General features: G+C 65.1%; 109 protein-coding genes, 1 tRNA gene, 1 other RNA gene and 2 pseudogenes (2 of these 113 running past the window's edge). 46 read left to right on the top strand and 67 right to left on the bottom strand.

Going from position 1 to position 114,500, the window contains the following annotated elements; all coding sequences use genetic code 11:
• Together A5750_RS22930 and A5750_RS22925 are read right to left on the bottom strand one after the other, a co-directional pair.
• On the bottom strand, positions 1-531 hold the beginning of the coding sequence (locus A5750_RS22930) for a cytochrome P450 (RefSeq protein WP_067265915.1). Its footprint begins 747 nt before the window's first position; only the first 531 of its 1,278 coding nucleotides appear in the window; its start codon is at positions 529-531; its stop codon lies off the left edge, out of view.
• Between the two features lie 135 nt (positions 532-666).
• Positions 667-1,953, bottom strand: a complete 1,287-nt coding sequence (locus A5750_RS22925) for a sensor histidine kinase KdpD (RefSeq protein WP_231989287.1) — start codon at positions 1,951-1,953, stop codon at positions 667-669.
• A gap of 36 nt (positions 1,954-1,989) precedes the next feature.
• Between A5750_RS22925 and A5750_RS22920 the strand changes: the two genes are divergently transcribed.
• Positions 1,990-2,664 carry a response regulator transcription factor gene (locus tag A5750_RS22920; protein WP_197505507.1) on the top strand — a complete coding sequence of 225 codons (675 nt, stop codon included), beginning with the start codon at positions 1,990-1,992 and terminating at the stop codon, positions 2,662-2,664.
• Here the strand turns inward: A5750_RS22920 and A5750_RS22915 are convergent.
• Complete coding sequence (locus A5750_RS22915) at positions 2,657-2,851, bottom strand: ferredoxin (RefSeq protein ID WP_066952295.1); 195 nt, start codon at positions 2,849-2,851, stop codon at positions 2,657-2,659. The two genes, A5750_RS22920 and A5750_RS22915, sit on opposite strands and share 8 nt — an antisense overlap.
• A gap of 164 nt (positions 2,852-3,015) precedes the next feature.
• On the opposite strand from A5750_RS22915, the gene adhE reads away from it, so the two are divergent.
• On the top strand, positions 3,016-5,649 hold the full coding sequence (adhE, locus tag A5750_RS22910) for a bifunctional acetaldehyde-CoA/alcohol dehydrogenase (RefSeq protein WP_067265910.1): 2,634 nt from the start codon (positions 3,016-3,018) through the stop codon (positions 5,647-5,649).
• Here the strand turns inward: adhE and A5750_RS22905 are convergent.
• Positions 5,634-6,590, bottom strand: coding sequence for an LLM class F420-dependent oxidoreductase (locus A5750_RS22905; RefSeq protein WP_066952290.1), 957 nt, complete (start codon positions 6,588-6,590; stop codon positions 5,634-5,636). The genes adhE and A5750_RS22905 overlap by 16 nt on opposite strands.
• Positions 6,591-6,916: 326 nt before the next feature.
• Entirely contained in the window at positions 6,917-7,579 is a 663-nt protein-coding gene (locus A5750_RS22900; protein WP_231989286.1) for a sensor domain-containing protein, read from the bottom strand.
• A gap of 342 nt (positions 7,580-7,921) precedes the next feature.
• On the opposite strand from A5750_RS22900, the gene A5750_RS22895 reads away from it, so the two are divergent.
• Positions 7,922-8,704: an enoyl-CoA hydratase/isomerase family protein gene (locus A5750_RS22895; RefSeq protein ID WP_067265907.1), complete on the top strand. Its 783-nt coding sequence runs from the start codon at positions 7,922-7,924 to the stop codon at positions 8,702-8,704.
• Between the two features lie 29 nt (positions 8,705-8,733).
• Positions 8,734-10,029, top strand: coding sequence for an acyl-CoA dehydrogenase family protein (locus A5750_RS22890; protein WP_066952284.1), 1,296 nt, complete (start codon positions 8,734-8,736; stop codon positions 10,027-10,029).
• On the opposite strand, the gene A5750_RS22885 is transcribed toward A5750_RS22890, so the two are convergent.
• The 5 genes from A5750_RS22885 to A5750_RS22860 all read right to left on the bottom strand — a co-directional run bounded on the left by A5750_RS22885 (position 10,026) and on the right by A5750_RS22860 (position 14,333).
• On the bottom strand, positions 10,026-10,682 hold the full coding sequence (locus A5750_RS22885) for an MspA family porin (RefSeq protein ID WP_066952660.1): 657 nt from the start codon (positions 10,680-10,682) through the stop codon (positions 10,026-10,028). The two genes, A5750_RS22890 and A5750_RS22885, sit on opposite strands and share 4 nt — an antisense overlap.
• A 484-nt stretch (positions 10,683-11,166) precedes the next feature.
• Positions 11,167-12,126: a phosphotransferase family protein gene (locus A5750_RS22875; protein WP_066952280.1), complete on the bottom strand. Its 960-nt coding sequence runs from the start codon at positions 12,124-12,126 to the stop codon at positions 11,167-11,169.
• Positions 12,127-12,927 (bottom strand): SDR family NAD(P)-dependent oxidoreductase, encoded by an 801-nt coding sequence (locus A5750_RS22870; RefSeq protein WP_066952658.1) that lies wholly within the window; start codon positions 12,925-12,927, stop codon positions 12,127-12,129.
• Between the two features lie 48 nt (positions 12,928-12,975).
• Positions 12,976-13,413, bottom strand: a complete 438-nt coding sequence (locus A5750_RS22865) for a DoxX family protein (RefSeq protein WP_066952278.1) — start codon at positions 13,411-13,413, stop codon at positions 12,976-12,978.
• On the bottom strand, positions 13,410-14,333 hold the full coding sequence (locus A5750_RS22860) for an alpha/beta hydrolase (protein WP_066952276.1): 924 nt from the start codon (positions 14,331-14,333) through the stop codon (positions 13,410-13,412). Before A5750_RS22860 ends, A5750_RS22865 begins: the two co-directional genes overlap by 4 nt.
• Positions 14,334-14,668: 335 nt before the next feature.
• Here A5750_RS22860 and A5750_RS22855 point away from each other — a divergent pair, with 335 nt between their 5' ends.
• The gene (locus tag A5750_RS22855; protein ID WP_066952274.1) at positions 14,669-14,992 is read left to right on the top strand and encodes a multidrug efflux SMR transporter; all 324 of its coding nucleotides are present in this window, start codon (positions 14,669-14,671) and stop codon (positions 14,990-14,992) included.
• Positions 14,993-14,994: 2 nt separating this feature from the next.
• On the opposite strand, the gene A5750_RS22850 is transcribed toward A5750_RS22855, so the two are convergent.
• On the bottom strand, positions 14,995-15,879 hold the full coding sequence (locus A5750_RS22850) for an alpha/beta fold hydrolase (RefSeq protein WP_231989285.1): 885 nt from the start codon (positions 15,877-15,879) through the stop codon (positions 14,995-14,997).
• 277 nt (positions 15,880-16,156) lie between these two features.
• Between A5750_RS22850 and A5750_RS22845 the strand changes: the two genes are divergently transcribed.
• The 7 genes from A5750_RS22845 to A5750_RS22820 all read left to right on the top strand — a co-directional run bounded on the left by A5750_RS22845 (position 16,157) and on the right by A5750_RS22820 (position 24,982).
• Positions 16,157-18,592: a glycogen/starch/alpha-glucan phosphorylase gene (locus tag A5750_RS22845; RefSeq protein ID WP_066952656.1), complete on the top strand. Its 2,436-nt coding sequence runs from the start codon at positions 16,157-16,159 to the stop codon at positions 18,590-18,592.
• Positions 18,593-18,635: 43 nt separating this feature from the next.
• Positions 18,636-19,253 carry a hypothetical protein gene (locus tag A5750_RS22840; protein WP_066952271.1) on the top strand — a complete coding sequence of 206 codons (618 nt, stop codon included), beginning with the start codon at positions 18,636-18,638 and terminating at the stop codon, positions 19,251-19,253.
• A 173-nt stretch (positions 19,254-19,426) separates the two neighbouring features.
• Positions 19,427-20,884 (top strand): hypothetical protein, encoded by a 1,458-nt coding sequence (locus A5750_RS22835; protein WP_066952269.1) that lies wholly within the window; start codon positions 19,427-19,429, stop codon positions 20,882-20,884.
• Between the two features lie 25 nt (positions 20,885-20,909).
• Positions 20,910-21,086, top strand: a complete 177-nt coding sequence (locus A5750_RS26185) for a hypothetical protein (RefSeq protein ID WP_197505506.1) — start codon at positions 20,910-20,912, stop codon at positions 21,084-21,086.
• Positions 21,087-21,101: 15 nt separating this feature from the next.
• Complete coding sequence (locus tag A5750_RS22830; RefSeq protein WP_369828621.1) at positions 21,102-21,539, top strand: hypothetical protein; 438 nt, start codon at positions 21,102-21,104, stop codon at positions 21,537-21,539.
• Between the two features lie 219 nt (positions 21,540-21,758).
• Entirely contained in the window at positions 21,759-22,157 is a 399-nt protein-coding gene (locus tag A5750_RS22825; RefSeq protein ID WP_066952267.1) for an MmpS family transport accessory protein, read from the top strand.
• Complete coding sequence (locus tag A5750_RS22820; RefSeq protein WP_066952265.1) at positions 22,154-24,982, top strand: RND family transporter; 2,829 nt, start codon at positions 22,154-22,156, stop codon at positions 24,980-24,982. Before A5750_RS22825 ends, A5750_RS22820 begins: the two co-directional genes overlap by 4 nt.
• On the opposite strand, the gene A5750_RS22815 is transcribed toward A5750_RS22820, so the two are convergent.
• A complete protein-coding gene (locus tag A5750_RS22815) occupies positions 24,979-25,719 on the bottom strand; it encodes an SDR family NAD(P)-dependent oxidoreductase (protein ID WP_067265905.1) in 741 nt (246 codons plus the stop codon). The two genes, A5750_RS22820 and A5750_RS22815, sit on opposite strands and share 4 nt — an antisense overlap.
• Before the next feature lie 344 nt (positions 25,720-26,063).
• Positions 26,064-26,258 (bottom strand): long chain fatty acid-CoA synthetase Faa4p, encoded by a 195-nt coding sequence (locus A5750_RS22810; RefSeq protein ID WP_067265899.1) that lies wholly within the window; start codon positions 26,256-26,258, stop codon positions 26,064-26,066.
• A 264-nt stretch (positions 26,259-26,522) separates the two neighbouring features.
• Between A5750_RS22810 and A5750_RS22805 the strand changes: the two genes are divergently transcribed.
• Positions 26,523-26,813, top strand: coding sequence for a hypothetical protein (locus A5750_RS22805; RefSeq protein ID WP_156659456.1), 291 nt, complete (start codon positions 26,523-26,525; stop codon positions 26,811-26,813).
• Between the two features lie 2 nt (positions 26,814-26,815).
• Here the strand turns inward: A5750_RS22805 and A5750_RS22800 are convergent, their stop codons facing one another.
• Positions 26,816-27,301 (bottom strand): MarR family winged helix-turn-helix transcriptional regulator, encoded by a 486-nt coding sequence (locus tag A5750_RS22800; RefSeq protein WP_066952257.1) that lies wholly within the window; start codon positions 27,299-27,301, stop codon positions 26,816-26,818.
• A 135-nt stretch (positions 27,302-27,436) separates the two neighbouring features.
• Between A5750_RS22800 and A5750_RS22795 the strand changes: the two genes are divergently transcribed.
• Positions 27,437-28,378: an NADP-dependent oxidoreductase gene (locus A5750_RS22795; protein WP_066952652.1), complete on the top strand. Its 942-nt coding sequence runs from the start codon at positions 27,437-27,439 to the stop codon at positions 28,376-28,378.
• A 40-nt stretch (positions 28,379-28,418) separates the two neighbouring features.
• Here the strand turns inward: A5750_RS22795 and A5750_RS22790 are convergent, their stop codons facing one another.
• The 3 genes from A5750_RS22790 to A5750_RS22780 are packed head-to-tail and all read right to left on the bottom strand — an operon-like array spanning position 28,419 to position 30,787.
• Positions 28,419-29,633: an NAD(P)/FAD-dependent oxidoreductase gene (locus tag A5750_RS22790; protein ID WP_067265885.1), complete on the bottom strand. Its 1,215-nt coding sequence runs from the start codon at positions 29,631-29,633 to the stop codon at positions 28,419-28,421.
• Positions 29,634-29,636: 3 nt separating this feature from the next.
• On the bottom strand, positions 29,637-29,825 hold the full coding sequence (locus tag A5750_RS22785; RefSeq protein WP_066952253.1) for a ferredoxin: 189 nt from the start codon (positions 29,823-29,825) through the stop codon (positions 29,637-29,639).
• A complete protein-coding gene (locus A5750_RS22780; RefSeq protein ID WP_067265882.1) occupies positions 29,822-30,787 on the bottom strand; it encodes a metal-dependent hydrolase in 966 nt (321 codons plus the stop codon). The genes A5750_RS22785 and A5750_RS22780 overlap by 4 nt, the downstream gene beginning before the upstream one ends.
• Positions 30,788-31,039: 252 nt before the next feature.
• Between A5750_RS22780 and A5750_RS22775 the strand changes: the two are divergent.
• The 4 genes and pseudogenes from A5750_RS22775 (at position 31,040) to A5750_RS22760 (ending at position 35,314) form a co-directional block, all read left to right on the top strand.
• Positions 31,040-31,845 (top strand): annotated as a pseudogene (locus A5750_RS22775) (DUF1906 domain-containing protein).
• A gap of 321 nt (positions 31,846-32,166) precedes the next feature.
• Positions 32,167-32,634, top strand: coding sequence for a MarR family winged helix-turn-helix transcriptional regulator (locus A5750_RS22770; protein WP_066952650.1), 468 nt, complete (start codon positions 32,167-32,169; stop codon positions 32,632-32,634).
• Positions 32,635-32,753: 119 nt separating this feature from the next.
• Complete coding sequence (locus A5750_RS22765) at positions 32,754-33,416, top strand: NAD(P)-dependent oxidoreductase (protein WP_067265880.1); 663 nt, start codon at positions 32,754-32,756, stop codon at positions 33,414-33,416.
• A gap of 341 nt (positions 33,417-33,757) precedes the next feature.
• On the top strand, positions 33,758-35,314 hold the full coding sequence (locus tag A5750_RS22760; RefSeq protein ID WP_067265878.1) for a hypothetical protein: 1,557 nt from the start codon (positions 33,758-33,760) through the stop codon (positions 35,312-35,314).
• A 32-nt stretch (positions 35,315-35,346) separates the two neighbouring features.
• On the opposite strand, the gene A5750_RS22755 is transcribed toward A5750_RS22760, so the two are convergent.
• The 6 genes from A5750_RS22755 to A5750_RS22730 form a co-directional block, all read right to left on the bottom strand.
• Entirely contained in the window at positions 35,347-35,904 is a 558-nt protein-coding gene (locus A5750_RS22755; protein WP_156664394.1) for a hypothetical protein, read from the bottom strand.
• A gap of 311 nt (positions 35,905-36,215) precedes the next feature.
• A complete protein-coding gene (gene drmB / locus A5750_RS22750) occupies positions 36,216-38,138 on the bottom strand; it encodes a DUF1998 domain-containing protein (protein ID WP_067265870.1) in 1,923 nt (640 codons plus the stop codon).
• Positions 38,135-41,593 carry a helicase-related protein gene (locus A5750_RS22745; RefSeq protein WP_067265860.1) on the bottom strand — a complete coding sequence of 1,153 codons (3,459 nt, stop codon included), beginning with the start codon at positions 41,591-41,593 and terminating at the stop codon, positions 38,135-38,137. The genes drmB and A5750_RS22745 overlap by 4 nt, the downstream gene beginning before the upstream one ends.
• Positions 41,590-43,287 (bottom strand): nuclease-related domain-containing DEAD/DEAH box helicase, encoded by a 1,698-nt coding sequence (locus A5750_RS22740; RefSeq protein ID WP_067265856.1) that lies wholly within the window; start codon positions 43,285-43,287, stop codon positions 41,590-41,592. The genes A5750_RS22745 and A5750_RS22740 overlap by 4 nt, the downstream gene beginning before the upstream one ends.
• The gene (locus A5750_RS22735; RefSeq protein ID WP_067265852.1) at positions 43,284-44,801 is read right to left on the bottom strand and encodes a hypothetical protein; all 1,518 of its coding nucleotides are present in this window, start codon (positions 44,799-44,801) and stop codon (positions 43,284-43,286) included. The genes A5750_RS22740 and A5750_RS22735 overlap by 4 nt, the downstream gene beginning before the upstream one ends.
• Entirely contained in the window at positions 44,798-45,739 is a 942-nt protein-coding gene (locus A5750_RS22730) for a hypothetical protein (protein WP_231989283.1), read from the bottom strand. Before A5750_RS22730 ends, A5750_RS22735 begins: the two co-directional genes overlap by 4 nt.
• A 348-nt stretch (positions 45,740-46,087) precedes the next feature.
• Between A5750_RS22730 and A5750_RS22725 the strand changes: the two genes are divergently transcribed.
• Positions 46,088-47,044, top strand: coding sequence for a DNA cytosine methyltransferase (locus A5750_RS22725; RefSeq protein ID WP_231989292.1), 957 nt, complete (start codon positions 46,088-46,090; stop codon positions 47,042-47,044).
• On the opposite strand, the gene A5750_RS22720 is transcribed toward A5750_RS22725, so the two are convergent.
• Positions 47,033-47,479, bottom strand: a complete 447-nt coding sequence (locus tag A5750_RS22720; RefSeq protein WP_231989282.1) for a very short patch repair endonuclease — start codon at positions 47,477-47,479, stop codon at positions 47,033-47,035. The two genes, A5750_RS22725 and A5750_RS22720, sit on opposite strands and share 12 nt — an antisense overlap.
• Positions 47,480-47,616: 137 nt before the next feature.
• Between A5750_RS22720 and A5750_RS22715 the strand changes: the two genes are divergently transcribed.
• Positions 47,617-48,411, top strand: coding sequence for an HNH endonuclease (locus tag A5750_RS22715; RefSeq protein WP_082959181.1), 795 nt, complete (start codon positions 47,617-47,619; stop codon positions 48,409-48,411).
• A gap of 44 nt (positions 48,412-48,455) precedes the next feature.
• On the opposite strand, the gene A5750_RS26545 is transcribed toward A5750_RS22715, so the two are convergent.
• Positions 48,456-48,590 carry a hypothetical protein gene (locus tag A5750_RS26545; RefSeq protein WP_255396767.1) on the bottom strand — a complete coding sequence of 45 codons (135 nt, stop codon included), beginning with the start codon at positions 48,588-48,590 and terminating at the stop codon, positions 48,456-48,458.
• 272 nt (positions 48,591-48,862) lie between these two features.
• Positions 48,863-50,116, bottom strand: coding sequence for a terminase large subunit domain-containing protein (locus A5750_RS22710; RefSeq protein ID WP_231989281.1), 1,254 nt, complete (start codon positions 50,114-50,116; stop codon positions 48,863-48,865).
• Positions 50,117-50,978: 862 nt separating this feature from the next.
• On the opposite strand from A5750_RS22710, the gene A5750_RS22705 reads away from it, so the two are divergent.
• Positions 50,979-52,952 carry an AAA family ATPase gene (locus A5750_RS22705; protein ID WP_156664393.1) on the top strand — a complete coding sequence of 658 codons (1,974 nt, stop codon included), beginning with the start codon at positions 50,979-50,981 and terminating at the stop codon, positions 52,950-52,952.
• Positions 52,953-52,980: 28 nt separating this feature from the next.
• Here the strand turns inward: A5750_RS22705 and A5750_RS22700 are convergent, their stop codons facing one another.
• The 6 genes from A5750_RS22700 to A5750_RS22675 form a co-directional block, all read right to left on the bottom strand.
• Complete coding sequence (locus tag A5750_RS22700) at positions 52,981-53,328, bottom strand: hypothetical protein (RefSeq protein ID WP_067265844.1); 348 nt, start codon at positions 53,326-53,328, stop codon at positions 52,981-52,983.
• On the bottom strand, positions 53,325-53,783 hold the full coding sequence (locus A5750_RS22695) for a hypothetical protein (protein ID WP_156664392.1): 459 nt from the start codon (positions 53,781-53,783) through the stop codon (positions 53,325-53,327). The genes A5750_RS22700 and A5750_RS22695 overlap by 4 nt, the downstream gene beginning before the upstream one ends.
• A 528-nt stretch (positions 53,784-54,311) precedes the next feature.
• Positions 54,312-56,906, bottom strand: a complete 2,595-nt coding sequence (locus A5750_RS22690) for a DUF3987 domain-containing protein (RefSeq protein ID WP_067265839.1) — start codon at positions 56,904-56,906, stop codon at positions 54,312-54,314.
• A gap of 125 nt (positions 56,907-57,031) precedes the next feature.
• Positions 57,032-57,262, bottom strand: coding sequence for an AlpA family transcriptional regulator (locus tag A5750_RS22685; RefSeq protein ID WP_156664391.1), 231 nt, complete (start codon positions 57,260-57,262; stop codon positions 57,032-57,034).
• 114 nt (positions 57,263-57,376) lie between these two features.
• Positions 57,377-58,225, bottom strand: a complete 849-nt coding sequence (locus A5750_RS22680) for a pilin (protein WP_067265834.1) — start codon at positions 58,223-58,225, stop codon at positions 57,377-57,379.
• Positions 58,222-58,443 carry a helix-turn-helix domain-containing protein gene (locus A5750_RS22675; protein WP_067265830.1) on the bottom strand — a complete coding sequence of 74 codons (222 nt, stop codon included), beginning with the start codon at positions 58,441-58,443 and terminating at the stop codon, positions 58,222-58,224. Before A5750_RS22675 ends, A5750_RS22680 begins: the two co-directional genes overlap by 4 nt.
• Here A5750_RS22675 and A5750_RS26005 point away from each other — a divergent pair.
• On the top strand, positions 58,442-59,101 hold the full coding sequence (locus tag A5750_RS26005; RefSeq protein ID WP_156664390.1) for a hypothetical protein: 660 nt from the start codon (positions 58,442-58,444) through the stop codon (positions 59,099-59,101). The two genes, A5750_RS22675 and A5750_RS26005, sit on opposite strands and share 2 nt — an antisense overlap.
• The gene (locus A5750_RS22660) at positions 59,098-60,324 is read left to right on the top strand and encodes a site-specific integrase (protein WP_067265819.1); all 1,227 of its coding nucleotides are present in this window, start codon (positions 59,098-59,100) and stop codon (positions 60,322-60,324) included. Before A5750_RS26005 ends, A5750_RS22660 begins: the two co-directional genes overlap by 4 nt.
• Here the strand turns inward: A5750_RS22660 and A5750_RS26000 are convergent.
• The 5 genes from A5750_RS26000 to pgm all read right to left on the bottom strand — a co-directional run bounded on the left by A5750_RS26000 (position 60,269) and on the right by pgm (position 68,999).
• The gene (locus A5750_RS26000) at positions 60,269-61,138 is read right to left on the bottom strand and encodes a hypothetical protein (RefSeq protein ID WP_156664389.1); all 870 of its coding nucleotides are present in this window, start codon (positions 61,136-61,138) and stop codon (positions 60,269-60,271) included. The genes A5750_RS22660 and A5750_RS26000 overlap by 56 nt on opposite strands.
• Positions 61,135-65,427: an AAA family ATPase gene (locus tag A5750_RS25585; protein WP_156664388.1), complete on the bottom strand. Its 4,293-nt coding sequence runs from the start codon at positions 65,425-65,427 to the stop codon at positions 61,135-61,137. The genes A5750_RS26000 and A5750_RS25585 overlap by 4 nt, the downstream gene beginning before the upstream one ends.
• Before the next feature lie 555 nt (positions 65,428-65,982).
• Positions 65,983-66,055 (bottom strand) — tRNA-Ala (locus A5750_RS22655).
• 53 nt (positions 66,056-66,108) lie between these two features.
• Positions 66,109-67,278, bottom strand: a complete 1,170-nt coding sequence (locus tag A5750_RS22650) for an MFS transporter (RefSeq protein WP_067265816.1) — start codon at positions 67,276-67,278, stop codon at positions 66,109-66,111.
• Positions 67,279-67,370: 92 nt separating this feature from the next.
• A complete protein-coding gene (gene pgm, locus A5750_RS22645; protein WP_067265813.1) occupies positions 67,371-68,999 on the bottom strand; it encodes a phosphoglucomutase (alpha-D-glucose-1,6-bisphosphate-dependent) in 1,629 nt (542 codons plus the stop codon).
• A 104-nt stretch (positions 69,000-69,103) separates the two neighbouring features.
• On the opposite strand from pgm, the gene crcB (A5750_RS22640) reads away from it, so the two are divergent.
• Positions 69,104-69,499, top strand: coding sequence for a fluoride efflux transporter CrcB (crcB, locus tag A5750_RS22640; RefSeq protein ID WP_066952241.1), 396 nt, complete (start codon positions 69,104-69,106; stop codon positions 69,497-69,499).
• A complete protein-coding gene (gene crcB / locus A5750_RS22635; RefSeq protein ID WP_067265811.1) occupies positions 69,496-69,879 on the top strand; it encodes a fluoride efflux transporter CrcB in 384 nt (127 codons plus the stop codon). Before crcB (A5750_RS22640) ends, crcB (A5750_RS22635) begins: the two co-directional genes overlap by 4 nt.
• A gap of 1 nt (position 69,880) precedes the next feature.
• Here the strand turns inward: crcB (A5750_RS22635) and A5750_RS22630 are convergent, their stop codons facing one another.
• From A5750_RS22630 to A5750_RS22620, 3 genes are read right to left on the bottom strand one after another with little or no spacing between them, the layout of a single operon-like run.
• Positions 69,881-70,498 carry a GNAT family N-acetyltransferase gene (locus tag A5750_RS22630; RefSeq protein ID WP_066952647.1) on the bottom strand — a complete coding sequence of 206 codons (618 nt, stop codon included), beginning with the start codon at positions 70,496-70,498 and terminating at the stop codon, positions 69,881-69,883.
• Positions 70,495-71,373 carry an LLM class F420-dependent oxidoreductase gene (locus tag A5750_RS22625; protein ID WP_067265808.1) on the bottom strand — a complete coding sequence of 293 codons (879 nt, stop codon included), beginning with the start codon at positions 71,371-71,373 and terminating at the stop codon, positions 70,495-70,497. The genes A5750_RS22630 and A5750_RS22625 overlap by 4 nt, the downstream gene beginning before the upstream one ends.
• A 20-nt stretch (positions 71,374-71,393) precedes the next feature.
• Positions 71,394-71,750, bottom strand: coding sequence for a DUF488 domain-containing protein (locus tag A5750_RS22620; protein ID WP_066952235.1), 357 nt, complete (start codon positions 71,748-71,750; stop codon positions 71,394-71,396).
• A gap of 45 nt (positions 71,751-71,795) precedes the next feature.
• Between A5750_RS22620 and A5750_RS22615 the strand changes: the two genes are divergently transcribed.
• Positions 71,796-73,079, top strand: coding sequence for a DUF222 domain-containing protein (locus A5750_RS22615; protein WP_369829497.1), 1,284 nt, complete (start codon positions 71,796-71,798; stop codon positions 73,077-73,079).
• Here the strand turns inward: A5750_RS22615 and A5750_RS22610 are convergent.
• The 3 genes from A5750_RS22610 to A5750_RS22600 all read right to left on the bottom strand — a co-directional run bounded on the left by A5750_RS22610 (position 73,076) and on the right by A5750_RS22600 (position 75,922).
• Entirely contained in the window at positions 73,076-73,774 is a 699-nt protein-coding gene (locus A5750_RS22610; protein ID WP_067265805.1) for a DsbA family protein, read from the bottom strand. The genes A5750_RS22615 and A5750_RS22610 overlap by 4 nt on opposite strands.
• 19 nt (positions 73,775-73,793) lie before the next feature.
• A complete protein-coding gene (locus A5750_RS22605) occupies positions 73,794-74,717 on the bottom strand; it encodes a CoA ester lyase (protein WP_067265803.1) in 924 nt (307 codons plus the stop codon).
• Between the two features lie 242 nt (positions 74,718-74,959).
• The gene (locus A5750_RS22600; RefSeq protein WP_066952228.1) at positions 74,960-75,922 is read right to left on the bottom strand and encodes a hypothetical protein; all 963 of its coding nucleotides are present in this window, start codon (positions 75,920-75,922) and stop codon (positions 74,960-74,962) included.
• 316 nt (positions 75,923-76,238) lie between these two features.
• On the opposite strand from A5750_RS22600, the gene A5750_RS22595 reads away from it, so the two are divergent.
• The 3 genes from A5750_RS22595 (at position 76,239) to A5750_RS22585 (ending at position 78,784) form a co-directional block, all read left to right on the top strand.
• The gene (locus tag A5750_RS22595; protein WP_067265793.1) at positions 76,239-76,520 is read left to right on the top strand and encodes a WGxxGxxG family protein; all 282 of its coding nucleotides are present in this window, start codon (positions 76,239-76,241) and stop codon (positions 76,518-76,520) included.
• Between the two features lie 209 nt (positions 76,521-76,729).
• Positions 76,730-77,299: a hemerythrin domain-containing protein gene (locus tag A5750_RS22590; protein ID WP_066952645.1), complete on the top strand. Its 570-nt coding sequence runs from the start codon at positions 76,730-76,732 to the stop codon at positions 77,297-77,299.
• Positions 77,300-77,338: 39 nt separating this feature from the next.
• Positions 77,339-78,784: a YdiU family protein gene (locus A5750_RS22585; protein ID WP_197505516.1), complete on the top strand. Its 1,446-nt coding sequence runs from the start codon at positions 77,339-77,341 to the stop codon at positions 78,782-78,784.
• A gap of 2 nt (positions 78,785-78,786) precedes the next feature.
• Here A5750_RS22585 and A5750_RS22580 read toward each other — a convergent pair whose 3' ends face one another.
• Genes A5750_RS22580 through A5750_RS22560 form a run of 5 tightly spaced genes read right to left on the bottom strand, consistent with a single transcriptional unit; the run spans position 78,787 to position 81,215 of the window.
• Positions 78,787-79,614, bottom strand: coding sequence for an LLM class F420-dependent oxidoreductase (locus A5750_RS22580; protein ID WP_067266204.1), 828 nt, complete (start codon positions 79,612-79,614; stop codon positions 78,787-78,789).
• Positions 79,615-79,618: 4 nt separating this feature from the next.
• Positions 79,619-80,023: a DUF4267 domain-containing protein gene (locus A5750_RS22575; protein ID WP_067265774.1), complete on the bottom strand. Its 405-nt coding sequence runs from the start codon at positions 80,021-80,023 to the stop codon at positions 79,619-79,621.
• Positions 80,024-80,080: 57 nt separating this feature from the next.
• A complete protein-coding gene (locus A5750_RS22570; protein WP_066952218.1) occupies positions 80,081-80,332 on the bottom strand; it encodes a hypothetical protein in 252 nt (83 codons plus the stop codon).
• Positions 80,333-80,360: 28 nt separating this feature from the next.
• Positions 80,361-80,780 carry a YkvA family protein gene (locus A5750_RS22565; protein WP_067266201.1) on the bottom strand — a complete coding sequence of 140 codons (420 nt, stop codon included), beginning with the start codon at positions 80,778-80,780 and terminating at the stop codon, positions 80,361-80,363.
• A gap of 51 nt (positions 80,781-80,831) precedes the next feature.
• Entirely contained in the window at positions 80,832-81,215 is a 384-nt protein-coding gene (locus A5750_RS22560) for a DUF732 domain-containing protein (protein ID WP_082948034.1), read from the bottom strand.
• A gap of 96 nt (positions 81,216-81,311) precedes the next feature.
• Between A5750_RS22560 and A5750_RS22555 the strand changes: the two genes are divergently transcribed.
• The gene (locus A5750_RS22555) at positions 81,312-82,169 is read left to right on the top strand and encodes a phytanoyl-CoA dioxygenase family protein (RefSeq protein WP_066952214.1); all 858 of its coding nucleotides are present in this window, start codon (positions 81,312-81,314) and stop codon (positions 82,167-82,169) included.
• 3 nt (positions 82,170-82,172) lie between these two features.
• Here A5750_RS22555 and A5750_RS22550 read toward each other — a convergent pair whose 3' ends face one another.
• Complete coding sequence (locus A5750_RS22550; RefSeq protein ID WP_067265770.1) at positions 82,173-83,105, bottom strand: DMT family transporter; 933 nt, start codon at positions 83,103-83,105, stop codon at positions 82,173-82,175.
• A gap of 144 nt (positions 83,106-83,249) precedes the next feature.
• Between A5750_RS22550 and A5750_RS22545 the strand changes: the two genes are divergently transcribed.
• Complete coding sequence (locus A5750_RS22545; RefSeq protein WP_066952210.1) at positions 83,250-83,465, top strand: hypothetical protein; 216 nt, start codon at positions 83,250-83,252, stop codon at positions 83,463-83,465.
• A gap of 184 nt (positions 83,466-83,649) precedes the next feature.
• Here the strand turns inward: A5750_RS22545 and A5750_RS22540 are convergent, their stop codons facing one another.
• Positions 83,650-83,994: a hypothetical protein gene (locus tag A5750_RS22540; RefSeq protein ID WP_231989280.1), complete on the bottom strand. Its 345-nt coding sequence runs from the start codon at positions 83,992-83,994 to the stop codon at positions 83,650-83,652.
• A gap of 251 nt (positions 83,995-84,245) precedes the next feature.
• On the opposite strand from A5750_RS22540, the gene A5750_RS22535 reads away from it, so the two are divergent.
• Complete coding sequence (locus A5750_RS22535) at positions 84,246-85,217, top strand: UDP-glucuronic acid decarboxylase family protein (protein ID WP_067265766.1); 972 nt, start codon at positions 84,246-84,248, stop codon at positions 85,215-85,217.
• A 215-nt stretch (positions 85,218-85,432) separates the two neighbouring features.
• Complete coding sequence (locus A5750_RS22530) at positions 85,433-86,662, top strand: glycosyltransferase (protein WP_082959176.1); 1,230 nt, start codon at positions 85,433-85,435, stop codon at positions 86,660-86,662.
• 57 nt (positions 86,663-86,719) lie between these two features.
• On the opposite strand, the pseudogene A5750_RS22525 reads toward A5750_RS22530, so the two are convergent.
• Positions 86,720-87,491 (bottom strand): annotated as a pseudogene (locus A5750_RS22525) (class I SAM-dependent methyltransferase).
• Between the two features lie 186 nt (positions 87,492-87,677).
• Between A5750_RS22525 and A5750_RS22520 the strand changes: the two are divergent.
• Together A5750_RS22520 and A5750_RS22515 are read left to right on the top strand one after the other, a co-directional pair.
• On the top strand, positions 87,678-88,568 hold the full coding sequence (locus A5750_RS22520; protein WP_066952639.1) for a universal stress protein: 891 nt from the start codon (positions 87,678-87,680) through the stop codon (positions 88,566-88,568).
• Positions 88,569-88,664: 96 nt separating this feature from the next.
• Positions 88,665-89,345, top strand: a complete 681-nt coding sequence (locus A5750_RS22515; RefSeq protein ID WP_082948036.1) for a M15 family metallopeptidase — start codon at positions 88,665-88,667, stop codon at positions 89,343-89,345.
• Here the strand turns inward: A5750_RS22515 and A5750_RS22510 are convergent.
• Positions 89,342-90,892, bottom strand: coding sequence for a serine hydrolase (locus tag A5750_RS22510; protein ID WP_231989279.1), 1,551 nt, complete (start codon positions 90,890-90,892; stop codon positions 89,342-89,344). The genes A5750_RS22515 and A5750_RS22510 overlap by 4 nt on opposite strands.
• A gap of 278 nt (positions 90,893-91,170) precedes the next feature.
• Here A5750_RS22510 and A5750_RS22505 point away from each other — a divergent pair, with 278 nt between their 5' ends.
• Complete coding sequence (locus A5750_RS22505; protein WP_369829496.1) at positions 91,171-91,749, top strand: N-acetylmuramoyl-L-alanine amidase; 579 nt, start codon at positions 91,171-91,173, stop codon at positions 91,747-91,749.
• Positions 91,750-92,083: 334 nt separating this feature from the next.
• Positions 92,084-92,653 (top strand): C39 family peptidase, encoded by a 570-nt coding sequence (locus tag A5750_RS22500; RefSeq protein WP_231989278.1) that lies wholly within the window; start codon positions 92,084-92,086, stop codon positions 92,651-92,653.
• Here A5750_RS22500 and A5750_RS25995 read toward each other — a convergent pair.
• From A5750_RS25995 to prfB, 11 genes are all read right to left on the bottom strand, one after another.
• Positions 92,650-92,889, bottom strand: a complete 240-nt coding sequence (locus tag A5750_RS25995) for a hypothetical protein (protein WP_067265760.1) — start codon at positions 92,887-92,889, stop codon at positions 92,650-92,652. The genes A5750_RS22500 and A5750_RS25995 overlap by 4 nt on opposite strands.
• Before the next feature lie 305 nt (positions 92,890-93,194).
• The gene (locus A5750_RS22490) at positions 93,195-93,839 is read right to left on the bottom strand and encodes a cutinase family protein (RefSeq protein ID WP_066952637.1); all 645 of its coding nucleotides are present in this window, start codon (positions 93,837-93,839) and stop codon (positions 93,195-93,197) included.
• Positions 93,840-94,143: 304 nt separating this feature from the next.
• Positions 94,144-94,511: a transfer-messenger RNA gene (gene ssrA / locus A5750_RS22485) on the bottom strand.
• Between the two features lie 90 nt (positions 94,512-94,601).
• Positions 94,602-95,447, bottom strand: coding sequence for a maleylpyruvate isomerase family mycothiol-dependent enzyme (locus tag A5750_RS22480; RefSeq protein ID WP_066952196.1), 846 nt, complete (start codon positions 95,445-95,447; stop codon positions 94,602-94,604).
• A gap of 45 nt (positions 95,448-95,492) precedes the next feature.
• Positions 95,493-96,338 (bottom strand): EamA family transporter, encoded by an 846-nt coding sequence (locus A5750_RS22475; protein ID WP_156664386.1) that lies wholly within the window; start codon positions 96,336-96,338, stop codon positions 95,493-95,495.
• Positions 96,335-96,844, bottom strand: a complete 510-nt coding sequence (gene smpB / locus A5750_RS22470; RefSeq protein WP_066952192.1) for an SsrA-binding protein SmpB — start codon at positions 96,842-96,844, stop codon at positions 96,335-96,337. Before smpB ends, A5750_RS22475 begins: the two co-directional genes overlap by 4 nt.
• A gap of 2 nt (positions 96,845-96,846) precedes the next feature.
• The gene (gene ftsX / locus A5750_RS22465; RefSeq protein WP_066952190.1) at positions 96,847-97,740 is read right to left on the bottom strand and encodes a permease-like cell division protein FtsX; all 894 of its coding nucleotides are present in this window, start codon (positions 97,738-97,740) and stop codon (positions 96,847-96,849) included.
• Positions 97,741-98,430, bottom strand: coding sequence for a cell division ATP-binding protein FtsE (gene ftsE / locus A5750_RS22460; RefSeq protein WP_066952188.1), 690 nt, complete (start codon positions 98,428-98,430; stop codon positions 97,741-97,743).
• A gap of 43 nt (positions 98,431-98,473) precedes the next feature.
• A complete protein-coding gene (locus A5750_RS22455) occupies positions 98,474-98,959 on the bottom strand; it encodes a hypothetical protein (protein WP_067265757.1) in 486 nt (161 codons plus the stop codon).
• Entirely contained in the window at positions 98,956-99,951 is a 996-nt protein-coding gene (locus tag A5750_RS22450) for a mechanosensitive ion channel family protein (protein ID WP_066946526.1), read from the bottom strand. Before A5750_RS22450 ends, A5750_RS22455 begins: the two co-directional genes overlap by 4 nt.
• A complete protein-coding gene (gene prfB, locus A5750_RS22445; protein ID WP_066946531.1) occupies positions 99,941-101,047 on the bottom strand; it encodes a peptide chain release factor 2 in 1,107 nt (368 codons plus the stop codon). The genes A5750_RS22450 and prfB overlap by 11 nt, the downstream gene beginning before the upstream one ends.
• A gap of 163 nt (positions 101,048-101,210) precedes the next feature.
• On the opposite strand from prfB, the gene A5750_RS22440 reads away from it, so the two are divergent.
• Positions 101,211-102,578 (top strand): FAD-dependent oxidoreductase, encoded by a 1,368-nt coding sequence (locus A5750_RS22440; protein ID WP_067265754.1) that lies wholly within the window; start codon positions 101,211-101,213, stop codon positions 102,576-102,578.
• Here the strand turns inward: A5750_RS22440 and A5750_RS22435 are convergent, their stop codons facing one another.
• Together A5750_RS22435 and A5750_RS22430 are read right to left on the bottom strand one after the other, a co-directional pair.
• Positions 102,579-102,995 (bottom strand): group III truncated hemoglobin, encoded by a 417-nt coding sequence (locus A5750_RS22435; protein WP_066946538.1) that lies wholly within the window; start codon positions 102,993-102,995, stop codon positions 102,579-102,581.
• A gap of 18 nt (positions 102,996-103,013) precedes the next feature.
• Complete coding sequence (locus tag A5750_RS22430) at positions 103,014-103,811, bottom strand: universal stress protein (RefSeq protein WP_067266194.1); 798 nt, start codon at positions 103,809-103,811, stop codon at positions 103,014-103,016.
• 195 nt (positions 103,812-104,006) lie between these two features.
• Here A5750_RS22430 and A5750_RS22425 point away from each other — a divergent pair, with 195 nt between their 5' ends.
• From A5750_RS22425 to A5750_RS22415, 3 genes are read left to right on the top strand one after another with little or no spacing between them, the layout of a single operon-like run.
• Positions 104,007-106,331, top strand: a complete 2,325-nt coding sequence (locus A5750_RS22425) for a nitric-oxide reductase large subunit (RefSeq protein ID WP_067265752.1) — start codon at positions 104,007-104,009, stop codon at positions 106,329-106,331.
• Between the two features lie 3 nt (positions 106,332-106,334).
• Complete coding sequence (locus A5750_RS22420) at positions 106,335-106,961, top strand: hypothetical protein (RefSeq protein WP_067265750.1); 627 nt, start codon at positions 106,335-106,337, stop codon at positions 106,959-106,961.
• The gene (locus A5750_RS22415; protein ID WP_066946548.1) at positions 106,958-107,752 is read left to right on the top strand and encodes a slipin family protein; all 795 of its coding nucleotides are present in this window, start codon (positions 106,958-106,960) and stop codon (positions 107,750-107,752) included. Before A5750_RS22420 ends, A5750_RS22415 begins: the two co-directional genes overlap by 4 nt.
• A 34-nt stretch (positions 107,753-107,786) precedes the next feature.
• On the opposite strand, the gene A5750_RS22410 is transcribed toward A5750_RS22415, so the two are convergent.
• Positions 107,787-108,116 (bottom strand): hypothetical protein, encoded by a 330-nt coding sequence (locus tag A5750_RS22410; RefSeq protein ID WP_067265747.1) that lies wholly within the window; start codon positions 108,114-108,116, stop codon positions 107,787-107,789.
• A 33-nt stretch (positions 108,117-108,149) separates the two neighbouring features.
• On the opposite strand from A5750_RS22410, the gene hisN reads away from it, so the two are divergent.
• The 3 genes from hisN to A5750_RS22395 all read left to right on the top strand — a co-directional run bounded on the left by hisN (position 108,150) and on the right by A5750_RS22395 (position 111,658).
• Complete coding sequence (hisN, locus tag A5750_RS22405; protein ID WP_067265744.1) at positions 108,150-108,938, top strand: histidinol-phosphatase; 789 nt, start codon at positions 108,150-108,152, stop codon at positions 108,936-108,938.
• Positions 108,939-109,022: 84 nt separating this feature from the next.
• Positions 109,023-110,432 carry an acyl-CoA dehydrogenase family protein gene (locus A5750_RS22400; protein WP_067265741.1) on the top strand — a complete coding sequence of 470 codons (1,410 nt, stop codon included), beginning with the start codon at positions 109,023-109,025 and terminating at the stop codon, positions 110,430-110,432.
• A 20-nt stretch (positions 110,433-110,452) separates the two neighbouring features.
• Positions 110,453-111,658, top strand: coding sequence for an acyl-CoA dehydrogenase family protein (locus tag A5750_RS22395; protein WP_067265738.1), 1,206 nt, complete (start codon positions 110,453-110,455; stop codon positions 111,656-111,658).
• On the opposite strand, the gene A5750_RS22390 is transcribed toward A5750_RS22395, so the two are convergent.
• Positions 111,651-112,508: an oxidoreductase gene (locus tag A5750_RS22390; RefSeq protein WP_067265735.1), complete on the bottom strand. Its 858-nt coding sequence runs from the start codon at positions 112,506-112,508 to the stop codon at positions 111,651-111,653. The two genes, A5750_RS22395 and A5750_RS22390, sit on opposite strands and share 8 nt — an antisense overlap.
• A 22-nt stretch (positions 112,509-112,530) precedes the next feature.
• Between A5750_RS22390 and A5750_RS22385 the strand changes: the two genes are divergently transcribed.
• Both A5750_RS22385 and A5750_RS22380 read left to right on the top strand, forming a co-directional pair.
• Positions 112,531-113,529: an acryloyl-CoA reductase gene (locus A5750_RS22385; RefSeq protein WP_066946568.1), complete on the top strand. Its 999-nt coding sequence runs from the start codon at positions 112,531-112,533 to the stop codon at positions 113,527-113,529.
• Positions 113,530-113,551: 22 nt separating this feature from the next.
• Positions 113,552-114,500, top strand: the 5' portion of a protein-coding gene (locus tag A5750_RS22380) for an NADPH:quinone oxidoreductase family protein (protein ID WP_066946571.1). 23 nt of this gene lie beyond the right edge of the window; 949 of the gene's 972 nt are visible here — the first part of the coding sequence; it begins with the start codon at positions 113,552-113,554; its stop codon lies beyond the right edge, outside the window.

Genomic DNA, 114,500 nt, shown 5'->3' with positions numbered 1-114,500 from the left:
CAGTTCACCTTCGGGCAGGCCGAAGAAGCTGCCGAAAATGCGGCCGGGCAGCTTGACCGAGACGAGTTGGACGAAGTCACCCTCACCCAGGTGCGCCATCTCGCTGACCAGGTCGTGGGCGTGGCCACGGATCCAGCCTTCCAAGCGGCGCACGTTTTTGGGCTTGAAGGCCTCCGTCGTGATTCCGCGCAGCTGGGTGTGCCGCGGGGCGTCCATGGCGATGAACGACTGGGCGATCTCCACCGCCTCGGGGGCGAAGTCCTCCATGGTGATGCCCTGCGCCGAGGAGAAGATCTCCGGGTGGCGGCTGGCCATCCGGATGTCCTCTTGTTTGGTCAGGGACCAGAAGCCCCTGGGGTTGAGCTCGGGAGGCAGCAGATCCGACTCCGCCGGGCGGCTCCAGGGCACGGGGTCCTCCGCGCGCAGGACGGCGAAGGCGGCGTCCCGCTGTTCCGGGGGTTTCGCCCAGAACTCGCGGGCGCTCAGATCGATGTCTTTATGGGTAGGCGCGGTCGTGGGTGCGGTGGTCATCGGGGGCCCTTTCTGGCGGTGGGCAGTGGTGCACGTCACCGCGGTTAGCACCCATGCTGGCCAGCGCGGTGGCGGCGCGGCACAGGCGCGAGTGCCAAACACTGGCCTGCGCGGGCCAGCCCACGGAACCGGCGATCAGGCGACCGGTGCCCGGAAGGTGGCCACCAGGCCCCCGCCGTCGCGCGCGGCGAAGTCGACCCGTCCGCCCATCGCTTCGGCGATCTGCTGCACAATCCAAAGGCCGAGTCCGGCGGTGCCACGTTGGCCGCCGACGCTGACGTACTTGGTGGTCAGCTCGCCCAGGCTGTCGGCCGGGATCCCAGGCCCCCGGTCGGCCACCGCGCAGACCAATTCGTCGCCTTCCCGCGAGCACGTGACGTCGACCGGTTCACGCCGGCCGTGCCGGGAGGCGTTCTCCAGGAGGTTGGTCAGCAGCCGGCGCAGCCCTTGGGCGTTCACGGCCACGGCGCCGACGTCGCCACTGACGCTCAGCCGCAACCGCGGCGCCGCCAGACCGACGGCGTCGGCGGCGGCAACGATGAGGTCGGCCACGTCGACGCGACGGACCCGCCCAGTCGAGAATGTCGGCCGGCGACTCAGCGCGACGTCGGAGAGCGCGTCGAGCATGTCGGCCAGGTGGTGGACGTGGCGGGCCACCAGCTGCAGACTGGTTTCCCGGTCGGCCTGCGACATTGCCCGCTGCGAAGTCAGTGCCTCGGTCAGCGCCTCCAAAGACGTGACGGGAGTGCGGAATTCGTGCACCAGCACCTGAAGTCCGTCCTGTTGCGACTGGTATGAGCGCAGCAGGCGGGCCCGCAGGTCGCGTTCCTCTTCGGCGGCAGCGTGTTCGGTCTCGGCCTCTACCAGCGCCCGCACCCGGGAACGGTGTTCGCGTTCGGCGAGCGCGGAGAGCCCCGCGGTGATGATCGCGACGAAGATCAGATACACCGCCGACCACCCCGCCAGTAGGGCCGGAGCCGCGGCGACCGGAAGTCCGGGCGACGAAGTCAGCGCCACCGGAACATAGGCGGCGCCCAAAAGGATTGCGACCAACAAGGTTTCACCGAACGACAGCCGCGCCGCCGAGGCGATGACCGCCAGCGCCAGCACCGCTACCACCGGACTGTAGACGCCGCCGCTCAAGGCGATGAGCGCCAGCGTGAACGCCGAATCGAAGCCGGTGACCAGCCACGCGTACCTGGTGCGCCGCACCTCCAGCTGCGGATAGGCCATCACGACGGCCGCGTAGAGCATCGCGACGCCCAACACCGCGACCGTGGCCGCGGTGTGCTGCCGGACCCACTGGGGTCCGATCGCCAGTAGCACCCCGATTGAGATGACCACGGCGACCCGCACCGCGACGACGATGCGGGCCAGCCCGTAGTCCTCGCCGTCGAAGTCCGTTCGATCGAGCGGTCTCACCCAGCTGACCATAGGGTTCGGGCTAGCATCGCGGCAATGACTCGTTCGCCGTTTGTCGTGGTGATCGTCGACGACCATGAGCTGTTCGCGCAGGGCCTGGCCCTGTTGCTCACCCGCGAATGGGGCGAACTGTTCACCGTCGGCGGCCAGACGACGTACGTGGAAGAGGCCGCCGACCTGGTGGCTCGCTGCGACGCCGATGTCGCGATCATCGACCTGTCGATGCCTCCCCTGGGCGGGGTCGCCGCCATCCGGCACATCAAGGCGCGCCACCCGAAGACCCGGATCCTGGCGCTTTCGGGGACCGACGACCTGGGGCTGGCCGAAGAGGCGTTGCGGGCCGGAGCCGACGGTTTTCTGCCCAAAACCGCCAGGCCGGAGGCGCTGGCGGGGCCACTATGGACGATCGCCGAGGGGTTGCGGGTCGTCGACGGCGCCCTGCTCGATGGGCTGCTGAGCAACACCCGCAAGCCGCCGTCCGAGCTGCTGGACAGCCTCAGCGCGCAGGATTTCCAACTGTGGACGCTGCTCGCGACCGGCATGGAGACCGGTGACATCGCCCAGCGGATGCTGGTGTCGGAGCGCACCGCCAAACGCATGGTCGCCGGGCTGCTGCACAAACTCGGAGTCAACAACCGCATCGCCGCTGCCGCGTTGGCCGGGCGCTACCGGTTGCTCGATGACGTTGCCGAAACCGGTCGGATCAGTTGAGGATCCGGATCGCTTGCGCGGGGCACATCGCGGCCGCCCGAATCACCCGTTCGCGGTCGGCTTCGGGCGGGTCCGGCTCGAGCACCACCACCTGTTCGGCACCGTCGGGAATGTCGAACACGTCGGGAGCCGCCAGCAGGCATTGCCCGTGCCCCTCGCAGAGGTCGTAGTCGACGGTGATGCGCATGATCGCCAGTATCGGCCCCTCCGGGGCACCGCGGACGGTCCGCCCGCGCCAGATGTGGCCTGGCCGGGCCAGCTAGTCCAGGGCCTTTCAGCCCTAGGCGGACGACGCAGCATCTGCTCATTCTGGAGACCCTTAGCGTTCCCTTCCTGAGCCGAAACCCGATCATGACCACTACCCGAACTCAGACCGCCTCGTCCCTCGAAGCGCCCGCCGTCACAGAACAGCGCATCCGCGAAGTCGATGCGATCGTCGACGCGGCGGCCGAGGCGGCCCGAGACTTCCGCAAGCTCGATCAGCAGCAGGTCGATGCGATCGTCGAGGCGATGGTGCGTGCCGGACTCCGCGCGGCCGGCGAACTGGCCAGCGTGGCGATCGAGGAGACGGGCTTCGGCGTCTTCGAGGACAAGGTCGTCAAGAACTATGTGGCCACCGAGTTCCTGCACGACTATTTGCGCGACAAGAAATCGGTGGGAGTCGTCGAGGAGGACGTCGAGCACAACATTGCGTACGTGGCCGAGCCGATCGGGGTGGTGCTGGGCATCACCCCGGTGACCAACCCGACCTCGACGGTGCTGTTCAAGGCGATCGTCGCCGCCAAGACCCGCAACGCGATCCTCTTCCGGCCGTCACCGTATGCGGTGCGCTGCTGCGAACGCAGCCTCGAAATCCTCCGCACCGCGGCCGAAGCGGCCGGGATGCCGCCCGGGGCGCTGCAGGTCATTCCCGACGCCGCGCACGAGGTGACGCACTACCTGTTCAAGCATCCCAAGGTCGATTTCATCTGGGTGACCGGCGGACCGAAGATCGTCGCGTTGGCGAATTCGGCCGGAAAGCCGGGGCTGTCGGTCGGTCCCGGCAACGCGCCCATCTACGTTCACAAGACGGCCGACCTGAAAGGCGCGGTCGTCGACATCTTGATCTCGAAAACCTTTGACTCCTCGGTCATTTGCCCGGCCGAGCAAACCTGCATCATCGACGACGAGGTATACGACGAGGTGATCGCCGAGTTCGAGCGGATGGGCGCCCGAGTGCTCACCCCCGGCGAGGCCACGGCGGTGGCGGAGTTCGCCTTTGGCTGCGGCGACAAGATCTCGCACGAGGCCGTTGGGCAGAAGGCGTCGGAGCTGGCCGCCCGAGCCGGCTTCAACGTGCCGCCGACCGTGAAGGTGCTGCTGGCACAGCTACCCGCCGACTTGGACGAGCTCGCTTCGCATCCCCTGTTGCAGGAGAAGCTGATGCCGGTGCTCGGCGTGGTGCGCGCACGCGGCGTACAGCACGCCATCGACGTGGCCGTCCTGGTCACCGAGCATGGGGGGCTGGGTCACACGTCGGCGGTGTACGCCAACGACGAGAACGTCATCGAGGCATACGGTCTGGCGGTTCGCACGGGCCGCATCCTGGTGAACGCGCCCACTGCGGTCGGAGCCCTCGGCGGGGTCTACAACAACCTGACACCGACGTTCTCGCTGGGTTGCGGCACCTGGGGCGGCTCCAGCACGACGGAGAACGTCAACTATCGGCAGCTGCTGAACATCAAGACCGTCTCGCGGCGCCGTACCCCGCCCCAGTGGTTCCGTGTCCCGTCCAATACCTACTTCAACGAAGGCGCACTGGACAACTTGCGCGAGCTCGAATGCGAAACCGTCGTGGTGATCACCGACGTCCAGACCGAAGAGCGCGGTGTGGTCGAGGCGCTGCGCGGCAAGTTGCGCGCCCCACACGTGCAGGTGTTCAACGAGGTGACACCGGAGCCCGACGAGAGGACCATCCGCCGTGGTGTCGCGATGCTGCAGCGGGTCCAACCCGATCTGCTGGTCGCCGTGGGCGGCGGCTCGGTGCTGGACGCCGGCAAGGCGATCCGCCTGTTCTACGAACACCCGGAGAAGAGTCTCGACGAGTTGACGATGCCGTTCCTCGACCCGCGCAAGCGCGTGGCCGACTATCCGGTCGACCGCCATCGCGTCCAATTGGTGGCTGTCCCAACCACATCGGGTACCGGATCGGAAGTCTCACCGGCCGCGGTGCTGACCGTGCGCGGAAAGAAGGAGACGCTCGTCGACTACAGCCTGGTGCCTGACCTCGCGGTCGTCGACCCGGTCCTCACCTCGTCGATGCCGCAGACACTGACCGCCGACACCGGCATCGACGCGCTGACCCATGCGCTGGAGGCGGCCGTCTCGATCTTCGCGTCGCCGTATACGGATGCGTTGTGCGCCCAGGCGGCGCGACTGATCTTCGATGCGTTGCCGAGGGCATACGACGACCCCGACGACCTATCGGCGCGCACTGACATGTCCAATGCGGCAACCCTTGCCGGGCTTGCCTTTTCGAATGCGTTCGTCGGGACGAATCATGCGCTCGCCCATGCGGTCGGGGCGAGATTCGAGATCCCGCATGGCCGGGCGAACGGTATCTTCCTGCCGCACGTACTGCGCTACAACGCAAGTCTGCCCAGCAAGTTCATGCCCGCGCCGGGTTATTCCGCCTACGTGGCCCCGGACAAATACGCACAGCTCGGTCAGCTGATCTTCGGCGGCCATGAACCAGACGAATCCCGCGGCCGGTTGTTTCATGGGGTCGATGATCTGCTGAACCGACTGAACATGCCTCGATCGGTGCGCGAGTGCGGCGTCGACGAGAAGCAGTACCTGGAGGCGCTACCGGCGTTGGCGATGACGGCTTTCGAGGACCTCAGCAACCGCACGAATCCGCGGATGCCCTTGGTCAGCGAGATCTCCACGCTGCTTCGGGTGGCCTTCTACGGCGATGCCGAAGCACAACCTCAGCCGCGCAGCTGAGGCAGCACGTCACGCTCGTACGCGGCGAAGAACCCGTCCATGTCCGGGCCGACCTGCTGCACATACACCTCGTCGATGTCGGCGTCGAGATACTCCCGCAACTTCGCGACATGGGTGTCGGGGTCCGGCCCGCAGGTGACCGCTTCGGCAACCTGGTCCGGCGTGACGAGAGACATCAGGGCGGCGAAGTCCTTGGGGCGCGGCAGGGTCTGCGCCGATTGTCCGGGCAGCGCGTCGTTACCCCACAGCCGGTGCGCCGCCTTCAGCGCGGTGTCGGCGTCCTTGTCCCAGCTGACTTTGGCGCCGCCCTGCACGGGCTTGTCGCCGCCGCCGGACTCACGGAATGTCTTGACGAGGCCGGCATCCGGCATCACCAGAACGAAGCCGTCCCCGATGCGTCCGGCCAGCTCCGCGCCCTGCGGGCCGAAGCCGGAGACGTAGATCGGCACCGGCTGGTCGGGTCGCGTGTAGATGCGGGCCTCCTGCACCTCGTAGTGCTTGCCGTGGTGGCTCACCTCGTCGCCGCGGTGCAGCAGGCGGATCACGTCGACCGCCTCCTCCAGCATTTCCTGGCGCACGCCCACCGACGGCCACGGGTCGCCGAGGATGTGTTCGTTCAGCGCTTCGCCGCTGCCCACCCCGAGCACGAAGCGGCCGTCGAGTTGGACGGCGGCGGTGGCGGACGCCTGCGCGATGATCGCCGGGTGCGTCCGGATCGTCGGGCACGTGACGGCGGTGCTGACGGGCAGCGACGTCACCTCGGAGAGCGCCCCGATGACGCCCCACACGAAGGGGCTCTGGCCCTGCTCGTCGTTCCAAGGGTGAAAGTGGTCGGAGATCCACAGCGCGTCAAACCCGGCCGCCTCCGCACGCTTGGCCTGGTCCACGAGTTCCTTGGGGCTGTATTGCTCGCAGGACAGAAAGTATCCGATCTTCGTCATGCCGTGCGGGCTACCCCGCTGCGCGCCCGGTTATGCACCGTCTTCGCTGTTGATCCGCTGTACACCGCGGGGACCCGTCCGCTCGCGCGCCCGGCGCCGCAGCGCGACCACCCAGCCCAATGTCCCTGTCGGACTGGTTGTTTCGCAGAGCGCACAGCTACGCCCCGATTCGCGACCGAGGCGGCTTGGGGCCAACCGCATCCTCGCGCACCCAACCGCCGGGTCTCCCCAAAACCAATATGTTGCAAACGCTTTCGCCGCCGAGCCGGGACGGATTGGACGCACCGATGTGCTCGACGCCGGATTCCCCTCGGCAGGGCTCGCTTCTACGGGATCTTTTTTGCGATCCGTTTGGCGATCTGAGCACCCCGATCGCCGATGTGATCGGCGCAGGCGCTCACGTCGACGACAACGTTATTCGCGGTCGTCAACGCCCGCTGGCACGCCCAGCCCTCCCCACCCTCTTCTTGAACCCGAGTTATCGCCAAGACGCCGTCCTCGACGCTGGCCTTAGTCAGCGACCAGTAATGAGGGTTCGGGTCGCTCGGGTCATGCAGATCGACACGCCGGTTATCGCAGTTGGCCCAGCCGGTCACCTGGCTTGCATAGAAGTCATGGGCGGCCATAGCCCCAGGAAACGCCACCACCGCCTGGTAGGCGATGTGGTCCGCACGATCGCGGTGGTCCTTCAGCTCCTGAACGCGCACAGCTGTCCAGCCGCTGCCTTGGTAGGAGTAATCCTGTGCTTCGGCCCAGACCAAGCATCCATCCTCGAGGGGACGGTTGGTGTACATCGTGTCGGCGGAAGCCACGACTTCCATGTGAGCATCCATGATGGAGCCCACATCACCGGTATCGAGCAGCAATCCAGACAGCGCGCCGGTCGGCAGCGGTTGCGGGGCATGACCCAACGTCGGAGCCGCAACCACCCTCCCGTCGGTGGTCACGGTGCATCCCGCTGTCAGCGCGGACAGCACCAGGATCGACACCGCATGCCGCTTGCCCGCTAACCTCATCGGCCTATTTCACCCCACCCCTGCATGGTCACCAAGCCTATGCGGGGGCGCGGGAGAATCGCTTCGCCGGCTCGGAGAATAGAGTTCTCCAAGATCGAGAGACGGATTACTATGACCGTGTCCTGTCAGGTACCGCGCCCGAACGATGGGAGTCGTCATCGACGCCTCGATCCTCGATGCGCTACGCGCGCCGCGCGGCCGAGGCCGCCCCGACGGAGGGCCGCTCGCCTCACGTTGGCGGGCCGTGTCTGTCCGCCGCCTCACCGCGCCGGCCGAGCGGACGGGCTCCAGCACGGCGACCGTCATCGAGCCGGTGTGAGCGCGCCGGGCGCGCTGGAGCGCGATCGGCCGTGCGACGGTGTCGTCGTGCTGCGCCTGAACCGCCCGAAGCAGCTCAACGCCATCAACGAGGCGATGCAAACCGAATTGCGTGAGACGCTGGCCGATTTGGCCACCGACCGCTCAGTGCGTGCGGTGGTGCTGACCGGCGCGGGGCGAGGCTTTTGCGCCGGCATCGACGTGCGGGACTTCGGCCCATCGATGCTGGAGGCCACCGCACCCGCGCTGGAGCGGATGCGCTTCCAGGAGCGGATGGCGGGCCTGGTGGAAGCCGTCCGTGCGCTGCCGCAACCCGTGATCGCCGCGGTCAACGGACCCTGCGTGGGAGCCGGCCTCGCGCTATGCCTGGCGGCCGACATCCGAATCTGTTCGCAGAGCGCATCATTCGGCAACGCCGCCATCCTGCTCGGGCTCTCCGGGGCCGAGATGGGCATGAGCTACCACCTGCCGCGCATCGTCGGCACCAGCGTGGCCGCCGACTGGATGCTCACCGGCCGCACCGTGCCGGCCGCCGAAGCCGATCGGCGCGGCCTGGTCAGCGAGGTGCTCGAACCGGATCGGTTAGCGGAGCGGGCCGTCGAGTTGGCGTCGCTGATAGCCGGCCATGCCCCGCTGGGCGCGCAACTGACCAAGCGCGCCCTCCAGGTCAACACCGACGCCGCGAGTCTCTCCGCGGCGCTCGAGCTGGAGAACCGCAACCAGGTGATTTCGCACGCCACCGACGAGGCGGCCGAGCGCCGCAAGAAATGGACGTCGTGACGGAGTCAGCAACCTAGAAAGGACGCCGCATGGCGTGGGACTTCTCCACCGATCCCGAGTGGGCACAGCAACTCAAGTGGGTCGAGGACTTCGTGCGCGAGGAGTGCGAACCGATCGACCTGATCGTCAAGGAGTCGCACGACCTCAACGATCCGGTCCGCCAGGCCCTGATCCCGCCGCTGCAAGAGATCGTCAAGGACCGCGGCCTTTGGGCCACCCACCTCGGTCCGCATCTGGGCGGCCCGGGCTACGGCCAGGTGAAACTGGCGCTGCTCAACGAGATTCTGGGTCGGTCGGAATGCGCGCCGATCGTCTTCGGCTCCCAGGCTCCCGACTCGGGCAACAGCGAAATCCTGGCGCACTACGGCACCCCGGAACTCAAGGCCCGCTACCTCGAGCCACTGCTCGACAATCGGATCGTGTCCTGCTTTTCGATGACCGAGCCGCAGGGCGGTGCCGACCCTAAGGTCTTCCGCACCACCGCTGTACCCGACGGGAACCACTGGGTCATCAACGGCGAGAAGTGGTTTTCGTCATTCGCGTCGATGGCATCTTTCATCATCGTGATGGCCATGACCGATCCCGACGCGCCGCCGTATCAGCGTTATTCGATGTTCGTCGTTCCCGGCGATACCCCGGGCATCAACGTGCTGCGCGACGTCGGCCTGGGCTACCAGCCGGTCGGCGGCGGGCGCGAGGGCTATGTCCGCTATGAGAACGTGCGCGTGCCGGCCAATCACATGCTGGGTCCGCGGGGCGGGGCCTTCGTGGTCGCGCAAACCCGCTTGGGCGGCGGGCGGATTCACCACGCGATGCGCACCGTCGGGCTGGTCCGCCGGATCTTCGACATGCTCTGCGAGCGGGCGGTGTCGCGGTACACCCAGGGTGAGGTGCTGTCCAACAAGCAACTCGTTCAGGAGATGATCGCCGACTCGTGGATGGAGATCGAGGCCTTCCGGCTGCTGACGCTGCAAACCGCTTGGAAAATCGACCAATTCAACGATTACAAGGCGGTGCGGGCGGACATCTCGGCGGTCAAGGCGATGATGCAGAAGGTGCTGCACGACGTGTCGTCGCGGGCGCTGCAACTGCACGGATCACTGGGCACCACGCACGAGATGCCGTTCGTGCAGTACTTGGTGGAGTCGTTCGTGCTGGGGCTTGCCGACGGACCGACCGAGGTGCACAAGGTGACGCTGGCCCGCTTGCTGTTGAAGGACCGCGAGCCGGCACCCGACCTGTTTCCGTCCGAGCACCTACTGCGGTTGCGCGCGGCCGCGGAGGCGAAGTTCGCCGACAGGCTGGCCGGCATCCCCCGCGGTTAAACCGATTTGGTGACGCCGACGTACGACAGCACCACGTCGGACAGGTCGGTCATCCGGGTCAGCACCGCATAGGAGCGGATGAACGACTGGCCCACGCACCCGTCGATCTTGATGTGGAAGTTGCTGATCATGACCCAGGGATTGGCACCCTTGAATTGTTTCTTGATCACCGGCACCGTGAGGACGAGGCCGGGTTTCATTCCGATGCTCATCACGCCGTTCATCGGAGTCGAAACGAACGGCAGCAGGGGCGGCAATGTACCGGTGGTGTCGAAGGTGGGGCTGACGCCGGGGATGATGCCGACACCGCCCTCCATGATCACGCCGTTGGAGGTGCTCATGTCGATCCCGCAGCCGATCTGATAGCCCACTTCCAGGACGCCGTGGGGCTCTTCGGATCCTCTCAGCGAGCCGACGAAGATGCCGCTGGCCATGTATTCGCGCGACGCGACGGACGTGGTCAGCGGTGCCACCGGAACCTGCGACTCGTCCTTCGCGCCCAGCCCCAGGGTCCAGCCGTCCGGGGTGTTGAGGATGACGGGGGGATTCGAGGGCACCGCCCCCTCGGCCGGTGCCGAAACTGCAGCGGCAGGCTCGACCTCGGGACCGTCCTCAGGATCAGCGGCCGCCGCCGGCGCCGTGACCACAGACATGACGAGGCAAACGGCCACCACCAGCGCGCGACGAACGACCACGGCAACCGGCCTCACGCACGCCAACGTACGCACGTGCCGTTTCGAGTCGCGAAATTTGCCGGGCGGCCGATCAGAGTTGTTGTGTCTTTGTGACTCTTATGCGATATGGGCGCCGAAGGTAGGATTGAGCCTGTTAGCCGGCGGTTCAGGCAGACGACGGAAGGCCGCGACGATGAAACCTAGATTTGCTGCTCTACTCGTCGTGGGTTTGACGGCCCTTGCAGCTTTGACGGGCGGCACCGGAATGGCGGTGGGAATAGCGCTCGCGTCTCCGGACCCGGGCCAGGTGGACGACATCCCGACGATCGACGAATGGCAGATCCAGTACCCGACCACAATGACGAACCCATACGAAGATTCAGTCGGCTCGTCGGGTGACTGGGGTGGCGTCGGAATGTGGTGCCAAAATCTCCACGCCAACTGCAGCTGATCGGGTGACCCGTTAATCCAGCAGTGACCGCGCCCGATCCAGCAGCCTCGGGAGTGTTGCCGCCATGTCTTCCAATTCCTTTCGTGGTGTGCGCCTCCGCCGATTGTGCTTGACGATCAGCGACCACGTCGCCGCCGACTTGAAGCACGCCAGCGCGCTGAACCAGGCCAAGTCGGTGACCTCGCGGCCCAGCTCTTCCTGGTAGATCTCGGCGAGCTCACCGACGGGCGGCACCATCCCCGCTGAGCCGGTAACGCGCCGGTACGTGTCCGGGTCGCAGTTGATGAGAAACCAGCCGGCGTCGATACGCGGATCGCCCACCGACCAGATTTCCCAATCGATTACCGCGTTGATGCGGGAGCCAGCGGCCATCAGGTTGCCCAGCCGGAAATCGCCATGCACCACGCTCGGCCTGATAGCCGTTGGCGCGCAACCCAACAGCGCGTCGCGCACCCCGGGCCACTCGGGCACCAGCGCCGCGTCGACGGTCCCCAGCGTTTCGGACCACCGCCGGACCTCGGCGACCGCGTCGACAATCGGTTCACCGTCCAGGCCAAGCTCACTCGGTGACAGACCGTGCAGCGCGGCCATGACGCGGCACGCGTTGCGGTACCGGTCGCGAAGGCCGGGAGAATCGGCACAACCATCGAAAAGCGGTTCGACGCAGTCGCCCTCGACGCGTGACATGACGAACAAGGGCGGCGTGTGCGGCGGTTCTCCCCGGTCCTCCCACAGCACTTCGGGCACCGGAACCCGTGTTCCGGCAAGGGCTTTGATGATGCGCGCCTGCCGGAGCACGTCGCGATGCGCGACGGGCTCGACACCGGGCGGAGCAACCTTGATCACCACCGGCCGGTCCTCCATGGCGCCCCCGAACGTGAGACTGGAGGCCCCCCCGGACAGCGGCGCGACTCCGGTCACGCCGGCGCCGTCCAGTCGTCGCCGCAACTGGTCCGGCTCGAGCTCGGCCATTCAGCCGGCGGGCTTGGTCCAGCCGACCTCGGCGAGGAAGGGCTGGGTGTGCGCGATGCGCCCGGTCAGGGTCTTCGGGTCACCGGTACACAGCCGATAGGCCGTCTCGGTGATCAGTTCGATGTCCTCGGTGTCGGTCTTGGCCAGGTCGAGGGTGCCGGCCCCGGGCGTGGCCACGGGATTGCTGGGAGCGGCGGCGTTGACGGCGATGCCGTCGTCGTACAGCTCGGCCGCAAGGCTTTTCGTCAGCCGGTTGAGCGCGGCCTTGACCGTCCCGTAGATCCCGAAGCCCGCGGTGCGGTCGAATTCCGAGAACGGCGGTCCCGGCGGCAGATCGCCGCCCACCGAGGTCACGTTCAGGATCCAGCCCCGCCCGCGTTCGCGCATCGCCGGGATCGCCAGTTGGCTCAACTGCAGTGGGCCCAGAACATGCATCTCCATCATCAGGCGGGCCCGCCGTTCGGGAAACGCGTCCAGGGGCCGCAGGAAGGTCACCGCCGCATTGTTGACCAGGATGTCCGGGGGGCCGACGGCGCCGACCACCTCCGCGAAAAGCCGTTCGCGTTCCGCGGACTGGGACAGATCGGCTTGGACCGCGACGGCCTTCCCGCCGGCGGCCACAACCTCGTCCAGGGTTTGACTCAGCGACCCTTGGTATTTGGGGTCGGGGTCCATCGTGCGGGCGGTCAGCGCGACCGTGGCACCTCGCGAGGCGAGCCGTGCGGCGATCGCCTTGCCCAGCCCCCGGCTGCTGCCGGTGACGAGGGCCACCATCCCTTCGCACCGTCGGTCAGCGCTCATCATCGGCCTCCTACGGAAATGGCTTCTCCGTATCAGAGAATGCCATTATCATCCGCCGAGGGGAAGTGCCGTCCTGCGCAAGGCATCGATCGAGTAGTTCCCGCCGCCCGTGAACACCAGCAGCAGGAACGCGAAGCAGAAGAGGATCGCCAGCCCGCCGCCGTTGCCCGCCGGCGGATCGGCGACGGGCCAGAGCGCTTGCGGCTGATGGATCCAGAAATAGGCGACCGCCATCTCCCCCGAGGCCACGAACGCGACGGCCCGGGTGAACAGGCCGGTCGCGATCAGCAGACCCGCGACGACTTCGATCAACCCGGCGTACCAGCCGGGCCAGGAACCGAACTCGACGCGAACGGGCGAAGGGACGGGCCAGTCAAACAGGCTCCTCGAGCCGTAGGCCGCGAACAGCAATCCGTATACGGCCCGAAACACACTCAGCACCGCCGGCGTGTGGCGACCGAGCCGCCGTTCGAAATCCTTTGTCACGATCGAAAGGTTACGGTCGCAGCCCAGTCGAGCAGACGCCGCCAAAGGCGATGCCGGCCCGCCGCCATGTTGTGGCAGTGCGCGCTGTCGCCCAGCACCAGGGTGGTGATGTCCGGGCAGCTGCGATAGACACCGGCCTCGGCGCGTGGGTCCGGTGAGACGTCGACGACGCCGTACCCGATCAACACCGGGACATCGATCAGCGCGGCGTGTTCAGCGACGACCCCGGGGATCATGGCGGTGCCGAACACGCGCGGCACCATTGATTTTGCGACGACGCAGTCCGCGGCCACGACGTCGGCGGGAACATCGGCAAGGTGGAACCAGCTCTGCAAGTGCTCGCGCGGACCCTCGAAATAGGGCTGCGGCAGAGCGGACAGGATCTGCCGGGCGAGCTCGGCGCGTCCCTGCGCGGTTGCCGACCGGGCGATGAATTCCGGATCGAGGTTCAGCGGCGCCACGTGTTGATTGGTGCACCCGAGCAGGGCCAGTGCGGCGAAGCTGGAGAACAGTGCTTGTTGCGTGATCGCGAGGTAGCCGCCGAGGGAATGGGCCATTGCCACGGGGGGTGCTTGGATTCCCGTTACGTCAGGCAACGCGGAGACCGCATGAGCGAGCGCGGCGGCGATGTCGGTGAAGCCGAAATCACGTGCGGGTTGGGAGCTTTCGCCGGTGCCCAGGGGGTCGATGGTGACGACGGCGTAGCCGTTCCCGGTGGCGAAGTCGGCGAAGCTGTACCCGTGTTGACCGGGGATGCGCAGGTCCCAGTAGTCGCGGCTGTAGGTACCTCCAGGCAGACAGACCAATAGTGCCGGCGTCTGCGCACCGGTGCGCGCGGGATAGTACGTCGCGGCCAGCGACGCTTCCTCACCGATGACGTCGCCGACATCAAACTTCAACGGCCGCGCGGAAGGGTTCATCGGACGCCCATGTCGTTATCCTCCTCTGGGTGGCAGAGCCGAACGGGCCACCACGCAGTGTCTTCGCGGTGGCGCCATTTGTACCGGCCTAGCGTCATAATCGCTTATATCGGGCGGTTAAGACGTTGGCTCGTGGAATGGATTGGTGATGGCCGAACTTTCCCCCGTGGGCAATCGAATCCTTCGGGACGAGCCGCGCAGGTCAAGCAGCGGGTGAAGGAACTCAGCCACCGAAGGGCCGAGTTGCAGACGAAGCTAAGGCCCACAACCCCAATGAATCGTCCTCGGGTTAGCTTCCATCTGCCGTCCGCCCGTCGCCCGCCCAAGGAGATTTCGTGACATACGTTTTACTTCTCTGCGCCATTCTTGCGGAAGTAGCCGCGACCAGCCTGCTCAAGAGCACGGAAGGCTTCACCCGATTGTGGCCGACGGTCGTCTGCCTGACGGGTTACGCGATCTCATTTGCGCTCCTGGCGCTGTCGATCTCGCGCGGCATGCAAACGGACGTCGCCTATGCGCTGTGGTCGGCAATCGGTACGGCCCTGATCGTGCTGATCGCCGTGCTGTTTCTCGGCTCGACGATCTCGGTCGCCAAGATCGTCGGGGTCGGGCTGATCATCGCCGGCGTGCTGACGCTGAACCTGTCCGGCGCACACTGACGCTAGGTGTGGGCCGTCAACGGTGCACCCAGCAGACTGACCAGCGCGCTGGTCACCTCGTCGGGGCGTTCCTCCATGACGTAGTGGTCGGCGCCGCGCAGCCGAACCAGCGTGGCGTGCGGAACGGACTCGGCCATTTCGCGCGCGGTGCTGAACGGGATATAGGGATCGCGGTCACCCCAGATTACGGCGACCGGGCACCGTATCGTCCCGAGTCCCTCCGCGAGCCACGGGACGATGGGCACCGGATAGTGCGCGAAGAAGTTCCAGAACGTGCGCTTTCCCTCCGGCGAATTCATCCAGCCCAGGTACTCGGCTTCCAGCGCGGTGTCGAAACAGCCGAGCCTTCGGTACCGGGCCAGAGCTAAATGGTGCAGCGCCGCCAGCGGAAGATGTTGTGCGGCGCGAGACGCTGGCGGGTGGGTAGCGATCCAGTGTTGGCCCCGCGAGAAGCGGTAGAACCACGGGCGAAAGGTGCCATGTGCGCGGGTGTTCAACAGAGCGAGTCGCAGCACCCGCTCGGGATGGCGGATGGCATAGCCGAGTCCGATGAAGCCACCGTAATCGTGGGCGCACAGGTTGAACCGTTGCCATCCCAACTCCGCCACGAATCGTTCGATCCGCTCTACCTCTTCGTCGTAGGTGGGTGCGGTCGCCGGTGGAGCGGACCGGCCGAAGCCGGGCCAGTCCGGCGCCACGACATGATGGCTGTCGGCCAGCGCCTTGATCTGGTGGCGCCAGCAGGACGCGCTCTGGGGATAGCCGTGCAGCAGCAGGACCGGCTCGCCGGTGCCGGCAGCCTCGCCGAACACGTTGCATCCGTCGACGTTCCACATGGTCGAAACATATTCGGATTCGTGGTCGCGCTGCCCCTCGCTTTGAGACACACGGCGCTCCATTCCCGCCACCGCTATGCTCTTCTGACCTCAACGCCATACCGTCGCCGGCCCGTGAGCTGGTGTTTACGTAACAGCCTTCAACTGCGCGCCTGGTGTGCAAACATCGCTGCCAGACTGACGGTCTGCCGCCCCGGGGCGGACAGGTTGATTGCGGCAACCTCGAGGGATAGGACCCACCATGACCGATGTCGAGCAGACACCTTCCGATGGGCTCTCCCCCACCAGCCCCGCCCGGGCGGATCTGATTGAGCACTCCCGCACCGGGATGAGCGCGGCCGCGCTGCAGCGCGCCATCAACGACCACCTGCGCTACTCGATCGGCCGCCCGGCCGCGGCCCGGCGGCCCGAGCATTACTACCGGGCGCTCGCTCTGGCCGTGCGCGACCGGATGCAGGACCGACGCGTGGTCTCGACGCAGACCTCACTCGATCTCGGCCGGAAGGTGACCTGCTACCTGTCGGCGGAATTCCTGATGGGCCCGCAGCTGGGCAACAACCTGCTGAATCTGGGCATGGAGCGGGCCGCCCGTGACGCACTGTCGGCGATGGGCCAGAACCTGGACACGGTCCTGGCCTGCGAAGAGGAGCCGGGCTTGGGCAACGGCGGCCTCGGCCGGCTCGCCGCGTGCTACCTGGACTCGCTGGCCACCCTGGAGCGGCCGGCGATCGGCTACGGAATCCGTTACGAGTTCGGCATTTTCGATCAGGAGATCCACGACGGCTGGCAGGTTGAGCAGACCGACAACTGGCTGGACCACGGAAACCCTTGGGAGATAGCGAAACCCGACGTGAACTACGTGGTCAAGTGGGGCGGCTACGCCGCTCACGACACGGATGACGCCGGCCACGACCGCGTCCAATGGGTGCCGGGGCGGGTGCTGAAAGGGGTGGCCTATGACACGCCCATCCAGGGTTACGGCGTCAACACGTGCAACGTGCTGACGTTGTGGAGCGCGCGGGCCGTCAAGTCGTTCGCTTTGGAGGCCTTCAACACCGGCGATTACTACGGGGCGGTCGAGGACGAGGTCATGTCGGAGACCGTTACCAAGGTGCTCTACCCGAACGACGAGCCGGAGGCGGGTAAACAGCTGCGCCTGTTGCAGCAGTACTTCTTCGTGTCCTGCTCGCTGCAGCATGTGCTGCACATCATGGACGATCTCGCCGACGTTTCCGTCAAGGAGCTCCCCCAGCGGTTTGCCTTGCAGCTCAACGACACCCATCCATCGATCGGCGTGGCCGAGCTCATGCGGTTGCTGGTCGACGAACGCCAGCTGGACTGGGATGAGGCGTGGGAAATCACGGTGGCGACGTTCGGTTACACCAACCACACCCTGCTGCCCGAGGCATTGGAGACCTGGCCGCTGGATTTGTTCGCCGAGTCGCTGCCGCGCCACCTCGAGATCATCTACGAGATCAACCGCCGATTCCTCGACGAGGTGCGTGCGCGCTTCCCGGGCGACGAGGCGCGGGTCAGCCGGATGTCGCTCATCGGCGAGAACGGCGGCAAGAACGTCCGGATGGCGCACCTGGCCACCGTCGGCAGCCACGCCATCAACGGTGTCGCCGCGTTGCACTCCGAGTTGCTCAAAAGCAGTGTGCTCAAAGACTTCTACGAGCTGTGGCCGGAGCGGTTCAGCAACAAGACCAACGGCGTGACGCCGCGCCGCTTCCTGGCGCTGGCCAATCCCGGGCTCCGCGAACTGCTGGACCGCACCGTCGGGGACGGCTGGCTGACCGATCTCGGGCGCCTGCGCGGTCTCGAGCCATTCGTCGACGACGCCGCTTTCCGTCGCGAATGGCGCGACATCAAACGCAACAACAAAGCGCGCCTCGCCAAATACATCCGCTCGGTGGCCGGCGTCGAGCTCAATCCCGACTGGATGTTCGACGTCCAGGTCAAGCGCATCCACGAGTACAAGCGTCAGCATCTCAACGTGCTGCACGTCGTGGCGCTGTATCACCGGCTCAAGCAGGACCCGGGGCTGTCGATTCCGCAGCGGGCCTTCATCTTCGGCGGCAAGGCCGCGCCCGGATACTTCATGGCCAAGCGGATCATCAAGTTGATCAACGCCGTTGGGGAAACCGTCAACGCCGACCCGGACGTCAACCGGTTCCTGAAGGTGGCGTTCGTGCCGAACTTCAACGTGCAGAACGCCCACATGATTTACCCGGCCGCCGACCTGTCCGAGCAGATCTCCACGGCGGGCAAGGAAGCGTCCGGCACCGGGAACATGAAGTTCATGATCAACGGCGCCCTTACCGTCGGCACGCTCGACGGCGCGAACGTGGAGATGCGCGACGAGGTGGGCCCAGAGAACTTCTTCCTGTTCGGGCTCACCGAGCAGGAGGTCGAGTCGGTCAAGGCGGGCGGATACCGCCCGGGCGACTACATAGAGGGCAATGACGAGCTGCGTGCGGTGCTCGACCTGATTGCCGGCGGCACGTTCTCGCGCGGCGACACCGAGGTTTTCCGGCCCCTGGTGGACAACCTGCGCCATGACGACCCCTTCCTGGTGTGCGCCGACTATGCGGCCTACGTGAACTGCCAGGAACAGGTGAGCGCCGCGTGGCAGGACAGGGAGTCGTGGACAAAGATGTCCATCCTGAATACCGCCCGTAGCGGCAAGTTCTCATCCGACCGCGCGATCACCGAGTACTGCGACGACATCTGGAACGTGTGGCCGCTCACCGTCAAGATGTGAGAAAGCGGCTGATAATCGCCGCGCCCGGGCCTACGATCTCGCCATGCCGATTCTGGGCGATGCAACGGTGGTCCTCGCGCGGCTGACGAGGTCGACATCTAACGCGTTGCGCGTCGAGCTCGCGACCCCCGATGGCACCGAACTGGCGCGCGCCCAGCAAAAGGGCGGTGCCGCAGTGCTCTTCGGTTTTAAGAACGGGGGCAAGGGCGAGTACACACTGTCCGCTGCCAGCGGTGATGAACTCAGAATCGCGGTGGCCGGAACGACCACCATCACCAACCGCGGCACCCCGGTGGGAAAAATCGTCCCCGCCGACGGCGCGGCACGACTGGAAGATGGTGGCGGCACCGTGCTGGCGGAGGTGCGGCCGCACACCGGGCACAAGGCCGACGGCGCCTGGCATCATCGCTTATTGTCGCCGTCCGGCGAGGCGCTCGGCGTCCTCACCCTGATGACCGTTCACACCGGTTGGAGCGACATCGAATCCGAAGCCATCCAGTTGCTGTTCAACCGCAACGTGGCGACCCTGAAGGCACCATCGGCGGGTGCGATGCTCACCCTCGCCGCGCCGGCCGGTCCACACCTGGGCGACGTCCTGGCAGCGGCGTGCGTTGACTTCTCGGTGCTCCCCCGCGGGTACATCGACCAAAGCCAGACCTAGTAACAGCTGGGAAGATCCGGCACTCCGCTGGCCGTCAACCGTCCGCGCCGTCGACAACTAACCGGTGGCGCCACCGGCAGCGAATCGGCCCGAAACGGGTGCACCGGGGTCGACAGTGGACGTTTTCAAGGTCCACCGCAAGGATCGACACCGTGACCCCTGGCAGGAGGAAAGTGACCCGACGATTCCGTGGGCTTTTACTGGCCCCACTGACCGCGATGCTGGCGGTGCTGCTCGCGCCGTCCGCCTCGGCGGACACCTACACAGATCAGCTGGTGGGCAAGTTCAACGCCCAGACCCACGTGGTGGCCGACCCGGGGGCGAATCCGCCGTTGCGGGACCCGGACAGGCTGAACGACCAGATCCTCACCAGCCGCTGGACGTGGAGCTCCACGCCACCGATCTGGGTGGCGGCCGTCGCGCCCAGTCAGACCGGGGTGACCACCCCGGACGCCATCCACAACGTCATCCTGGGACGCAATCCGGCATTCAGCGGGATCATTCTCGTCATCGACTCCAAGGGCTACCACGTGCGGGCCTACAACGTGCCCAAGGCGATCGCAGACAGCGTCGACCCGTTCATGAGCCAGTCAGCCAGGGGCCACCGCAACGACCCGCAGGGCGCGACGAGTGAATTCGTCAGCAAATTGACCAGGCTGGACGTGTCCTCCGGAGGACCGGCGGCCACCACCTCCCCCGTCGTGCACAAGAACCCCGACCGCTGGGCGTGGTTGTGGACCATGCTTGTCTTCATTGCCGTCGCGTTGAGCGTGGTCGCCTTGGTCTCGTTCGCTGTCAGCCGAAATCGCAAGCGCCGCAAGGATGCAGACGAGCGCGAGCAGATCAAACAGGAATTGATCACCGCCGAATCCGGTGTCGCCGACATCGACAACGCGGTGCTCACCAACAGCGAAACGGACGTCAGCGCAGAGTCGACGAAGGCCAACGCCAGCCTCTACGACGCCCGAAAGGCCTACGAGACAGGCGACTACGGCGCGGCGAGGGCGCACCTGCGAGTAGTGGAGTCCACGGTGGCCAGGGCATACCAGAAGCTCGGACGCCCCGCGCCCAATGTTGGCGCTGTCGACTCGGTGCCCGGGGACGAGCGCAAGCAGGCCTCGGTACGGGCGAAGAATCCCGACACCGGCGAGTACGTGACGATCAACAACAACAACTACAGCACCACCCCGCAGCCCGGCTATCCGCACTACTACGGGGGTGGCTACTACAACGGAATGTTCTTCTACCCCGGCTATTACCCGTACGCATTCTGGGGCGCGGGTTGGGGTTGGGCGCTCACCGACGTCCTGCTGATGGATGCGCTGCTGGACGACCATTGGGGCGGCAGCTACGACCGCGGCTTCGAGGCCGGCCGCGACTCGGCGTATGCGGACGCCAACTACGACGGCGGCCAAAGCACCGGCTACGACAGTCAGCAAGGCGACGTCGGGTTCGGTGGGGGCTATGATTCCGGCGGCGACACCAGCTTCGCGGGCAACGACGGCTCGTACTCCGGCGGTGGCGACGTGGACTTCGGCGGCGGCTGGGACTCCGGCGGCGGATCCGACTTCGGCGGCTCCGATTTCGGCGGCGGCGGTTCGGACTCCAGCGGCGGCGACTTCGGGTTCTGATGCCCCAGAAGTAAGGTTTTCACCGATGAGTACCGACAAGATCAACCGCGGCATCCTGCTCGTCATGGCGGCGATCGGGGCAATCGCTTACGCGTTGCTCTACTCGCACGCCTCAATCGTCTTCAAGGTTCTGGTGCCGCTCGGTCTGGCCGTCCTGTTGGGCCTGATCGTCCGCGACGTCGTCAACACCCGGAAGCGGTGACACAGAAGGAGTTCGATGGTGACTGAGGGCTTGTTCGGTCTGCTGACCGTCGTCGCTTTAGGGCTGGCGTTGACGCTGGCCGCCATCGCCACCGTGTTCGTCCGGCGGATGGAGAGGCGACCAACCACCCCGATAAGCGAGGAAATCGGGAGCGCCAAAGAGGTCGTGCGCAAACTGCGCAAAGGCGAACCGATGTCGGCGGAAGAATTGGATTACGCGAAGCAAATCGTCGCCGATCGCAGTTCCTTCATGGCGCTCTGCATCCCCGGCGCGTTGTTCATGCTTGGTTGCTTTTACGTATTCGGCAGCCTTTACCACCTACACGGAGCGACGCCGTCCGAGCGGACATTTCTCGGGGTGATCCCCATGTTGACCTCCACGAACCTGGCCCTTCGCCTGCTCGGTAGCGCACGGTTGAAGAGGCGCCTGCGCAGCGCGCCCACCGCGTCGTAAGGGCCCCGCATGACGAGGTCCGGCACACCGAGATCGCGCCCGCGGTCCGCTTGCAGTAGTCTCTTTACCGTGGCATATCAACCAGATTGATATATCACCTGGTCTTGCCGCATGCGCACGGCGGTCGGGGACGGAACGAACACAAGGTCAGGAGGGGTTCGGGGAGATGAACGAGTGAGTCCTCGTTCAGTCAGCAGGACTGTCTTGCAGCGAGCCTGGATGCCGTTGGTCACCGTGGTCGCGGTCGGTGTCGGTCTGCTCTGCATGCACAAGGTGCACCAGTTCTCGGAACCCGAACCGGTCATCACGGTCAATGGCCCGCAGGCTCCCGAGCAGTTCAACCTCAAACGGATCACCTATGAGGTGTTCGGCTCCGCCGCGCAGGGCGGGAAACTCGTCTACATCGACATCGACGGCCATCCGCATCAGGTTGAAATCACAACTCTGCCGTGGTCCCACACGGAGACGACCACGCTCTCGGTAGCGTCCGGCAGCATCTCGGTGCATGTCCGCGGCGGTCAGGTGGGTTGCCGAATGCTCGTGGACGGCGTGGTCCGTGATGAACAGACGGACGACCATCAGGACGCCGACGTTGAGTGCAGGGTCAAGTCGGCATGAGCGAGCACCGTTTCGACGAGCCCCGGGTCAAGCGCCCGTTCATCCCCAGGATGGTCCGGGCTTTCGCGATACCGATCATCTTGTTTTGGGGCCTGCTCGCGGTCAGCACGAACACCTTTATGCCCCAAGTGGAACGGGTCGCTGAAGAACTCGCCGGACCGATGGTCCCGCATTACGCGCCCTCACAACGGGCGCTGCTGCACATCGGCGAAAAATTTCACGAATCCAACTCGACCAACTTGACCATGGTGGTGTTCGAGGCGAACCGACAGCTGGGAGACGCCGACCACCGGTACTACGACGATCTGATGCGCCGCCTCCAGCACGACACCCGGCACGTGCAATACGTGATGGACCTGTGGGGCAAGCCGTTCACCGCTGCCGGAGCACAGAGCGTCGACGGCAAGTGCACTTACGTGCTGTTGCGTCTCGCAGGCGACATCGGCCAGATTCAAGCCAACCAATCCGTGGACGCCGTCCGCGACATGATCAAGAATGACCCGCCGCCGCCCGGCCTCAAGGTCTACGTCAGCGGCGCGGCTCCGCTGGCCTCGGACACGCTGGCCATCGCAAATGCCAGCCTCAACAACGTCACGATCGTGACGATCTGCCTCATCGTGGTGATGCTGCTGCTGGTGTATCGCGCTCCTTCAACCCTGTTGGTGCCGCTGCTCGGGGTGCTCATCGAAATGCTCGTCGCGAAGGGCATCGTGTCCACGCTCGGTCACCTCGGGTACATCGAACTCTCGTCGTTCGCGGTGAACATCGTCATCGCGCTAACTCTGGGAGCGGGAACCGATTACGGCATCTTCTTGATGGGCCGGTATCACGAAGCGCGACAGGCGGGCGAAAGCCGGGAGGACAGTTTCTACATCGCGTACCAGGGTGTCGCGCCCATCATCATCGGCTCCGGCCTGACGATCGCGGGCGCATGTTATTGCTTGACGTTCGCGCGCCTTAACTACTTCCACACCATGGGGCCGGCCGTCGCGATCACCATGCTGTTCACCATCGCGGCGGCGATGACGCTGGGCCCGGCGGCGCTGACCGTCGGCAGCCTGTTCGGGATGTTCGACCCGAGGACCAACGCCAAGGGATATCTGTATAGGCGGATCGGGGCGAGCGTGGTGCGGTGGCCGGTGCCGATCCTGGTGGCCAGTTCCGCGGTCGTCATGCTCGGGGCGATCTTCGTGCCGACGTACCGGCAGAACTACGACGATCGGCAATACCAGCCGGCCAGTGCACCCGCCAATCTCGGCTTCCAAGCGGCGGATCGGCACTTCCCCAAAAGCAAGCTGTTCTCCGAGATGCTGATGGTCGAAACCGATCACGACATGCGCAACTCGGCCGACTTCATCTCGCTGGACCGCGTCGCGCGGGCCCTGATTCGCCTGCACGGCGTGGCGATGGTGCAAGGCATGACGCGGCCCTTGGGCCGAGCGCTCGAGCACGCCAGCATTCCGTACCTATTCACCACGCAGGGCAGCGGCAACGGCCAACAACTCCCGTTCAACAGGGAGCAAAACGCCAACACCGACGCGCAAGCCGAGATTCAGGCGCACTCCGTCGCGGTCTTACGCAAAGAGGTCGGCTTCTTCCAAAAGGTGTCCGACGAACTGCACCAGACGGTACTCACCGTCGAAGACCTCCAAAGGGTCAGCGACGACATCAGGGACGAAGTCTCGAACGTCGACGATTTCTTCCGGCCGATCAAGAGCTACTTCTATTGGGAGAGACACTGTTTCGACATCCCCATCTGCTGGACGTTCCGCTCCCTGTTCGAGACCATCGATCAAATCGACAAGTTGGCCGACGACATCGCGGACGCGAAAGTGTCTCTGCAGGAGGTGGACAAGACTTTCCCGCAGATCATCGCCCAACTGAAAGCCACCGCGGACGATACCGAGGCACTGCAGTCGAAGTTGGTCAACAGTTACGGATCCGCCGATCTGCAGACCACCCAGACCGAGCAGACATTCGATGATCTGATCAACGTCGGCAACGACTTCGACAAGTCCCGCAGCGACGACTTCTTCTACATCCCGCATGAGGGCTTCGACAACGACGATGTCAAGACGGGGATGAAGTTGATGATGTCGCCGGATGGCAAGGCGGCCCGGTTCATCGTCACCCACGAGGGCGACGCCATGGGCCCGGAAGGCGTGGAGCACGTCGAACAGTTCCCCGACGCGATAAAGACGATCCTCAAAGAGACCTCGTTGGCCGGCGCGCGGATCTACATCGGCGGTTCGGGGGCCAACGACAAGGACATCAAGGAATACGCGATGTCCGACCTGATGATCGCGGCGATCGCCGCCTTCGTGCTGATCTTCTTGATCATGATGTTCATCACGCGAAGTCTGGTGGCGGCCTTGGTGATTCCGGGCACCGTGGCCTTCTCCTACGCCGGCGCGTTCGGCCTGTCCATACTTGTCTGGCAGCACCTGATCGGCCTGCACCTGCACTGGCTCGTCCTACCGCTGACGTTCATCATCCTGGTGGCAGTCGGGTCGGACTACAACCTGCTGCTGATCAACAGGGTCAAAGAGGAGCTGCACGGCGGAATCCACACCGGTCTGATCCGCGCGCTCGGCAGCACGGGCGGGGTGGTGACATCCGCGGGTCTGGTCTTCGCCTTCACCATGCTGGCGATGCTCACCAGCGACCTCAGGACGATCGGCCAGGTGGGTTCGACCGTGTGCATCGGCCTGCTGCTCGACACCCTGATCGTGCGTTCGTTCGTCGTGCCGTGCATCCTGCGGATCCTTGGGCCGTGGTTCTGGTGGCCAACCCTGGTCCGCAGCCGTCCGGCGGTCGCGCGCTAGCCGGCGCCCTTGCCGTTGTCGACCCGATAGACGGCGCCGTGCACGGCCGCGGCGGCATCGCTGGCCAGGAAGGCGATCACGTTCGCGACATCGAGGGGCTGCATCATGCCGCGTGGCGAGGCGGTGCGCATGATCAGGTCGTAGTTGGGATTGTCCGGCGCACTGAAATGTTCGATCTGCGGTGTGAGCATCCCACCCGGGCATATTGCGTTGACGCGTAAGCGATCCGCGGTGTACTCCACCGCCAGGGCGCGGGTAAGTCCGATCAGGCCGTGCTTGGCGGCGCAGTAGCCCGCCGAGTACGCCTGGCCTTCGACACCGGCGATGGAGCCGACGTTGACGATGTTGCCGCCCCGCTCCAGCAGGTGCGGCAGCGCGGCCCGGCACAGGTAGAACGGCCCGTTCAGATTCACCGCAAGATCGTGCGCCCAGTCCTCATCGGTCATTGACTCCGTCCGACGCATCTGGTGGTGGCCGGCGACGTTGACCAGGACGTCGAGTCCGCCCAACTCGCGCACGCACTGCTCGACCGCGTCGCGGCAGGCCTGCGCAGAGGAAACGTCGACTGATGCGTAGGAACCATCTTGGACGTCGGCGAATACCTCGGCCAAACGTGCGGTATCGCGGCCAATACCGAAAACCGTTGCGCCCTCGCGGGAGAACAGCCGAGCCGTCTCGGCGCCGAGGCCCGACGACGCTCCGGTCACCAGGGCGACCTTGCCCTCCAGCGTTGACATATCAGTCCGTCTCGCTCAATACCGCATCCGAGCAACGCCACCCCGCAGCAGCCCGAGGGGAGCAACAAATCTTGGCCCCCACAAGGTCATTGCCCGGCGCGCGGTTAACAACACGAGCAGACTGATCGCGAGCCGCCCCAGGGCCACCCTGCTCGTTCGCCTTCTCCAGCTTGGCGGCCTCGCCCCCGCGCGTCGGCCGAAGTAATAGCCGACACACATCGCCACCGTCAACGCGGCGACTGCCGCGAGCACCGTCATGATGATGAGCGTTGTGCGTCACCGTCGCGGCGCGATCACGCGCGGGATACACCTTGGCCAAGATGAGGCCAGGGCCGGGTCCGCCGCTATTCGGTCTCGCTGATGACATGAACGGCGACATAGCCGATGGGGATGCCGGTCCAGGTCGCAATGCATTCGCGCGCCGCCAGTTCCACCGCACCCCGGCGGCCGGTCCGCGTGATCCTGCTGATCTCGGGAATCCGGATCATCCACCCGTCAGCGTCACGCGTGATTTCGATATCGAAGCACTGGCCGACCATGGGGCACTTCACACGGGGAGCGGCCCGATGTGCACGGGCGCTGCGCAGTGACTGTCGGCGCAGCAGGGTGGGCTGAATGGGCATGGCTGCTTTCGGAGAGTCGCAATCAGAACCGCGGGCAAGAGTAATGCGCATTCAGACGAAAACCTAATCGGCCAGTCAGACTGGCACGCAACCGATGCGCACTCTCCACCAAGCCGTCGCCGGCACTTAATGTTTGTGCTTATGCGACTGGTCCAGGCGCCTGAACTCGCGGCGAGTGCCGTGTCCGCGTTGATAATCGGCAGTCTTGCCGCCCCGTCGGCGCATGCGGACGGCGGCTATGGGCCCGGCTCCTACGCGGTACCCGCCCAACTCCCCTATGGCACCTACGTCGCCCACGCCGAACCCGGCGACTACCGAGCGGCCTGTGTCTTCACCACGTGGACCAGCGATGGAAGACTGATCAACTCCGACAGCGGGATCCAAACTACCCCGGTCACAGCGGACCTCTCGGCACCCGCGGTGGCGAAGTTCATTACCCACGGCTGCACACCGTGGACGAAGGTCGGATGAGATCAGCGCCGGCGTTTGCGCGAGGCGGCCGAGCGCGCGGGTCGAGCACGCATGTGATCCCGGGCGCGACCCATGATGTCGCCGAGCGCGCGCACGTCCTCGCCGGAAAGCGCATCGAATAGCAGGTCGCGAACAACGTCGATATGGCCCGGTAGGACTTTGGCGAGCCGCGCGTGGCCGGCCTCCGTGATGCGGACGACCGTGGCGCGCTGGTCAGCGTCGCTGGCTCCGCGATCGATGAGGCCCGCATCCTCCAACAGACCCGCCTGATGGGTCAGACCGCTGCGGCTGTAGACCACGCCGTCGGCCAGCTCGGTCATGGTCAACCGGCGCTGGGCATCGGCGAGTTTCGCCAAGATCTCGAACTGCACATAGCTGAGATCGCCCTCGGCCCGTAACTGTCGTTGCACGGCGTACTGCAGCAGGCTGACTCCCTCCATAAGGGCGAAGTACGTGCGCATCTGCTGGGGCTTGAGCGACTCCGTCATGCCGCGATCATAATGCTTCGACTTTGAAGCAATGTGGCCGTTGTCACTCCTCCGTCCGGAATCGCTTTGACTTCGAAACAAGTTATGCCGACTGCAACTGCTTCGATCTCGAAGCACCTACGAATGGAGGAGATCATGAAGGCTGTGCAGTATCACCGTTACGGCGGAAGCGACGTTCTGCGGTATGAGGAGGTTCAGCGGCCGGTGCCCGGCCCGGGCCAGGTCCTGGTGCAGGTGGCCGCCACCTCGTTCAACCCCGTCGATGCCGGCATCCGCGGCGGCTACCTGTCCGAGGTGTACGCCATCTCCTTCCCGCACACCCCGGGCGTCGACGTTGCCGGCACCATCGCCGGGCTCGGCGAGGGGGTGACCGGCTGGAAGGTTGGCGACGCCGTCGTCGGGATGCTTCCGCTGGATGCCCCCGGCGCTGCCGCCGAGTACGCGCTCGCACCGGCCGAGGTGCTGACCGCCGCGCCGAAGTCGGTGCCGCTGGCCGATGCCTCCGCGCTGCCGACCGTCGGCTTGACCGCGTGGCAGGCGTTGCTCGAAATCGCCGAACTCCGGGCGGGCCAGTCGGTGCTGGTCAACGGGGCGGGTGGAGCGGTCGGCGGCTACGCGGTTCAACTGGCCAAGCAGGCCGGAGCCGTCGTCACCGCGACCGCCTCGGCCCGCAGCGAGAACCGCCTGCGGCGCCACGGGGCCGACCAAATCATCGACTACATCGACTACGCGGCCACCCCGCTCGCCGTCGCCGGGCAGCCCTTCGACGTGGTGCTGAATCTGGTCAGTACCGCACCGGAGCAGACCGCGGCCCTCGTCGGTCTGGTCGCCGACGGTGGGTTTTATCTCGGCACCATGACGTCGGGAGAGGAGGACCCGGCGCGGCGGGTGCGGGCGCAGCGCGTTTTCGTCCGCAGCGACGCCGCGCAGCTGGGAGAACTCGTCAGCCGGGTCGATGCCGGACAACTGGTGATCGACGTCGCCGACCGCCGCTCGCTGACCGACGCGGCAGCCGTGCACGATGACTCCGACGCCAATCGCCTGCCGGGAAAGACGATCCTGGTTCCTGGGCTGTGAGGTTCGGCCGATCGGGCGCGATAGCGAATGTCCGCCCTCGCTATCCCGCTCGGCTCGGCGGAAACTCGGCTCGCTTCTCGATGGCATCGCGGTAGGCATAAACCCGGCCGGCGACGGTCCCGAGCACCGCGATGGTGTGACCGCCGCGCCCGTACGCGGCGACGAACTCCCACGAGCGGGGATCGCCTTCGATGATTTCGACGGAGTCGTAATCGGTTGGCACGCCCAGCATCTGCAGCTTGACATCATATTGATCGGACCAGAAGTACGGCGCCTCGTCATTGGGTTCAGCGTCCTGCGGCCCGGCCAGCAGGGTCCGGGCGGCGGCCGCACCCTGGCGGCCGGCGTCCTCCCAGTGCTCGGTACGCAGGTGCCGCTCGTACAGCGGGTGCCACCAGCGCGCGACGTCACCGGCCGCAACAACCGGGACGTCCGCAGTGCTGCCGTCGGCGACACCGCAGGCGTCACAGATCACCCCGTCGTCGACGCGCAATCCGGAGCCGTCCAGCCAGTCGGTGGCCGGGGTGACGCCGAGTCCGACGATGACGAGGTCGGCCGCAACCTGCGAGCCGTCGGTGAGCCGAACACCCTCCACCCGACCGTCGCCCACGAATCCGTCGACGCCCACGCCCACCCGCAGGTCCACGCCGCGTTGCCGGTGCAGGTCGGCCCAGCGCGACGCCAGCTCCTCACCCAGCGCGGAAACCATTGGGCTGCTAGCCTTTTCGATCAGCACCACGTCCAAATCCATTGACCGGCAACTCGCGGCGACCTCGGCACCGATGAACCCGCCGCCGACGACCACCACCCGCGGCCGCGAACCCAGCCGGTCCCGGATCGCCAGGCAGTCCTCCACGGTGCGCAGCAGCAGCACCCCGTCGGGAACCGAACCGCCCGGCCATTCGCGTGGCACCGCACCGCTGGCGATCACCAGTCCGTCGAACGGCAAGGCAAGTTCTTCGCCGTCGTCGCGCACGTGGATGGTGCGCGAGGACATGTCCAAGTTAAGAGCCGACGCGCCACGCAAGACGCGCGCTTCCATGTCGAATTGCGGCGCCAGATCGACGCCGGCCCGGTGCACCTTGCCGGTCAACAGCTTCTTCGACAACGGCGGGCGATGGTAAGGGGCTTGGCGTTCGGCGCCAACGATCGTCAGGGCACCGTCGTAGCCTTCCTGCCGCAGCGTCTCCGCCGCGCGCGTCCCGGCGACACCCGCCCCGACGACGACAACTTCTTTCAGCTGGCGACTCGGCATTGCTCAGCCCTTCACCGTGATCGCCTGCGTCGGACAGGACACCTCGGCGCCGATCAACTGCTGGCGCAGCTCCTCGGGCGGCTCGTCCTGCAGCACGTGCAGACCGTCCTCGCGCACGTCGAACACCTCGTGGCAGATGCTCATGCACACGCCGTTGCCATCGCAGGTGTCGAGATCCACCGAAACCTTCATCGCACCTTCGCCTTTCGCGCTCCGTTGCCGGACGTCTCGATCCCGTCAGTTTGATCCGGCGACTTTCCTTGGGATCGCGCCCGCTCCCGGGCGGCCTTGGCCACCGGCGAATACGCCAGGTAGTCGATCGCCATCTGCGTGGACGCCTCGTCGTTCGGATGATGGCTGGGCCGCATGTACCTCATGGGCGTGGTCACCATCAGCTTCCAGGGGCCAGGCAACCGGTACTCGCGAGCGGCCCAGAGCCAGTCCCGCAAGCGCCACTTGCGGTCGATGGTGGGGTCTTGGGCCATCAGGTAACGAGCCCCCGCGACCCACCAGCCGATGAACAGCGGCGAGACGAACAGCATCGAGAACGCCCTGATCAAGTAGCTCCCGGAGACGTGCTGGTAGACGTCGAAGACCAGCGAGCGGTGCTCGACCTCCTCGGCGCCATGCCAACGCAGCAGGTCAAGCATCATGGGGTCGGCCTTCGCGTAGTCCAGACCTCGGTTCGTCAGCACCCACTGGCCCAACATCGCGGTGTAATGTTCCAGCGCGGCCACGTCGGCCAGCCGCCGATACAGCCACCACCGCTTCATGGCCGGCGGAAACCACTTCGGCGGGTCGCCCAGCGTCATCGACAACAGCCTCCCGAGCCGATCGGTGTACGGCTTGGTGTCGATGCCCTGCTCGGCGAGGTGGTCGAGCACCACCTGGTGCGCCCACGCATGCCAGGACTCCTGCTGGATGAACGGCTTGATCGCCGCCTCCAACTCCGGGTCATCGACCAGCGACGACGCCTCGAGGACGGCCTTGATGAAGTGGCGCTCGCCCTCGGGCAGCAGCAGGTGCAGGACGTTGATCATGTGCGTCGAGAACGGATCGTCGGGCACCCAGTGCAGCGGCGTCTCCGACCAATCGAACCGGACCATCCGGCGATACATGGGGTGTCCCTCGTGGTGAAGTTGGACCTCGGGCATTCAGAAGCTCCCTCCCGCCTACAGGCCATGCGGGCGTCGATTCTCTGCGAACAACCGTTCACTCGGCCGCGTACCCACGCGCGCGGCGGGTTATGCGTACCGGCGGTACGAGGTTTCTGAGAGTTCGCTGCCGAGCCGGATGTCGGCTTGCCCGGGCGCCGTTGACTCGACACGGTGAACCGTAGAAACCGATTCGGATCGACTGCGAAGCGCCACTTATGGTGACAAAAGTCACAAATTTAACATCACGCGATGCAGGACTTGTCGGCGAGTGCGCAGCGGTCGCGCCCTCTCCCCCGGCGCGACGTGTTGCTCTACGCCATCACGATGGCGGCACTGCCAGGGTTGTACGCGGCGTCGACCAGTGTCGCCGTCCCTGCGCGGGCTGCCGCCCCCCTCCGGCTGATCGACTTCGCCACGCGCCAGATTCCAGCCGACCACATCCGGGCTGCGGGGTACTCCGGGGTGATCAACTACGTCTCGCTATCGCGTCCCGGCTCGTCCATGGGCGCCAAGCCGATCACGCGGTCTTACGCCGAGCAGCTGACCGCTGCCGGGCTGATGATCGTCAGCAATTACCAATACGGCAAGCCGGGCGGGACGGCACCATCGGACTTCAGGCGTGGGTTCGAGGGCGGCGTGGCCGATGCGCGCACCGCCTGGGGCCTGCATACCGCGGCGGGTGGTGGCCAGAGCGCCCCGATCTTCTTCAGCATCGACGAAGACATCAACCACGACACCTGGAACAACCTGGCGCTCAAGTGGTTCCGCGGAATCAATTCGGTGCTGGGAGTGCAGCGCACCGGCGTCTACGGTGGTATCGATGTGTGCGCCAGTGGGCCGCCGCCGACGGGGTGATCGGCAATTCGCGCACCCCCGGCCATCGGTGGGCCTGGCAAACCAAGGCGTGGTCGGGCGGCAAGGTCGACCCTGCCGCTGTCCTCTACCAACGCGTGGTGAGCACGCCGTCGAACCCAGGTCCCGAAGTCGGGGGGCTGCAAGTCGACGTCAACGACGTCCTCGCCGCGGATTGCGGCCAGTGGAACCTGCATCGGTGAACCCGCGCCGACCACAGACGAGGAGTTCGCCGACGCGGCGATCGCCTTGGCCTCGCCGACATCCGGAAAGTTCGTGATGTAGAGGCGGTCGCGATATATAACGCACGCAATTAACGGGGACCGCGGGCCCGGCGGTGATGCGATCGGGGCCCGCCCTGGAAGATGTCGCGGCGTTTAGTGGCACCGACTTAATTCACCTGCAGGTTCGCATGACTGGCCGACCGTGTCATCAGATTTCGCGAGTCGCTAGGACTCACTCGACGACGAGAGGACGTATAGCACCGCGAGCCAATACATAGTGTTATGATGTATATTCAAAGTATGGCCAAGTCGGAAGACGGCATAGACAGGATCGCCGAAGCCGTCCGACAGGCTGCGCTACTGGCAATGCGTCACTTCCTCAATCGCGACGAGCTCAGCGTGTCCGCGATGGAGGTGTTGCACACGTTAAGCCTTGAAGGCCCAACTCGGCTCACTACGCTTTCCGAGGCCATCCACGTGAGCCAGCCGGCAATGACCCAGTTGATCCAGCGCCTTGACCGCCGCAACTTGGTGGCTCGCGTGGCCGATCCAGCAGACGGCCGCGCAACCATCATCAATGTCACTGAGAGTGCACGAGATCTGTTGCGCCGGCTACGCAACGAAGACAGCGAGAAGCTCGCCGCCCTCTTGGCGACGCTCTCTGAGAGCGATCAAGAGGCGCTACGGCTTGCCATGTACGTCGCCGGGCCGATCATTCAACGACTCAATGAAAACGCCGCACTGCTCGCGCAGGCCACCACCGGATAGCGCGCCCGTTGAGACGAGCATATGGAACCGGCACTAGTCACTTGGAACACCTGACGCCAGCTTGATCGCCACGGTCATAGACCCACGAAGTAACTGCAACTATGAACTCCAGGAGAACAATGACGAATCTGCTTGTCCTTGGAGGCAGCGGTCGCACCGGGGTCCATGTGCTCACGCACGCCGCCACACGCGGTCACCGCGTTCGTGCACTGGTGCGAAACCCCGACGCCGTCTGCGCCCCGGCTGGCGTGGAGCTCATCGCGGGCACGCCCTCCAATATTGATGACATCCGCAAGGCCGCCCAGGGTACCGACGCGGTGATCAGCACTCTCAACAACTCGCGCGCCTCGGACAATCCCTGGGCCAAGCCCGTCAGCCCGCCAATGTTCATGACCGACGCGACCCGCAACGTCTTGACCGTGATGGGCGAGCAGAACATCCACCGGATCGTCATCAACTCCACCATGGGCGCGGGCGACGACTGGGCTCGCCGCAACCCGATGGCTAGGTTCTTAATCAACATCTCCAACATCAAGGCCGGCTTCGTCGACCACAACGGCGTCGACAAGATCGTGCGCGCCTCCGAGACCGACTGGACTCTCGCCAGAGCAGTCGCCCTCACCGACAAGCCGGCCCGCGGCCCCGTGCGGGCCGCGGAGGCCGGCACCGAAAAGCCCGGCACCCGGATCAACCGCGCCGACCTCGCCGCTTTCCTGGTTGACACCGTCGAAAACGGCACCTGGATCCACCAAGCGCCGCTTGTCTGGAATACCCGAGGCTGATACGGCCCCGCCATTTGCGCGGCATCTCGGGCGGGTTTCCAGCAGCCGTTGAAAAACCCCGGGGCGCGGACGGGATTGCCACCGAATTTTTGGTGGAGCTAAGGGGACTCGAACCCCTGACCCCCACACTGCCAGGGTGAAACTGGCTGTGCTGGCGCATGTCCCAGAGTCCACACCGTGCGCGTACGTCCAGGTTGCCGAGTCCGGTTCGTACTGATCTGTCTAGCCCGTATTTGCCTGTGATCGAGAGAGTTAGGACACGGCTAGGACACACCGAACGGTGTTCGCGCGCAGTCGGCGGAGCGCCGCAGGTGTCACTGGCGCACGCGACAATCAGAAACATGACCCCGACCAACGCCGCCGCCCAGACGCCTCTGGTGATCCCTTCGGACGGTCCGCACTCGAAATTCGTCCGCTACGCGCGCGCCGTCGCCAAGGAGCATCCGCAGCTGTTCCCGATCACGCCCGCGACACGGCCCTTGGTAGTTGGACTCGACCTACGCACGCTCGGCCCGCAGCCAGCGGACTACGAGGACTTGGTGCATGTTCTCCGTCGCGATGTCGTTACCCCGATGTTGATGGTGTTCGAGGACGATGACGCCGCACTGCCCACCGCCTGGAAAGAGGCGTGCGAGGTCGAGGAGCATTACGTCGTCCACTACACCGACCCGCAGAGTGCGGGTCGCTTCCTGGACTCGGTGGAGTTCAGCGTCTCGACCATGCGTGGCGAGGAGCGGCGGGGATGGCGCAAGTGCCACTTCTTCGATATCTACGCTTTGTTCGATGCGCAGAACGCGACGGCGACCGATCTGAGCCGTGATGACCGAATTCGCGGCGCGGTGCTCGCTTCTGCCGGATTCGGGCTCGGCACCGACGTAGTGGTCTCGCTCACGCCGACGGTGGGCCGGGCCGATGTGGGCGACAACGACATCGTCACCTCGGTCACCCCCGATGATTTGCACCCCGTCTTCGGCCACTACCTGCGAATGACTGGAAACCGGATCGCCGCCGAATATCGGTACAGCGCGACATTTGGCAATGTCACCGAGAAGATGGAACCCCCGTCGATAAAAGAGATGTACGACATCGGGCTGGCCAGCCTGGTCGGCTGGCTCGACATGTTCCGCCTCGTCGCCGCACAACTCGGGGACAATCGGGCACTCGCAGAGATCGAGACCATCCGGATACGAATCCGCCGCGCCGCTCGGGCACTCGATGAGGTGATCGCCGCACTGAGCCGAACCAACGGGCACGAAGCCACACCGTCAGCGGACACCATCGAGTTCGTCAGCGAGGCATTCGACCGCGAACTGCTGTACCTGATGGCGGTATTCGATGGCTACGGTCGCGCGTTCGTGCGCTGGCTGAATCCGGCCTCGGGTCGAGACTTGCGCAAGTCGCTGCACTCGGCCAAAACGCTCGATGACTACGTGGGCCCCCACTATCCCGGCGCGTCCCAACTCACCCGGTTGCGCGAGTTGCAGCGGTTCGCGTTCGCCTGCTCCCAGCTCCGCAACCGCATCCACGATGCCGTCCTGCCCACGGGGGCATTCACCAACCGGGCCTACGGCAACAGCCAGGCCATCGCGATCGACCTCGGCCAGACAGACGTCGAGCTGACCCAGGAACTAGTCGACCGCCTCGGGGTCTGGCGGACGACACCCCCTAGCGCGATCTTCGGCCAGCCAACGACCGTGGCCGAAGTCGCCACCACTGCTGTCGAGCTGTTCAGGGCCAGCCTGGAGTACATCGACCTGTTCACGTATCTGATCATGTGCATGAAGCCGGTCGACGCGCCCAACGCCGTCGAACTGCTCGGCAAGGTCACCGACACCGGACATCGACCAGAACCACACCCAACCGAGGCGCTCTACCGACAGTTGTTCCGCTGGGACTGAATTCCGACGCCCGATACTGCACTCCGTGCAGGTTATGGGTCGATGAGCCTCGGTGCCTGGGCACCGACGCGCTCCCACGTCTGGTTACGCGCGTCGGTGAATCGCAGCACCATCCGTTCGACCTCGGCGGGGTCTGTCCTCGCACCGTCTGCGTCGGTGGGCCGAAACCGCAACTGTGAGTGTGAATGTCCGGCGAGCGTGTGCTCGACGTACTTCTCGAATTGCGTCAGGTCGTTGTTGTAGACCTGAATCTTCGCGCCCGTGGCGCTGCTCACCGCTACCCGCGTCACCGGCTGGTCGCTGTCATTTAGGACGTGCCAGCCCGACCGACCTCCCTTGATCGGAGCCGGAACGATCACGACGCTGAACGCCTGTGCTGAATCCTCGACGGTCAGCCGCGACTCCTGCACTGCTGCAATGCGGTCGGTGGCCGACGCCGCCTTGATCGCAGCACCAACCGCCTCGTCCCGCTTCTCCTCGGCGATCCGCTTGGCTTCGCGGGATCGCACGGCCGACACCGCTGCTGCGATGGCCGACGCGACGGCGACGAAGGCGCTAATTCCGCTGATAACGACGTTGGCGAGGTCCACGGAGCCGAGGCTATCGGCCTGTGCGGCTTGATGTCCGCCGATCCGGCGGCGCATCCAGGTTGGCGGTGGTGCCTTGCGATCGCGGACGCGGCGGGCAATGTCGGCCATCGGCACGACGCGCAACCGGTCAGGCCAGCAGGCGGGTTCGTCCGGGTATGCCGGGCGTGCTCTTCGCGCGCCGCGATGCCTTCCCAAGGTGCGACCGATGTGAGGCTTCCTGGATACTCGCTTCGTGGCGCGAGCTGGCGACTTCACAATGAAGCTTCGCCACTTCAGCATCAATCGTGTGAGATGGCGGACCCTGGTTGCACTTAGGCAAAGTCCGAAAAATATCCCAGACCCGGATCATCGAACGTCCCGATAACAAGTCCTCGATCGAGGAAGCGGTTGAACTCCTCGCAGCTTGTTTCGGGTAGAAGCGCACACCCATGGCAGGCAGCAAGGTTGCACGAGTCGGGACCTTGGCCTTTGTCACCCGCATCCATACACACGGGATCGGTCGAACACCAACGGGCATCACTCAGAGCTGATGCGCAGACCGCAAAGAGCCGATCCTTACGGGCCATGCGCACGAGGCCGCCCATAGTTCCTTCCGAATCCCCAGCCGCTGTGTAGATCAACAGCCCCGCCATCTCATGACCGCTCTCGCGAGATACATACAGGCGCTCACGAAGCGACGCTGAGCTGTATCCGCAGGTGAACACGAGCTCGTTAATCAACAGGTGCGCTAACGTGTGGATCATCACCATCCGGGGACTGATGTCCCGTAAACGACCGCCACGATCATTCACCACGTCGAAGTAGCGTTTGGCGATCAAGTCGGCACGTGTCTGTACTTCGCCTCGTGCCTCCCACCGCATCAGACTCTCGCTGTCCAGCTCTAAGTAGATGCCCTCTCCCTTAACTACGTATGCCGGCAGCCAGTCACGCTCGGGCGGCAGCGGGCGGCGGCGGAGCAGCGCCTTTCCGACAGAAATCTTCAGGTCGGCGTCCCTCCCGCGCGTGAATCCACGCAGGACTCGTGTCTCCTGCAGAACGGTCACACTGCGGACGCGGTTGATGTGTGAGGAGAGGTCGGTATGAACCCCTGGGTCAGACGCTCGGAGTGCGTCGTCGGTCGGCGTCTCGCGGATCATCTTGAATTCGGGGTACCGCCAGATGTCGAGTTCATCCGAACCATCGTCGCCATCGTTGGACTCACCCTCTCCGATGCCGTACCGGTCCCTATACGCGGCAAGCAATTCCTCGTTTGTGTACGAGTCGAATAGCTCACTCGGGAGCTGATTCCGGATTTGATCCGCAGTTGCGCCTGCGCCCACAAACGTGTTTATGGTGTCGAGCACAGGGCTGACGTCGGGCCGCTTGAGGAGCTCTCGCATCGCGCCACTAACCGCGCCAATTTTCTGTGGCAGGAAGATCGACGACTCGAGACGTGGGAAGTAGACGTTCCCCGCCGCACGAAGTGCACCCCGAACCGGCTTGTCGCAGGGACCTTCGAGCTCGTGAAGCCACGGGCGTGCGCCCGTACACAGGTAAGGCGTGGAACGCCCCACGAGGTCCTGCGTGAGAACGGTGCTCTCCTCACCCCGGTCGTCACGCCGACCGGCCATCGTGATTCCCTGCAGTGAGCGAGACGCGCCGCACCCTTGGCTTTCGTCGCGCTTATTCTTGGCGTCGTAGCCACAGCGCACGACCTGACCTTCGAGTCCACCTCCGCCGGTGGAAAACAGTCGCAGCGTGCCCGTACAACTGGGATTCACTGAGCGGTGCACCCACTCCCGGAAAGGGAAGTCGTCGATATGTCCGTTCTCGCAGATGGCAACGAATGGAACCTGTGACATGCGCGGCGCCTTACCTTTACGACCAGCATGAGCAGCGTCTTCGCACCGAACGGTTTCCTGGAAACTAAGCGGCACCTGTTTGAGGCGCTTGCAATACATGCAGAAGGCATACCGCGGGAAGCGCAGTACCGGCACCGATAACTTGGTGTTCCGACGGTCATCACCGGACGGTGAGCGATAGTCCGGCGGCAGCCGAAACTCCTTGACGCCGAGACGACCTTCAAGGCGCCAATCGTGAACGATGAAGTCCTCAAGCACGAGATCTTGGTTGTCCCTGGGGAACCAATGGTCAAGTCCCGCTGTGATGACTGAGGTCCCATCGACCAGGATGCTCATCGCACCGACTCCGAACGGGGTCACGAGCTGGGCCCGACGCACTTTTCCCGAAGTCATGGGCGCTGCTCGATTGCCATGTCGTCGATTACGTACGCCCTTGTGACATCGAGCCGACACTCGGCGTCGACACTGCGCATGCTCATCGGCGTATCCCAGGTGACGTTCTTGTTTTGAGGATCCGCGAGTTCGCCTGCGGGTCGCATCAGTCCTTGCTTGGGGTCCCCACGGAAGTAGGTGGTGGCTGCCCAGTTCGTCCGCTCACCACGTTCCCACTCACGTGCTCGGACGTCGACCCAATAGTCGAACGTCGCTAGCTCGTCAGGATCCACCAGGGCGGCCCTTGCCCGGAGGAGCGCGACCGCCTCGTCGAATTCCGTGCGGGGGAAAGGATTTGGCTCTAGTCCCGGTCGCAATTGGCGTATGCGCGAAATCGCCGCCGCATGCATAGCCCGCTTCAGCACCGGCTCCGCGAACGGAGTCACCGAAGTCGGCTCAACCTGCGCGTAAAGCTGTTGGTGATAGGTCCGGAAGCGTTCGTAGTGGCTCCTGTCGCGAGGCTTACTTGCGCCGTAAATGGTGAGGACCAGACCAGGCGCCTTCGGGTTGCGGCCGACGCGGCCGCTGACCTGTATGTACTGTGCGGTTGTCTTCGGCTGTCCGACGATTGTCATAAGCCCTAGACGCTCAATGTCGACCCCAACCTCGATGATGTTTGATGCAAGACATACGTCGACGCACTCAGATTTCGGCAGCGAGACCTCGAGCTCCTCAATGGCCTCGGGAATCTCGTCCCCCCTACGCCGAGAGGTCAACTCCATTGTGTTACGAGGCCAGCGCGGCGTGATGCCGTCGCGCCGCTGTAATCCAACCAGGTAGTCGGGGATGTCGGACTGTATCAGAGACAAGGTATTACCAAGCTCGCGCAAGCTGTTGAGGAAGTTGAGGTTAGTCCAGTAGCCATCGCGATCAGCAACATCGGGGACTTGCGGACCTGCCTGCAGCGTGGCAGCGGCTACGCGAACCTGGACCGTCTGTGTGGAACCGAGCGAGGAGCTCATGATACCGAGGTACCGGCGTCCAGGGGCTGGCGTGCCGTCGTCGAGTGTTGCAGGCTCCGCGAAGAACGAACGTCCCTCTTCCAAGCCGTGCGGCGGGAACAGTGCTACCTTGTCGCGCCCGAACAAGCCCTTGATCTGGTCTTCGTATCGTCGGACCGTCGCCGTTGAGGCAATAATTTTTGACTGAATCGACTTGCCGTCCCGTCGTTCAGTGGTGAGGTCATCGATGACCGGTTCATACAAACCAACCATGGATCCAAGCGGCCCGGAGATCAGGTGCAGCTCGTCTTGGATAATCAGTCCTGGCGGCGAGAACACCCGCTCGCCCTGCTCGCCCAACCCGAACAATTTCCGAGCCGCCGGTTGCCATGCCATCGTCGCGAACTTGTCGACCGTGCCGATCACAATCGCTGGGCGAGCGTCATAGATATCCTCGTCGACCACATGAACTGGCAGCGTCTCTTTACCGCCGAACCTGCAGATTTCGTCGACACAGCGCAAGACAACCTTCGTGCCCGTCCAGACGTAGCCGGGCGTGTCCTGACCCTTTGCCCGACGGATCGGTTTCATTCGCGTGCCACACCACGGGCACTTCAGCAGCAGAAATTGGTTCGGTGCGTAGTAGTCGCGGCGAAGTTGCTTAAGACTGCGTTCGGCGGCTTTCCAAGTGTTCGGGGTCGAGTCACCGCCGAGCCAGACGCCGATTCCAAACGGTGCAGTGCCAAGTTCGTCTTCGGCCTGCGAACGTAAGTCCTCGAGGACGCAGATCAGTGACGATGCGCGAAGAAATTGTTGCGCCGTAAGAAGGCGCAACGTATAGCGCATCAAAGTGTCGGTTCCAGCGTCCTTTTTGTTCCGCAGCCGCCGAGCAAGCAGGGAGATCGCAGATGCACCCAAATACGCCTCAGTCTTACCGCCGCCCGTCGGGAAGAAAATCAGGTCGACGAGCGTGCGTCGGGGGTGCTCGGGAAAAACGATCTCCGGGAGGCTTGCGAGGACGAACCCGATCTGGAAAGCACGCCAGCGTCCGGAACGCTGGTTTGGGACCGGCTCAGGATGAGGCCCCTGCGGACGATAGATGTCGTCACTCCCGAGGACTAGCTCCCGGATTGGCAGTCGCGAACGGAGCTGCTGGTAGAGCATGGCAGAGTTCGCAAGCCGGAATGCGCGCGCTGCGAGCGTGTCCGACTGAGCAAGCTGCCAGCCCTCCTCCATCCGCTCAAGCGCTTCAGCACACATGTCCATATGCCGATTGGCGGCGTCGCGGTATCGATCGGGGAGGTCGCTGATCGATTCCCGTCGGTCTGCGATCCACTGGCCATAGAGTGAGAGAACCTTCTCAACCTGGGCTCGTCCCTCATCCGAGCCAAGCGACAGTTCTTCCATGCTGACGCTCACAGATGTGCGCGATCCGTCGGTGTGCTCCTCATAGACGTCAGGAGTGAGGCTCGTGACCTCGTACGCGGGCATAGCGTCTGCACTCACGGACTGCACATAGGGGATCAACTCGTTAGGCGTGAGAACTTCGCTCCAGTCCGCCGCGCACCCATGCCCTATGGCAAAGGTGCGCCTATACCGATAAAGGAGCGCGATGGACTGCTCCTCCTCATCGCTATCTGGCTGCTCTACGTCCGGATAAGGCTCGATCTTCAGCCCACCGGCAGCCTCGACGGTGAAACCGAGCTGAAAAAAAGCGCTGCCAGGTCCGGTGCCCTGGACGTCATTGACGACCGCAATCGTCACGAGGCGAAGGTCAGGCTCCCGTTCATTCGGAACGGCTCGGTTAAACAACGTGACTGACGGCACGATTCGTGGTGCAATCTTCGGCTCACCGATGACCGGGGCCGTCACTACGCGCGCGCGCCTTCTATCGCGTAACAAGGCCGACCAATCGGCGGTGCCCTCGATGGTGAATGGGCGGCGGACCCACCAGGTGAGCTCCGGTGTGTCCGGAGCTGTCACTCGGACACGGTCGTAATACGCGCCCGTGACCCGCACCCTCAGCGAACCGCCTTCGTGCACCCTTACTTTGAACGAAATTGCCATGGCTGACGGCTTCCGCCGGTTCGCGTCCGACAGGTCGAAATCGTCCGAATCGGCTTCATCCTGTCGCAATGGACCCTTTATTTCTGGCGGCGGCTGCTCCGGATTGTCTTCACTTTCAGCGAGCCCTGGAATTACCACTGGGTCTTCCTCGGGACCGCCACTAGCGGGAGTAGCTCCGCTGTAGAGAACACCGATGCCGTAGCGACGGAGCGGATCGGAGCGCGTGAGCACTTCTTCGAAGGTGTCGCGATCATGGAAAGGACCCTTGGTCTCTTCCTGAGCCTCAAAATTGAGGCTTCCTCCCGAGCAATCAATCGCAGTGCCGACCGGACCCTCTCCTGGTGCCGGCCCGAAGAGTTCGCGACGCACCGCTGCCTCGACAATCGTCCTCGCCTCTACGCCTTTCACAGCTTGGCCTCCATCCCCGCTAGTCCCGTCCCTGCCTCAACCAAGCCGTATAAGCGATCAGTCGCCCGTGTCAGACCTACGTACATGATTGACTCGAAGTCTGGAACAAGCCGGTTATCGAGGTCTGTGATGATGACCGCCGGCGCGTCGAGCCCCTTATAGGCGTGAATCGACGAGTAGTGAAGCTCCCCCCGCTTCCGCGTCTGTCCGTCTGCTCGTTTCAGCACCTGCCGTAGCCAGGGATCAGTCGTCGAGGCTGCAACTGAATTGGTCGCAAGCGGGCTGAGCACAACAATTTCATTCAGCTCGTACTTGTCGTCACGCAGGGCTTGAACGGCTTCGCGGAGGAGCTGGGACTGATCATCGCCTCGGCGATACTTAACCCAGACCGGATTGACCCCGTCGTCTTCGCGCCGGAACCTCTGGTATCCCGGTTTGAGATGGCTGAACATGTTGACCGTGTAGCCGATACGGGGTAGGTTCCGGCAGTTCATGACTAGTTTGCTGGACGCGAGATGAGGTATTCGTTCCCGGACTCGTTGGCGCCCGTCGGCCTCCCCATAAATTGCCTGGCGCTCGAAGTCCCCAAACAGAAGAACGCGCCCTGCCCTGAGCCCACCCTTCACCATGAGGTCAAGTACGTCCAGGTACGGCTCAGTCGCGAGGTCTTGGATCTCGTCGACGATCAGAAAGTCCAATTGGGCGTCATCCCCCGCCTCCACTAGAGCCCTGAAAGCGCACTCCGGAAGTTCACGATTCCAGAAGTCAGCGTCTGCGTCCGCCGGTGGGCTCAATCCTGCAAGCGTCAGCATCTGCCGGTGGAAAGTGCCTACGGTGAGTTTCGGATCTTTCGGGACATCTGCGCACAGCCGCGTGCCGAGAAGGCTATTGAAGCAGATCAGGCGGCCGCGGTTGCCCATTGCAAGTTCGCGACGCGCAGCCTCCATAGCGAGAAAGGTCTTTCCCGACCCAGCAGGTCCGGTGAACAAAACGGCCCGATTGTCAGCCATGGAATCGAGCGCGTCGTATTGCTCCTCGACGAACTGAACCAATTCACTGTCGCGCGCACTACGTAAATCACCAGCGACGACACCAACTTCGAAGTTCGGGCGCAGGAGCAGCGCGATGCGGTTGGCACTCGTTAAATCGGGACCCACGCCGCCGTAGGAAAAACCCGGAAAGGTTGATTCAAGATGAGCGGTTCCGGCCTTGAAGGTTCTGCGGACCGCGGCGATCGGATCATTCTTGAGATCCTCCGAATCCAGTATCTCCCAGCTGTGCCATTCCGAAGATTTGGGGAGTGACGTGCGAGCGCGTACCGCGGTGAACCAGGCTGCACTGATTATCGGTACGGACCGCAGCTCGACCTGCTTGCGCTCCAAGTACTGACGGATCGAGTGCTTAGCCTGGCTTGCCTGCTTGATAGGACCGCGTGTGTCCGGTTTCTGGCTGCCCAGATACCAAACGCCTTCGTCGAAGTGGATGTAGTCGTGGGACTTCACCTCAATGATGAGCACGCCAAGGTTAGGCGCTATCACGACGAAATCCGCTTCGCCCTCGGGTTTCTTCACGTGCTCTGCGATGCCGAGCGAGTGCAGCACAGTCCACTCGTCGGTGTCCTTACTTCGCGCGAACGCCTGGTAAAGCATCTTCTCCCCGGGCGGCGCGTCCGCCGGAAAGAATGCCGGAATCATTCGAGCCACTGGGCATCCTTATCTGGCAGCGGCACGCGGGTCTGGCGGCGCAGAACAATTTCGGTAAAGGGTGCGCGCGCGAGCACACGTGCGACGATCATGCCGCGGAAGCCCTCTCGCTGGAGCTCGAGACGCATTAGTCCCTCGCGCTGCAGGGCGTTTAAGTCCGCCATGCCGACCGCCGTTTCGAGTTCTTGCCGTAGGTCAGCGCTTGCCTGGTAGAGCGCCCGCCGGAGTCTCAGGGCGTTCCCGTAAGTCGGCTGCAGCGGGATACCGAGAGACTCCAGCAGAGCCGCGAGGGCCTCCTCCTGCCTCGGGCAGATCAGTGTCGGCTCAGTCCACGCTCGTACGCGCGTGGCGGAGGAGATATTTCGCTTCTTGAGCTCTTCGATTAAACGCTTAGCACCGTCCTGCTCAAGGCGGTCCGCAAGCGCTTTCTTCCATTGTGCCTGCGTCGCGACAATGCCCGCAGCCCGCGACCCGACAGAAGCCAAGGCAGCCTCGTACATCGCGCCATGCTCCGTCGCTCCCTCCCGGAGCACCAAGTAGGTACCAGGCTGTACGTCATCGACCGCTTCGTAGCTGACCAGATCGCCTTCCGGCTGGCGCGGATCAAGTGACCGGATCCGTTCGCCGTCGTCGAGCCAGAGGGCGAGCCCCCCGGCAAGCAGAATCTTCCAGGCTTCGACTTCGTCGCTCTCCGGTTCCCGGTCTTCGGATTTTCGGGTCCCCCACACAAATTGCGGGTAATACGTGTCCTCGACCTCTGCTGTTTCGGAAACCTCGAGCGGGGGCTCAGCAACATCGCCGATCGTAAATACCTTTGCGCCGATTGCGATGCCGCCCTCAGCTTGCGACGCAAGGCTGGACGTCGGGACCGTATGGTTACGGAACCATGCCGGCATAACGAAACTGATTGCCTTTGTTGCTGGCGCAGTAACGACCGACGGCGAGAAGAAGGCAGGTGGCCCGACTACAAATGCCTGCTCAATTTGCGCACCTAACTCGTCAAGCTCAGCGGCGACGACCACCTTGATACCGAATTGCTGAAGCCATCCATCTATGCCCGCGCGCGCGGAACCCGTGCTGGCGACGACAACGCACGAGTCGGTCCCGACGTCGGTAATCGAGCGCAACAGCTCCGCGCCGACGGGCGAATCGGTCTCACTCACCGCTGCTGTCGCATCCACAACCTTTTCGACCAACCAGTTGTCACTTACGAAGCCGTGCAGGAGTTTCCCCTGGCGCACGACCGCAGTGATTGCGTCGCCCAACGCCGGGTTGAACGCATTCGGTTGAGGTTGCGTCATGCGGCGCCAGCGCACTGCGTTCGCTGCTCGAATAAGGTCTTCCCAAACGTCGCGGTTGTCGTCGTCTACGTGAAACAGGATGCGCCGAACGGCAGCGTTGAGTTGCGCCCCAGCTGGGTCACCGACTGACAAAATCTCAACACCGTTTTTTAGTACGGCGCTGCAGGCGTCGTACCGCCGAATCACATCGTGGATGCGACTCATAGCGCCCCTGTAAAAGCCAGCGCTTCGACCCCGATTGGAGGCTGCCAACGGAGATCTTCCTTGATGGAAATCGGACGGGTGTTCGAGACGCGCGCCTGCACGACCAACTCGGCAGCTGAGTCGTCAGCAATGGACCTGTCGATCACACAGACGATAATCGGGACTGTGATGTTATTCAGGTGTTTGACCGCGCCGTAGCCATCGAGGACAGCCATAGTGCGCCCGGAGGGGATTTCATCGCCTTCCCGCATTCGCGCGGAAGAAACGATGGGAGTCGCCCATGTGGCCGCCTTGTCGTTAATCGGCAACACGTAGTTTCCGAGCGCGGTGCCAGCCGCGCCTTCGACCGCAGCGTTTCCTAACCGCGACGCAAGGTCCTCTCGCAACCACTTCGATGTGCCAACAAGCACTAAATCCTTTGGAGGAGAAGCTATTCGTTGGAGCCACGTCGTTGCCGCTCCGGTCAGACCTGCGAGGAACCCAGGCTCGGGAACATCACTCTCAATGCTGTCGCACGCATCGTCGAGCACCGCGACAGCCTTGTACCAATCCACCGTCCGGTTCTTTCCCCCTGTAATGACGCGGGGAGGTGTTCTCGTCTCGTCGAGGCTGGAAAAAACGCCCGTAACAACCTTCTTCTCGGTCACGGCGCGGAGATATGTATGACGTTCGGCACGGTGGAAGACGTCGATCGGTCGGTCGAGCTCGGGCGCCGGAGCTGACAACATCCAACCCGCCCCAATGAGAGCTGCCACGTAATCGCGGCACGGCACCGACAGCGCAACGACCAATTGACGGCCTTCAAGCCTTACGAGGTAACGCCTGAGCAATGATCCGAGAGGCAGGAACGCCGCGGCGAAGGGGGCGGCAGTGAGCGGCGCCCCCTCCTCGTCGGCAATGCCGAGCACGACGCGGGGACGCACACCGTTAGCCGTCATTCCCGCCGAATCCCCCGAACGTCCCGAAGCCTCACAACTCAAGAGGGATGTTAAGGCAGGCCACCGACAGGGAACTGGCAAGTGGAAATCAAACACAGACTGAACCCTCAGCGTGGCTCCCTTTCGGGATTCACCCGCGATGTACGGCACATGGGCCGCGCAGCAAACCCCCGCCCGAGTCGTCGACCCCGTGCCCGCCTGACGCGCGTGATCCTCGGCGTCCGGCGCACCGAGCAGCGACCGAGCCAGGCGCGTCGTTGCGTGGGTGCAAAGCGGCCCGGCGATAGAGTCGCCCTGTCGGACTTCGCCGATACTGTGCCAGGTGTGGCGGAAGGGACCAATGTGGCGCTGACCTCGGTCGAGATTTGCACAGGCGCGGGCGGTCAGGCCCTGGGCCTTCACAGAGCGGGCTTCACTCACCGTGCTGTTGTCGAGATCGACCCGCACGCCTGCGCGACGCTGAGGGCCAACCATCCGGAGTGGGGCGTCGAAGAGGACGACCTGCACGGCTGGGAGCCTGACCCCAACCTTGTCGGTGTCGACCTCCTGGCCGGAGGCGTGCCCTGCCCGCCATTCTCAAAGGCTGGACACCAGCTGGGCGCCGACGACGATCGCGACCTATTCCCCCGCGCCCTCGACCTCGCCGAGGTGCTCCAGCCCAAAGCCGTGATGCTCGAGAACGTGCGCGGCCTGCTTGATCCAGTTTTCGCGGACTACCGGGAAGGCGTTAACAAGCGCCTCCGCGATCTGGGATACGAGCCGTCCTGGCGACTGCTAAACGCATCCAACTACGGCGTTCCGCAGCTCCGCCCGCGCGTAATCATGGTGGCCATCCAGAAAGGGCTGCGCGAGTTCGAGTGGCCGAAGCCGTCCAAGGAGCCCGCGCAGACGGTCGGGGAAGCGCTCAAAGACTTGATGGCAGCCAACGGCTGGGAGGGTGCCGACCGCTGGGCGCATAAGGCGAACACCGTGGCCCCCACCCTGGTCGGCGGCTCGAAGAAGCACGGCGGGCCGGACCTGGGACCGAGCCGCGCGCGGCAAGCCTGGCTCGCCCTCGGCGTAGACGGCAAGACCATCGCCGAGCAGGCACCCGAGCCGGGCTACAACGGCCTCCCCCGGCTGACCGTCCGCATGGCTGCCCGGCTTCAGGGCTTCCCCGACGAGTGGGAGTTCGTTGGGCGTAAGACCAACGCCTACCGCCAGGTGGGCAACGCATTCCCACCCCCGGTCGCTCGGGCTGTCGGGGAGCAGATCAAGAAGGCGATCAGAGCACCCGGAAGGAAGCGGCTGCCTTCAGTCGCGTGACGGGTTGCGCGGGGACTCCCAGCCGCCCGCGGCGAGGGCCCGCCGCACGCGGTCGACGCAACCGCTGATGTCCGCTTTGACGTCCTGGTCCCATATCCGCACGACGCACCAGCCTATGTCGCGCAACGCCGCGTCGGCGGCACGGTCACGCTCGATGTTGCGGGCGATCTTCGTGCGCCAGTAGTCCGAGGACGCGGTCTCGGGATTCCAGTGGTCAGGGTGGCCGTGCCAGAACACACCGTCAACGAACACCGCGACCTTCCAGCGGATAAAGGCGATGTCAGGCCGACCGGGAATGTCCTTGCGGTGGAGCCGGTAGCCCGTCGCTCCAACATCGCGGAGGGCCTTCCGCAGCGCTAGCTCAGGCTTGGTGTTCATCGAGCGGATCGCGGCCATGTTCCGCGACCGCCCCTGGGACGACAGATGGTCCGCCACGTTGTGAGTCTGCCCGACGGCTACAGGCCAGGTGCGGGCCGCCCAGCGATCGCTGGTTCGCGTCGAATGCCTATCAACGGCGTAACTGATGCCAGTTGCGAGAGACATCGGTAACTCGGGTTTGCGACGCTGCCACCGTGACCGACGACGCGAACGACGGCGAAGAGCCATCCCGGTTCTATGGCGACATCGCATGGTGGAAGCTGCGGATAGCTCCCGGAACCAAGCGGCCTTTCGGAGGCGAGCGGCGGATCGCCGCGTATCTGTACTTCAACGTTGACGTCGGCGGCACGTTCACAATGCGGCAACTACGGGAGGCACTCGGCGAGGAAGACACGCCCGAGCAAGCCGAACATCTCAACCGCCGCCTCCGCAATCTCAGAAAGCAGGGCTGGCGGTTCACCTCTTACAAAGACCAGTACGGTCAGGCGGTTGACACCTACGTGCTTCAAGAAAAAGGGAACAGGCTGTGGCTGGGCGAGCAGACTCGGCGGCCGAATATCTCGGCTGCAGTGCGCAGACAAGTCTACGAAAGAGACCACAACCGCTGCGTCATCTGCGGCGTGGGCGCGGGTGAGCCCTACCCAGGAGAGCCCGGCACGGCGGCGCGGCTGACCCTTGGGCATAGGAGGGCAGAGGCCCGGTATGGCGAGGCCAGCCCCGACAACCTGCAGACAGAGTGCGCTCGCTGCAATGAACCGGTCGGGGACACCCCGCCCAATCCAGAGAACCTCGCCGAGGTGATGGCTGCCGTCAAGCAGCTCGGAGCAGCAGACAAGGCAGCACTGATGGCATGGCTCGAAAGCGGCTACCGACAGCGGAGCAAGGTCGACTTCGCGTTCGACCGGATCCGAAAGCTGGCAGAGTCCGAGAAAGAACAAGTAGTCGAGTTCCTTCGGTCCGCCACCAAAGGCATGAGCGGAAAGACGTAGTCACCCCGATTAACCTCCGACAATTCGCACTACCATTAGGCGTCCTAGGTCAGCAGCACGGACGTCGCCGCGCTGGCCAGCTTCTTGCCCGCGTGCAGCATGTCGTCCTCGGTCGGGCCGCGCCCGTCCCACCGGGCCAGCGCCGTCGATAGCTTCTCGACCAGCTGTGCGGCCAACATCGGTCAGCCAGCTCGCGGTCGGCCACCTTGCGGTCGAGCTTGGTGAGATCGGCGATCAGCGCGGCGTATCGTTTCGACCAACCACTCCGCTAGTGTGGTCACGATGTCGTCTTCGCGCCGTTGCTGTGGTCATGAGCACACCTGGCCAAGCATGCATCTCACCTCACGTGCGTTGTTTGCCAACCCTATGCCGGATGAGCGGGAGTGTCCTAGATTCGTCCTATCACTATGAGTCGCCTAGGTGCCATACGCAGCGCCCTATACCGCTTCGTTTAGCCGCCTATTCGGCGGCGCATCCAGACTGGGGGCGGAGGCAGTTTGCCTTCGCGGGCGCGGCGCTCCACGTCGAGCGGCGAGACGATATGGACCTGATGACCGACGGAGTGCACCAGCACGTCGTGGGCTACGACGAGGGCCGCAAGGGCATCGGGCTGGTGCTGCCCGGCCTGCCAGGCGACTGCTGCGCCTTCCAGGGCGGGCAGGTGTCCAGCAATTCGGGTCGTGCCCGTTTCGAGGCCCTGGAGGAGCGCCGCCGACCGGGCTATCGCGTCACCGCCGCCTCGCCCGCTGCCCTTCGGTGGCCAGGTAGTCACTTTGATGGGTCGGTTTAGCTTGGCGCGCCGAAGGGCGTCCTTCACCACCCGCTGGTACGTCTCGCGAGCGGCAAAGCCCTCCACCGCGATCTCCGACGCCCCGACATCAACCGCTAGATCGACTGCTGTCCTTGCCCATTGGTCCGAGGTCATAGGAGCGGACTGATCGGCGATCACCGCCACAACGCCGGCACGGCTCATGCTGGCCGCCACGATGCCGCAGCTGTCGCCGGACCCGGAGTCCGACGGGTCAACACCGACAACAGTCTTGATTGGTCCCAACGGTGCGGTAGGCAGCCGCCAGCCATCGAGCCACTCGCGCTTCACGAGCCCGCCCTCGGGTGCCGAGGGGACGCCCTCGTAAAGAGCGAACCAGGCGCGCTCGCCGGACGTGCGCCGGGCGGCGGCGAAGTGGTCGGCGGTGTAGCCCAGCGCCGAAGTCATTGGCGTTCCTGGCGTGCGGCTTAGCGCGTCGGGGATGCCGGTCTCGGCCACCGCTGGGACATTGGTGTGGGTCCAAATATCGGGCTCGGCGTCGAGCAACTCGCCCGCCAGATCGCGTTCGTGCCAGCGGGTCATCGACAACAGCGTGCTGCCGCCGGGGTGAAGACGGGTCGCCAGCGTCGAGCGGTATTCGGTGATGACACGGCGGCGGTGCGCGGCGCTGTCGGCCTCAACAGCGTCCTTCACCGGGTCGTCGATCACCAGGAGGTCGGCACCGAAGCCGGTCACGCCGGAATTGATACCGGTGGCTAGCAGGCCCCCCGCGCGTCCGTCGACCCGCCAACGACCCACCGCCGTCTTATCGGGTGAGAGCCGGATGCCGAGGTAATCCGCGTGCTCGTTGATGAGCTGGCGCGCCTCGCGGCTGTGGGCTTGAGCCAGTTCGTCGCTATAACTCACCAAAACGATCTGAAGGTCGGGATCGCGCATCAGCGCCCATACCACTGCCCAAATCGCCAACAGCCGAGATTTTCCAGTTCTCGGCGGGCAGGTCACAACGTCGCGCTGATCCGGCTCCGTCACCGATCGCACAGCGATGTCCGACAGCAGCCGAATTGTCGGTGTGACAACGAAACCCGGTTCGAGTCGTCGGGCCAGTTCGGCGGGAGCGGAAGCCCTTTGCCGTCTCCGGGCCGCTTCGATGGCGCGGACAGCGGACAGCGCGGTGATGGGGTCGACGGTCACGGTCGCGCGACCTTTCGCTGCTTGGGGTCGAGACCGGCCTCCTCGGCGGTCCACAGGTCAGGCCGCCGCCACTGATGGCCGCAGCCATCGCAGCGGTATTCGCACACGGGGCGTTTTTTGCCCCTTGGGGTGATGGAGGTCGGCTCAGTCAGCGAGGCCAGGCGAATCCGGCTGTCGGCGTGATGCCCAAGCGGATTACAACGCGGGCAGTAGTCAGGCAGGAAGTCGATCCTGCGCCGAACCGTCACGAGCACTGCTCCGGGATCCACCACCGAAGCTTCTGGCAACCTCGAATACGCATAGTCCCTAGGCAAGCACAACAGGGTGCAGCGACGACCGCGATGACATGCTCGGTCCTTGTGAAGTGCTACGCCACAGTGATTGCCGACAAGAGTCGGGCAACTCCTTCAGCTCACCCAATCCTGAGTCGGAGCTGTGGGAGCGGGTGGAAGTATGGTGCCGGTGAGGCGGGAGGCGGCCAGCGACGCCGTGCTTGTGTCTCGGCGGCACAGACAAGTCAAAGCTCTCGGCCTCCGACGACGGAGCGACAGCTACTTTGTTGTAAACCGTTCGGGGCGCCGTGTCGGTCGAGAGAGAGGTAGCGGGGGTGAGACTGCACAGGGCGGTGATCGCGCGGCACCGGTCCATTGATTTCCTCGACTTTAGGCTCGGCCCTTTCACGGTCCTCTTCGGTAGGAACAATGTCGGCAAGACCAGCGTCCTCGAAGCACTTTTTGGGACTCTTGCGCCCGAGCGGATGGCTGACCCCCACATCAAGCCGCCGCAACGGACGCCGGGCATCCGCACCGTAAGCCGTCACAACTTGACGCAACGAAGTGGCGCGGTCTTCTTCAAACTCGTCGATGAGCTCCCGTCCGACGACGAGATTCACGTCGTCCGCCATCAGGTGGAATGGCTGCACGACACGGACTTTCCGGCGCTGCCGCCTGATCAGGTAGCCTATGTCAGCGATAGCTGGGGGGACGACCCGGCGTTGATGTTCGTAGACCCGAGCCGTTACTTCTCTGGGGCGCTCGGCGGGAACAGCCATCGTAGTGAAGGTGACGAGAAATCGGACACGCTCGATCCTTGGGCTGACCACGAGGAGTCGATGAAGCAGCGTGAGCACTGCGCGGGTTTTAGTGTAGCCGGACCGAAGCCCGAATCTGTCTATCTCGACTGGGACTTCTTGGATGCGGACGAGCGCGTAGCGGAGCAACTGGCGGCGGTGTGCGTCTACGGGCACGGGGAACAGCCCGAGTGGGGCTTTCTGAGCAGTGGGCGACAGCCCTGGCTTGAGCAGATCGACATTGGCGATTCGGTGCCAGCTTGGCGGCTGAACCCGTTGATCCTAGAGCGAATTCAGCGATTCGGAAGACTGGCGACAGAGCTGCTTCCCGACTTCATTGACGGTTCGATCGGCGCAAAAATCCGCTTCCCAAGTCTGGATTGGCAAGTTCCGCCGAAAATATGCGTCGACTATCGGGATCCGCGGAACCCGGACCATTCAGACGACCTCGTCGAAGACTATGAGCTTGCTGAATTGTGGGATGAGCGACCCGGACACGAGCTATTCGGTTACGGGCGGGGGACCTTGCGCTGGATCGGTGTCGCCGCTCAATTAGCCCTCCGCATCATGGGGGACTGTCCGAGCGTGGAATCCCTGAAAGACGCTGCACCCGGCACCTTTTCGCGATATGTGGTGTTCTTCGACGAGCCCGAGGCGCACCTACACCCCTCTGCGGTCGGCAGCATCGTGCGGTGGTGCGAACAATTGGTCGGCTACGGGTTCAATATCGTGACGGCGACGCACCACGAGGAGTTCCTCCGAGCCTCGAGCGACACAACGACACTGGTTCACGTCACCCGGGAGCCCGACAAGTGGACAACCACCGTGCGCACCTTGCCCAGCTCGGCTACGCCGCTTCTTCAGGATCTCGCCGAAGAGATCGGCATGCACCCAGCCTCTACGCTGTCGTTGCATCGGGCGATCCTCTTTGTGGAAGGGCCTCTCGACGTCGCGGTGCTGGACGAATTCGCCGGCCCCTCGCTCGACGCTGCTGGGGTGACGATGATTCCGATCCACGGAACCAGAAACCTCCAAGGACTGATCGACTCGGAGCTGACCACCCGGCTGGGAATCAAGATGGGCATCCTCACGGACGCCACCGAACCAACCACCATGGGCACAAGGTCCAATAGCAAGCGCAGTAGCGAGGAGGTTAAGGTCAGCCGGTTGCTCAAACTCTTTACCGATCGGGGGCTGCCCACCCCGACCGTGTTCGGGGTGACCGAGGACGACCTGCTGTTCGCGCTTCCCGTCGACGGCGTCCGGACGCACGTCCTCAGGGGTCCGTTCCCCGAGTGGAAGGAACTGGTGGCGGAATGCCGCGAGGCAACCGGAAAGGGTGCATCGGACTCGGTGAACTGGAAGTCTTTCGCGCACGAACGATACGGGTTGGACATCACCACCGGTAACGGCGTTCGCCGCGTTGTGCACGCCCTCACCTTCGAAGGTGTGCAGATGCCGTCGATCCGAGCGGTCGTTGATCAAGTCATCCAATGGGCAAGGTCTGGCTGACTAAGCAAGGCGCGTACTCGCGCCTTATTTATCCGGCCTCCTCCGCAGTCGGCTCCTCATTCGTGAACGACTCCGGTTTCGGCAGGGTCTCGTCATGGTCGGACTCGCTGATCGACTCGCCGGCTGGCTTACGCATCACTGCCGCCCACTCGCTCAGTTCGTCGGCGGTCAGAGCGCCCAGCGCGATGGCGTGACGGGCGACGTCGGCCTGCACGCCCCAGGCCGGATCATCCGGCCCGACGACGGTGCCGATCAGTGCGCGCAGTTCGGTCACCGCCTGCTGCTCCAGGTCGTCCACTGCCAGCCGCCCCTCGGCGACGTCCTCGGCGACCGACAGCGCCGCGTTGATGGCGTCGTGCTTGGTTATCTCGATCATCTTGCGATCTCCTTCGTCGTCGGCATGTCGATCACCTCGGCGTCGACCACCGACAGAAGCCGCTGCCGGGCGTCGGCGATGATCGCGGAAGGGTTTTGGGTGACGTGGACGTTGACGCGCTCGGGTTCGTAGAGACCGCCGATCTTGGCCAGCTCAGCCTCGTTGCGTACGATCTCGCGGTTTAGGGCGATCAGCGTGTCGTCGTCGCCCGCCGTGAGTGCCGCCGTGAAGCGGGCGGTCATGGCGCGGGTGCGGGACTCGATGGCGAACTTGTGCGACTCGACCGAGGTGGACGTCGGCTCACGACGCAGCCGCTCGACGTGACGGTTGACGGCGGACTGCGCCGCCCCAATGGAGCGGTAGCCCAGTCGGTCGGCGATCTCTCGCCAGGAGTACCGCGACGCGCGTAACTGGAACGCCTCGGCGGCGCGCTCCTGGCTAGCGTGCCTCGACATCGTTGGAGCCATACCGCATTCCTACCGCAATAGGGTGCAACGATTTTTCGCGCTCGCCGGATGGCGGCGGCGCGCCGGTCGCTTTGCCCAATAACTCCGCTTCAAGGGTTTTTACCGCTGTCGCTCGATGTCGCCCCACCGTCGCCCCACTGTCGCCTCGGCGTGAACCACCCCCCACTTCGGCAGATCGTACAAGTGTCGCCCCTGTCGTCCCCACAGGGCTGGTCGGGCGTTGCCCTCGTCGGACTGTCACCCCGCTCGCGGGAGATAGGTCGCTGGATCTAGATAGATACGTTTCCTGCATCACTGGGCGATGGGGGCGATACCCACATTGACACACACCAGGTGCGGCGACATGGGCGACGCTTCGAGCGTTTTCACTGTTCTCGACCGGTTTCGGTAGGGACGACACTTGCGCGACACCGGGGCGACACGGGGCGACACCTCGCCATGCGCCTAGAGCCGTCCCTCACCATCGACGGCCACCCGTGACGAGTGAAGGTCGACGCGGGCGGCTGGTCGCTGAAGTCAGTACAGATCGGGATGCAGGTACACCGCCGCCTGCTTTCCAACCTTGGTCTGCACGACGTAGTTCAGCGCGGTCAACTTCTGTATCGCCGACCAAATCAGCGGAGCCTGGCGAAGCTTCTTGGGCGTGAGGTTGCGGTTTACGTGTCGCAGCGGCATCGGGGTGTGCGCCCACCGCGTCGGCTCCGCTTTGTGCTGGCGGATCAGCCAGCCGGCGATGGCTTTGACCTCCTCGGCACTTGCTGCTTCACCGCTGGCACCGTCGCCGCTGACCATGCCGTGAGCGGCGCGGGCGTTGGCGATAAACCACTCCTCGATGATGATCGCCCGGTCGATGGTCTCAGCGCTCACCTGGTAGCGGTATCCGTCGGGCCCGTGCTCGGCCATGTGCAGCATCAGCGCCGTGCGCAACATGCGGCCGCCCGACTTCGCCGCCCATCCGGCGATCTCCCCGCCGAGGTCGCCGTCGCCATCGAGCATCCGCACGTCCAACTCGCCGTGGATGCCCGCGTAGCTGCGCACCCGCAACTCCGCCTCAGCGGTCAGGAGGATAGTGCTGTTCGGCCGCTCGCGCATGTGGAGGCCGAGGCCGTAGAGCAGACCGAAGTACGCCGAGGCGACCGTCGGCGGAACGGGCTGCCCGAGCGGTTCGCGATCGTTGATCGCCGTTGCCTTCCGGCGGGCGAACCGCGACCGGCGAGTCTCGGTGTAGGCGACGGCGAACCGGGCGGTCACCCCCTTCTTCACCAGTCGGGGCGTCGCCATGACCCGGTTCCACACGTCGTGCTGGGTTGCCAGGCAGAATGTCAGCGACGGCTCACGCAGCCGGATCGAGCCGCCGTTCTTGCGGTCGATGTTCACCGCCTCGCGGGTGTAGGAACACAGGTAGAGGTTGACCGGGGCGTTCGGGTTGTAGAGGCCCAGCATCATGTCGAAGGCGGACCCTTCGGCGTCGGCCAGGCACATCACCCCGCCCTGGGCGTCCATCAGGTCGGCCAGCTTTTCCGGCGTGACGTCGCTTGCGAGCAGCCGGGGCAGCGGACCATCTGGCGTCTCCTCGCCCCCCGGCGTCATCACCACGCCCCAGCTTTCTCCGTCGATGATCAGCTCGACGGGATGGCCGTTGTCATCGACCTCGACGGGCACCGGCTCACCGAGCTGGCTTAGCGCGTGTAGCTCGTCCTCGACGGCGCTGATTGGACGGGTGAACATCGTCGCCATCACCGGGCTCTTGCGTTCGCCAGTGTCGGTGACGCCGAGGACGTAAAGCGAGCCGTTCTCCCGCCAGGAACCCTCGGCGTAAGGCTGGATCACCAGCCGTCCCTGGAGCGCCGCCGACACCGCGCCGAGGGCGAACACCACGGGCATTGCGGGGTCGACATCATGCTCGGCGGCGACGGCGGTCGCCATGTTGGCCAGCACAGGCGGCAGAGCCGTAATGGGGAAGGGCGGGAGATTTTCCACCGCCAAGGGCAGCGGTTCGGCCACGAACAGCGCGCGCACCTGCTCGACGGCATCGTCTTCGTCGGGCTCCTCGACCCCTTCCGCTTGAGACCCGAAGCAGACGGCGGTCAAGTCACCGGACAACAGCACGGCACCGGCACCCGACACGGCCCGGCCGAACTCCTTGACCGCCGCGGCGTGACCACCTTCGCGGGCGTCGGCAACCGCATCGACGTAAACGCTCCGCATTGCCAGCAGCGCAGCCCGCACGCCCGGCTCACCCTGCCGCCCGAGCCGCAGCGCCGCCAGCGTCAACTTGACCATGTGGTCGTAGCGGCTGGTGCCGCCGCAGGCGTCGATCGCCCGTGCCAGCCATGCCACGACCGTCGGCGACATCGGCCCCTCGGTCAGCGCATCAAGCACCGCAGCCTCCTGGGCGGAGACCTCCTCCGCGTCAGTCTCATCCCGCGCGGCGTCATCGTTATTCTTCGCGCGCTGATCACGGTCTGTGCGCGGCGTCTCGGTACCTGACAGCTCGGCCAGACCCTTCAACCAGCCCAGGGGCAACTCGGGCAGCGCGTCGACCGCCGGTATCTCGGCACGCTCGCCGTCGTGTTGCAGCCATCGGTAATTGCCCCCTTGCGGATGCCGCGACGGCTCGGCAACGACGTAGCGGTGGTGGCGCTGGATGATTTCGATGTCGCCGATCATGCTGCCGTCGTCCAGCGTGAATTTGATCATGCCGGGCAGCTTTGTGCCCGCCGGGATGCGGAACAGCCGTATGCCACTCGTGCCGTCCTCGCGCGCGGTCGAGCGCACCGTGGGCGGCAGCTCGCCCCAACGGGATTCGGCCTCGCCGAGGGCGCGATTGCCGGTCTTGCCGCCGTAGGCGTCAACGTCGATCCCCACCACGCTATCGGGCATCCGCAGCGCGACGTTGCCACCGGGCTTAGCCGTGAGCCACAGCTCAATCTGGTCGGCAGTCGGCACCCTGCCGTTCTCCCCGGTGTAGCCCTTCGGCGGGGGCCACTTCTTGCCAATGGGAAGGGGCAGCACACCTGTCCAGCCGCGCTCGACGTACAGCGGTGCCGCTCTGGCATAGATGAGCTCGTCAGCGGCGGCCTGGTTGCCCGCTTGCGGGTTATCCTTCATGGTGTGGTCCCTCTTCTGGGGTCATGGCTTCGGTTCTTGGCGGGGCCGGGCTGTCGTTGGTGGGGATGCCGCCGGGTACATAGCGCTAGGCGAGCGCGGTATCCGGCGGCATCGTTGAATTAGCATCAGTCACGTTGCGGCAGTGACGGTTCCGGCTTGATGAGGTTGGCGTCCAGCCACGCCTTTAGATCAGATGCCCTGTAGTAGACGCGGCGGCCAAGTTTGACGTAGCAGGGGCCGGTCCCGGCGAAACGCTCTTGGGCCAAGGCATTCTCGGACATGTGCCGGTGCTCGGCTACGTGACTAGGCAGGAACAGAGCGTCGGGGTTGGTGAACGTGACGGTGAGGGCGGTCATCGGGCGCATCTCCATTCTTCTTAGGGTCGATGTGGTTGCCTCTGTCGACGTTACGGAGCCACGATGCAGAGTTCTCTAAAGGCTGCGGCTGACTTATTGATGTTGTTATGCGTTCTACCCGTGGGTATTTCGGCGTTCCGCGGTTATCTGCTGAATCCGCTCGTCCATCATCTGCAACTGCGCAATGGCCCTGGTGATCTCGCGCCGGATATCTGTGACACGACTATCTTTTTCAGCGAACCAAGCGCGGAACAGTTCGTCTTCGGTGAATTGATTGAACCGCTGTACCTTGTCCGGCACTTCCCGCAACGCTTTGCGTACCGGCGTGAGTACGGAGGCGAAATTACCGCCGGGAGACGGTGTGGGGGCAGGCTTGTACCTGGGGTACACCGTGCCGTCCGTGCCTGTCACTCTGAGATCGGGTGCCGCCTCGACCACCTCGTCGTCGCTCGGATCATCAAACTCATCCGGTGAGGTGTAGTGATTCACTACACCAGAATTCTTGAGGTCTCGCTGTACGGTCTGATCGGAGATCCCGATGGCTGACGCGACCCCCCGAATGGACAGCCCGGCTTCACGCAGGGAGCACACGACGTCCCGACGTTCCTCCATTGGCAGACGCAACCGAACCGATCGAAACTCGGCGGCGCAATAGGTGTCCCACGACTCGTACCCCAGGATTTGCCACGCCCTTTCGGTGTAGGCGCGGACGACCTTGTCCCACAGGGTGGCTTCGTCCACCTTGATCTCATCGGTGAGTTCACGGGCTTGCTCAACGGTCATTCCACAGGCTGTCTGGACGGCCAGGTTGGCAGCCTCGTGGACAAGTACGGCCGCGCCGTCGGTGGTGCCGATGTCATCATCCGCCTGCGTCGGCGCTGCGGCGATTCTCGCCAAGATCTCGGCGACCCGATCTGTCTGGCCAGGACTGGTTTCGGTCAGCGCCCCCGGCGGCGCGCTCACGCGGCACCTTCCAGCAACTTGAGCAGCGCCAGCGCGGGCACACGAACGCGCCGCTCGCCGAGCTTGATCGTGGGCAGTCGCCCCTCACGCGCCATCGCGTAGCCGTAAGCCCGGCTTACGCCGAGGTAGCGAGCGGCCTGCTCGATACTGAGAGTGGCAGGGCCACTTCGTAATTCGTCCAATGTGGGGGCGTTCGTGGCCGTGGCGCTAGTTTCCATGTTCTCAGAGTACGAGTTGTATGGTGACTATCCAGTCTGTAAAGTCACCAGGATGAAAAATCTTGATGGTGACTCCCGCAAGCCGCAGCGCGGTGATGTCGAGTCGGTCAAGAGTGGAGAAGCAGACCACGGCGACCGTTCCAGCGGCCCGCTCGGTATCGGGCCACCGCCGGATCCCAATAGCCGGGTACGCATACGGTTGCATGATTTCCCGTTTACGTTCGTCGTGCGGGTATCGACATCCAAGCGAACTGGCCCGCGGTTGACGGAGCTGACGATGATCGCGGACGACAATCAGACCGTCGACTACGACGCGATTCGGGCGGTACCCCTCCGCCGTCTGGCTCACAGCGCCGCGCAGTGGATCGAGCGGTGGGGCGGGAACATAGCGTTCGTCGGCGACGTCGCCGAAACCTTCAGCCAGCCCGACAACCCCGTCCCTACGGCCTTCGAGGCCGCGCAGCACGCCAATAAGGCGCTTGCTTTGGGATTGTCCGTGCGCCCATACGTGGCCGAACAGCTGCACGTCAGCAAGACATCCGTCGACCGACTGCTCAAGCGCGCCAAGGCCGAAGGTTGGTTGAACGACGAGCCATTGCCCAAAGGGCGTCAACCGCAACAACGAGAAGTGATCACCGACCAGGAGAACCGACGATGACCGACGAGACGACCGAGGCCCGGGCCACGAAACGTGGTGACCGCACCGACAACTCGATCAAGCGGCTACCGAACGGCAAGGGCTGGCGCGCCCGGCCCACCCTCGGCAGTAACCCGGTGACTGGCAAGCAGGTTCGGCCCACCAAGGTGTTCGCCACCAAGAAGGCGGCGCAGGACTGGGTGACCGAGCAGCGCCAGCAGTGGGCCTCGGCGACGTGGGCACCGAAGTCAACCCAGACCTTCGACGAGGTCGCCGACCACTGGCTTAAGCTGCGCGAGGCCGACTCGTCCATCGGGCCGAACACCGTGCGCGCTGACCGCGAGTCGCTGGCCTATGCCCGCCGGGCGTTCGGCACGGTGCCGGTCCAGAAGCTTAGCCCCGCTGCGCTTGCGGACTGGTCGGCCTCGCTCAATGGCAAGGGCGGCAAGGCACTCGCCCCGGCCACGAAGCGCCGCGCGATCGTCCGGCTCAAGTCGGTGATGGCGCACGCGAAGCGGATGCGCTGGCTCACCTACGACCCCTCGGCGGACCTCGACTCACCCGAGCAGAAGGCGATCACCGCCACCGCCGCCGATGACATCTGGTCACCGAAGCAGATGGGCGCGTTTCTCGACCACGTTGCCCTGCATCGCCTCGCGGGGTGCTTCGCGCTTACGCTGCTCGGGCTGCGCCGCGAGGAGGTCGGCGGGCTGAGGTGGTCGGACGTCGATCTCGAAACCGGCGCGCTGCGCATCCGACAGGCTCGGGTCGACGTCAACGGGCACGATAGGATCGTGCCGACCAAGACCGACCGCAGTGCCCGCGATCTGCCGCTGCCGCCGCGTGAATTGTCGATGCTCAAGGCCATGCGTGCGGTGCACCTACGCGAGCGCCTGGCCGTCGGCCGACCGCTGGCCGGCGCCGAACTGTTGCTCTCGCGGGCTGACGGGACACCGCTGCCGGTGCGCGACTACAGCCGCGAGTTCGCCGCCCAGCGCGCGGCCGCTGGCCTCAAGGCGATCACGCTGGGCAAGCTGCGGCACTCGAATATCTCGCGGATGCGCGCAGCGGGTATCGCCGCCGATGTCGTCGCGGCTTGGCACGGTCACACCGAACGGATGACTCAGGCGGTCTACGGTCGGGTCACCGACGAACGCCTGACCGCCGCGTCAGCAGTGTTCTCGTTGTCTAGTAGTCGGAATGCGAGATCGGTTGGCGCGACTCCCCAAGCGCAGTCTCAATGAGGCTTCGCACTCTTGCGTCTCTCAGGTAAGTGCCAGACGAATGTGTACAGAACCGGCCGACAGAGAGTTCCAGGTTTTGCTCGACGCCGTTGAAGTAGCGATCGAGGTGTCTGGGCAGCGCGACAAGATCGGCTGTGTCGGCAACATTCACCCACCGCCTCACGCCTGGCGGCCGATGGCCACGGCCGTCTGTCGGTCTGGGCTGAAGCAGCGGAAAGATTCGATCGGGGAATGCTAACGGGGAGCCGATCGTAATCAGAAGCTCGACATTCAGCTCAGGGTATTGCCAAAGGGCTTCGTAGGATGCGACAGAACCGAGCGAATGCGCTATCACTACCCGCGGTCGATGCATGCTGATTGTTGACCCAACCGTAGATCTGACCGCTTGCCGCGGAGTCGGATCGGTGGGATGGAAATAGACGACAACCTCGGCGAGGAAGGCTGTCAGGAAGCGATCAACGATCGGGCGGTCCACTCCATACCGCTCGACAAATGAACTGGCCAATTGTCGCATCGGAGCGAAGGCACCCCCTTGTGAAGCAGTACTCTCCCAGCCCAGTTCAGCCATCCAGGTTTCCAGAAGCTGCCGCGGCAACCCACCGAGTGACACATCCAAGGCGTCCAAGTCGTCTTCCGGACCTTGGTTCCCAAGTCGAAGGTGATGCGCGTAATACGCCGCGGCGATCCTGTCCGATTGCTGGGGCGCTAAGCCCAGCTCTACCGCCCATGCTGCAGCCAGACGAGTTGCAGCATCATCGGGGCTTCGCTTCGCATAGTTCCGAATACCATGAATAGCAACGATATCCGCGCTCACGATCCCTTCATATCCTCTTCAGTCGCCTGATCTAACCCGCGGTAGTTCAACACCGCAAGGTCTGGTCGATAGCAGACAGCCAGTGCGCCTCGCGTGATCGCAATGCTAGAGATATCGCTTGGAAATTCATGCTCACCGAGAAGCTCGCCGTCAGGCAGCATCCATACCCTCACTATGTTGTCCGTGCCCCCGGTAACCGCCACGGGAGCTCCATCCAAAGTGCCGCAGGCCGCCGCTGTTACCGCGCCAGCGTGGCGAGAAAAGTGGCCTAATAACATGTTCGGCTCGAACTGTTCCGAGCCCGGCCCTCTACGGCCGAGTTTCCATACCTTGACCGAGCCGTCCCTAAATCCGGTCACGAACAATGGATCCCCGCCAGCGTTTGTGCATGCAACAGTCTCAACACCCGTGGCGTGGTCGGGCAGTGTCATGCTCAAGGACTCGGTTCGAGGACCTAGATACCACACCTTCATTGAGCCGTCACTTGCGCCGGAGACGGCTACGCACTGGCCATTTATCGTTACACTCGCGATGGCCTGTACTGGTGCCTCGTGCCCGGGCAGATCTTGCCACACAAGTTGCTCGGGGTCGCCGATATCCCACACCCTTACGACGCCGCGGCTTCCTCCTATGATCGCGACGGGACGCTCGCCCACCGACCCACACGCCACCGCATGCATGCTTCCGCGAAGATTCGGAAATTCTCGCAGGTAGTGCTTCGGGTGACGTGCAGTGGCATCGCCGAGATCCCACAGTCTGGCGGTCCGAGAACTGATGGATACCGCCACGGGTCGTCCGTTACGTCTGCTTAGTGCCAATCGGCGTACCGCGCCTCGGTTCGGCGCGGTCGTCTTCGCCAAGACAGGTTCGTCGGAACTGCGGACGGACCACAATCGAACTGCGCCGTCGTCGCTGCCTGTCACAAGGAATGGCTCGCCGAAGAGGGTTCCTGAAACAACCGCGTGGATCGGACCGCCACCGGAGGATCGTCGCGTATGTCTTGCCGACGGAGTTGTCAAACCCCAAAGTCGAGTACCTCGTTCGCTTACCGTTACAGCGACCGACGCATCGTCGAGTGTGCAGCACGCAGCCGCGGCGATCGCTCCACCGTCATCGATGCGCCTGCGATCCGAGCGTGCTTTGGCGCCGAGCCACCAGATCCTCGCGGTGCCGTCTTCATGAATGATGAGGAACGGGTCTTTCGCCCTGGGGCCGCAAACAATAGCGCGGACCGCAGAGCCGGCGGAGTAGAGCCTGCGTGCACGTAGCCAGTTTCTGGCCGTATATCCCTTGAACCAATATGAATTCCAACTTTTCTCACTCGGAGGTAAAGCTTCCCAGGATATAACGGTTCCCGCTTCGTCACCTGAAATCACGTAGTCATCAAGATCGTCGCTTCGACATGCAATAGCCCGAATCGCCGATTTGTGTTCAGTAAGCTTCTCGAGCTTTCGAAGACCCTTGCGCCCGCCGAACAACTCCCAGACATGCACCTGCCCATCCTTATTGCCCGAGACCACGATCGACTCTGCAAGCAGATCCCCGAACGCCACCGCCCGTACTCCTTTGGCATGGCCTGCGTCTCCCATTGGGCTCATATCAAAGTTGCGAAGATCCCACATCAAAATTGACTCGCCATCGCTTGCTGTAATCGCGATCGGCATCCCATCTTCGTTACGGCAACTGATAGACCTCACCGCTGTGTTGCACCCCTGTAGCGTCCCGAGGAAAGGAGCTTCCGGGCGAGTGAGGTCCCATACAAGCAATTCGCCCTTATCTGAACCCGTGATGGCGATCGGGCGATCGCCTACAGTCGTGCAAGCGATCGCTTCAACGGCCCCTGCACGTTGTTCACGCATCAGCATGGCGCCGGTCGCAAGGTCCCATGTCTTGATCGCGCCGTCTGAGCCACCAGTAACCGCGATTTGGTGGCCATTGACTTCGGCGCAAGCGACTGCCTTGCTTGCCGAGTCTTCATCAAGTTGGTCGAGCAATGGTGCTCTGTCGTCCATCGCAACACGTGTCGTCCATCTGGTGACGCCTGGGCTTTCTGAAACCGTCGTGACTTCAGAATTCAGCTCGCTGTTACCTAGCCTTGCCGAATCCAATGCGATGCGCTCGAGTCGCTGCTGGGGTGCAGAGACAGCGTGATGCGCAATCGATTCACGGTAGATAGCAGCAGCGGACCGCGCGCCGGGAGAGCGCGCATGCCTGAGGTCGCGGACAATGTTTGTGTGCTCGGCGTAAGCCAGATAGCTCGGGTCGGTCACGACACGGTCGTAGGCGATCGCAGCAATCGCATGCTGGCCAAAGTGGCGCCGAATGTAAGGCGTTGACCTGTTGCGCCAGTCTGGTTTTCCGGTGCCGTAACCGAGGCTTTGCCGAAGTGCGGCAAAGGATGCTTCTACACCATCGGGGACTGAGCCCCTAAGATGCTGTTGCAGGCTTCGATGGAAAAGCGCATATAGCGCGGAGCCATCGTCATCGACATCAGTACGAAGGTAGAACCGGGCTCGGCTTGTGAGGACGTCTCGCAATCGAACATCGCTGCAGTCGGGCAGGGGCGAGTCGTTGAATTCTTGAGCGATTGATCTCGCATGCCCAAGGGGCATGCCGGTGCCTTCCGCGAAGGCGAATGCAGTCAAGATTGGTTTTACCCAAGCGTCTTCGGGATCGTCGCCCTTCGCCTCAAACTCAACCGCGAATGCCTCCTCCACCGACTGCGGAGCGGCGCCGCCCAGCCTCGCCGCAGCCCCGGGCGACATCGGTACTGATTGGGATGCCGCTCTATATGTGTGGAGCTGCGCCAAGAGGTACGGACCGACATCGATCCCGTCGCCTGGCAAGGGAATAACTTTGTCGGCGACTGCCTCGGCGAAAGCTGATGGGATCCGGCTTCCCGTCCAATGCGGAGCATGTTCCCGAAGGAGGCTCACAACGTAGTCAACAATATTGTTGCGCAGTGTGTCTGGATCGAAAGTGTCGAGGTTAAGTACTGCACTAGCGGTTGCATGGACGAACAGCGTGGCGAAACGAGACTCGTCTCGCGTGCCGACCAATAGTCGACAGACGCCGTGGCCACCTGGCTTACGCTCGGTGATCAGACGCTGAAGGAGGCGCAGGTGGACTCCTTCAGGGTCAGTAGCTTCGTCTAGCGCGTCAATAACGACGACGGGTGGGGCCGGCAGCGAGCGTAGTATGGCGACTAGATCGTCGGGCCGGTCAACAGGTTGATCAGGGTTCAACTGGCGAGATAGTGAAAGCACCAACTCACGTAAATCCCGGTTGCGCGCATGTACAGCCGCAAACTGTCCGAGTGTTCGTCGATATGGTCGAGTTACGAATCGCTGCTCAACGCGGTAGGTGAAGGGCTCTAGGATTGGGTGGGCCAGGCAGACGACAACGCCCAGCAGAGCTGACTTACCCATGCCCGGACTCCCGGTAACGATTCTGAGGCAGCCATCTGGCTTATCGCAGTCCAGCCAATCAACAAGGCGATGCAGTTCTTCCTCACGTCCAACGAAGTGGATCCCGGACGTTGCCTGGCTAGAGCCAGCACCCGAGGCCCGCAGAAGGAAATGTCCACCACCAAGTACGGGATCAGCGCTATCCGCCAAAGCCGGCTCTTTTTTCGCTAGCTCGACGAATCCACGCTCGGTGCCGAATCTCCCATAGCTAGGGTTGGGGAACGCGGGGTGGGTGTGTTCGTGTAGTAGTTCGTGACGGCTTGTTACGAGGCGCTGCACTATGATCGCTCTATCGGACTTGCATATCGAATCTAATTCTGCTGCAAGCGCGTTACGTATGAGCCCAAGCGAGATGAACGGGTTAGTGGCGTGGGCACCAAAGTCATCTCCGTTGGCGAGCCTCTGGAAGATCCTCGTCACTGCTCGAGTAAACCTTGCCTGGAACGCGAGTTGACCGGGCTCTGTCGCTGCAAAGACGTAGACCTTGCGGCGGCCTTCATCGACGAAATCAAAGCGCGCCGCATTGCCGGAGTAGCAGACATCAAGGAAGACAAGCAAGTTGGTATGCGAGGCCCCATTGCTAATGCACTCGCTAAGCCAGCTTCGAAGGTCGACCCATTCCCGCGAGCTGAAGGGGTCGCACGAAGCCCCTGCGCCGGCAGCCCAAAGTCCCTGTGAAACAGGGCTGGCCACGCCATGGGTAATTAGATGGACCATGTAATAGGGTTCTTCAGATGCAGATCGCAACCGGTCGCGCAACAAGTTGGCGGTGGGGTTATCGTGCCATTCGATAGGGAGGCCGCATCGGCCGATCTGTTCCATCAACGCTGCTGCGGAGCTCGCATCCAGTGAGTCAAGGTCCGTACCGAACTCGGATACACCAACAATGAGTGCGGTGCCCTCTGGCCCCCCATTCGCCCCCTGCACGCGCTTAACATAGCGTTGAAACTGGCATCAGACGAGGAAATTGCAGCGACCCCCGGAAGGCTCCCATCCATTCGGGTGCCGGCCCGGGAGGGATCGAACCTTACTTCCGAAGTGCACCCAGCAAGGTGTGATAGCCGTCTCGTCTCGGGCATAGGTTATACCCGCCTTCGGGCCTACCACTCGCAGGTCTGGACGCTTCTGTCCCATCCGCGGCCATCGAACGACGCAGTCGGCTGCTCCAACCGACAGAGGATATCGGTTCGTCGATAGAAGTTCCCTTGCACCTCTCGGACCGCCTTTGGCGACCGAATGAGTTCTCTGCCTTGAGAGCCGCGGTTTCCCGAATATCGCGAAGGAGATTTGTTTCTAGGACAAAGTTAGGACATTTGAACGCAACAAGGTACTTGTTAGCAAAGAGCTCAAGGCGGTCTGACCAGGAAGTTTACCAAGTGGAGCTAAGGGGACTCGAACCCCTGACCCCCACACTGCCAGTGTGGTGCGCTACCAGCTGCGCCATAGCCCCAAGTCGTGCCAATCGAAGCTACACCAACCGCCACCCTGGTTCAAAGTTGCTGTTCAGGCCGCCTCGCCGTCCGCCTGGGGCTCCGCCAAGCCGTGCTCCGGATGGATCAGCGTCCGCGTTTCCGGCGCCAGAATCCAACCGGCTGCGGCGATCACCAGGACAATCCCGCTGATGCCGAAGCCCCAACCGAAGCTCAATTCCTCGGCGGCCCAACCGACCGTCACGGAGCCGACGATGGCACCCAGATCGGACAGCATCTGCACCGCCGCCACCGGCATTCCAGCGCGCGCCTCGCTGCCAAGAATGTCCGCCACCGCGGCCTGCATCGGCGACATGAAAACGCCTGTGGTCGCACCGGATACCGCCGCGGCGACCATGAACGCCGGCAACGACGACACGATTCCCAGTGCAGCGGTCGCCACGCCGGACGTCGCCAGGCCGATGATCAACAACGTGCGCCGTCCCATCCGGTCGGACAGGTAGCCGCTGGGAACGACGGCCACGGCGTTGCCGGCCGCGAAGGCCGCCAGTGCCACCCCGATCATTCCGACGCTTTCGCCCATGACGTCGGAGAGAAACAGCGGCACCAGCGCGACGCGCAGCCCAAACGCCGCCCAGCCGGTCGCGAAATTGGCCAACAGCGCTGCCCAATAGGCGCGGAATCGCAGCGCCTGGCGCATCGTCACCGTGGACCGTGTCGGCGGACGGGGCGCGGCGAGCTCCGAATGCCGCAGGCCATAAAACAACACCGCCGCAACCCCCAGCATCGCGATGCCGTACACGATGAATGGCGCGGTCAACCCCCACCCCGCGGTCAGGCCGCCGACGGCCGGGCCGCCGACCGCGCCCACCATGAACGACGTGGTGAACAACCCGGCGATCCGTCCGCGCGCATCGGGCGGGCTGATGTGGATCATCAGCCCCAACGCCGAGACGTAAAACATCGTCGAGCCGATGCCGCTGATGGCCCGGAAAGCCAGTAGTTGCCAATAGGCCTGCGAATACGCGCACGCGATGGTGGACAACGCCACGATCAGCAAACCACCGATGTAAATCCGGCGCTCGCCCAACCGCTGCACCAGCACCCCGCTCACCGGGGCAAAACACAACCGGCTCAACGAAAAGACGGTGACCAAGAAAGTCACCGCCTTGATGCTGACCCCGAAGGTATGGGCGAAAGCGGGCATCGCCGGCGAGATGACGCCATAGCCCAGCGCGACCATGACATTCGCCCAGCTCAGGATCCAGACTTCGCGCGGCAGCCGCGGAGAACGGGAACCACATTCTCGCGAACGGGTAAGCCTGGGGGAAAGAGTCACCCAATGACTTTATTAACCACCTCGCGCGCGGCTTCCTGCACCTCCGCCAAATGCTCGGGGCCATTGAAGGATTCCGCGTAGATTTTGTACACGTCCTCGGTGCCGGACGGCCGCGCGGCAAACCATGCGTTGGCGGTCGTCACCTTCAATCCGCCCAGCGCCGCGCCGTTGCCGGGCGCGGCGGTGAGTTTCGCGGTGATCGGCTCGCCGGCCACCTCGGTCGCGGTCACCTGCTCGGGCGAGAGCTTGGCCAGCCGGGCTTTTTGGTCGCGGTCTGCGGGTGCGTCGACCCGCGCGTAGAAGGGTGTGCCGTATTCGGCGGTCAGCTGCTGGTACCGCTGCGACGGCGTGGACCCGGTGACGGCCAGGATCTCGGAGGCCAGCAGCGCGAGGATGATGCCGTCCTTGTCGGTGGTCCACACCGAGCCGTCGCGCCGCAGGAACGACGCGCCCGCGGATTCCTCGCCGCCGAACCCGATGGTGCCGCCGATCAGGCCGTCGACAAACCACTTGAACCCGACGGGCACCTCGACGAGCTTGCGGCCGATGCCGGCGACCACCCGGTCGATGATCGACGAACTGACCGCCGTCTTGCCGACGGCGATGCCCTCCGGCCACGACGGCCGGTGCGTGTACAGGTAGTCGATGGCCACCGCCAGGTAGTGGTTCGGGTTCATCAGGCCGGCGTCCGGGGTGACGATGCCGTGCCGGTCGGAGTCCGCGTCGTTGCCGGTGGCGATCTGGTAGCGGTCGCGGTTGGCGATGAGCCCGGCCATCGCGTCGGGCGAACTGCAGTCCATCCGGATCTTGCCGTCGTGATCGAGCGTCATGAACCGCCACGTCGCGTCGACCAGCGGGTTGACCACGGTCAGGTCCAGACGGTGCCGCTGCGCGATCTCACCCCAGTAGTCGACGCTCGCCCCGCCGAGCGGATCCGCCCCGATCCGCACGCCGGCCGCGCGGATCGCATCGATGTCGACCACGTTGGGCAGGTCGTCGACGTAGTTGCCCAGGTAGTCGTGCCGCTGGACGGACTGCAGCGCTCGCGCGAATGGCACCCGCCTCACCCCGGAGCCGTCACGGAGAATTTCGTTGGCGCGCTTGGCAATTGCGTTCGTCGCGTCGGTATCCGCGGGGCCGCCGTTGGGCGGGTTGTACTTGAAGCCGCCGTCCGACGGCGGGTTGTGCGACGGCGTCACGACGATCCCGTCGGCCAGCGCTTCGCTGCGGCCACGGTTGTAGGTGAGGATCGCGTGGCTGATCGCCGGTGTCGGGGTGTAGCGATCGCGGGAGTCGATGACGGCCGCTACATCATTGGCCGCGAGGACCTCCAGCGCCGACACCCAGGCCGGCTCGGAAAGGCCATGCGTGTCACGGCCGATGAACAACGGTCCGGTGGTGCCGTGGGCGGTGCGGTATTCGACGATGGCTTGGGTAATGGCGAGGATGTGGGCCTCGTTGAACGCCCCGTTGAGCGCGGACCCGCGGTGGCCTGACGTGCCGAACACCACCTGCTGTGCGACGTCGTCGGCATCGGGCTGGATCGAGTAGTAGGCCGTCACCAGGTGAGGCAAATCGACAAGGTCTTCGGGCTGGGCCGGCTGACCGGCGCGGGGGTGGGCCATGGTTCTCAATTCTGCCCGTGGCGCACCTCGCTGACTTGTCAGGTACTTTTCTGACGTCCCGGATTCACTTACCGGTAAGTCCTGGCAAGGGAAAGGGATCGCGCGTGGCACACGACTATCGCGAGTTGGCCGCGGTTTTCGCCGGCGGGGCGCTGGGTTCCCTCGCCCGGGCCGGCCTGGGCACGCTCGCCGCGGGTGATCCAGCGAAATGGCCGTGGCCGACGTTCACGGTGAACATCGTTGGCGCCTTCCTGCTGGGGTACTTCACCACCCGACTGCTCGAGCGATTGCCGCTGTCGAGTTACCGGCGCCCCCTGCTGGGCACCGGATTGTGCGGCGGGCTCACCACGTTCTCCACGATGCAGGTCGAGACGCTGAGGATGATCGAGCACGGCCATTGGACGCTGGCCGCGGGCTACACCCTCACCAGCATCACCTTGGGCTTGCTGGCGGTGCACTTGGCCACCAAATTGGTGCGCCGGGTACGGATCCGCGGATGACGGCGGGCGCGGTCACGACGGCTGCGGTATGGGCTGGGGTCGCGCTGATCGGCGGCGTCGGGTCGGTGCTGCGCTTTGTGGTCGACCGCGCGGTGGCCCGCCGGGTCGCCCAATCCTTTCCGTTCGGCACGCTGGTCGTGAACATCAGCGGCGCTGCGCTGCTCGGATTTCTCGGCGGCCTGGTGCTGAGCAAGGAGGCGGCCCTGTTGGCCGGCACCGCCTTCGTCGGCGCCTACACCACGTTTTCCACCTGGATGCTGGAAACTCAGCGGCTCGGCGAGGAGCGACAGGTGCGCGCGGCGTTCGCCAACATCGTCGTCAGCGTCGTGCTGGGTGAGGCGGCGGCGCTCCTCGCGCAGTCGATTGCCGAGCGGCTTTGAGTCACCCCTGGGGAACGTCGTCGGGCGTCCGGGGCAGCACATAGAGCGCCATCCGCCGGTTCGACATGTCGTGCTCGCCGAGGAAGGCGCAGCCGCCCCGCTCGCAGAATTTGCGCGCCAAGACATTGCGGTGGTCGGGATCGAACATGATGCGCCGACATCGCGGATCAAGGCCCAAGATGCTGCCCACCAAATGCGGCAGCAGGTAACTGACGTGTCCCCGCTTGATGTAATCCAAATCGGCCACCGCGACATGCAGACCCAGATCGTGCGCATCGTAATCGTACCGGGTGGCGATGGAATCCTTTGCCGCTCGGTACAATTCGATGTAAGCGCGGTCCGTTCCATCGAGCGTCGCGATGAGTGGGCGGGAGAAGCCGCCTCGGAGCTGCGCCCGCAGATAATTACGCCAGCGCGTCATCGGCCACGCGGACTCCCACGCTTCCACCAGGTGCGGCCGGTTCATCCACTCGGCGATCATCTCGGCGTCGGCGTCCGGGTCGACGAGACGCAAACCGTACGGCTCGGGCAATGTGGGTATCGGCGGCGGCGGGACGGCGCGCACCTCGTCGGGGATGTCGGTCAATTCCCGCGGCAGTAGGGGATCCGCCTCGCTCATGCCGGTGCCGCCATCGTCCACTGCTCTGCCAGCTCCGAGACCCATTCGGCAGCCGCATCGGGCCGGTCCGGCGGCGCTGCGACGAGAACCAATTCGTCAACGCCCAACTCGGCGAGGGCGCCGATATCAGCAACGCCCGGATCGCGCAGCGCCACCGCCAGCCGCAGCTGCCCATGATCCCGCCCCGCCTCGGCACACAGCTGCTCCAGTTTGGCGATGCGGTCCCGGACGGCCCCGACGCCGTCGATGTTGAACCCGTACCAGCCGTCTCCCCACGTCGCCACCCGGCGCAGCGCCGAATCGCTATTGCCCCCAACCACGATCGGGATCCGACGATCGTGCACCGGCTTGGGGTTGACACGAATGGCATCGAAGCAGACGAAATCACCGTCGAACGAAGCGACGTCGTCACGCCATAACGCGCGCATCGCCGCAACGTATTCGGCGGTCCGCGCTCCGCGATGGGCGAAAGGCACTGAAAGCGCGGCGAATTCCTCCTTCGACCACCCGACACCGATGCCCAATGCCAACCGTCCGCCGCTGAGCCGATCCAGGCTGGCGGCCTGCTTGGCCACCACCACCGGATTGTGTTCGGGCAGCAGGAGCACGCCCGTCGCCAGTCCGATCCGAGACGAGGCGGCGGCGGCGGCGAAGCTCAGCGCGATCATCGGATCAAGCCAATCCGCTTGTGCGGGAACAGCGATGACGCCGTCATCCGAATAGGGATAGGGAGAGGCGGGCCGGTCGACCATGACGACGTGTTCGCCGACCCACAGCGTGGCGAAGCCGCGGTCGTCCGCCGCTGACGCGACGGCATCGATCACCGCGCGGTCGGCGCCGGCACCGATTCCCAGGGCGTGCAATCCCAGCCGCATCGCCCGATCGTCTCACGCGTTCAGCGGCTTTTCAGCAGCTCCGCGAGAACGGCCGCCTGGCTGATGTCCGTATCGCGGGTCGCGGTCACCAGGGTGAGAACACCGCGCCCGGTAAGCCTCCGCAGCTCCTCCAGCGCCGCGTTACCCCGCAGTTCCGCCCTGTACCGCGAGGCGAATTCGTCGAATCGTTCGGGCCGGTGCTGATACCACTCGCGCAGGTCCTTCGAAGGTGCGACCTCCTTGCACCAGATACCCACCCGCGGGTCCTCCTTGCGCACTCCGCGCGGCCAGACTCTGTCGACCAGCACGCGCTGACCCTCGTCTGGGGTGACGTCTTCGTAGACTCGCGCCACCCGGATCCGACTCTTGGCGCTCATACTCGCCAGCGTAGCCACGCACGCGTGTCAGTGACCCCGTTTATTATCGAACTTACGTTCGAAGAATTGGCGGAAGGTGACCCGCCGGCCGACGAATCGGCGCTGATAGAGCGCATCGCGGAGCTGGAGACGGTCAAATGCGCGGCCGCCGCGGAACAGGCCCGAGCGGCTGCCGCCCTGGACGCGGCCCGTCGTGCCTCCGAAGCGGCGGCAGGGGTGCCCGCCGCGCGGCGAGGACGCGGCGTGGCCGGTGAGGTCGCACTGGCGCGGCGCGATTCCCCCGCGCGGGGCGGCCGGCATCTCGGCTTCGCCAAGGCCCTCGTCTACGAGATGCCGCACACCCTGGCGGCGCTGGAATGCGGGGCGCTGTCTGAGTGGCGCGCGACGCTGATCGTGCGAGAGAGCGCCTGCCTGGACGTCGAGGACCGCCGCGCGTTGGACGCGGAACTGTGCGCCGACCCGGCGAGCCTGGCCGGCATGGGCGACGCGCGAGTGGCCGCGGCCGCGAAAGCAATCGCCTACCGGCTGGATCCCCACGCCGTCGTCGAGCGGGCGGCCAAGGCCGAGCAGGAACGCACGGTCACCATTCGGCCGGCGCCCGACACGATGACGTACCTCACCGCGTTACTCCCTGTGGCCCAGGGCGTTTCGGTGTACGCCGCGCTGCGGCGCGAAGCGGATGCCCGCGGTGATGGGCGCTCACGCGGACAGGTGATGGCAGACACCTTGGTCGAAAGGGTCACCGGCCGCAGCGCCACGGTCCCGACTCCGATCGCGGTCAACTTGGTGCTATCGGACGAGACGCTGCTCGGCGGTGACGATGCGCCGGCCGACATCTCCGGCTACGGTCCCATCCCCGCGGCGGTCGCGCGCGCGATGGTCAGCAGCGCTGTCACCGACCGACGTTCGCGCGCGACGCTGCGCAGGCTTTATACGCACCCCCGGGCCGGAGCGCTGGTGGCGATGGAGTCGCGGGCACGCATCTTTCCCCGCGGGCTGGCCACTTTCATCGGGCTGCGCGATCAGCGTTGCCGCACACCGTACTGCGGCGCGCCGATCAGGCACCGCGACCACGCACAGCCGTGGGCCGACGGCGGCCCGACCACCGCGGACAACGGTCTGGGTCTGTGCGAAAGCTGCAACTACACAAAGGAAGCCGCGGGCTGGCGGGTCAGCACCGGTGTCGACGAAAACCACACCCATAGAGCACTATTCACGACGCCGACCGGCAAGAGCTACCGATCGACGGCCCCGCCGCGCGCCCCCGCGATCACGGTCAGCAAGGTGGAAATCCGCATCGGAGTGTCACTCGCGCGGCATGCGGCCTAGGTCCCTTGGTCGGTGAACCGCGAAACATCGATGACCTCACCGCGATTGATGCTGACCCAGTCGCGCCCATCGAGGTAGGGACGCAGACTTCGACCGATCAGCTCGACATCGGCCGCGGACTTGGGCCGCTGCAGCTCGTAGACGTGGGGCAACTCGGCCATGCCGGTGACGACATTCCACAGCGTCAGGGCTTTCGGCCCGGTTGGCGGATCCACCAGGACCGGACCAAAGAGGCACTGTCCCAACAGGAACAGGGTCGGCACCCCGTAGCCGCCGGCATCGATCACCCGTTGATGGTCGCGGTGTATCTCGTCGTGGGTTGTCGGATCGCTCAACGCCGCATCGAAAACCGACGCCTCGGCGCCGATGTCACTCAGCAAGCGCCGGGCAACCGCGGGATCGTGCGGCTTGCCGCCTAGCGTGTGCAGTTCATGTCCGATGGCGGCGTACCAGCGATCCAGCAGCGACATGTCCGTTCGGCGCAGTAGCGCCCCGATGCGCATCAAAGACCATCCATACGACCACTCCCGCTCCCACGGGTGCTTCTGGCCCTCTGACCGGTTGACCTCCTCGAGGCTGAAGAATCGCCAGTCGACGGTGATGCCCAGTTGCTCGCGAACGTCGCGGATCCACAACGAGGTCTGGTAGGCGAAAGGGCACATCGGGTCGAAATGGAAGTCCACCACAATGCTCATCTCGGACCCGTTCCGCCGCTCAGTAGTGATAGGTGTCCGACGGCGCGGGGGAATGATCCCGTTCTTCGTCGTCGAATTCCGACGATTCTATGTCGTAGGCGCCAGCCAGCTCGAGGATCTTGGTGGCCCTGGCAATCCGCGGCAGGTCGGAGCCGTTGCGGATCTCTCCCCCATCGCGTTCGAATTCGGCGAAAAACTCCTTGGCCCAAGAGATTTCGTCCTGCGACGGCGACAGGCCCTCGTTCACCACGGCGCATTGATCCGGGGTCAGGCAGATTTTGCCCGTCATCCCGAACTCCACGGAGACGGCGGTGGCTTCGATGAGTTTCAAAGCGTTGGAGCCGATCGTGGGTCCGTCGATTGCGCTCGGCAGGCTGGCCGCCTTGGCGGCGATGGTGAAGCGCGACCGGGCGTAGGCCAGCGTGCTCGGGTCTTCCCCGAAACCGGTATCGCGGCGGAAATCGCCGATGCCGAAGGCGAGCCGGAAGGTGCCCTTCGCCGCGGCTATTTCGGTGATGCGTTCCAGCCCGCGGGCCGTTTCCACCAGCGCCACGATCGGCACGTTCGGCAGCCGTTGCGCGGTCTCGGTGACGTGGTCCACCGATTCGACCATCGCCAGCATCACCCCGCCCACCGGAGTGCCGGCCAGCGCGGCGAGGTCGTCCGCCCACCACGGGGTGCCGAAGCCGTTGACGCGGACCCAGTCGGTGTTGCCGGCGCCCAGCCAACTCACCACGTTGTCGCGGGCGGTGTGCTTGTCTTTCGGCGCGACGGCGTCCTCGATGTCGAGTACGACGATGTCGGCCCGGGAATGTGCCGCGGACTGGAACCGGTCGGCGTGGGCACCGTTCACCAGGAGCCAACTCCGGGCCAACACGGGATCGATGCGGTAGCCGATGACGTCGTCGGGCTCCGTCGCGCTGCTATTGACCTGGTCGTACATCTTTAGCTGATCAGCCGTCTTTCGTAATCGCCAACGTGGGGTTAGTGCCTTAACCGTAGCGATATCTCCAAACGGGCGGTCGGGCATGCCCCGGGAAAGCCAAGACGCCCGGGGCGCGCGGCACGCCCGACGACGCCCAGCGGCGGGGAACCCTTTGCTTTACTGCATCTTCGCCTCGACCGACGAAGGCCGCCCGGGCGGAGGGAACTCGCCCGGGCGGCCTTGCAGATTCGCCTGATCGACTAGTTGATGCCGACGACCTCTTGCGCGATCGCGGCGACACGCGTCTGTGCGGCCGACACGACCCGCTGGCGGTTCTTGTTCGCCTCTTCGTAGGCGATGATCGCCCGCACGTCGCTCGGGTTGGTGAGGTCCTTCACCTCGGCGACGGCCTCGCTGACGTTGAGCTCGTCGTAGTTGGCGATGGGCAGCTCGTCGGCGTCGAGCACCCCTACTGCGGCGCGTGCCGCGTGCAGCGCATCGGCCGTCTGCCGGGCCCCCTCGTTGCGGGTGACCCTTTCGGCCGCCTCGAGAGCGGCGTTCCGCGACGCCGCGAGGGCGCGGGTCGCCACGTCACCGGCGTAGGCGCCCCGGCTCACCAGCTCGTTGAAGGTCGGCCTGGCCGAACGCAGCGCGTCCGCGGCCCTGTCCACACCCCGGACCGACCACTCGACCGGCAGGTTCACCAGTTTGACCGCCGTACCGGCCGCCGCCTGCAGCGGTGTCCGGCGCAACGCGGCGGGGCCACCAAGCGCATCCTCGGCAAGCACGGTCGTCAGCCAATCGACGGTCGCCGAATGCGCCGTGATCAGCCGCGTCGCCAGGCTCTCGATTTCGGGAAGCTGCGCCGCGACGGCCAGGGCTTTGAGGTAGCGGGCGCGGTCCAGCAACTGGTCCTCCAGCGCCAGGTCACCCAGAAGCGCCTCGTCGAACGGCTGGGCCTGTTCGGTCAGTGCTTTGACCGCAGCGGCGGCGCGGCCCAGGAAGGGGCCGACGATGTCCGGGACACCGCCGAGCTCACGGATCGCCTTCTCTATGGCCTCGGAGCGCTCGCGCCCGTTCGACGCGTTCTGCGTCAGCTCGCGCTCGACTGCCTCGGTACGCGCTTGTGCGATGCGCGTTTCGGCGACCTGGATCTCCGTGTTGGTCAGCTGGTGAAGCGCACGCAACTGCGCCAGCACCGTCGTCTTGTCCGATGAAGTCATCAAAAATTCGCCTCCTGCGTTGATTGTTGGATCGGCACGAAAGCGCCTCTGTTGGGGCTACCCATTCCGGCGGCGGCAAATAACATGGCCTCCGCCATGTGATCCAGATCGCTTTTACGGCGAGGGCATCCCGGCGGAGCAAACAAGTCGATGCCCCTGCGAGAGTTTCACGCCTGCCCTCCGGGGTAGCCATGCTTTGCCACGCCGCCGCTTCGGTGGAGCGTCGCTTTCCGCGAGGACTAGAGCACCCTGGTCCTTCAAATGTGTCTCGGCACCCTTCAGGGCTTCGACCGAGGCAAACCCGCTAGGAGTACACATGCGTAGGACCATTGCGATCGTTTCGGCCACCGGGGCGCTGTTGTTCGGTGGGGCAGGCGTCGCCAACGCCGCCAGCTCAACCACTCCCGCACCGACGTCCACCACAACGACGTTGGCGGACAACGACAACAACAACAACGGCCAACACAACGACAACACCGGGCTGTGGGGCCTGCTCGGCCTCCTCGGCTTGGGCGGACTCGCCGGACTGAAGCGCCGCAAGGACGCCGTCACCAGCACCGGCGTCGGACCAGCCGCCACCGGCGACCGTCGCGTCTAGTTCCTCCGCTCGGCTTCAGATCCCCGTCAGGCGCCGCGCCTGGCGGGGATCTGGCTCGGCGCCCGAACAGAAATTGCTTGTGCTTCAAACGATTCCGCCCGCGCCCGCGAGGCCTCGTTTAGGGGTTTGTACAGCGGGTATGCCTCGTCAAGCCGCACACAGCCCATAGTGCGAGTCCCAATCCCCCGAGAGAACAGCGAGGTATGGCGATGGCCGACATGATTGTCCAATCGCCCGACGAAGTCGTCGCATTTCTGAAAGCGCAGCACAACCTCATCGAGGACATGTTCGACGAGGTGCTGCACGCGTCAGATCCGCAGGCTCGCGAGAAGCCGTTCTCGACGCTGCGTCAGCTGCTGGCCGTCCACGAGACAGCCGAAGAAATGGTGGTGCACCCGCGCGTGCGCCGCGAGGCCGACGCCGGTGACGAGATCGTCGACGCCCGGCTCAAGGAGGAGCACGACGCCAAGGAGCTGCTGTCGAGCATCGAGAAGCTCGACGTCACCTCGAAGGAGTTCATCGACGAGGTCACCAAGCTCCGGGAGGCCGTGCTCGACCACGCCAAGCAGGAGGAGAGCGAAGAGTTCCCCGTGCTGCAACGCGAGGTCGACGACGCCGACCTCAAGCGGATGGGTGCGGCGGTGCGGGCGGCCCAGGCCATCGCGCCTACCCACCCGCATCCCGGCGTGGAATCGGCCAAGCTGAACTTCGCTCTGGGCCCGTTCGCGTCGATGCTCGACCGCGCCCGCGACCTCATCGGACAGGCCCTGGGCTCGTAGGACTTCCGTAGGCTAGTTGAGGTGAGTGTCGCCCCGGATATGACCGTCGCTCTACAGGACCGGTTTTTCCGCGAATTGCCGGAGATGGCCGTCCGCTGGAAAGCTGAGGCGCCCGCCGACTTGCGGCTGCTCGCCCTCAACGACCGGCTTGCCGCCGAACTCGGCCTGGACGCCGGCTGGCTGCGAAGTCCGGATGGGATGCGCTTCTTGGTGGGCGACCTGGTCCCCAGCACCGCCGTTCCGGTGGCCCAGGCCTACGCAGGGCATCAGTTCGGCGGCTTCGTCCCCCGGCTTGGTGACGGACGCGCGCTGCTGCTCGGCGAGCTCGTCGACGGCGACGGGCGGCTGCGCGACATCCACCTGAAAGGCTCGGGGCCGACGCCGTTCGCCCGCGGCGGGGACGGCCTGGCGGCCGTCGGGCCCATGCTGCGCGAGTACATCGTCAGCGAGGCGATGCATGCGCTCGGGGTGCCGACGACGCGATCGCTGGCCGTCGTGGGGACCGGCCGCCCGGTGCTGCGTGAGGCGGAGCTGCCCGGGGCCGTGCTGGCGCGCGTGGCCAGCAGCCACCTGCGGGTGGGCAGCTTCCAGTTCGCCGCGTCCACCGGTGACGCCGACCTGCTGCGCCGCCTCGCCGACCATGCGATCGCCCGCCACCACCCCGGCGCCGCGGACGCCGAACGCCCCTACCTCGCGTTGTTCGAAGGGGTGGTCGCCGTGCAGGCAGCGCTCATCGCGCGCTGGATGCTGGCCGGATTCGTCCACGGGGTGATGAATACCGACAACATGACGATCTCCGGCGAAACGATCGACTACGGACCGTGCGCCTTCATGGACGCCTACGACCCCGACACCGTCTTCAGCTCGATCGACTTCTGGGGGCGCTACGCGTACGGCAACCAGCCCCTCGTTGCCGGCTGGAATCTCGCCCGATTCGCCGAGACGCTGCTTCCGCTGGTGTCCGACGATGTCGAGGAGGGGGTCGCGCTCGTGGAGAATTCGTTCGGGGTCTTCCAGCGCGAATACGACGCCGTGTGGTCGTCCGGAATGCGCGCCAAATTGGGTTTGTCCGCGGACGTCGACGCCCAAGAGCTGAACGCGCTTTGCGACGAGTTGCTCGCCCTGCTCAAGGCCAGCCACGTCGACTACACCTCGTTCTTCCGCCACCTCGGCCGCGCGGCACGAGGCGATGCCGAACCCGCGCGCGGCTTGTTTATCGACCTCGCCGGGTTCGACGCGTGGCTGTCGCGGTGGCACACCCTGCGCCCCGACGCCGACGCCATGGATCGGGTCAACCCGATCTACATTCCGCGCAACCATCTGGTCGAGGAAGCCCTGGCGGCCGCCACGGCGGGCGACCTCGGTCCACTTGACCAGCTCCTCACCGCGGTCACCGCACCCTATGAAGAGCGAGTGGGGCTGGAACGTTACGCCAATCCGGCCCCCGAGGACTTCGGTAAGTATCAAACGTTCTGCGGCACTTAGCGTTACGTGAGTTTCGCGAATTCAGCCTGCAGCTCATCGAGGCGGAGAAGGGTTTCGTCGCGAGGCTCGGTGGGCAGTTCAACCAGCAGGTGCTGCAACCCGAGAGCGCGGTAGCCCTCAAGCTCTTCCGCCGTCGGCGCGCCGCCGTGAAAGCTGATCACCGCCACGTCCCGACCGGCCATGTCGCGCAGTTGCTCCAATTGCGGCGCCAAAACCTGCGCCGATGGTGTCATCGACAGCCAGCCGGCATGCAGCCTGGCGATGCGTTTGAACCCCGCGGGTCCGCCGCCGAAGTACAGCGGGGGGTAGGGCTTCTGCACCGGCTTGGGCCAACTGTAGATCGGGTCGAAGTTTACGAATTCGCCGTGAAATTCCGCTTTTTCGTGCGTCCAAATCTCGACCATCGCGTCCAGTCGTTCGTCAACCACTCGTCCTCGGACCCCGGGATCGACGCCGTGGTTGGCGATCTCTTCGCGCAACCAGCCCACACCGACACCGAATCGGAACCGTCCTCGCGACACCAGATCCAGCGACGCCACTTCTTTGGCCGTGTGAATCGGATCGCGCTGGGGCACCAGCGCGATGCCGGTGCCCAGGACCAGCCGCTCGGTGACGGCGGCCGCGGCGGTCAACGCCACAAACGGATCCAGGGTGCGGTAGTACTTCGGCGGGATGGGACCGCCGGCCGGGTACGGGGTTGCGTCGCCCGCCGGAATGTGGGTGTGCTCGGCGAGGAACAGCGACTCGAATCCACGCTGCTCGAGCGCCTGCCCCAGCTCCATCGGGCCAATGCCCTCATCGGTTACGAATGTCAGTACGCCTACGCCCATGGTCTCAGTCAACCGCATCGGGCGCGTTCCGGCGAACGCGTGACTGCGGTCGGGCCGCGCCCCAGAGCCCCACACCGATGCCGATGACGGCGCCGCCCAAGCCGATGATCCGTTGCGAGGGCTTCAGCTCGTCATGGACGCTGATGCCCCCGAGCAGGTCGGCCGCGTCGGCACCGCCGGATGCCAGGAACCAGCCGCGGGTGTTCTTGCCGCGCAACGCCGCCGTCGCGAGCATGCCACCGATCAAGGCGTCGCGATATCCCATGGATCGCAACAACAGTCGCGCCGTCGGCGCCGGCTCGCCGGGATCTCCCCAGAACCGGTTCGCGGTCAAGGGGTCGACGAGGAACCAGACGCCGGAGGTGAGTCGGATGCTGCCCGCGAGAAGTGCCGCTCGGTCGATTGACATGCTCGGCAGCCTAGGAGCAAAACGCGCTCCCGCGCACGGCTTCGCCCCAGAAGCCCGTCAAGGCGCGGGGCACGCGTGGGCGATTTGTATGGAGGCCGGCCACAACGCCGTGGTCAGGCCGAATGCCACGGCGTCGGCTCCGGTGGGGAAGACGGCCTCCACCCGAGTCTGGATCAGTCGAGCCTCGTCGGCGTGAAAAAGGGTCCACACGAACCCGATACACAGGTATGGGATCGCCAGCCACAACGCCAGCTCGATCAGTGCGCCGACCCTGACCTGGTAGCGCATGGTGCGCCGAATTACGTCCATCACCGCACGCTCCTAGGTTCCGGTCCGGTCAGTCCAGCGCGGGGTCGGGCAGCCCGCACAGCTTGCACAGGGTGGCGAGGCCGTCGGGTGTCCCCGGCCAGTGCTTGGCAAGCACACCGGGTCCCGCCGTGCGGCTGATCCAGCGCAGCACCAGACCGACGATGATCACGTCGTCGGCGAATCCGATGACCGGGATGGCGTCGGGTATCAGGTCGATGGGCGACACGACAAAGGCGATCAGTGCGACCAACGCAACCCGGATCCGCCGCGGCAGCTCGGTATCGGCGGCGAGCCGTTTCAGCAGGCGGAGCACGTCGGGCAGGAGGCGCACGAGGTCCTGCATTTTGGCCTCGGGTCGCATCAGCCAGAAGGTGACAGCGAGGATCAGCCAGATCACCGCGAACGCAACCAGGATGCCCAACGCAACCATCCACCAGTCGGGCCACATCATGTACATCTTGGTTGGTGGGGCGCAGGCACGCCAGCGCCGGCGGGTTTTCTAAGCGGCCCCCGGCGGCGGGAACGGAATCCAGGGGATCATCCCGGTGTCGGTCGGACGTGGCGGTGGCTCGGTGTTTGGTTCCCCAATGTGTTGGGGGCAGAAGGCATTCACCGCACTGGTCGCGAAACTCGTAGCTTCCGACACGGTGAATCCCGCGTTTTCCGAGGACACACTCTGGATGACCGCGGCTTTGGAGTGACCCTGGTCCATCAGCTCGCAGGCCTTCTTGCCGACCTGAATGGCAACGGCCCCGTTCTTGTAGGGAACGCCGGCCTGATCGAGGGCCGACAAGAAATTCGCATCGGGGTTGCCGGCCGGGTCGGCGTGCGCGGGCGCGGCCGCGCCAATGGCGGCGGCGAAGCTCGCAAGCACGAGAAGCATCCGCACCGCTTCATCCTTGTACAGATGACGCGAATTGTCCTGTCGGCCCCCGCGAACTCGGCTTAGTGTGGTTGGCGGGATGAAGGACAAGTGCCAATGAACATCGACGAAGAGTCCGTCACGACGCTGGAAGACCTCAGGGGCGATCTGGCGCAGCGGTACAAGCGAACGGCGAGCGGTGGAAGCTCCGTCGACAGCGCGGTCGTCAACGCCGACATGGCGGCCCTCGACCGCGACGGCTACGTCATTTGGAAGGACCTGCTCACACCGGAGCAGTGCCAGCAGATCCGCGAGGTCGTACGCCCGTGGCTCGGGCACACCGGACGCAACTCGTTCGAGGGGCGGCGCACCCAGCGCATCTACAGCCTGCTGAGCCGGACGCGGGTATGCGACGGCGTCGTCGACCATCCTCGGGTACTTGCGGTGCTCGATCGGCTGCTGATGCCCAACTACCTGCTTTCGGCGTTGCAGGCCATCAACATTCAGCCCGGAGAGGCCGCCCAGCTGGCTCACCACGACGACGGGTTCTACCCGGTCCCGCGGCCGCGAGAACCCTTGGCGGCGGCGACGATCTGGGCCATCGACGACTTCACCGCCGACAATGGGGCCACCGTCCTCTACCCCGGCAGCCACCGCTGGGGCAAGCGCCGGCCGGGTCCCGACGATCAGGCCATGCCGGTCGTCATGCCCGCCGGCTCGTGCGTCTTCTTCGTGGGCACCCTGTGGCACGGCGGGGGCGCCAACAACACCGGCCACGACCGCCTTGCCGTCACCGCCCAGTACTGCCAACCGTGGCTGCGGCCGATGGAAGCCTTCACGTTGTCGATATCGCGCGACATCGCCCGCTCGGTATCCGACGACATTCGCCGCATGCTCGGCTACAGCATCCACCCGCCGTTCGTCGGCGCGGTCGACGGCCTGCACCCGCTCCGGCTGTTGGAAGCCGATTCGTAGGTCCTACTCGCGTCTTCCGCTGACACCCGCCAACCGCGCGGCGTCGACGGGCGTGGGCTGTTGCGGGCTGCCCACTTCGATCGCCTGGCTGCGGCTCAGCGCGACAGCGGCGGCCACCATGCCCCATACGGCCACTGCCAACGCCAGCGCCGCCGAGCGGCCCACGGCCAGGTGCTCACCCAGCACGCCAACGCCGAGCACGACCGCGACAACCGGCTCGCCGACCAACATGATCGGGACCGACGCCTGCAACGCGCCGGCATGAAAGGCCGAGTTCTGCACCAGCGTCACCGCGACCGCCAGGCCGACCAACAGGTACGGAGCGGGGACGGTGAGGAGCGCGTGCCAGCCGCCGGCGGCGTAGCGGTGCGTGCAGATCTTCGTCAGGACGGCGATCATGCCGAGCAGGACCGCCACGGCCACGCCCAGCAGCATGGCGCGCACACGACCAGCGGCGCGGCCGGCCGCCGTCACACACACCACCAGCAACGGCACCATCACCAACAACGCCAGTGTCCACGCCGGGACCGCAGGGCGGACACGGCCTTCGCGCGGCTGGCCGACAAGCACGAAGACCGTCAGTGCGCCCGTCAACAGCGTCGCCCAGCCCCACTGGACTGCACTGATGCGCTGGTGGCAGAGCCGCGCGCTCAAGGGCAACGCGAACAACAGCGACGAGACCAGCAGCGGCTGGATGAGCAGCAGGGATCCGTGCGCCAGCGCCCCGGCCTGAAACACGTAGCCGGCGACGGCGGCGACGGTGCCCGCCCACCACAGCGGTCGCGTCGCCAGGGTCGTCACCATCGTTCCCGACATGCCCTCATCGGCCGGAACGTCCTGGGCGGCTCGCTGCCGAACGACGATGCCCACCGCGGCCCAGAACGCCGAGAGCAATGCCGAAAAGATTGCGACCGCGTGCGATTCCACCCACCCCATGACCGTGCGGATACCCGGGACGTCCGCATGGCTAACTGGGCTCCGCGCGAACGCGTGCAGCGGCGCAGCGCGGGAATTTGTTTGTGACTCACCGCACATTTATGCTGACGGTGTATTCCAGGTCACAACTCGGTAGGAGCTTGAATGGCCGCAGCCCATGGCTCGAGCAAGCACGTTGTCGTCGCGCCGCGTCCCAGCGGAGCGATCCATTCGCACCGGATACTGCTGGCCGTATTCGTGGTCATGGCCCTCATCGCTGCGATCACAGGCATCGTCGTCGCCGCGTCGACGGGGCACACCACCGCCGCGCTCGTCATCGCCCTGGTGGCGGGCGGGTGGTTTTCCGCCGCCCTCTGCTAGGGGTTGCACCGCCGGCAAGGAAGGTCGGCGCGGCGCTCGAAAACCTCCGGATGCCAACGGGTTTGACACCCCTAAGAGTCACCCATGATCTTTTACCCCGCCGTTGCGGGAAATGGCTACGCCTCCGCGCAAACGGGCCAGATCATGGGCGCGCCGCGTTCGACCGCTGGACGACGGCTAGGGATCAGTTGGCGACCGCGCCGGGGCAGTACTTGATTCGTCCCAGGTCGACCCACATGTTGGCGCGCTTGGCGGCTTGATCGGGGTTCAGCCCGGTCACACTCTGGTTGTTCGCCTGTTGCATCGCGCCGACGATCTGCGCGCGCGACCAGCCCTGCGCCATGGCATTGCACATGGTCTGTTCGGTTTGCATCTCGTAGAAGGGCCAATCCGGCGGGAAGCCGATCGGGTCGGCGTTCGCCGTCGCGAACGCGCCCGGCAGGGCAGCCGGAGCGATCAACGCGATGACGAACGCCAGGCCGAGAAGCAGCTTTCTGGTGACGGACAGGGGTGAAAGCGACTGCTGCACGGACACTTCTCCTCGGATTAGGCGCCTCGATGACCAGGAGGCCGAAAAAGCAATGACCCCACCCACCAATGGTAGGGCCTCGGCGTCGTTGGCCGATCGAGATGTGCGATCTGACTAGGTCTCGCCCTACGATTGCCGGGAACCCGACGTTCGATCAGGCAATACGGTAAGCCGACGACGGCCGTCTCCCGACGCGTCAAACGGGTCATGCGATCCGTCTGAGCTACTGGCCGAAACTAGGAGAACGAAAAGTGAGAGCCCTCGTTGCGGGCGCCGCCGGGTTCTTGGGGTCTCACCTCTGCGATCGTCTTCGCCGCGACGGCATCGAGGTTGTCGGGGTCGACAACTTCTGCACCGGTGGGCGCGACAACATCAGGCAGTTCGAGGGAGACCCGGGTTTTTCTTTTTTCGAGCACGACATAACCCGACCGGTAGACCCGGCTGTCGCTCGCCCGCTGGATCTCATCTTCAACATGGCCTGCCCCGGGTCGCCGCGCGCCTACCAGCGGGATCCCCTGTTCACCCTGGAGACCAACTACCTCGGTACGAGGAACCTTCTGGAACTGGCACGCGAGGAGCGGGCGACGATTCTCCAAGCTTCCACCAGCGAGGTCTACGGCGATCCCGTCATCCATCCTCAAGTCGAGAGCTACTGGGGCAACGTCAACTGCTTCGGCACGCGGAGCTGTTACGAAGAAGGCAAGCGGGTCTCGGAGACGCTGATGCTCGAGTACGCCCGCCGCTACGGCGTGCGGATAAAAGTCGTCCGCATCTTCAATACCTACGGCCCGAGGATGGACGTGGAGGACGGCCGAATCATCCCCTCGTTCATCGTCCAGGCGCTGCGGGGAGAACCGATCACCGTCTTCGGGGATGGCAGCCAGACCCGCTCTTTCTGCTATGTCGACGATCTCATCGAGGGTCTTGTGAGGATGGCCGCGAGCGAACCCTCGTTTACGGGGCCCGTCAATCTCGGCAGTCCGACCGAACTCACCGTCCTCGAAACAGCGAGCATTATCGGCGAGATGACCGGGTCGGCGTCGGAAACCGTGTTCAGGCCCCTGCCGCCGGACGACCCCAAGAGGCGCCAACCGGATATCAGTCTTGCCGAATCCAGGCTCGCCTGGCGTCCACGAGTCCCTTTTGGAGATGGCGTCGCGCGAACTATCGAATACTTCAGGGGAATCGTGGAGGTAGCTCCTGGGGAGCGCCGTGATCATTGACGCCAGCGGTCTTGTCTATCACCAACCTCATGGCCGTTCAGGCTGCTGGGTCGATGGCGTTAGCATCAGGGAGCCCCACACGCAACGGACCACCCCCGCCGACCACGATCAACGAAGGGGAGGGTGATGGCTGATCAAGCCCATGACAGCCGCCGTTATCCCGTTGCCGCCGTTCGTTTCCGGTGTCCCTGGGCGCACGGCGATGGGCTCCGGCGATGAGATTTGTATTGGCAACCTTGGGAACTCGGGGTGATATCGAGCCATGCGCCGCCATCGGTCGGGAACTGCAGCTTAGGGGCCACGACGTCCAAATGGCGGTTCCACCGAACTACATTGGCTTCATCGAGTCGGCGGGTCTTGCCGCGGTCGCACACGGTCCCGACCAGGACCGGCAGAACGCCGAAATCGAACTCAAATACGGCACGACGCCGAGTCCTATGCTCATGGCGTGGGAGATTTTCCAGGGAATCACCAAACTCTGGCCGGAGCTGGGTACGGCGCTCACGTCACTGGCCGACGGGGCCGATCTGCTATTGACGGACGCAAGCCAGCAGGGGCTGGCCGCCAATGTTGCGGATTACTACGACATTCCGCAAGCTGCCGTGCACATCTACCCGATCACAGATAATTCGCATTCGCAGATAACCAAAGACGCTGAAGACGCCCTGCGCCGTGAATTGGGCCTGCCAGAGGAAACGGGACCGCCGACGCGACAACCGCTGGAAATCCAGGCCTACGACGAACTCTTCTTTCCCGGAATGGCAGCCGCATGGGCGGATCACGGCTTCCGGCGGCCTTTCGTTGGCGGGCTGACCCTGGAGCTGCCAACGGACGTCGACGACGACGTCTCGTCGTGGATTACCGCCGGAACGCCGCCGATCTATTTCGGATTTGGCAGCAGCGCACGAGTCGCATCGCCCCGCGATGTGATCGCCATGATCACTGCGGCTTGTGCACAGCTAGGCGAACGGGCATTGATTTGCAGCGGCGTGAGTGACCTAGCCGGCCTTCCGGATTCCGACCAGGTAAAGATTGTGAACGCGGTGAACCACGCAACCGTGTTTCCCGCTTGCCGCGCGGTCGTCCACCACGGTGGCCCGGGCACCACGTTCGCAGGCATCCGGGCCGGAATCCCCACGCTGGCCCTTGCCGTATCGGTCGATCAACCGATGTGGGCAGCCGCGGTCAACCAACTCGAAGTCGGCATCGGACGGCGCTTCATCGAAACCACCCTCGATTCGCTGATTGCGGATTTGCGGTCCATCCTCACTCCGCGCTGCGTCACTCGAACCCGTGAGGTCGCCGCCCAGATGGCGACGCCCGCGGAAAGCGCCGCCACCGCGGCCGATCTCTTGGAAGATGCCGTCCGTGTCGGCACGTTGGCTGATCGGCAAATGCCGCGGACCGCGAACCGACCGGTGCCCACTACTCAGGCACCTCGATGAGAAGTCGGTCAGCCCAACGGTTCTGACTAGCTCGTAGGCATTGACCCGACTGCTCCGCTATGCGCAGAGCATGGTTGGACTATTCGGCGGAATGCCTGTCATCCCTTGGCGATCGAGCGGCGAGTTGCGTAGCCGAGACGCTGCGATACGACGGCAAGTCAAAGTCGGGCAAGGCGCAGATGTCAGCACAATCCCGGACCCGCTCCAACCAGTAACTCTGATCAGCGGCCGATGTGCAGGCGTAGATCTTCATGAACGTCGCCGCGAAGGGGAACAAGAAGCCATTGCCGACAGCCTGCCAAACAGCCGCGGCTACCCCGGGAGTTTCGACGCCGCGATAGTCGTCGATCGCAATCACGCCTCGCTTGGCCGTGTGAGTCACGGCAAGATTGATGTCGTTGGCGACGCACCGGTAGCTGTGACAACCGTCGACGTGGATGAAGCGGAGTACCCGTTCGCCAAGATTGAGCTCTGATGATTCGCAGACTTCGAGCGTTGGCCGGCGAGGGTGGAAACGGTCCCAGTTGGCCAAGAACTGCTTCTGGTCCAGGCCCGAATACTGCTGGCGTGGGATCCGCGACATGTCCGCGTGATCCATTACGGCGTCGAACAAGTCGCAGATCACCAGTTCTTCATCGTCGCGGAGGCCGTAACCCATCAGGATTGCGGACTTGCCTTGATAGGTGCCGATCTCCAACATGTCGCCCTTGATGCCTTCGGCCGTCTGGCAAGCGAGCAGCTTGCTGAATAGTGAGACATCGGCCTCAAAGAACCAGCCGTCGACGTCGTCCATCTGCTCGGCATAGAGGGTCCAGGCGGCATCGGTCATGGCGCGCTCCTGCGCATCAAAGCCTCCAGAGAGGTACTGCCCGAATGTGTGGCGGCCTGCGTTTGAAGGGTATCAACCCGCGCTTCATCGGTGCCTTTGGTCCTTCGGCTTGCATCGCTTCGGCCCTGACAATCCCGGCCGCCATGAATGATCCTGCCGGGGGGCACCGATCAGAAACGAGCTGAAATGTGGGAGCCACCACGTGGCGCGATCTTGGTAGGCGTTGACGGCTCGGCAGCGGCACTGGGCGCCGTCCGGTGGGCGGCCCGTGATGCCGCGCTGCGGAAAGCGCCGCTGACCCTGGTGCATGTCGTCGACGCCCCCTTGCCGGGGTGGTTCCAGGTCACCGCGCGGACGCACTTCAGGCCACGGCACGGGCAGCGGGCACGCGGACTCATCAAATCGGCGATCAAGGTCGCCGAGGAGAGCGCTGGTGAGCGCGGCCCGGTGAAGATCGACAGCAAGGTGCTTTGTTCAACCGCCGTCCCGACGCTGGTCGCCCTCTCCAAAGAGCTGGAGATGGTCGTGGTGGGCGATCGGGGACATGGCGGTGCCTTGGCCCGCAGCTCGCTTGGCTCGGTGAGTTCGGGATTGGTTTACCACGCGCACTGCCCAGTCGCCGTGATCCCCGACGAGCAAGCGCAGGTCGGCAAGGCGGAGGCGCCGGTGCTGGTCGGCATCGACGGCTCGCCGGCCTCGGAAGCAGCGACCGCGATCGCGTTCGAGCAAGCATCACGACGGCAGGTAGGCCTAACGGCTTTACACGCCTGGGCTGATCCCCGGGCGTCCACGTCCAGAACGGTGTACCAGGACGCCAAATGGGACGCCCAGCTGTCCGAGGAGGAAGAGGTGCTGGCCGAACGGCTGGCGGGTTGGCATGACCTCTATCCCGACGTGGAGGTCCATCGCAGGATCGAGATTGGCGAGCCGGTGCGCTGGCTGCTCGAGGCATCCGAAAAGGCGCAACTGCTGGTGGTCGGCAGCCACGGCCGGGGCGCATTAGCCGGCAGGGTGCTGGGCTCGGTCGGTGCGTCGGTGGTCAACCGGGCCAAGATTCCGGTGATCGTGGCGCGATAGACACTGGCAGTCTGACCAACCATTCTCAGTGGAGCGAGCGGTGAGGACTCATCCCAGTTGACGCCCTTCGAGCGGCGGCGTGCCGCGGTGGCCGGAATGCTCGCCGGGTGTCTTGTGCTGGTGCAGTGCACCGCGGCGCAGCCACCGCCGGCGGCGACACCCTCAGGGCCTGCGACACCGTCGCCATCGGCCGCGTCGCCCAGTGCGCCGCCGGCACCTCCAGGTGACAGCGTGGAGCCGGTCACCGCCGCCGAACTCGGCGAAAGCTGGCGGCCGGGTTGTCCAGTCGAGCCGGAGCAGCTGCGACGGGTCAACGTCGACCACATCGGTTTCGACGGCCAGGTGCACCGCGGTGAGCTGATCGTGCAGCAAGACCTGGCGCCGGCGGTCATCGCGATCTTCGAGCGGCTACACCGGCTTGGTTACCCGGTCGAGAAGATCCGCACGGTCGACCACTACCCGGGTGCCGACGACGAGTCATCCATGGAGGACAACAACACTTCGGCGTTCAACTGCCGACGCATCCCTGGAACCAACGAGTGGTCTCCGCACGCCTACGGTCGGGCTATCGACCTCAATCCGCTCATCAACCCCTGCCTTTACGCGAGCGGGTATTTCGAACCGCGAAACGCGGCCGCCTACCTGGACCGCAGCCGCAGCGACCCGGGACTCTTACACAACGGCGACCCAGCCGTGCGCGCCTTCACAGATCGTGGCTGGCGGTGGGGTGGCGAGTGGACCGGCCCCCTCGACTATCAACACTTCGAGCGGCCCTAAAGACGCAGCGCCTGTGCCGTCGCGGTTGCGACCTCACCTCGCAGATTCGACATCGGTGGACTGCCCCGGGTGTGAATCGAGTTCGAGAGCAGAACGACGTACGTATCTGAGCGCGGGTCCATCCAGACCGAGGTACCGGTGAAGCCGGTGTGGCCGAAGCTACCGATGGGGAAGATCGCGCCTCGCGGCGTGGACTGGCCCGTATCTATGTCCCAGCCAAAGCCGCGCAGGTTCTGGCCCGCGATCGCGGGATAGCGCGGAGCGAGCAGCGGATCTGTTTTGTTCGGCCGCTTTGCGACGGCTTCTTGGGCCGCATCGTTGGCCGCCTTGAGTTGCGCAGGCGTATGGCCCGGCTGCTGCGGACTCGTCATCAGCTCGAGAGTTGTTTGCGCCAAGGGGAATTGGCTGGGACGGCCCGCGAGCCGGTCCAGTAATGCCTGCGAAAACATGCTGACATCGTGGGCGGTCGAGAACACGCCGGCGTGCCCGGCCACTCCGCCCATGCGACGAGCCGTCGTGTCCTGCACGGTGCCCCGAAGCAGGTGATCGAGATCGGGATTCTTAACCGGGTCGGCTCGGCCCTCTTCGTCACGTGCTGTCGGTGCGATGCGCGGCAAGAGACCGGTGCTCCATGTACCCGCGGGGCAGGCGTCCGGCGTGCGGCCTTGCGGCGCAGGAGCCCAGGCGGTCGCGGCTCCCAACGTCGTGTGCGAACCGCACGCTTGCGCCGGGGGAAGGTAGTGGGTGTCTTCCATGCCAAGCGGCTCGAACACGTGCCGCTGAACGTATGCGTCCAGGGCCTCACCGGTAACCTTTTCGATCAGCGCGCCAAGCAGGATGAAGTTGATATCGGAGTAGCGGAATCCGCCACCGGGAGCGGACTCCAGCGGCGTGGCGAGCGCACGATGAATCCCCTCGCGTTTGTCGGCGTGGTCCAGTCCCCACGGGTCTCCGAGGTTGACGTCCCCCGTTTCGCCGGAGGTGTGCGTAAGCAGCATCCGGACGGTCACTGCCGCGCGGCGCGGATCGTTTGCGGTGTTGAACTCGGGGAGGTACTGCTGCACCAGATCGTCGAATGCAACCTTGCCCTGCTCGTAGAGCTGCATGACGGCTGTCGCCGTTGCGAGGCTCTTCGTTAACGACGCGAGGTCGAAGATCGTGTCCTCGGTCATCGGCTCCGCGGGGGCAGGCAAGCCGTCCAGCCCGGGTTCGCCGGCAAGCTTGCGCGAACCGTAGGCATGGTGGAACGCGACCTTGCCACCGTGCCCAATGACAACCACCGCGCCCGGCAGCTTGTTCGCCGCAATCGCATCGTTGATCAGCTTGGAGACCTTCGCGAAATCAACTGCGGGAACCGGGTCGGGCGGTTTGACGACCGTGGCGACGTCCGGTCTGGGGGCGGGCGTGCTGGCGCCCAACACCGGGCGTCCCGGATCGCCCCTCGAGCAAGCCGTGGCTATCGCGAGGAAGGCGGCTCCGGCGGCGACGGCGGTTCGCATCGCACCGCGGAAGCCCGCGGCGGCCGGTCGATTCATGGTGGAGCTCATCTCGTTACCTGCGATCTTGTTTTCGGATCTCGGCGGCGTCAAGAGAGGACGACGAAACGCGTCCCGCGCCCCCGCATCACGCCCGTATCGTGAGGGCGGTGTGCGAGCCTGCGCCCGGCCGGCCCCAGGAATCGCCGGCCGTTGTCAGCCGTCGCCAGCTTTTGGGGGTGGCCGGCAGCGTGGGGCTGGGGTCCCTGGTCGGCGGCAAGCGACCTTCGGCCCCACCTCCTTCCGCGACGTCGACGACCAGCGTCAGCCTGACCGCGACCACTTCGGCATTGTTGCTATGCCGAGACGCCTGGGGCGCTCGACCGGCGCGCTCTGGAGGGAAGCGCCACACCATCACGCGGATGACCCTGCACCACGAGGCTGTCGTCCTTGGCGACAACCGCAATGCCCCAGCGCACCTCCGGCAGGATCAGCGGTACCACCAGGATCAGCACGGGTGGATCGACATCGCCTACCACGTCGGCGTCGACCGCAACGGCAACATCTACGAACTCCGGAGCACCGAGATCGCGGGCGACACCGCGACGGACTACGACACAACGGGCCACTTCCTGGTCCTCTGCGAAGGAGACTTCGATCAAGAGCCCGTCCCAGAGGCCCAGCTTCAGGGAGCGGCTCGCGCGTTCGCATGGGCCGCCCAGAATTTTCGTGTAGCGAGCGCCACGTTGGCGGGCCATCTGGACCTGGCCCAGACGTCTTGCCCGGGTGGAAACCTGTACGCCCACCTCTCCTCGGGCGACCTGAAACGCCGCATCGACGATCTGCTGGCCGCGGGCGGAGTGGACCTCCAGCGCTTCTGCGGATCCGACGCGGCCGCACGCGTCGCCGCAATCGAGGCGGGCAACTGATCGGCGCCGGGTAGGCCTGCGCGGCAACCGCCGGTCACGCCTACTGGGATTGCGCCCAATTGGCCTACGCGTGTTTGCTGGGCATGCTACGTTGCTGATCAATCGATAGCCCGACTGGTATTTGCGAGGCAACATGGTCGACTTTCGGAAAGCGGCCGCTCTGCCCACCGCTCTAGCGGTCGCCTGCCTCGGTATAGCCAGCATATGGACACTATCTGGGTGCAGCGCGGCGTCACCGCCGATGCGTGCGGCGGTGACCTCAGCTACCGTAGGCGCCAGCAGGGCCGACGACCGACGGCCGACAGCGGCACCGGTCAAAACGATTGCTAGTGGCGTGTATGGCGACCCGGACGCGGCAGCCGAGTTCTGGCAGCAGCAGTCCTACGAGGACAACTGCGGGCTGGCTTCCGTGGCCGACGTGGTCGGGGAAGTCACCGGTCACTCCCCGACCGAGCAGCAAATCATCAAGCTAGCACAGCACACGCCCTCGTCCACCCGCAACGGCCCGATTTACGCGCCCACCGGCGACCCGGCTCACGACGGCCCGAACGGTGGCATCGACATGGCCGACACGGTGGTGCTGCTCGACCACTACGGCATCAAATCGCACATGACCTATGACAAGCACCCCGAAGAGGTGGGCCTGTCCTCGCTGGAGCAGTACCTGAGCGCGAACCGCAAGGTCATCGCATGGGTCAACTCCGGAACCATCCTGAACTCCAACGACCAGCGCACGTCGGCCGATCATTTGCTGGTGGTCACCGGGATTGATACCAACAAGGAAGTCGTCCACCTCAACGATCCCTACGCCGATCACGCCGACACGAAGGTCAGCATCGCCACGTTCATGACGGCCTGGAAAATCGGGCAGGAATCGATCGTCGTCACCGCGCCGGCGGGCTAACGCCTCGTCACTCGGTATTGCCCGGAGCCGGGCCCGCCGTCTTCATCGGGGTCGCGGAACTCGTCGGGCTCACGGGGCTCGTAGTGCTCGTCGGGCTGGTAGAACTCGTGGGCTTCGTCGGGCTCGTCGGGCTGGTCGGGCTGGTCGGGCTCGTGGGACTTGTCGGAGTCGTAGGAGTCGTAGGAGTCGTAGGAGTCGTAGGCGTTGTACTCGCAAGGCCTGGGCCTTCGCCACACCAGTCCGCCACATCTTTCGGGTACTGCTCGAGCGGTGGAGGACAACGCTGCCCCGGCGGGAAGTTGGCGCCGGCATTGAGCAGATCGCAGGGCACGTAGACCTGCTTGCCCTTGGGAGTGTTGGTCAGACACTTCGTCGGCGGCTCACCGTGGGCCTGGACGGGGATGGTGGCGGCCGCCACCACCGCGCCGAGCGCCCAAGCAAGACGGCGGTATGTCATGAGAGCTCCTTACTCGCTCACCTGATACACGTTCTGGTGATCCGGTGTCGGGCGTGCACAACGTGAGATCGCCGTCGTCTGACGCTACAACCGGCCCGCGGCGAACGTCGCCGCCTGGTTTGTCATTCCCGACTGAATGTACTGACCATGCGGTGCCATGCTCACACCGCGCGTGCAAATCGGATCCCCGGGCATACACATGTCAATCGTTTTCGCGGCGTATAGCGGGCCAATGGTGGGAAGCGAGCCGGCCGCCAGCGTCCGCGCGAATGTGCCCGATGCCGACGGATTTCCGAAGACAGCGACGGCGGCGACATGATTGGCGACATCGGGTGGCATCTGCGTGGTGATGACGTCGACCACGGCCGCACCTTGGGAGTATCCACCGAGGACCACCCTGGTGTTGGGACAGTTTGCCGCCATGGACTGGACATGAGCGCTCGCGTCATTGGCACCGGCAGCGATGGAGCTACGGAAATTGTTGGTGGCGGGGTAGTTGACCGGATAGACGCTGACAGTCCTGCGTCCTACTCGCGAACGCAGCGAATCAACAAATGACTGTCCGACCCCCCCGACGCCAGGGGGCTCGGTGGTGCCCCGGGCGAACACCACGTCGACGTCGGAGCAGGGAGCCGCGGTGGCAGATGGCAGGGACGAGGCGGCGGTCAGCGACGCCCACGCTGCAACGACAGCCGCGCCGAGCAGACCAGAAGTCGGACGTGCGGTCACGGCTTGCATGTCATGTTGTCGCTTCGGAACGACCCTGTGGGCCGCCGTGACAGCCCGGGCGCGCGGTCCGACGATGAAAGCTCATGGTGGTTGCCCTTGGTGTAGTCGCCGCTCGGTTGGCAGCTCTCACACTTAGGAGCAACGACGCCGCTCCTAGGGGACACTTTTTCCGCCGCCTACGACGGGGCGACGTCAGCGCGCAAAGTCCGGGTGGACGCCGAAACGACACCACAGGGTGAGCTCAGACGATCGATGTTGATGAAAAAGAAGCTGGCCAGGCCTTGCGGCGCTGACCAGCTAGTTTTTGTGGAGCTGCCGGGAATCGAACCCGGGTCCTACGGCATTCCCTCAAGACTTCTCCGTGCGCAGTTCGCTATGCCTCTGCTCGGATCTCCTGGTCACGCGAACCAGCCAGGATGACGATCCCAGTCGCTGTTGGTGTCCCGATGAGTCCCGCGACCGAACTCATCGGTTGATCCCTCTAGCTGACGCCAGGGTCCGGGTCGAGGGCTTTCCCGGTCTGACGGACTAGCTGTCGCTTAGGCAGCGAGAGCGTAGTCGCGCTGATGTGAATCGGCGCTTATATGGTTGCAACGACGCTTACGGTGGTCTCTTGCCTGCACCGGCACGCTTCCCTTGATTCGATGCGCGAAGTCGAAACCGTTCAGCCCCTCGCACCCCCACCGATTTTCGGCAGGACAATCTATGGTACGCCGCTATCAACGCGCGGCAACGGAGTTGTGTTCCGGTCCGGCGCAGCGATCAGATCACGAAGTTCAGCCGCTCGACGATTTGCGCGGCCACGTCCTCGTCGCCGCCGAGCTCGATGTCCTGTGACCGGGAGGGGCACATCGGCCGCCCGCCGGCGAGCCGGGTGAACTGCACCCCGTCCAGCCGAATCGTCACCGTCGGCTCGTGGCCGCCGAAGTCGTCGACCAGCTGGGCCCGGCCATCGACGCCGATACGGATGCTGCGGGAAAGCGGACCGGTCAGCTCGAACAGGACCCGCGAACCCTCTGGCGCCTTGGCCCGCTTGCCCACCACGTAGCCCATCGTCCCGGCGATCTCGTCGAGGGAGAGCTCCGATGCGGCCCCGACAAGCTGGTCGTCCGACGCTGGCCGCCGCAGCGCCTCGCGGATGTCCTGCTCGTGCATCCAGCAGTCGAACACCCGGACCCGCATGAACCGCCCGTAGCTCTCCGGACCTACCGGCGTCAGCGTCACGGCGTCCCACTCCTCGGCCGACATGCCCGTCAGCGCCTTGCGCCGGTCATCGGTGATGTCCTTGAACCGTTTGAGCACGTCCTCGCCGGATTCGGCGGCGAGGTGACGCACCCAGCACTCGTTCATCACGCCGATGTCGTTGTGGACATGCTCGAGCGCCGAGACGTCGATGTCGGGTTGGGGCGCGGGCACGCCGGCAAGGAACGACTCGGTGCCGATCATGTGCGCCACCAACGCCTTGACGTCCCAACCGGGCAGCGGGCTGGCGGCCTGCCATTGCTCTTCCGGCAGCCCGTCCAGCATCGCGGTGATGTCGTCCCACACCGCGAACAAACCGGCGAGCACTTCGGACTTGTCGAGCTTGGTGACGGGGCGATCGGCCATGGTCGGATAGTAGGCCGATGGGTTAGCTCAAGACAGGCGCAACCGTCAGCTGGCGGCGATCATGGCCACGGATCCCATGGCCATCACCATGCCGAACCCCTGCCAGCGGGTCAGTCGCTCGCGCAGCACGACCATGGCCAGCACGACCGTGGCCGCCGGGTAAAGCGAGATCATGATGCTGGCCAGCGACAGCAACCAGGTGTGCAGCGCCAGCAGCATGGTCACGTTGGCGCAGATGTCCAGCACCGCGACGGCCCAAGCCAGCTTCAGCGGCTTCCCGCGCGGCGCCCGCAGGTTCTTGCTGGCCGCGGCCATCACGAAGATCACGACGGTGGCCGACAGCCGGGCGAATACCAGCGGCCAAAGTTTGCAGGCATGCGGCGCCTGATGGAGAAAGACCAGGTTCAGCCCCATCGCCGAGCCGGCCAGCAGCGTGAGCCATGCCACCTTCGGGGTGAACCGATACGGAGTGACACCTTGGGCGGTGGCCTCCCGGCTCACCAGCATGACCGCGATGAGAGCCAGCACGACGCCCACCGAGGCCCCCGGGCCCGGCCGCTCCCCCAGCGCCACACCGACCGCCACCGGCACGGCGGCGTTGAGGACCGCCGCCAACGGTGAGACGACCGAGATGGGGCCGGCGCCCAGCGCGGCGAAGAACGCCCACATGCCGACGGCCATTCCGACGCCGTAGAGGCAGCCCCAGAAGACGGCGCCGGTCGAAATCGGCCCGCCCACGGCGAGCGCCAGCGCGCCCAGCAAGATTGTCTCGATCGGATAGACCACCAGCATCACGCGCAGCGCGGCTACCCGTCGAGCGGCTACACCGCCCACGAAGTCGCTGACGCCGTACGTAACGGCCGACAGCTGGGCGTAAGCGGCCCCGATCAGTTCATGCCCTTGGCTCGGCGACCCAATTCACGGACCACTTCGCGCTGGGCATCGCGGCGGGCCATGTCCTGACGTTTGTCGTGTGCTCGCTTGCCGCGCGCTAACGCGAGCTCGACCTTGACCTTTCCTTCGGAGAAATACAGAGACATCGGCACGAGGGCGAGGTTACCATCTCGTATCTTGCCGACCAGGCGGTCAATTTGTGCCCTATGTAACAACAACTTTCGATTGCGACGGGGCTCATGGTTGGTCCAGCTACCGTGCTGATACTCCGGAATGTGCAAGTTGCGCAACCACACTTCGCCGTCGTCGACGGTTGCGAACGCGTCGGCCAGGGAAGCATGGCCCTCGCGCAGGCTTTTCACCTCTGTGCCCTGCAAAGCCACTCCGGCCTCGAACTCCTCGAGGATCGAATAGTTATGCCGCGCTTTGCGATTGGTAGCAATGATCTGTTTGCTGCCGCGCTTGCCGCCCGCCGCCTTGGCCCGGCCGGGATCTTTGGCCACAGCTACCGCCGGATGTAGAGGCGCAGCGTCGCGTAGGAAGTCAGGCCGGCCATCGACACGCCGAGCAGGAACAACCACGGCGAGATGTAGAGGATGTCGGCATAATCGACCTTCGCGATCAAATGAGCTTGGTAGAACTGACTTAGCGCGTTGTCCAGGAACCACGCCCGCACCAGGACCAAGCCGACGACCGCGATGGCCACACCGATCGCCGCGGCCAGCATCGCCTCCACCAAGAAGGGCAACTGCGTGTACCAGCGGCTGGCGCCGACCAGCCGCATGATCCCGATTTCGGTGCGTCGGGTGTACGCGGCGACTTGGACCATGTTGGCAATCAGCAGGATTGCCCCGACTGCCTGCACCAGGGCGACGGCGAACGCGGCGTTCCGCAAACCGTCCAGAACGGCGAACAACCGGTCGATCAAATCCTTTTCGTTGAGGATGCTGCGCACGCCGGGCTGACCCTGCATCGCGGCATCGAACTCCGAATGTTGTTCGGGGTTGTTGAGCTTGACGATGAACGACGCCGGAAACGATTCCTTGCCGGCCACGTCCTTGAACTCCGGGAACTTCTTGATCGCGTCGTTGTAGGCGTCCGGCCGGTTGACAAAGCGCACCGACTTGACGTCTTGCCGAGCATCGATCTTGTCCCGCAGCGCTTTACACGGACCGGACGCGCACGTCGCGTCGTTGGCGGAGATGTCGTCGGTGAGAAACACCTGTGTCTCGACCCGGTCGAGATAGATCTCCCGCGAGTTGTCGGCCAACCGGACCACCAGCAGACCGCCGCCGAACAAGCCGATGGAGATGGCCGTCGTAAGGATCATGGCGGCCGTCATCGTGACGTTGCGGCGCAGCCCGGTCAGGACCTCGTTGAATAGGAAGCCAAAGCGCACTTAGCGGTCCATCCCGTAGATGCCGCGCTGCTCGTCGCGGACCAGCCGTCCCAGAGACAGCTCCACGACACGCTGACGCATCGAGTCGACGATGTGGTGGTCGTGGGTGGCCATCAGCACCGTCGTCCCCGTGCGGTTGATCCGCTCCAACAAATCCATGATGTCCTTACTGGTATCCGGGTCCAGATTGCCGGTCGGCTCGTCGGCCAGCAGAACCAGGGGCCGGTTGACGTAGGCGCGCGCGATCGCCACGCGTTGCTGCTCGCCACCAGACAACTCGTGTGGCAGTCGGTTGGCTTTGCCGGACAGGCCGACGGTTTCGAGCACCTCGGGCACCACACGGTTGATCGCGTCGGTCCGTTTGCCGATCACTTCCAGCGCGAAGGCGACGTTCTCGTAGACGGTCTTCTGCTGCAACAGGCGAAAGTCCTGGAAGACGGTTCCGATCACCTGACGCAGCTTCGGCACGTGACGACCGCGCAGCTTGTTGACGTGGAACTTCGACACCCGGATGTCGCCGGTGGTCGGGTTCTCCTCGCCGAGCAGCAGCCGCATGAACGTCGACTTGCCGGAGCCCGACGGACCGATCAGGAAGACGAATTCACCCTTGTCGATTTTGACGTTGACGTCCTCCAACGCCGGACGCGCCGACGCTTTGTACTTCTTACTGACATGGTCCAGGGTGATCATCACGGCACGCCAGTGTAGCCGTGAATTTCGCTGGCGAGCCAAGTCAACTGGCTGGCAGCGGTGAACTAGGCGCCGGCCCGGGCCCCGGCTGCGGTAGCTGAGGCGGCGATGTGGTGGCGCTCGTACTGGGTGGGCAGAAGGGCGGCGGCAGCAGGCAAGGCAGCTGCGGCAGCTGCACCGGCGGCGTCGTCGTGGTCGTCGTCACCGGGGGCGGGGGCGGTGGCGGCGGCGGTGTGCTCGTCGGGGTCGGCGTGTAGGTGGCGGTGGGCGCCGGCTGCTGCACGCGGCTGCGCGGCACCCAGGTGTAGTTGGGGTCGGGCACGAAACCCGGCGGCACCACTTGCTGCGCCGGTGGCTTGGGCGCCGGCTCCGGACGGTAGGTGTCGTAGACCCACCACACGACGAAAAAAGCGACGATCAACACCAAGGTCGACGTGCGAACTCGCCCGCCGAACATGTATTGCGGCCAGCGACGGTCCGCATCCGAGTCGTCGCTGCGCTTCTCGAAGATGCTCAGGGTGAACTTCAACGCTTCTGCACCGCACCTTGCACGTCATTGTCGATTCGCTCTTCGGCGGCCTGAGCGGCCGGGACCGACGGGTCATCCACCAGGCCCACCGTCGCGTCCGCCGCAGTCACGATGCCGACACGGGCCAGCGCCCGAATGACCAGGACACGCAGTTGCCGGCCCGCCTCGAACTGCTTGCCGGGCAGGGTCCGGGCCACCAGTCGCAGGGTGACGGTGTCGACTTCGATGCTCTCCACGCCCATCACGGTGGGGGCGTCCAACAGCAAGTCCCCCAACACCGGGTTGTCCATGGCGCGATCGCATTCCTGGTGCAACACCTCGTTGACCCGGTTCAGGTCGGCGCTCGTGGACACCGGGATGTCCACCACCGCGCGCGCCCAGTCCTTGGACAGGTTGACCACCTTGACGATCTGCCCGTTCGGGATGGTCAACACTTCGCCGTCCGGCGAGCGCAGTCGGGTCACCCGCAGCGTCACGTTCTCGACGGTGCCGCTGGCCTCCGTCGCGGAAACGACGGTAAGCGTGACCAGGTCTCCGAATCCGTACTGCCTTTCGGCCAGGATGAAGAACCCGGACAGCAGGTCTCTCACCAGCTGCTGCGCACCGAAACCCAGCGCGGCGCCGACGACGGTGGCCGGCGCGACCAGTCCCCCCACCGAGAACTGCAGCACGTCGGCGATCTGCATCATCACCCAGATGCCGATGAGCACCACCGACACCCAGGAGATCACCGACGCCATAGCCTGGCGGTGTTTCGAGGCTTCCGACCGAACCAGCGCGTCGCTCTCGGCGAAGCCCAGGTTGAGCTGACGGGTCACCTGCTGCGCGACCCAGTTGACGAACCGGGCGGCCAACACCGCCACGATCAGCACCATCACGATCCGCAGACCGCGGGTGATGATCCATTGCCCGACGTCACCGCGCCAGAAGTCGTGCCAGCCCAGCGCCTTTATCGACGCGGTCGAGGCGAGAAGAGTTGTGTTAGTCGTCATCTTTTCGATTGCGCCACCGGATTCCCGCTTCCAGGAATCCGTCGATGTCTCCGTCCAGGACGGCCGCCGGATTGCCGACCTCGTACTCGGTCCGCAGATCCTTGACCATCTGATACGGGTGCAGGACGTAGGAGCGCATCTGGTTGCCCCACGAACTGCCGCCTTCGCCTTTCAATGCGTCCAGCTCCGCGCGTTCTTCGGAACGCTTGCGCTCCAACAACTTTGCCTGCAGCACGCGCATCGCCGAGATCTTGTTCTGCAGTTGCGATTTTTCGTTCTGGCAAGTCACGACGATACCCGTTGGGATGTGGGTTAAACGAACCGCCGAGTCGGTGGTGTTCACGGATTGGCCGCCGGGACCGCTGGAGCGGTAAACATCCACGCGCACATCGCCTTCCGGAATGTCGATGTGGTCGGTGGTATCCACCACGGGAAGAACCTCGACTTCGGCGAATGACGTCTGACGTCGACTTTGGTTGTCAAACGGGCTGATCCGCACCAACCGGTGGGTGCCCTGCTCGACGGACAACGTGCCGTAGGCAAACGGAGCGTGCACCGCGAAGGTCGCGCTCTTGATGCCCGCCTCCTCGGCATAAGAGGTGTCGAACACTTCGACGGGGTACTTGTGCTGCTCGGCCCACCGGATGTACATCCGCATCAGCATCTCGGCCCAGTCGGCGGCGTCCACCCCGCCGGCGCCCGATCGGATGGTGACCAGCGCCTCGCGCTCGTCGTACTCCCCCGAGAGCAGGGTGCGCACCTCGGTGGCCTCTATATCGGCGCGCAGCGCCTTGAGCTCGGCGTCCGCCTCGGCGAGCGCGTCCGCCGCGCCCTCCTCGGTCGCCAGCTCGTAGAGCACCGGCAGGTCGTCGAGGCGTCCCCGTAACTCCTCGATGCGCCGCAGCTCCCCCTGGGTGTGTGACAACTCACTGGTCACCCGCTGCGCACGGGCCTGGTCATCCCACAATTGGGGATCGGACGCCTCGTGCTCGAGCTTCTCGATGCGGCTGCGCAGACCGGCCACATCGAGCACCCGCTCCACCGTGGTCAGGGTGGAGTCAAGGGCGGCGATATCGGCTTGACGGTCGGGTTCCACAGCGGACAACGTTACCGGGAGCCGCCGAGCGCCTCGGCTCCCGGCGAGTGCTCAGGCCACGACCAGCGGTCATGCGTTTAGCATCGAGTCACGATCATGTGCGCCCCGCGCTGCGCGCCGACAGTCCACCGCGCGCTAACCGGGCACGAATAGAAGGTCGAGTATGCGCCCATACCACGTTGCAATCGTCGGCTCCGGACCGTCGGGATTCTTCGCCGCGTCATCCTTGCTGAAGGCGGCCGATGGGTCCGAGAACGTCGAGGTAGCCGTCGACATGCTGGAAATGCTGCCCACCCCGTGGGGGCTGGTGCGCTCCGGCGTGGCTCCCGACCACCCGAAGATCAAGTCGATCAGCAAGCAGTTCGAGAAGACCGCCGAAGATCCCCGCTTCCGGTTCTTCGGCAACGTGGTGGTCGGTGAGCACGTGCAATCCAGTGAGCTGGCCGAACGCTACGACGCCGTCGTCTATGCCGTCGGGGCGCAGTCCGACCGCGCGCTCAACATCCCTGGTGAGGACCTGCCGGGCAGTGTCGCCGCCGTCGACTTCGTCGGTTGGTACAACGCGCATCCCAACTTCGAGGAGGCGACGCCCGACCTCTCGGGCGCCCGCGCCGTGGTCGTCGGCAACGGCAATGTGGCGCTCGACGTGGCGCGCATCCTGGTCACCGATCCCGACGTGCTGGGCGTCACCGACATTGCCAATCACGCGCTCGAGTCGCTGCGGCCGTGCGGCGTCGAGGAAGTGGTGGTCCTCGGGCGGCGCGGGCCCCTGCAGACCGCCTTCACCACGCTCGAGCTGCGTGAGCTGGGAGACCTCGAAGGGGTTGACGTCATCGTCGACCCCGCCCAGCTGGAGGGCATCACCGACGAGGAGGCCGCCGCGGCCGGCAAAACGGCCAAGCAGAACATCAACGTGCTCCGGGGTTATGCACAGCGCGACCCGCGCCCCGGGCACCGCCGGATCGTGCTGCGATTCATGACCTCGCCGATCGAGATCAAGGGCGAGGACAGGGTGGAACGCATCGTGCTGGGCCGCAACGAACTGGTGACCGACGAGAACGGGCGGGTATCAGCCAAGGACACCGGCGACCGCGAGGAACTGCCGGTTCAGCTGGTGGTGCGGTCGGTCGGCTACCGCGGTGTGCCGACCCCGGGGCTGCCGTTCGACGAGAAGAGCGCCACGATCCCCAATACCGCGGGCCGGGTGGACGGCAGCCGCAACGAATACGTCGTCGGTTGGATCAAGCGCGGTCCGACCGGTGTCATCGGCACCAACAAAAAGGATTCCCAGGACACCGTCGACACCCTGCTCGCCGATCTGGACCGCGCGAAAGACGGAGGTCTGGCCGAGTTCCCCGAGGACCACGCCGACAAGTTGGCAGAATGGCTCGCTTCGCGCCAGCCCAAGCTGGTGACCTCGGCGCACTGGGAGATCATCGACCGCCATGAGCGTGCGGCCGGCGAGCCGCATGGGCGCCCCCGCGTCAAGCTGCCCAACCTGGCGGAGATGCTGCGGATCAGCCACGGTTGATCAGGAGGTGACGGTGGCGAGCAGCTCGGGCGCGTCGAGCCCGGTCAGCCGCCGGTGCATGGCCCAGGCAATCCTGGCGGCCTGAACCTTCGCCCGGTCCGCGGCCGGTCCGCGGTACATGTCGTCGACCGTGCCGTGCCAGATGGTGAGCCACCGCAGGAAGTGGCGGTTGGACAGCGGGGTCCGCCGGTGAATGTCCCGGTGCGCCTGCAGCGCACTACCCCGGTAGCGTCCCGCGCGAAAGAGCACCGTCTCCCAGAAATCGCACATCGTCGGAATGTGTGAGTCCAAGCCGACGGCCCGCAGTTCGGCAAACGGCTCCGCCAACACCTCGTCGTTGAGCGCCCTTCCATAAAAGCGGCGCAGCAACGCCTCCACGTCGGCGCGGTCGCTCAGATCCGCCCCCGTTTCAACCATCGCCAGCTCCTGGATTCGTCACAGGTTGCTGCACCGGATCGCCAGCACGGAATGCGTCGCGTTGCAGGCCGGCTCAGCGGTATGACAGTCGGTGACCAACAACTGGCCCGCTTCGGAGTGGGCGCCGATGTACTGCTCCGCACTGCCCCGCACGATCGCGGACTCCACCCGGATGTCGGGATACAGCCGCGTCCATCGCGCGAGCCGTCGACTCAATTGCGCTTGCGCCGAACGCGTTCCGTCGCCGGCATCGTGCGCGTCCGCACCCTGGCATACCCAGAGCGCGCGCAGTGTCGCCCCGCGCAGCCTCGCCTCTTCGAACGCGTACCGCAGCACCATGCCGTTGCCGGCGTCGACCACGACGCTGGCGACCTTCGGAGGCGCCGACCGTCTCGCCGGCTGATGGATCACGGCCACCGGGCACTGTGCCGAGCGGGCCAAGGAGGTTGCGACGGAGGTTTCGCCGTGACAGGCATGGTTGAGGCCAATCGAACCGATACACATCATGGCCGCCGACCTAGACTCCTCGGTCAGCTTGGTCAGCGGCCTCCCGCAAACAATCTCGGTTTCGACCTTGACGCGAACGCCGGTGGCGTCGACGGACCGATGGGCGTCGGCCAGCGCCGTCCGCGCGCCGGCCAGGCGCGTCTCGCAGGCCTGTGCGGTGGGGGCGTCCTGCGGATCGACGACGCACACCAACCGCATCGGGATATCCCGGCCGGCCGCCTCATCGACCGCCCACAGAGCCGCCTGCCTCGCCGCCCTCGACCCGTCCACCCCTACGACGATTGCCGGACCCGGATAGCTATTGCTCATCACGGTCTCCTCTGCTGAGCTGTACGCGGGGAACATTCACGTCGCTCAGCCACGACCGTATGACCGGGAATGCCTCTGTCCCAGGGGCATTGGTCCCGAAATCGAGGCCATTGGCCCCTAGGGAGCGGCGAGGGCGATGTTGGCTTTGCCCCGGCACGACAACCGAATTCAGGCTTGAAGACGGGAGACTCGCAGATGGCCGCTCAACAGGCCGCTCGACAAGCATCCTCGCAGCCCCTGGTCGGCAAAGGCTGGATCCAGGGCGTCGCCCTGGTGATGATTTTCGGCTTCCTGGTCATGGGCATCCTGGCCTACCGCACGTACTCGGCGTCGATGCCGATGCCGGACAAGGTCGTCAACGAGTCGGGCCAGCTGCTGTTCACCGGCGACGACATCACCCGTGGGCAGGAGCTCTACCAGACGCGCGGCCTCATGGAATACGGCTCGGTGCTGGGGCATGGCGCCTACCTGGGGCCCGACTACACCGCGGAATACCTGCGGATGGCGACGCAGGACGTCGGCGATCAGCTGCGGGCGCAGGGGGTGGCCGATCCGCGTGACCGGGTGGTCACCGAATTTCGCACCAACCGCTACAACGGCACCACCAAAACGTTGGTGTTCACCGACCGGCAGGCCGCGGCGTTCGACCACATTCAGCGCCACTACGCCGCCTTCTTCGGCGAGAACTCGACCAAATACGGGCTGCTCCCCCAGATGATCACGGATAAGGCGCAGATCCACGACCTGACCGCGTTCTTCGCGTGGACGGCCTGGGCGGGCGCGGCCGAACGCCCCGGCCACAAGTACAGCTACACCAACAACTGGCCGGCGGAATCCCGCGTCGACAACGGGCCCACCGCGGCGGTGATCGTGTGGTCGGCGCTGTCGCTGATTGCGTTGCTGGGCGGAATCGGCGTCATGTTCGCGGTCTACGGGCGCTGGAGCCAGAAGGTCGGCTGGCACGGCGCAGAGTCGTCCACGCTTTCCTTCCGCGAGCCGGGTGAGGTGAGCCTGACGCCCGCGCAGCGTGCCACGATCTGGTTCTTCGCGATCGTGTCCGTGTTGTTCTTGGCGCAGACGCTGCTCGGCGCGGCGGCCGAGCATTACCGGGCCGACTTGTCGAACTTTTTCGGGCTGGATCTGGCCCGGGTGCTGCCGTACAACCTGGCCCGCACCTGGCATGTGCAACTGTCACTGTTCTGGACCGCGGCGGCTTTCCTGGCCGGGGGCATCTTCCTGGTGCCGTTCATCGCGCGCCGCGAGCCGCGCCGTCAGGGCTTGCTGGCCTACGTGTTGCTGGGCGCGGTCGCGGTGGTGGTGTTCGGATCGCTGATCTGCGAGGCACTCTCCATCTACGGAGTGATCCCGCATGGGCTGCTGTCCCAGCAGTGGGAGTATCTCGATCTGCCGCGGCTGTTTCAGATCCTGCTGATCATCGGCCTGTTCGTGTGGATTGCGATCATCTTCCGGGGCATGCGTGCCCGGCTCAAAGGCGAATCGAAGATGAACATGCCGTGGTTGTTCTTCTTCTCCGGGCTGGCGATCCCGGCGTTCTACACCGTCGGGCTATTGGCAAGCAGCGGCACGCATTACACCGTCGCCGAATTCTGGCGGTTCTGGGTGGTGCACCTGTGGGTCGAGGACTTCCTCGAGTTGTTCACCACGGTGATGGTGGCCTACATGTTCGTGTTGCTCGGCGTGGTGCGCGAGCGAATCGCGCTGGGCGTGATCTTCCTTGACGTCATTCTGTACTCCGCGGGCGGGGTCATCGGCACCATGCACCACCTGTACTTCTCGGGCACGCCGGTGGAACACATGGCGCTGGGCGCATTCTTCTCGGCGGCCGAGGTCATTCCGTTGACCTTTCTCACCGTCGAGGCGTGGGCATTCCTGCAGCTGGGTTCGCGGCAGCAGTCCGGCGACAGCAAGCCCTTCCCGCATCGCTGGGCGGTCATGTTTCTGGTCGCCGTCGGATTCTGGAACTTCTTGGGGGCCGGCATTTTCGGCTTCCTGATCAACCTGCCGATCGTGTCCTACTACCAGATCGGCACCGCGCTGACCGCCAACCATGCCCACGGCGCGATGATGGGCGTCTACGGCATGCTCGCCGTCGGCCTGGCCATGTTCGCGTTCCGCTACGTGATCCCGGCCGACAAGTGGCCGGAGAAGCTGGCGCGAACCTCGTTCTGGTGCATGAACATTGGTCTCGCGTGGATGGTGTTCGTGACTCTGCTGCCGCTGGGCGTCCTGCAGCTCTACCACTCGGTCAACGACGGCTACTTCGAGGCGCGCTCCCTGGGCTACATCACCAGGCCCGGCAACGCCGTCCTGGAATGGCTCCGGCTGCCCGGCGACGTCATCCTGATCGTCGGCGGTGTGCTGCCGTTCGTCTGGATCGCATGGACGGCCTTGCGGAACTTCCGGACGGGTTCAACGGTGCAGGAGTTGCCCGAACATCCGCTGTACGTCGAAGCCCCGACCGAGCCGGAGACCGGTGCCGCGGTGTCGGCGAGGGACTGACCGGTGACTCAGCCGGCCGCCTCCGTATGGCTGATCGCCGGGTATTCCCTTGGCCTGCTGGCCATCGGGTGGAGTTTCGACTCGATGGCCCGACGGGCGTCGGCGCGCGCGGCCCGTTGGCGCACAGGCCAATTCACCTACCGCCCCGACCATGACGCCTGGGTGTGTCCACAGGACCACTGGCTGTGGCCGACTTCGTTCGATCCGCGGCACCGGGTCATGCGATATCGCGCCCAACCGGTGGTGTGCAACAGCTGTCCCGTCAAGTCCAGCTGTACGACGTCCGATCACGGCCGGGAGATCAGCCGCGAGGTGGACCCGTGGCCGCACTCGGATGCTGGGCGGTTCCACCGCGGGATCGCCTGCTGCGTGGCCGCCTTCGGCATCGTGTTGCCGCTGGCCATGTTGGTCGCCAACCACTCGGGTGCCGACGTGTTGGTCTTGACCGGCACCATCGGGGTTGTCGCGCTGCTCGGCCAGCCGCTGGTCCGCCACTTGTGGAACACCCCGTCCAATGCGCCGGAGCACCTTCCGCACCGCACCGCGCTCGAGGACCAGGCGGCCGCGGCGATAGAAAGGTATTCCACCCGCTGGGGCGGCTGGGAAAGCAAGGAGGGCAAGCCAACATGACCACCGTTGTGATCGTCGTTGTCGCCGGGATTGTCGCGCTTGCCGTGCTCGCGCGGTGGTCCCTGGCAGTGCTGCGCGAGTACGAACGCGGAGTCGTCTTCCGGATGGGGCATGTGCGCCCGCTCTACGGTGCCGGGCTTCGTCTCCTTATCCCCTTTCTGGACAAGATGATCCGCGTCGACCAGCGGCTGGTGACGCTGACCATCCCCCCTCAGGAGGTGATCACCCGCGACAACGTGCCGGCCCGGGTCAACGCGGTGGTCATGTTCCAGGTGATGGAGCCGCTGAAAGCGATTCTGGCGGTGGAGAACTACGCGGTGGCCACCTCCCAGATCGCCCAGACCACGCTGCGTTCGCTGCTCGGCCGGGTCGATTTGGACACCCTGCTGGCACACCGGGAGGACCTCAACAGCGATCTGCGCACGATCATCGAAAAGCAGACCGAGCCCTGGGGCGTGCAGGTCCGGGTCGTGGAGATCAAAGACGTCGAGATTCCCGAGTCGATGCAGCGGGCGATGGCGCGCGAGGCCGAGGCCGAACGGGAACGCCGCGCGAAAGTCATCAACGCCCGCGGGGAGCTGCAGGCCTCCGAGGAGCTGCGTGAAGCGGCGGAGACACTCTCGAAGAGCCCCGCCTCGCTGCAATTGCGTTACCTGCAAACGCTGTTGGAATTGGGCGCGGACCAGAATTCAACCGTCGTCTTCCCGCTGCCGGTAGACATCATCACGCCGTTCTTGCGGCATCCGGAGGCGCTGCGGGGCATCGTCGACAACTTCAACAATCGCGGGTGACAGGTAAGCGCCCGCCCGCGGCCGGCTGACCGCGCTACACCGGGGGCGCCGCGGACGGAGCGAACCTCCAGTTGTCCGGATTCTTCGGCGAGTACACCACCGGAAGCAACTGGCCCATGGTCGGCCATTGGTCGACGTCGACGGCCATGCGCTGATACACGGCGTGCTCGCTGACGGTGGGCCCGTTGATCACACCGGCGATGGTGACGAACTGTTCACCGGTGGCCTCCGGGCGTGGACTCACGCCGGTGACCAGCAACGTACCGTTCAGCACCTCGCCGCGCGGGCCGCGTGGCAGGAACCGCTGGGCAAGAGCGACCGCCAAGACGGCCGCCAACAGGAACAGCACACCGAATTCCCACACGCCGCCATGGTAGGGCCGTGATAGGACTGCGTCATGAGCCGGGACGATCTGACGTTGGCGCTGACGCTGGCCGACCGCGCCGCCGCGCTGACGTCGGCGCGGTTCGGGGCACTCGACCTGCGCGTTGACACCAAGCCGGACCTGACCCCGGTCACCGACGCCGATCGCGCGGTGGAGACCGAGCTGCGCGAGGCGCTGGACCGCGAGCGGCCGCACGACAGCATTGTCGGCGAGGAGTTCGGCGGAACCACCACCTTCACCGGACGCCAGTGGATCATCGACCCCATCGACGGCACCAAGAACTTCGTGCGCGGCGTGCCGGTCTGGGCCAGTCTCATCGCGCTGCTCGAAGACGGTGTGCCCACGGTCGGCGTCGTCAGCGCCCCCGCTCTGCAGCGTCGGTGGTGGGCGGCGGGCGGCAACGGCGCCTTCGTCGCGGTCGACGGCGCACCGCCCCGTCGGCTCTCGGTTTCCGCTGTGGCACAACTCGATTCGGCGAGCTTGTCGTTTTCCAGCTTGTCCGGCTGGGCGCAGCGCGGCCTACGGGAACGCTTCATCTCGCTGACCGACGCGGTGTGGCGGGTGCGCGCCTTCGGCGACTTTCTCTCCTATTGCCTGGTGGCCGAGGGGGCGATCGACATCGCCACCGAACCCGAGGTGTCCGTCTGGGACCTCGCGGCCCTCGACATCCTGGTGCGCGAGGCGGGCGGGACGTTCACCGGCCTGGACGGCGTCGCGGGACCGCACCGCGGCAGCGCGGTGGCGACCAACGGGCCGCTGCACGAACTCGTGCTTCGCGGCCTCGATGCCGGCGGTCTGTGAATTAGTTAACAACTGTTCTCTGTGATCTTACTCCGGAGTAAGATAGGTTTATCCGCACTGCCCCGACTACTACAGGCTGCCGACATGACCGACACTGGCTCCGGTTCAACACAGACTTCGAAATCCGCCCGCTCGCGTCGCAAACGAAAAGACCAGCAGAGCGGGATCGGGCTGCAACCCCACAAGCGCACCGGCGTCGACATCGCCATCGCGCTGCTCACTCCGCTGATGGGCCAGGAATTCCTGGACAAGTACCGCCTGCGCGATCCGGTCAACCGGGGGCTGCAGTACGGCACCAAGACCGTCTTCTCCACCGCCGCCACTGCCTCCCGCCAGTTCAAGCGGCTGCAGAATCTGCGCGGCGGACCGACCCGGCTGAAGTCGAGCGGCAAGGACTACTTCGACCTGACGCCCGACGACGACCAGAAGATGATCGTCGAGACCCTCAGCGAATTCGCCGAGGAGGTGTTGCGGCCGGCGGCGCACGACGCCGACGAGGCGGCGACCTACCCGCCCGACCTGATCGCCAAGGCCGCCGAGTTGGGCATCACCGCGATCAACATCCCGGAGGACTTCGACGGCATCGCCGCGCACCGCTCCAGCGTGACCAACGTGCTGGTGGCCGAGGCGCTCGCCTACGGCGACATGGGTCTCGCGCTGCCGATCCTGGCCCCCGGCGGCGTGGCCGCCGCGCTGACCCACTGGGGCAGCGCGGACCAGCAGGCCACCTATCTGCACGAGTTCGCCGGCGAGAATGTTCCCCAGGCCTGCGTCACGATCGCCGAGCCGCAACCGCTGTTCGACCCCACCCGTCTGACGACCACCGCGGCGCGCACACCGAGCGGCTACCGCATCGATGGCGTGAAGTCGTTGGTCCCGGCGGCGGCCGACGCCGAGTTGTTCATCGTCGGAGCGCAGCTCGACGGCAGGCCCGCCCTGTTCATCGTCGAGTCGTCGACGAAAGGCCTTACCGTCAGGGCGGATCCGAGCATGGGTATCCGCGCGGCCGCCCTGGGCCACGTCGAGCTGTCCGGCGTCACGGTCCCGCTGAGCGCGCGGCTGGGCGAGGACGAGGCGACCGATGACGACTACTCGGAGGCCATCGCGCTGTCCCGGTTGGGCTGGGCGGCGCTGGCGGTGGGCACCTCGCACGCGGTGCTCGACTACGTCGTGCCCTACGTGAAGGAGCGCGAGGCTTTCGGCGAGCCGATCGCGCATCGTCAGGCCGTCGCGTTCATGTGCGCCAACATCGCGATCGAGCTGGACGGACTCCGGCTGATCACCTGGCGTGGGGCCGCCCGCGCCGAGCAGGGCCTGCCCTTTGTCCGCGAGGCGGCGCTGGCCAAGCGGCTGGGCGCCGACAAGGGTATGCAGATCGGCCTGGACGGCGTGCAGCTGCTCGGCGGCCACGGCTTTACCAAAGAACACCCGGTCGAGCGCTGGTACCGCGACCTGCGGGCCATCGGCGTCGCCGAGGGCGTCGTAGTTATCTAACACGAGCTGAAAGTTCAACCATGGCAATCAATCTGGAACTGCCCCGCAAGCTGCAGGCGGTCGTCGTCAAGACCCATCAGGGCGCCGCGGAGCTGATGCGACCGATCGCGCGCAAGTACGACCTCAAGGAGCACGCCTACCCGGTCGAACTCGACACGCTGTACAACCTGTTCGCCGGCGCCTCGGAATCGATCGAATTCGCCGGGGCCGACAACCTGGGCGATGAAAACAAAGACCGGGACCAAAACCACAACGGCGCCAACATGGCTGCGCTGCTGCAGACCCTGGAGGCCTGCTGGGGCGACGTCGCGATGATGCTCTCGGTCCCCTACCAGGGCTTGGGCAACGCCGCCATCTCCGCGGTGGCCACCGAAGAACAGCTGGAACGCCTGGGCAAGGTGTGGGCGGCGATGGCCATCACCGAGCCGGGTTTCGGCTCCGACTCGGCGGCGGTGTCGACCACCGCCAAGCTGGACGGCGACGAATACGTGATCAACGGCGAGAAGATCTATGTCACCGCCGGTTCGCGCGCCACGCACATCGTGGTGTGGGCCACGCTGGACAAGTCGCAGGGGCGCGCGGCGATCAAGTCGTTCATCGTCCCGCGCGAGCACCCCGGCGTCACCGTCGAGCGACTCGAACGCAAGCTTGGCATCAAGGGCTCCGACACCGCGGCGATCCGGTTCGACCACGTCCGCATCCCCAAGGAAAACCTGCTGGGAAACCCCGAAATTGAGGTCGGCAAGGGCTTTTCGGGCGTGATGGAGACCTTCGACAACACCCGGCCCATCGTCGCGGCCATGGCGATCGGCGTCGCCCGGGCCGCCCTCGAGGAAATTCGCAAGATCCTCACCGAGGCCGGCGTGGAGATCTCCTACGACAAACCGTCGCACGCGCAGAGCGCCGCTGCTGCCGAGTTCCTGCGGATGGAGGCCGACTGGGAGGCCGCTTACCTGCTGGCGCTGCGGGCGGCGTGGCAGGCCGACAACAAGATCCCCAACTCCAAAGAGGCGTCGATGAGCAAGGCCAAGGCCGGCCGGATGGCCAGCGACGCGACCCTCAAGTCCGTCGAATTGGCTGGTACGACAGGCTATTCCGAGCAATCGATGCTGGAGAAGTGGGCGCGCGACTCCAAGATCCTGGACATCTTCGAGGGCACCCAGCAGATCCAGCAGTTGGTGGTCGCCCGCCGCCTGCTCGGGCTGTCGTCGGCCGAGCTCAAATAGCGACCGCGTTCAGCTGCTCGCGCACGTCGCCGTCGAGTTCGATGGACGCGACGTCCAGGTTCTCCTCGAGGTGTCGCACCGACGACGTTCCCGGGATCAGCAGCACGTTGGGCGCCAGGCTCAGCGTCCACGCCAACGCGACCTGCGCCGGCGTGCGTCCCAGCCGCTCGGCGGCGTCGACCACGAGTTGGTGGGTGAGCACCGGGTTGGGCCGCATGAAGGCGGCCCCCAGGGGGAAGAACGGAACGAACGCGATCCCGCGCGCCGCGCACTCGGCAAGAACCGGCGCCGCCTCGCGCTCAACCAAATTGAACGCGTTTTGCACACAGGCGATTTCGGTGCGCTCGCACGCATGCCGTAGGTGTTCGCGGTTGACGTTGCTCAGCCCGATGCCGCCGATCAGGCCCTGGTCGCGGGCTTCGATCATGACCGAAAGCTGGTCGTCGAACAGCTGATCCGGCCCGTCGCTTTCGAACACGCGCAGGTTGACCGCGGCCAGCTGGTCGACACCGAGGGCACGCAGGTTCGTCTCGATGTCGCGGCGCAAGTCGGACGGCGCGTCGACCGGCAGCCAGCCGCCGCTGTCGTCGCGACGGCCGCCCACCTTGCTCACCAGTGCCAGGTTCTCCGGATAGGGATGCAACGCCTCGCGGATCAGCTCGTTAGCCACGTCGGGACCGTAGAACTGGGCGGTGTCGATGTGGTCGACGCCGAGTTCGACCGCCCGCCGCAGCACGGCCAGCGCCTCGTCGCGGTCCCGGGGCGGCCCGAACGCGTTCGGGCCCGGCAACTGCATGGCGCCGAAGCCCACCCGGGAGACCGAAAAGCGACCGAGTGGAAAGGAATCCATACCGTGAGGTTAGCGTCGAGGCATGGACACGTTTCAAGCGCTCGTCGCTCGCGAAGATGGTGACCGGATAACCGCGTCGGTCGAGACTTTGAGTCAGTCGGACCTGCCGGCGGGTGAGGTGACGATCCGGGTGCTCTATTCAAGCGTCAACTACAAGGACGCGCTCGCGCTGACCCCCGGCGGCGGCGTGGTGCGCAGCTACCCCGTGGTGCCGGGTATCGACCTGACCGGCGAGGTCGTCGAGTCGCAGTCACCCGACTTCAGCGTCGGCGAGAAGGTTTTGGCCCACGGGTACCAGATCGGCACCGGCCACCACGGCGGCTACGCCGAATACGCGAGACTGCCGGCCGACCAGGTCGTTGCCCTCGGCGCATTGAGCCCGCACGAGGGCGCCGCGATCGGCACCGCCGGCTTCACCGCCGCGATGAGCGTGCAGGCGCTGATCGACTGGGGCATCGAACCCGGCGCCGGTTCGGTGGTCGTCACCGGCGCCTCCGGCGGTGTCGGCTCCGTCAGCGTGGACCTGTTGGCCGCCAAGGGGTATCGGGTGGTCGCCTCGACCGGCAAGGAGGGGGCGGCCGAGCTGCTGAAAGAGCTTGGCGCCGCGGAGGTTATCGGCCGGCTGCCGGAAGACCCCGACGCCAAACCTCGGCCGTTGGCCAAGGCGCGCTGGGCGGCCGCGGTGGACTGCGTCGGCGGGGCGACCCTGGCCGACGTGCTGAGCACCGTCGACTACGGCGGTGCGGTGGCCTGTAGCGGCCTCACGGGTGGCCCGGGATTGAAGACCACGGTGATGCCGTTCATCCTGCGCGGCATCGCTCTGCTCGGGATGGATTCGGTGCAGATGCCGATCGGCCCGCGCCGCAAACTGTGGGCGCTGCTGGGCGATTCATTGCGGCCGCGTCATCTCGACGCACTCACCAGCGACGTTGACATCAAAGATGTGGTCGATGTGCTGGACCAGGTGCGGGCCGGCAAGTTCACCGGGCGGGCGGTGGTGCGGGTCGCGGGCGGATTCTGAGCCGGCAGTAGGCTGACCGACCATGCGAGCTGCACGGGTGATTCGGCTGGACGGTCCGGACGCGGTCGAGGTGGCGGAGATCGACGAACCGTCGGGTGACGGCGTGGTCGTCGATGTGTACGCCGCCGGTGCCGCCTTCCCCGACGCCCTACTGACCCGGGGCCTGTACCAGTACCGCCCCGAGCCGCCGTTCGTGCTGGGAGCCGAGATCGCCGGTGTCGTGCGTTCGGCGCCGGATGGCGCACACGTGCGGGCCGGCGACCGGGTCGTCGGACTGACGATGCTGTCCGGCGGCATGGCCGAGGTCGCGATCCTGCAACCCGACCGGGTGTTCAAGCTCCCCGACAACGTCAGTTTCGAGGCGGGCGCCGGCCTGCTGTTCAACGACCTCACGGTGTACTTCGCCCTGACCGTGCGCGGCCGGCTGGCCCAGGGCGAGACGGTGCTGGTGCACGGCGCCGCCGGCGGCATCGGGACCTCGACGCTGCGGCTGGCATCGTTGCTCGGGGCGTCGCGCACCATCGCGGTCGTCAGCACCGAACAGAAGGCGGACGTCGCGACCGCCGCCGGGGCCACCGATGTGGTGCTGGCCGACGGGTTCAAGGACGCGGTCAAGGAGCTCACCGGCGGCCGCGGCGTCGACGTCGTGCTCGACCCGGTCGGCGGCGACCGGTTCACCGACTCGCTACGCTCGCTCGCCCCGGGCGGCCGGCTGCTGGTCGTGGGTTTCACCGGCGGCGACATCCCCACCGTGAAGGTGAACCGGTTGCTGCTCAACAACATTGACGTGGTCGGCGTGGGCTGGGGCGCCTGGACGGCGACGCATCCGAACGCGCTGGCCGAGCAGTGGGCCGGACTGGAGAAGTTGCTCGCCTCGGGTCAGTTGGCTCCGCCCAACCCTGAGGTCTATCCCCTGGACGACGCCGCCGCGGCGGTCGCGTCCCTGGAGAACCGCACCGCCAAGGGCAAGG

The organism is Mycobacterium sp. 852002-51613_SCH5001154, from assembly GCF_001667425.1.
Classification (GTDB): Bacteria; Actinomycetota; Actinomycetes; order Mycobacteriales; family Mycobacteriaceae; genus Mycobacterium.
The sequence above is the reverse complement of the archived record's forward strand: the minus strand, read 5'-3'. Positions and strand labels throughout refer to the sequence as shown.

Excerpts from the sequence above, each read along its gene's own strand:
- A5750_RS22920 (WP_197505507.1), top strand. The coding sequence starts at position 1,990 with ATGACTCGTTCGCCGTTTGTCGTGGTGATCGTCGACGACCATGAGCTG.
- A5750_RS22915 (WP_066952295.1), bottom strand. The coding sequence starts at position 2,851 with ATGCGCATCACCGTCGACTACGACCTCTGCGAGGGGCACGGGCAATGC.
- adhE (WP_067265910.1), top strand. The coding sequence starts at position 3,016 with ATGACCACTACCCGAACTCAGACCGCCTCGTCCCTCGAAGCGCCCGCC.
- A5750_RS22905 (WP_066952290.1), bottom strand. The coding sequence starts at position 6,590 with ATGACGAAGATCGGATACTTTCTGTCCTGCGAGCAATACAGCCCCAAG.
- A5750_RS22890 (WP_066952284.1), top strand. The coding sequence starts at position 8,734 with ATGGCGTGGGACTTCTCCACCGATCCCGAGTGGGCACAGCAACTCAAG.
- A5750_RS22885 (WP_066952660.1), bottom strand. The coding sequence starts at position 10,682 with ATGTCTGTGGTCACGGCGCCGGCGGCGGCCGCTGATCCTGAGGACGGT.
- A5750_RS22875 (WP_066952280.1), bottom strand. The coding sequence starts at position 12,126 with ATGGCCGAGCTCGAGCCGGACCAGTTGCGGCGACGACTGGACGGCGCC.
- A5750_RS22870 (WP_066952658.1), bottom strand. The coding sequence starts at position 12,927 with ATGAGCGCTGACCGACGGTGCGAAGGGATGGTGGCCCTCGTCACCGGC.
- A5750_RS22860 (WP_066952276.1), bottom strand. The coding sequence starts at position 14,333 with ATGAACCCTTCCGCGCGGCCGTTGAAGTTTGATGTCGGCGACGTCATC.
- A5750_RS22845 (WP_066952656.1), top strand. The coding sequence starts at position 16,157 with ATGAGCGCGGCCGCGCTGCAGCGCGCCATCAACGACCACCTGCGCTAC.
- A5750_RS22840 (WP_066952271.1), top strand. The coding sequence starts at position 18,636 with ATGCCGATTCTGGGCGATGCAACGGTGGTCCTCGCGCGGCTGACGAGG.
- A5750_RS26185 (WP_197505506.1), top strand. The coding sequence starts at position 20,910 with ATGAGTACCGACAAGATCAACCGCGGCATCCTGCTCGTCATGGCGGCG.
- A5750_RS22830 (WP_369828621.1), top strand. The coding sequence starts at position 21,102 with ATGGTGACTGAGGGCTTGTTCGGTCTGCTGACCGTCGTCGCTTTAGGG.
- A5750_RS22825 (WP_066952267.1), top strand. The coding sequence starts at position 21,759 with ATGCCGTTGGTCACCGTGGTCGCGGTCGGTGTCGGTCTGCTCTGCATG.
- A5750_RS22820 (WP_066952265.1), top strand. The coding sequence starts at position 22,154 with ATGAGCGAGCACCGTTTCGACGAGCCCCGGGTCAAGCGCCCGTTCATC.
- A5750_RS22815 (WP_067265905.1), bottom strand. The coding sequence starts at position 25,719 with ATGTCAACGCTGGAGGGCAAGGTCGCCCTGGTGACCGGAGCGTCGTCG.
- A5750_RS22810 (WP_067265899.1), bottom strand. The coding sequence starts at position 26,258 with ATGGTCGGCCAGTGCTTCGATATCGAAATCACGCGTGACGCTGACGGG.
- A5750_RS22800 (WP_066952257.1), bottom strand. The coding sequence starts at position 27,301 with ATGACGGAGTCGCTCAAGCCCCAGCAGATGCGCACGTACTTCGCCCTT.
- A5750_RS22795 (WP_066952652.1), top strand. The coding sequence starts at position 27,437 with ATGAAGGCTGTGCAGTATCACCGTTACGGCGGAAGCGACGTTCTGCGG.
- A5750_RS22790 (WP_067265885.1), bottom strand. The coding sequence starts at position 29,633 with ATGCCGAGTCGCCAGCTGAAAGAAGTTGTCGTCGTCGGGGCGGGTGTC.
- A5750_RS22785 (WP_066952253.1), bottom strand. The coding sequence starts at position 29,825 with ATGAAGGTTTCGGTGGATCTCGACACCTGCGATGGCAACGGCGTGTGC.
- A5750_RS22780 (WP_067265882.1), bottom strand. The coding sequence starts at position 30,787 with ATGCCCGAGGTCCAACTTCACCACGAGGGACACCCCATGTATCGCCGG.
- A5750_RS22770 (WP_066952650.1), top strand. The coding sequence starts at position 32,167 with ATGGCCAAGTCGGAAGACGGCATAGACAGGATCGCCGAAGCCGTCCGA.
- A5750_RS22765 (WP_067265880.1), top strand. The coding sequence starts at position 32,754 with ATGACGAATCTGCTTGTCCTTGGAGGCAGCGGTCGCACCGGGGTCCAT.
- A5750_RS22760 (WP_067265878.1), top strand. The coding sequence starts at position 33,758 with ATGACCCCGACCAACGCCGCCGCCCAGACGCCTCTGGTGATCCCTTCG.
- drmB (WP_067265870.1), bottom strand. The coding sequence starts at position 38,138 with ATGACTTCGGGAAAAGTGCGTCGGGCCCAGCTCGTGACCCCGTTCGGA.
- A5750_RS22740 (WP_067265856.1), bottom strand. The coding sequence starts at position 43,287 with ATGATTCCGGCATTCTTTCCGGCGGACGCGCCGCCCGGGGAGAAGATG.
- A5750_RS22735 (WP_067265852.1), bottom strand. The coding sequence starts at position 44,801 with ATGAGTCGCATCCACGATGTGATTCGGCGGTACGACGCCTGCAGCGCC.
- A5750_RS22730 (WP_231989283.1), bottom strand. The coding sequence starts at position 45,739 with ATGACGGCTAACGGTGTGCGTCCCCGCGTCGTGCTCGGCATTGCCGAC.
- A5750_RS26545 (WP_255396767.1), bottom strand. The coding sequence starts at position 48,590 with ATGTTGGCCGCACAGCTGGTCGAGAAGCTATCGACGGCGCTGGCCCGG.
- A5750_RS22710 (WP_231989281.1), bottom strand. The coding sequence starts at position 50,116 with ATGCGCGATCCCGACCTTCAGATCGTTTTGGTGAGTTATAGCGACGAA.
- A5750_RS22700 (WP_067265844.1), bottom strand. The coding sequence starts at position 53,328 with ATGATCGAGATAACCAAGCACGACGCCATCAACGCGGCGCTGTCGGTC.
- A5750_RS22695 (WP_156664392.1), bottom strand. The coding sequence starts at position 53,783 with ATGTCGAGGCACGCTAGCCAGGAGCGCGCCGCCGAGGCGTTCCAGTTA.
- A5750_RS22690 (WP_067265839.1), bottom strand. The coding sequence starts at position 56,906 with ATGAAGGATAACCCGCAAGCGGGCAACCAGGCCGCCGCTGACGAGCTC.
- A5750_RS22685 (WP_156664391.1), bottom strand. The coding sequence starts at position 57,262 with ATGACCGCCCTCACCGTCACGTTCACCAACCCCGACGCTCTGTTCCTG.
- A5750_RS26005 (WP_156664390.1), top strand. The coding sequence starts at position 58,442 with ATGTTCTCAGAGTACGAGTTGTATGGTGACTATCCAGTCTGTAAAGTC.
- A5750_RS22675 (WP_067265830.1), bottom strand. The coding sequence starts at position 58,443 with ATGGAAACTAGCGCCACGGCCACGAACGCCCCCACATTGGACGAATTA.
- A5750_RS22660 (WP_067265819.1), top strand. The coding sequence starts at position 59,098 with ATGACCGACGAGACGACCGAGGCCCGGGCCACGAAACGTGGTGACCGC.
- A5750_RS25585 (WP_156664388.1), bottom strand. The coding sequence starts at position 65,427 with ATGGAACAGATCGGCCGATGCGGCCTCCCTATCGAATGGCACGATAAC.
- A5750_RS22650 (WP_067265816.1), bottom strand. The coding sequence starts at position 67,278 with ATGGTCGCGCTGGGCTATGGCGTCATCTCGCCGGCGATGCCCGCTTTC.
- pgm (WP_067265813.1), bottom strand. The coding sequence starts at position 68,999 with ATGGCCCACCCCCGCGCCGGTCAGCCGGCCCAGCCCGAAGACCTTGTC.
- crcB (WP_067265811.1), top strand. The coding sequence starts at position 69,496 with ATGACGGCGGGCGCGGTCACGACGGCTGCGGTATGGGCTGGGGTCGCG.
- A5750_RS22630 (WP_066952647.1), bottom strand. The coding sequence starts at position 70,498 with ATGAGCGAGGCGGATCCCCTACTGCCGCGGGAATTGACCGACATCCCC.
- A5750_RS22625 (WP_067265808.1), bottom strand. The coding sequence starts at position 71,373 with ATGCGGCTGGGATTGCACGCCCTGGGAATCGGTGCCGGCGCCGACCGC.
- A5750_RS22620 (WP_066952235.1), bottom strand. The coding sequence starts at position 71,750 with ATGAGCGCCAAGAGTCGGATCCGGGTGGCGCGAGTCTACGAAGACGTC.
- A5750_RS22610 (WP_067265805.1), bottom strand. The coding sequence starts at position 73,774 with ATGAGCATTGTGGTGGACTTCCATTTCGACCCGATGTGCCCTTTCGCC.
- A5750_RS22605 (WP_067265803.1), bottom strand. The coding sequence starts at position 74,717 with ATGTACGACCAGGTCAATAGCAGCGCGACGGAGCCCGACGACGTCATC.
- A5750_RS22600 (WP_066952228.1), bottom strand. The coding sequence starts at position 75,922 with ATGACTTCATCGGACAAGACGACGGTGCTGGCGCAGTTGCGTGCGCTT.
- A5750_RS22595 (WP_067265793.1), top strand. The coding sequence starts at position 76,239 with ATGCGTAGGACCATTGCGATCGTTTCGGCCACCGGGGCGCTGTTGTTC.
- A5750_RS22590 (WP_066952645.1), top strand. The coding sequence starts at position 76,730 with ATGGCCGACATGATTGTCCAATCGCCCGACGAAGTCGTCGCATTTCTG.
- A5750_RS22585 (WP_197505516.1), top strand. The coding sequence starts at position 77,339 with ATGACCGTCGCTCTACAGGACCGGTTTTTCCGCGAATTGCCGGAGATG.
- A5750_RS22580 (WP_067266204.1), bottom strand. The coding sequence starts at position 79,614 with ATGGGCGTAGGCGTACTGACATTCGTAACCGATGAGGGCATTGGCCCG.
- A5750_RS22575 (WP_067265774.1), bottom strand. The coding sequence starts at position 80,023 with ATGTCAATCGACCGAGCGGCACTTCTCGCGGGCAGCATCCGACTCACC.
- A5750_RS22570 (WP_066952218.1), bottom strand. The coding sequence starts at position 80,332 with ATGGACGTAATTCGGCGCACCATGCGCTACCAGGTCAGGGTCGGCGCA.
- A5750_RS22565 (WP_067266201.1), bottom strand. The coding sequence starts at position 80,780 with ATGTGGCCCGACTGGTGGATGGTTGCGTTGGGCATCCTGGTTGCGTTC.
- A5750_RS22560 (WP_082948034.1), bottom strand. The coding sequence starts at position 81,215 with ATGCTTCTCGTGCTTGCGAGCTTCGCCGCCGCCATTGGCGCGGCCGCG.
- A5750_RS22555 (WP_066952214.1), top strand. The coding sequence starts at position 81,312 with ATGAACATCGACGAAGAGTCCGTCACGACGCTGGAAGACCTCAGGGGC.
- A5750_RS22550 (WP_067265770.1), bottom strand. The coding sequence starts at position 83,105 with ATGGGGTGGGTGGAATCGCACGCGGTCGCAATCTTTTCGGCATTGCTC.
- A5750_RS22545 (WP_066952210.1), top strand. The coding sequence starts at position 83,250 with ATGGCCGCAGCCCATGGCTCGAGCAAGCACGTTGTCGTCGCGCCGCGT.
- A5750_RS22530 (WP_082959176.1), top strand. The coding sequence starts at position 85,433 with ATGAGATTTGTATTGGCAACCTTGGGAACTCGGGGTGATATCGAGCCA.
- A5750_RS22520 (WP_066952639.1), top strand. The coding sequence starts at position 87,678 with ATGTGGGAGCCACCACGTGGCGCGATCTTGGTAGGCGTTGACGGCTCG.
- A5750_RS22515 (WP_082948036.1), top strand. The coding sequence starts at position 88,665 with ATGCTCGCCGGGTGTCTTGTGCTGGTGCAGTGCACCGCGGCGCAGCCA.
- A5750_RS22510 (WP_231989279.1), bottom strand. The coding sequence starts at position 90,892 with ATGAGCTCCACCATGAATCGACCGGCCGCCGCGGGCTTCCGCGGTGCG.
- A5750_RS22480 (WP_066952196.1), bottom strand. The coding sequence starts at position 95,447 with ATGGCCGATCGCCCCGTCACCAAGCTCGACAAGTCCGAAGTGCTCGCC.
- ftsE (WP_066952188.1), bottom strand. The coding sequence starts at position 98,430 with ATGATCACCCTGGACCATGTCAGTAAGAAGTACAAAGCGTCGGCGCGT.
- A5750_RS22450 (WP_066946526.1), bottom strand. The coding sequence starts at position 99,951 with ATGACGACTAACACAACTCTTCTCGCCTCGACCGCGTCGATAAAGGCG.
- A5750_RS22440 (WP_067265754.1), top strand. The coding sequence starts at position 101,211 with ATGCGCCCATACCACGTTGCAATCGTCGGCTCCGGACCGTCGGGATTC.
- A5750_RS22435 (WP_066946538.1), bottom strand. The coding sequence starts at position 102,995 with ATGGTTGAAACGGGGGCGGATCTGAGCGACCGCGCCGACGTGGAGGCG.
- A5750_RS22430 (WP_067266194.1), bottom strand. The coding sequence starts at position 103,811 with ATGAGCAATAGCTATCCGGGTCCGGCAATCGTCGTAGGGGTGGACGGG.
- A5750_RS22425 (WP_067265752.1), top strand. The coding sequence starts at position 104,007 with ATGGCCGCTCAACAGGCCGCTCGACAAGCATCCTCGCAGCCCCTGGTC.
- A5750_RS22415 (WP_066946548.1), top strand. The coding sequence starts at position 106,958 with ATGACCACCGTTGTGATCGTCGTTGTCGCCGGGATTGTCGCGCTTGCC.
- hisN (WP_067265744.1), top strand. The coding sequence starts at position 108,150 with ATGAGCCGGGACGATCTGACGTTGGCGCTGACGCTGGCCGACCGCGCC.
- A5750_RS22400 (WP_067265741.1), top strand. The coding sequence starts at position 109,023 with ATGACCGACACTGGCTCCGGTTCAACACAGACTTCGAAATCCGCCCGC.
- A5750_RS22395 (WP_067265738.1), top strand. The coding sequence starts at position 110,453 with ATGGCAATCAATCTGGAACTGCCCCGCAAGCTGCAGGCGGTCGTCGTC.
- A5750_RS22390 (WP_067265735.1), bottom strand. The coding sequence starts at position 112,508 with ATGGATTCCTTTCCACTCGGTCGCTTTTCGGTCTCCCGGGTGGGCTTC.
- A5750_RS22385 (WP_066946568.1), top strand. The coding sequence starts at position 112,531 with ATGGACACGTTTCAAGCGCTCGTCGCTCGCGAAGATGGTGACCGGATA.